Genomic DNA, 94,725 nt, shown 5'->3' on the forward strand with positions numbered 1-94,725 from the left:
GTCCACGGACCGGGGCCGGGCCCTGAGGCTTTGCCGGGCTCTGTTCCCCCGGCTCGCTCCCCGGCGCCGGCCGGCGGCCCGTCGAGCGAACGGCCCGCCACGGACGCCAGATGCGCGGCGAAGACCTCGCGCGCGTCCGGCGCGAGCGTGCGCAGCGCCACCATCGCCGTGATCACCACGTCGCACAGCTCCGAACGGACGTCGTCCCAGGTGTGGCTCACGCCCTTGCGCGGGTTCTGGCCCGTCGCGCCGATCACCGCCTGGGCGACCTCGCCGACCTCCTCCGACAGCTTCAGGACCCGCAGCAGCAACCCCTCCCGGCCCCCGTGCGCCCGTTCGGCCTCCAGCCAGGCGTACAGCAGGTCGATCGTGGGCCAGGGATCCGCGCCGAAATCCGTGCCGCCCTGTCCTGCCGTGTCGTCGTGCTCGGGGTGATCAGCCATGGGGCCAGCCTCCCCCGGGAGCGCGGGGCCGACTCCTACTCCTCGAACAGGGCCTCCTGCTTGCCCTCCCGCGCCTCGCGCAGCCGGTTGTTGCGGGCGCACACGACGACCGTGGTGACCACCGCCGTCGCCCCCAGCGTGACCGGCACCATCCAGCCCCGGTTGAGCACGTTGCAGGTCAGATGGTCCAGGGACAGCCGCCCCGGGCCCGACACGGCGAGGCCCGCCGCCGTCAGACCGAGCAGGGCCGTGTACTCGAAGCCGCCGCCCTGCGCGAAGAACCCGTTCGGGGCGTGCACCGCCGTCGCGCCCGCCATGGCGCCGGCCGCCGCGGCACCGGCTGCGGGGGTGGCCAGGCCCAGTGCCAGCAGGGTGCCGCCGCCGGCCTCCGCGAGGCCCGCCGCCCTGGCGCTCACGAGGCCGGGCTCGTACCCCATGGCCTCCATCGCCTGCGCCGTGCCCTCGACGCCGCCGCCCCCGAACCAGCCGAGCAGCTTCTGCGCTCCGTGCGCCGCCAGCACACCGCCCGCGCTCAGACGGAGCAGCAGCAGTCCCAGGTCACGCCGGTCGATACAGGTCACGGTCACTCCCAGTCCAGACAGCGGCAACGGTTTCCTCCCCGGTCCCCACCGTCGCACCGATCGCCCCTGACCGGCGGGACCGCGCCGCCGTTCGGGTGGCGGGTGCGCGGGGCCGGTGTGAGGGTGGCTCCCATGACGATTCAGGTGACGCGACTCAGCGACCCGGCCGTCCGGGCGTTCGTGGCCGCGGTGAACGCCCATGACCAGGCCGCCTTCGAGGCGCTGCTCGCGCCCGGCGCCACGATGGCGGACGACGGCTCGGACCGTGACCTCCGCGACTGGACCGACCGGGAGATCTTCTCCTCGCGCGGCCACATGGACATCGACAGCGAGTCCTCCGGCGGGCGTTCCCTCCTCGTGCGGTACCGCAACGACACCTGGGGCGAGATGAAGACCAGGTGGACCTTCACCGTCGACGACGGCGGCCGGATCAGCCGCTTCGAGACCGGCCAGGCGTAGGCCGGACACGACCCGACGTCGAACGGCCGCCCACCGGAGTCCGGTGGGCGGCCGTTCGGGGCACGCGGGGAGGGGCGTGGGCAGGGGGCGGTGGCCGCCGGGCGCTCAGTGGCCCTGGGCGGCGCCGAACTGCTCCTGCCCGAGCTGCTCCTGGCCGTACTGGTCCAGCGCGTACTGGTCCTGCCCGTACTGGTCCTGCGTCTGCGCGTACTCGTGCGGGGTGAACTGCCGCTGCGGGGCCAGGTGTCCGGCCCGCTCGGACACGGCCCGGCGGCCGCCCTGCTCGGTCAGGCTGATCTGCCCGGCCTTGATGGTCGCGAGGCGCGGCGCGCGGCGGGCGATGGACGAGTCGTGGGTGACCATGACGAAGGTCAGCCCGTACTCGTGCCACAGCCCTTCCAGCAGGCCCATGATGTCGTCGCGGGTGCCCTCGTCGAGGTTGCCGGTCGGCTCGTCGGCGAGCAGCACCTTCGGCTTCTTGACCAGGGCCCGGGCGATGGCGACGCGCTGCTGCTGACCGCCCGACAGCTCGGTCGGGACGTGCGTGAGCCGTTCGCCGAGACCGACCGAGCGCAGCGCCTCGGCGGCCCGCTCGCGCCGCTCGGCGGGCTTCACCCCGAGCGGTACGAGCGCGGTCTCGACGTTCTCCTGCGCGGTCAGCGTCGGGATGAGGTTGAACGACTGGAAGATGATGCCGATCTTCTCGGCCCGCAGCCGGGTCAGCTTGGCCTCGCTGATGCCGCCGAGGTCCACGCCGTCCAGCTCGACCGAACCGGAGGTCGGCCGGTCGAGCCCGCCGATCATCTGGAGCAGCGTCGACTTGCCGCCGCCCGTGGGGCCCTTGATGACGAGCTGGTCGCCGTCCTCGATGGTCAGGTCGACGCCGCGCAGCGCCTCGACCGTCTCCTTGCCCCGCGTGTAGCGCTTGGTGACGCCGGTGAGCTTGTACATGAGGTTCTCCGAGGATGAAGGGGGTGGGGGCGCCGCGGCCCGGGGGAGTGGACGCGGCGCCCCGGCTCGATGGGTGTGCCCGGGGGCGGGTTACGAGACGCTGCGGAGCGCGTCCGCCGGGCGCATCCGGGAGGCCCGCCAGCCGCCCATCGCGCCGGCGATCAGACCGCCGGTGACGGCCAGGCCCACCGCGAGCGCGATGGTGGTCACCGAGACCGGCGCGGACAGCGCGATGTCGATGGTGTTCTTCGCCGCGGAGGCCGCTCCGCCGGGGCCACCGGGGCCGCCCATGCCGCCGGGGCCTCCGCTGCCGCCGGTCGAGCCGAGCTCGGCCGTCAGCTTCGGGCTGATCGCGGTGACGGTGTAGGCCGCGCCGAGTCCGAGGGCGATACCGAGCGCGCCGCCGAGCAGACCGTTCACGACGGACTCGCCGACGACCTGGCGGGTGACCTTGCGGGACGGCCAGCCGAGCGCCTTCAGGGTGCCGAACTCGCGCACCCGGCGGGAGACGGCGGAGGAGGTGAGCAGCGCCGCGACCAGGAACGCGGCGACCAGGACGGCGATGGACAGCCACTTGCCGACGTTGGTGGCGAGGTTCGAGGCGGTGGACAGCGAGCCGGAGACGGTGCTCGCGAGGTCGGCGGAGGTGGTGACGGTCGTCCCGGAGATGTTCTTCTGGATGGTCGTCTTGACCGCGGAGATCTGCTTCGAGTCGCTGGCCTTGACGTAGATCGTGGTGACCTTGTTCTTGGCGTCACCGAGGGTCTGGGCCTGCTTCAGCGGCAGATAGACGTCGGTGGTCGACTCGCTGCTGTCGGGCGTCGCGATGCCGATGACCTTGTACGTCGTACCGGAGATCTTGAAGGTCGAGCCGACCTTGTACTTGTTCTCCTTGGCGTACGACTTGCTGAGCACGGCGACCTTCGCGGAGGTCTGCGCCGAGGTGAAGGTCGTCCCCGTGGTGATCTTCGAGGTGGCCAGCGGGCCGAGCGCCTGGTGGCTCACGTCGACACCCGCGACGGAGTAGGAGTTCACGTCGAAGGAGGCGCCGCCGCCCTGCACCTGGGGCATCCCGGTGCTGCCGCCGCCGCCCGGTCCGCCCTGCTGGCCCGAGCTCGTGGACGACTTCGCCTTGCCCTGGGTGAAGGAGCCGTTGACCTTGACGACGTTCAGGCTGAGCGAGCCCACCGCGCTCGACACGCCCTTCTGCGCGGCGACCTCGGTGACCAGCGAGGACTTCAGGGTCTGTCCGCCCTGGGTCATCACCCGGTCCGAGCTCTGCTTCTTGCTGCCGCTCGACTTGGCGTCGAAGTTGAACTTGGGGCGGCCCGAGGAGCTGCCGGACGGTGCCGCCTGGGCCTTGGTGACGGTCATGTCCGTACCGAGCCCGTACAGCGACTTCAGGACCTTGTCCTGCGCCTGCTGCATGCCGGCCGACACCGAGTTGACGGTGATGACCAGCGCGATACCGAGCGCCAGACCCATGGCGATCACCAGCGCCGCTTTCTTGCGCCGGCTCAGCTCACGCTTGAGATAGATGCCAAACATCCCGTTCCTCAAAGGTTCTTGGCGCCCCCCTGTGGGCGCAGACACAAGCTAGGGAGGAACCTTTGCGCCGGGCTGAGCACGGGATGTGCGCGGGCTGAGAATCCGGACCCGGGATTCAATATTGGGTCAGACAGTCCATTCCCAGGCTTTCGAGGGCTCTTTGCCAGGAAACGCCTGTTGACTGGCACGGCGACGCGGATCCACGCGCCCGCCCGCGTGCGCGCCCGTTCGCCCGGGGCGGGGGGAGAGCGGCGGCGTCCGAGGGGCGGCCGTGTTCCCTTACGGCTTGTTTTGCCGCCGCTTTGGAATCGTTGTCCCTTCTCTTTGTGACCCCGCTGTCAGGCTTACCGGACGGACTTTGTACGGTCCCGGGATGCGTGATTCTTCCGGGCTTTCCCGCCGTGCCGCTCTGGGCCTCGCCGCCGCCGTCCCCCTCGCCGCCGCGACGGCCACCACCGCGTCCGCCGCGACGGCGGTCGGCGGCGCGAGACTGGCCCGCCCCGGGATCCAGGCCGGCGGCGCGTCCGGACTGCCCAAGCGGCTCACCGCCCGTTCCTGGCTGGTCGCGGACCACACCACCGGTGAGGTGCTCGCCTCGTACAACGCGCATCTGCGGCTGCCGCCCGCCTCCACGCTGAAGATGCTGTTCGCGGACGCGGTGCTGAAGAAGTTCGAGCGCGCCCGGACGTACAAGGTCGTCGACGCCGACCTCGCCGACGTTCCCGCGGGCTCCAGCCTCGTCGGGGTGAAGCCCGGCATCACCTACACCGTCGAGCAGCTGTGGCAGGGCGTCTTCCTGCGCTCCGGCAACGACGCGGTGCACGTGCTCAGCCACATGAACGGGGGCATCGCGGCCACCGTCGCCGAGATGCAGGCGCTCGCCCAGGACCTCCAGGCCCTGGACACCCATGTGGTCAGCCCCGACGGCTTCGACCACAAGGGCCAGCTGTCGTCCGCGTACGACCTGACGCTCTTCGCCCGGCGCGGTCTCGCGGACGCCGACTTCCGCGGCTACTGCTCGACGAAGACCGCGGACTTCCCGGCCGGCGGCAAGAAGACCTTCCAGATCCAGAACACCGACCGTCTGCTGACGGGCGCGTGGGGCGTACGGCCCTACGACGGGCTGATCGGGGTGAAGAACGGCTACACGAGCAACGCGGGCAACACCTTCACCGGCGCGGCGACCCGCGGCGGACGGACGCTGCTCGTCACGGTGATGCACCCCAAGAGCGGCGGCAGCGGCGTCTACGAGGAGACGGCCCAGCTGCTCGACTGGGGATTCGGCAAGGGCGCGCAGGCCGCACCGGTCGGCACGCTGGTCGAGCCGCTCAGCGCGGGCGGCGCGAGCGCGGCGCCCTCCCACAAGGTGGCGAAGCCCGCGGCGGGCGCGCCGGCACGGGCCGCCGGGCACACGGACGGCACGCCGTGGGGACTGGTCGGCGGGGCCGGGGCGGCGGTGGCGCTCCTCGCGGGCGGCGCGTTCGCGCTGCGCAACCGCGGGCGCCGGTCCGCCGCGGAGGAGACCGGGACGGAGACCGCGGAGGAGACCGGGACGCGGGGTCGGCGCAGGCGCCGATGACGGGACAGCCGCGCCGCGGTCCGGTGCACACCTCGCGTCCCGCGCGAGCTGCGCCCCCACCCGGACCGCGGAGCGGCTGCCACCTCCCCCATCGGTGTGGACTGTGGTCGTACCGAAGTCGAACGCTCCATCTGTGAAGCTCTGTTGGGGGGAGATGATGAGCATAAGCGCACCAACGGCTTATATGGTCCGGAGATTCGCCTTCCGTATGTGAGGGTTGAGGCGTTGACCGTTCCTTGGTGAACCGCCGGTCCGCGCCCTACGTGAGAGACCGCCCCGCACACGTGGGAGGCGGTCGTGCCGGACCCGGGCCGGAGTCACGTCCGGCCGGCGCTCCGTCAAATGCCGTAGCGGGCGCGGTACTTGGGCTAGACCGACGCTTCGCCCGGGTAGCGCACGCCGATGCGCTCCCGGATCGTGTCGAGCGTCCGCATCACGGCGAGGGTGCCGTCGAGCGGGACGAGCGGGGACTCGGTCTCGCCGGCGCGCAGGGCGCGCATCACCTCGGCGGCCTCGTGCTTGAGGCTGTTGCGGGGACCGGCGGCGGGGTCGGCGCGGAAGGTCTCCGGCTCGCGGCCGTCGCGGTGCAGGACGAAGTGGTCCGGGAAGAAGAAGCCGCCCGGGACGTCGATGCGGCCCGCGGAGCCGGTGACCGAGGCGGCCACGGGGGTGCCACCGTTGATGGAGCAGTGCACCGAAGCCAGAGCGCCGCTCTCGAACGAGAGCACCGCACCCGTCTGGAGATCGACGCCCTCGTCGGAGAGCACCGCTCTCGCGACGATGTCCGACGGCTCCCCGAGCAGCAGCTGCGCGAACGACACCGGATAGACGCCGAGGTCGAGCAGCGCACCCCCGCCCTGCGCGGGGTCCCGCAGCCGGTGCGAGGGCGGGAACGGCCCGGCCAGCCCGAAGTCGGCCTGCACCGTGCGCACTTCACCGATCACCCCGTCGTCGACCAGTTCCTTCAGCCGTACGACCAGCGGATTGCAGTACATCCACATGGCCTCCATCAGGAAGCGGTCGTGCTCACGGGCCAGCGCGACCAGCTCGCCGGCCTCCCGCGCGTTCAGCGTGAACGCCTTCTCGCACAGCACATGGCGCCCCGCCTCCAGACACATCCCGGCCGCCACCCGGTGCGCCGAGTGCGGAGTGGCGACGTACACGACGTCGACGTCCCCGTCCGCGGCGAGCGAGGCCCAGTCCCCGTAGGCCCGCGGGATCCCGAACCGCTCCGCGAACGCCTTGGCCGAGGAGTCCGAGCGCGAGGCGACCGCCACCACCTCGGCGTCCGGCATGTCCACCAGGTCCGCCGTGAAGGCCGCGGCGATCCCGCCGGTCGCCAGAATCCCCCACCGCACGCGCTCACGCTCGCCCGTCATGCCCGCCCCTTGATCCGTGACTCCGAACCCGCCGTCCGAACTGAGAGCATAGGGGGCCGCAGCATCCGGAGAGGGGGGCACATGCCCGAGCGTGGCCGCACCGCGCGGGACCAGGAAGACCCGCGAGGGCACATACCGCAGGCACCCGCCACGGGCACCGCACCCGCGGTCGCCGGGGCGACCCGGCCTGCCGCCGGCACCGGGGCCGCCGCACCGCGACCGCCCGCCGGACCCGGCGCACCGGGCCGCACCGGACTCCTCGTCACCCTCGTCCTCGGCGGGCTCACCGCCACACCCCCGCTCGCGATGGACATGTACCTCCCCTCGCTCCCGGAGGTCACCCGCTCCCTGCACGCCCCCGCCTCCACCGTCCAGCTCACGCTCACCGCGTGCCTGGCCGGCATGGCGCTCGGGCAGCTCGTCGTCGGGCCCATGAGCGACCGGTTCGGCCGCCGCAGGCCGCTGCTCGCCGGCCTCGTCCTCTACGTCCTCGCCACCGCCCTGTGCGCCCTCGCGCCCGGCGTCGGGATCCTGGTCGCCCTGCGCCTCCTCCAGGGGCTCGCGGGCGCGGCCGGGATAGTGATCGCCCGCGCCGTCGTCCGCGACCTGTACGACGGCGTGGCGATGGCCCGCTTCTTCTCCACCCTCATGCTGATCTCCGGCGTCGCCCCGGTCGTCGCGCCCCTCATCGGCGGACAGATCCTGCGCTTCACCGACTGGCGGGGCGTGTTCGTGGTCCTCACCGTGGTCGGTGTCGCGCTGACGGCCCTCGTCTGGACGAAGCTGCCCGAGACCCTCGCGCCCGCGGACCGGCACGCCGGCGGTGCCGGCGAGGCCCTTGGCGCGATGCGACGGCTGCTGGCCGACCGCGTCTTCGCCGGGTACACGCTCGCCGGCGGCTTCACCTTCGCCGCCCTCTTCGCCTACATCTCGGCGTCCCCGTTCGTCGTCCAGGACCTCTACGGGGCCTCGCCGCAGACCTTCAGCCTGCTCTTCGGCGCCAACTCCGTCGGCCTCGTGGTCGCCGGGCAGGTCAACGGCAAGCTGCTCGTCGGCCGGGTCGCCCTGGAGAAGGTCCTCGCCACCGGCCTCGCCCTGGTCGTCCTCGCCGCGACCGCGCTCCTCCTCATGGCCACCGGCGCCCTAGGCCCGGTCGGGCTCGCCCCCGTCGCCGCCGCGCTGTTCGTGCTGATGTCCGCCATGGGCCTGACCCTGCCCAACACCCAGGCCCTCGCCCTCATGCGGGTGCGGAACACGGCCGGTTCCGCCTCCGCGCTGCTCGGCACCTCCTCCTTCCTCATCGGCGCTGTGGCCTCACCGCTCGTCGGCGTCGCCGGGGAGCACACCGCCGTCCCGATGGCCGTTGTCCAGCTGGTGGCCGCGCTGGTCGCCGTCGCCTGCTTCGTGGGACTGTGCCGTCCCCGGCGGACGGGACGCACTGCGAACGGAATAGGGGCGGAGCACTGAGCGCACCACGACTGCGGACCGGCTCGCCGGAACGGGCCGGACTCGACTCCGGTGAACTGAGGCGGCTGGTCCACGAGGTCCGCGCCCTCACCCGCGGGGACGACCCGTGGGCGGCTGGCGTCGTGGTGGTCGCGGGGCGCGGCCCGGTCATCGCCGTGGAGGAGGCGGCGGGATGGGCCGTGCGCTACTCCGCCCACGACGCCGAGAAGGACACCGGGATCGAGCTGCCGCCGGCGGCGCGGGTGCCGATGACCGTGCACACGCCCTTCGACCTCGCCTCCCTCACCAAGTTGTTCACGGCGGTCGCCGCGGTGCAGCAGCTGGAGCGCGGCACGCTGGGCATCGAGGCGCGCGTCGGCGCGTACCTGCCGGAGTTCCGCGCGGCCCGCGAGCACGGCGTCACCGTACGGCAGCTGCTCACCCACACCTCCGGGCTGCGCCCCGAACTCCCGCTGTACGACTGCCCGGACGACCGGGCCCGGTTCGCCATGCTGCGGGCGGAGGCCCCCTCGTCGCCGCCGGGCGAGTACCGCTACTCGGACGTCAACCTGCTCCTCCTGCAGTACGTGCTGGAACGCGTCACCGGCAGGGGGCTCGACGTCCTCGTCCGCGAGGGCATCACCCGACCCCTCGGGATGCACGCCACCGGTTTCGGGCCCTGCCCCGGTGCGGCGGCCACCGAGGACCAGCGGCGGCCGTGGGCCAAGGCGGACCGGGGCATGCTGCGGGGCGTCGTGCACGACGAGAACGCCTGGGCGCTCGGCGGGGTGGCCGGTCACGCCGGGCTGTTCTCCACCGCACGCGACCTGGCCGTCTTCTGCCGGACCCTGCTCGCGGGCGGCTCGTACGGGCCCGCCCGCATCCTCGGGCCCGACTTCGTCGAACTCCTCCTCACCCCGCCCGGCCTCGGGTTCGCCCTCGACCAGCCGTGGTTCATGGGCACCCTCGCGGGCCACGGCGCGGCCGGGCACACCGGGTTCACCGGCACCTCCCTGGTCCTCGACCCGGCGACGGACACGTTCCTGGTCCTGCTCGCCAACACGGTCCACCCCCGGCGCCGCCCGGCAGACAACGCGCCCCGGGCCGCGGCGGCCACACGGCTGCGGCGTGCGGTGCGCGGCACCTGAGGCGGGCGCCCGGCAGGTGCGGGGCCCGCGTGCCCGCCGAGCGGTCGTCCGGCCGGTACGGGGCTCGCGTGTCGCCGGGCGGTCGTCCGGCCGGTACGGGGGCGGTGCGGCACCTGAGAGAATCGGGCCGTGAACGCCCCCGTATCCCCCGCCGACACCCTGCGCGGAGCCCTCGCCGGACTGCTCGACGGCCTGCCGCCCAAGGCCGCCGCGCAGGCGGTCGAGCGGCTGATCGTGAACTACCGGGGGACCACCCCGACCCACACCCCGGTCCTGCGGGACCGCTCCGACGTGGCCGCCTACGCCGCGTACCGGATGCCCGCGACCTTCGAGGCGGTGTGCGCGGCGCTGGAGGCGTTCGCGGACGCGGTGCCCGGCTGGGTGCCGGGGAGCCACGTGGACGTCGGCGGCGGCACCGGCGCGGCCACCTGGGCGGTCAACGCGACCTGGGAGGGTGCCCGCCCGGTGACCGTGCTCGACTGGGCCGAGCCGGCCCTCGCGCTCGGCCGGGAGATCGCCGCCGCCAACCCGGACCTGCGCGACGCCACGTGGCAGCGCTCTCGTATCGGAGCGGCGCTCACCATCGAGAGCACTGATCTCGTCACGGTCTCCTACGTCCTCGGCGAGCTCACCGAGGAGGACCGCGGCTCGGTCGTGGACGCCGCCGCGAGCGCCGCCCCCGCCGTCGTGATCATCGAGCCCGGCACCCCCGACGGCTACGCCCGGGTGCTGGCCGCGCGCGAGCGTCTGATCGGCGCCGGCTTCCACGTCGCCGCGCCCTGCCCGCACAGCGCCGCCTGCCCGATCGTCCCCGGCCAGGACTGGTGCCACTTCTCGGCCCGGGTCGCCCGCTCCTCCCTGCACCGCCAGGTCAAGGGCGGCTCGCTGCCCTACGAGGACGAGAAGTTCAGCTATGTCGCCGCCACCCGCTTCCCGCCCGCACCGGCGTCCTCGCGGGTCGTGCGCAGGCCGCAGATCCGCAAGGGACAGGTGCTGCTCGACCTGTGCGGGGCGGACGAGGCGCTGCGCCGGGAGACGGTGACCAAGCGCCTCGGGCCGCTGTACAAGGCGGCCCGCGACGCGGAGTGGGGCGACGCCTGGCCGCCGCCCGGGGACGCCTCCTGAATCAGGGCCGCAGCTCCTGGGTGCAGCACTTCACGCTGCCGCCGCCCTTGAGGAGTTCGCCGAGGTCGACGCCGACGGGGACGAAGCCGCGTTCCCGCAGCGGTTCGAACAGGCCCGCCGCCTCCTGCGGCAGCAGCACGTGCAGACCGTCCGAGACGGCGTTGAGGCCGAGCGCGGCGGCGTCCTCCTCCGTGGCGGTCAGCGCGCCGGGGAACAGCCGGCGCAGGACCTCGCGGCTGCCGGGGGAGAACGCGGGCGGGTAGTACATGACGTCGTCCGTGCCGTCGTCGAGGACGGCGAGGGCGGTGTCCAGGTGGTAGTAGCGCGGGTCGACCAGGTCGAGGCCGATCACCGGGCGGCCGAAGAACTCCTGCGCCTCCCCGTGCGACAGCGGGCTCGCCCGGAAGCCCCGGCCCGCCAGCAGGTAGGACCCCGTGACGACGAAGTCGCCCTCTCCCTCGTTGACGTGCTCCGGCTCGCGGACGGCACCGAACCCGCGGGCGCGGAACCACTCCAGATGCGCCTCCGCCTCCGCCTCGCGCTGCGGGTACGCGAACCGGGCGCCCAGCACCCTGCCGTCCACGACCGTCGCGCCGTTCGCCGCGAACACCATGTCCGGCAGGCCCGGACGGGGAGCGAGCTCCTCGACCGTGTGCCCGAGGGAGCGGTAGCGGTCCCGCAGGTCCTCCCACTGGGCCAAGGCGAGCGGCACGTCCACCGGCTTGGCGGGGTTCATCCACGGATTGATCGCGTACGTGACGCCGAAGTGCACCGGGGGGCACATGAGGTAGCGCCGGGGCGTGGCGCGGCGGACAGGGTGCAAGGAAGGCTCCTTACGCGACCGCAGGGGCAGTTGTTGCTCATGGTGCGACGCGTCCGGCCTCCGTCCCGGCTGCGGCGCGCGGTCGTGTTCCCGTACGACGTGATCCCGCACTCCTCGGACACCCGTGAAATCGCCTCAAATCATGCAATAACACCTGATCGGGGCCTGGTGGGCGCATCGTCCCACCTACCCCGGTTCCCGGCTCCGGCCACCCGGAGCGCAGGATGGTGGGACGATGGGGCGAGGACGAATCGCACTACGGCGAGGCGAGGGGATAGATGAGCGCAGAGTTCGGTCGCCGCTCCGGCACGCGGGGCAGGATCTCGACGTGGCTGCGCGGACGCCGGCCCAAAGCCCCGGCGGAGACCTCCCCCGGCGGCCGTGAGGACCTGCTGCTCGCCGTCGCCGCCGCGGGGCTGCCGCTCGCGCAGGCCGCGTACCCCGTCGGCTACCGCTGTTCCTGCGACCGCGTCGGCTGTCCCACCCCCGCCCGCCACCCGGTCTCCTTCGCCTGGCAGACCCAGTCGACGACCGACCGCGCCCAGATCGAGCGCTGGGCCCGGCACCAGCCGAAGGCGAACTTCATCACCGCGACCGGCATGGTGCACGACGTCCTGGACGTGCCGCTTGAGGCCGGACGCGAGGCGCTGGAGCGCCTGCTCGCCTCCGGTATCGAGGTCGGACCCGTCGCGGAGACCGGCGACGGACGCATGCTCTTCTTCACCCTCACCCGCGGCACGCCCGAGGACGAGGACGAGTGGTGGCCCTGCGAGCTGGACTGCCACCCCGAGACGATGGACGAACACCCGGGCTTCCGCTGGCACTGCCGCGGCTCGTACGTCCTGGTGCCGCCCGCCCAGCTGCCCGGCGGTCTGAGCGTCGACTGGGTGCGCGGCCCCGAGCACCCGCTGCCGGAACCGCTCACGCTCCTGGAGACCCTGACCGACGCGTGTGCCCGCTACGCCGGGGAGAACGGCGCGGACCAGCTCGCCGCCTGGCCCCACCGGGGCTGAGCCCGGGCTACCCGCCCTTGGCGCCGGTCAGCCCCTCGACCCGTCCGAGGACCGAGACCCGGCCCGCGCCCGAGCCCTTCGGCGGGTCCAGGGCGACCTGGTTGGAGACGAACTCCAGGGTCAGCGACTGGTTGATCTCGCCGGTCGTCAGCGCCTGCACGTCCGCGCCGGGGGAGGGGATCTCGGTGCCCGCGGCGGCGGTCTCCTTCTCGAAGCGGTGCGTGGCGAAGAACACCAGCGCCCCGCCGTCCGCGGTGCGCAGCCCCACCGGCGCGTAGCCGCCCGAGGTCAGCGGCTCGTCGATGTACTGCCGGGCGAGGCCGGGCCGGCTGGCGTACTTCTCGCGCTGGGCCCGCCACTGCGAGGTGTGGACACCCGCGGCGAAGGCGTCGCCGCCGGAGCGGAGATAGTCCGCGTACGACCGGCCGAGCCGGCGGGGTTCGATGGCGAGGGCCGGGTCGTCGGCCGCGACGGGCTGCGCCCAGCCGCCCGAGTCGGTCGCGAACTTCGGTACGTCACCGGCGCCGAGGACCGTCAGATACGACGCCTGCCACGGCTCACGGGCGTTGTCGCGGGTGAAGACGAGCAGCCAGCGGCTCCCCGGAACGCCCTTGTTGGCGGTCGCGTCCGCCACGAACCAGCGCGGCCAGCCCGCCTTCGCGGGGATCGAGAACCGGGCGTCGTCGAACGTCAGCGCCGAGTGCGCGGGATTGCCGCCCGGGCTGCCGAGGTGGCCGGCCTTCAGCCGGGCGCCGTCGATGGCGGCGAGCGGACCGCTGACCCGGTCCGCGTCCTTCGAACGGTCGTACGTCGCGTCCGCCTTGTTGTAGGCGGCGGAGAAGTCGGCCAGCGCGCGGGCGGCGTCGGCGCGGGTCGTGGTGGGGACGACCTCGCGCTCGCCGTGCACCACCACGCAGCCGCTCGCCGCCCACAGCGTGGTCACCGTCGTCGCCGCCAGGGCGAGACGGCCGAGACTACGAGGCCTTCGAGGGCTGCGATCCGTGTGATCCCTGCGGTCCCTGCGCATCAGGTGCCTTCACCTTCTTCTTCCCGGAGGCGAACCCTACCGGGGCGAGGAAGATCGTGAGCGTCGGGACCAAGTACAGGGCCCACACCGTGACCTGAAGGACGGTCGGGTCGGGCTGGAAGTTGAAGACGCCCTTCAGCAGGGTGCCGTACCAGCTCGTCGGGTCGATCGTGCTGCTGATGTCGAAGGCCAGGTGCGTCAGGCCCGGGATGAAGTCGGCCTCCTGGAGGTCGTGGACGCCGTACGCGAGCACGCCCGCGGCGACGACGACCAGCATGCCGCCGGTCCAGGTGAAGAACTTGGCGAGGTTGATCCTCAGTGCGCCCCGGTAGAACAGCCAGCCGAGCAGGACCGCGGTGGCCAGGCCCAGGGCCACGCCGATCAGCGGGCGGGGGGTGCCGTCGCTGGCCGCGTGCACCGAGGCCCACACGAACAGGGCCGTCTCCAGGCCCTCCCGGCCGACCGCCAGGAACGCGGTCGCGACCAGCGCGCCCGTGCCCATGGCGAGCGCCGCGTCCAGCTTGCCGTGCAGTTCGGACTTCAGGTGCCGGGCGGTGCGCCGCATCCAGAAGACCATCCACGTCACCAGGCCCACGGCGAGGATCGACAGCGAACCGCCGAGCGCCTCCTGGGCCTGGAACGTCATCTCCTGGGAGCCGAATTCGAGGGCGCAGCCGAAACCGAGCGCCACGGTGATCGCGACCGCGATGCCCGCCCAGATCGGCTTCAGGGCGTCCCTGCGCTCCGTCTTCACCAGGTAGGCGATGAGGATGCAGACGACGAGGCTGGCCTCCAGGCCCTCGCGGAGTCCGATCAGATAGTTGCTGAACACGGCTACGCCTCCTTGGAGAACAGCGTCCGGCCCCACCAGTCGTCCTTGTCCCGGACGCCGGGCGGGACGGCGAAGACAGCCGAACTCACGTGCTGGATGTACTCGTTGAGCGCGTCGGACGCCGACAGCTTGCGCTGGAGCGGGATGAACCCGTGGCGCACGTCACGCATGTAGGCCAGGAAGAACAGGCCGGCTTCGAGGCGGCCGAGACCGTCGGTGCCGTCGGTGAAGGAGTAGCCCCGGCGCAGGATCGTGATCCCGCCGTTGGAGTCGGGGTGCGCGAGCCGGACGTGCGCGTCGGGCTTCATCGCCTTCAGGAACGGCTTGTCGTGCTCCTTGGCCTTGCCCACGGGGGCGCCCTCGCCCTTGTCGCGGCCGAAGACGTCCTCCTGCTCCTGGAGCGAGGTGCGGTCCCAGGTCTCGATGTTCATCCGGATGCGCCGGGCGACGAGGTAGGAACCGCCGGTCATCCAGGCGGCGCCGGCGTCGTTGTCCTTCTTGTCGGCCCACACGAACTTGTCCAGGCGCGCGGTCTCGGTGCCCGCGATGTTGCGGGTGCCGTCCTTGAAGCCCATCAGATTGCGCGGGGTCTGCGCGTCGGGGGTCGTCGAGGACGTCTTGCCGAAGCCGAGCTGCGACCAGCGGATGGCGACCTTGCCGAAGCCGATGCGGGCCAGGTTGCGGATCGCGTGCACGGCCACCTGCGGGTCGTCCGCGCAGGCCTGGATGCACAGGTCGCCGTCGCTGCGGGCCTTGTCCAGGTTGTCGCCGGGGAACGGCGGGAGGTCGACCAGCGCCTCGGGGCGCCGGTCCGCCAGGCCGAACTTCGCGAACAGCGACGGACCGAAGCCGATCGTCAGCGTCAGCCGGGACGGCTTGAGGCCGAGCGCCTCGCCGGTGTCGTCCGGCGGCGCCTCGGCCAGACCGCCGTACGCGCCCTCGCCGACCGTGTGCCCGGCGGTCATCCGGGCGGCCGCCTGCGTCCAGTCCTTGAGGAGCTGGACGAACTCGGCGCGGTCGTCGGTCTTCACGTCGAACGCGGCGAAGTGCAGCCGGTCCTGCACGGCCGTGGCGATGCCGGCCTGGTGCGGTCCGTGGAAGGGCACGGCGGCACCGGTGTCGGCGCCGACCGGGTCGACGTCGTTGCCGGCGCGGGTCATCGCGACGGCACCGCCGGCCGCGGCGGCACCGAGCGCGAGCCCGGCACCGCCCCAGCCGATCAGGGAACGCCGGCTCGGCGCGGAGCCGGCCCGGGTGCCCCCGGCGGTGTCGGCGCCGTTCGCGCCCTGCGGGCTGTCCGGGGTGTCCGTCATGGCGTTGCTCCTACTTCACGACGGCGGCGGCGAGGTGGGACAGGGGCTCGGCGAGCGCGTTGACCGCGTCCGAGAGCTCCTTGCGGTCGGCCTTGCCGACGGTGTCGTACGAGACGAAGCCGTCCGAGGTCTTGTCCGTCCGGTACTTGTCGAGCAGCTTGTCGAGCGCGGCGAACTGCTTGTCGAGCTCGGTCGTCAGCGCCGCGTCGTTCTCCGAGGCGACCGGCTTGAGCAGCTCGTACGCCTTCTGCGCGCCGTCGACGTTGCCCTTGAAGTCGCTGAGGTCGGTGTGCGAGTAGCGGTCCTCCTCGCCGGTGACCTTGCCGGTGGCGACCTCGTCCAGCAGTTCCTTGGCGCCGTTGGCCATGGAGGTCGGGGTGATCTCGGCCTTGCCGACGCGCTTCTGCCAGTCGGTCAGGTCCGTGACGAGCTGGCCGGCGAGGGCCTTCTGCTCGTCACCGATCTTCTTGTCCTGCCAGAGGGCCTTCTCCAGCGCGTGCCAGCCGGTCCACTTCTGGCCCTTCTCCAGGTCGTTGACGCGCGTGTCCGTCTTGGGGTCGATGTCCCCGAACGACTCGGCGATCGGCTCGGTGCTCTCCCAGCCGACGCGGGAGGGGGCGTAGGCCTTCTTGGCGGCCTCCAGGTCACCGGCCTTGATGGCGTCGGCGAACGTCTTCACCCGCGGGATCGTGGCGTCGGCCTCCGACTGCGCCCAGGCGCGGTAGTCGGCGACGGCCTTGTCCAGCCGCGGGTCGCGCTTGGCCACCTTGCCGCCGGTCACGGTGAGCTTCTGGCGGACGCCGCGGCCCTTCATGCCCGGGCGGCAGGCGATCTCGTACGCACCGGCCTTCACCTCGGCGGTCAGCGTGTACTTGGTGCCGGGGCCGATGTTCTCCTTCTCGGAGACGATGCGGTCGTCGGGGAAGAGGATCTCGACCTCGGTGGCCTGGGACCCCTTGTTCTCGATCTTCAGGGTGACCTGGCCGGCCGGCACGGTCTTGGAGGACGTCTCGCACTTCGCGTCGGCGGCCGTCACCTGGATGGCGTCGCCGTTCTTCGCGTCGCTCTTCTGGGTGCAGCCCGTGACGGCGGCCAGAGCGGCCGCGGTGGCGGCAGCGGTGACTACGGACAGTCGGACGGCTCGCATGCAGGCTCCAAGAGAAGTCGGACTAGCCGCACGGCTGGGTCCGTTCGGCATGGTGAGGCTGGCCTAACTTATCTGAGGCTTGCCTCACTGATACCCACCCATGCGGTGATTCACCTCTCACAGATGCCGTACAGGAACGGCTTGATCACGATGACTCAAAACGGACCCCATGGGAAAGTAAAGGGAGGGTCAAGGAGTGAGGTCCCGGGCCGGGACGCGGCCGCCGGTCCTGACGTGTTCCGGACCGGACCGGGTCACTCCGGTCGTGCAGGTCACCGATCGGGCGGATGAATGTTTGAATGCCGGAGTGACTGACTACGACGTGCTGCGGGTCTTCTGCGGACCAGGCGGCGGGTACGGCAATGAACTCGGTGTCGTGCGCGAGGGTTCGGTGATGCCGGACCCCGCGGACCGCCAGGAGTTCGCCGCCAAACTCGGCTTCAGCGAGACCGTGTTCGTCGACGACCCCGAGCGCGGGGTCATCGACATCTACACCCCCTCGCTGCGGCTGCCGTTCGCGGGGCATCCGTGCGTCGGGGTCGGCTGGCTGCTCGACGTGCCCGAACTGGTCACGCCCGCCGGGGTGGTGGGGGTCCGGCTGGACGGCGAGTTCAGCTGGATCGAGGCGCGAGCCGAATGGGCACCGCCGAGGACGCTGCGGCGGCACGGCACCGCGGCCGAGGTCGACGCGCTGGCCGTGCCGCCGTCGGGGGAGTGGATCTACGCCTGGGCCTGGGAGGACGAGGCCGCCGGCCGGGTACGGGCCCGCGCCTTCCCCGGCCGCAACGACGGCATCGAGGAGGACGAGGCCACCGGGGCGGCGGCACTGCTGCTGACCCAGCAGCTCGGCCGCGCCCTCAACATCACCCAGGGCGTCGGTTCCCAGATCCTCACCGCACCCCAGCCCGGCGACTGGGTCGAAATGGGCGGCCGAGTCCGCCTGGAACGCTGAGGCACGGGCTCGTCAGAGCCGGTGCCTTGGAACCCGGGCCCGTGCAGGCGCCCGTCGGGGGCGGTGCCCTGGAACCCGGCCCGTGCAGGCGCCCGTCAGGGGCGGTGCCTTGGAACCGGGGGTCGTGCAGGCGCCCGTCAGGGGTGCGGGGAACTGCGCGACCAGCCCCCACCGGCCCGCGGACGAGCGCATCGGGGACGCCCCCCCGGACCCGACGGGGGGCCGGGGGCGGCGCCCCGAGGTCGAACCCGCGCCGGGGGCGCCCCTTCACGCCGTGAGGGGGAACTCCTCGGCGAGGCCCCGGAACACCCCGGTGTTCAGGGCGAAAGCCCGCCTGCACTCCGCCACGATCCGCTGCTTCTCCAGATCGTCGGCCCGCACCCCGTCCAGCAGCTCGCGGTAACTCCGCTTGAACGCGGCAGGGTTGGCGATGCCCTCGAAGACGTAGAAGCGGACCCCGTCGCCCTTGCGGCTGAACCCCCAGGTCCGCTCCGCCCGGCCGCGGATGATCTGGCCCCCGGAGAGGTCCCCGAGATAGCGCGTGTAGTGGTGGGCCACATAGCCCCCGGGCCAGGTACGGGCGCACTCCGTGACCCGGTCCGCGTACGCGCGGGTCGCGGGCAGCGCGGTCAGCGACTCCCGCCAGTGGGGGCCGCGAAGATGCGCGAGGTCCCGCTCCAGCGCCGCGCGGCGCAGCAGCTCGGGCCGCAGGAAGGGCCCGGCCACCGGATCGGCGGCCAGCGCCCCGGTCTCCGCCTCCAGTGCCTCGTACACGAACCACAGCTGCTCGGTGTAGCGCGCGTACGCCTCGACCCCGAGCCGGCCGCCGAGCAGGTCGCCCATGAACGTCGAGTTCTCCGCCTCGGTGTGCTGTTCGTGCGAGGCGGTGCGGATGAGCGTCGAGAAGGGGACGGCCGCCGGGTCCGTGGGGTCCGGCGTGCTCGTGGTGTCCGGCGTGTCCGACGCGTTCATGGGGCCTCCGGGGCCGAGAGGAGCGGCGCGAGCCGTTGCGGGATCGGTCAGATCTTCTATGGTTAGGCTTACCTAAGTCAATAACCTTCCCGACGCTCTGTCGGTAAAACCGTACCCCGATCACGGGCCGCGCCCACAGGAAAGAACCCGCCCTGTGGACAGGACGGGTTCAAGGGGGTCCGGAGACTTCCGGGCGCTACGGCAGGGTGAGGATCTCCGCGCCGCCGCCGGTGACGACCAGGGTGTGCTCGAACTGGGCCGTGCGCTTGCGGTCCTTCGTCACGACCGTCCAGCCGTCGTCCCACATGTCGTAGTCGTGCGTGCCGAGCGTGAGCATCGGCTCGATGGTGAAGGTCATCCCGGGCTGCATGACGGTGGTCGCGTGCGGGTTGTCGTAGTGCGGGACGATCAGCCCGGAGTGGAACGAGGAGTTGATCCCGTGCCCGGTGAAGTCACGCACGACCCCGTACCCGAAGCGCTTCGCGTACGACTCGATGACCCGCCCGATGATGTTGATCTGGCGCCCCGGCCTGACCGCCTTGATCGCGCGGTCGAGCGCCTCCCGGGTCCGCTCCACCAGGAGCCTCGACTCCTCGTCGACGTCACCGACCAGGTAGGTCGCGTTGTTGTCGCCGTGCACCCCGCCGATGTACGCCGTCACGTCGAGGTTCACGATGTCGCCGTCGCGCAGCACCGTGGAGTCCGGGATGCCGTGGCAGATGACCTCGTTGACCGAGGTGCACAGCGACTTGGGGAAACCGCGGTAGCCGAGGGTCGACGGGTAGGCGCCGTGGTCGCACATGTACGCGTGCGCCACCCGGTCCAGCTCGTCGGTCGTCACGCCCGGCGCGATGAGTTTCGCGGCCTCGGCCATCGCCTGCGCGGCGATCCGGCCGGCGACGCGCATCGCCTCGACCGTCTCGGGTGTCTGCACCTCCGGTCCGGTGTACGGCGTGGGAGCGGGCTTTCCCACGTACTCGGGGCGCCTGATGTTTCCCGGCACGGGGCGGGTGGGAGAGAGCTCCCCTGGTACGAGCAGCGACTGGCCAGACATGCAGCGAGTCTAACCAGCGGGCATGGGGGAACATGTCTCTGGCGAAAGGAGCTGGTGATGGCCCTGTTCAAGAAGAGGACGGTCGGCAAGCCCGGCGAGTGGTACTACTGCCTGGAGCACAAGAAGGTCGAGGAGGGCCCCGACTGCCCGGGCAAGGACCGCTTCGGCCCGTACGCCACCCGTGAGGAGGCCACCCGCGCGATGGACCTCGCGCGGGAGCGGAACCTCGAATGGGAGACGGACCCGAAGTGGCACGACGCGTCGGGCAAGGAGCCGGGCGCCGAGGACGACTGAGGCACCGGCCCCGGCGCCACCTGAACCGGAACTAGAACCGGAACGGGAACCCGAACCGGAGCGGCCCGAGGTCACCGGTGCGGCGGATGCCCGCTACCACCGGTACGACGGCGGGGCCGTCAGCTGGTCCGCGAGGCGGGAGAGACGGTCGCGGAAGCGGTGACGGCCTCGGGGCGAGGGCAGCGCGTTCTCCCCGGCCGCCGCGCTGACCAGATGCTGCACGGTGTCCAGGTCGAGCTCGGGGTCCGGCGGCACCGCGAGCGACTCGTGCGCCAGCGCCGGCAGCTCGCCCTCCCCGCGGGACAGGGCCATGACCGTCGCCCCCGCCCGCCGGGCGTCGTGCACCCGCTCCAGCAGCGCGCCCCCGGGCGCCTCCGGCGCGACCACGAGCAGGGTCTCCCCGCGCCTGGCCGCCTCGATCCGGCCGAGGCCCACCGCCAGGTGAACCGGATCGGACTCCCGCGCCCCGTGCCGCACCAGCGTCGGCGCCAGTTCCGGCGTCCCCGACCAGGCCGCCTCGTCCACCAGGTGCGCCGCCAGGTGCCAGGGTTCGTACGCCTCGGAACCGACCAGCAGCAACCCGCCCCCGTGCGCCACCACGGACCCCCGCAGGGTTCCCCCGAACCGCCGTGTCGCACCCAGCCATTCGGTCCCGGCAAGCACCTCGCGCAGCAATGCGACCCGTACGGCATCCATTGCTGCATCCTGCCGCAACGCGCCACTCGTGACCCGGAGTTCACCACGAATTCGCCCAAGTTGGGCAGAAGTCCGCACCGACGACCCACCAGCGACCGCAGCAGGGAGCCGGCCATGACACAGCCGAGCGCAGCGACCGGGACCGACGGGACGACAGGCACCGGGGCGGGCGCGGACCCCGGGGTGAGCGTGCCCTTCCGGGCCGGGCGCGAGGGCTACGCCAGCTTCCGGATCCCCGCCGTCGTCGCCACCCGCACCGGAACCCTGCTGGCCTTCTGCGAGGGCCGCGTCGGCTCCGCCCAGGACCACGGGAACATCGACATCGTGCTCAAACGGTCCCTGGACGGCGGCCGGACCTGGGGCCCCCTCCAGGTCGCCGCGAACAACGGCACCGACCTCGCGGGCAACCCCGCGCCCGTCGTCCTCGACACCGGACGCGTCCTGCTCGTCCACGTCCGCAGCGCCGCGAGCGCCTCCGAGGACGCCCTGCTGCGCGGCAGGGTGAAGGCCGCCGACGGGCGGCGCGTCTGGGTGCAGCACAGCGACGACGACGGTCGCACCTGGTCGGCGCCCAAGGAGATCACCGCGCAGGTGAAGAAGCCCGGCTGGCGGTGGTACGCCACCACACCCGGGCACGCCCTCCAGCTCGGCTCCGGCCGGGTGGTCGTCCCCGGCAACCACACCGTGGCGCCCACCGGCACCGACAACGGCACCGAGGCCAAGTACAACAGCGGACACTGTCTGCTCAGCGACGACCGCGGGTCCACCTGGTACCTCGGCTACATCGACGAGAACACCAACGGATACATCAACGCCAACGAGACCACCGCCGCCGAACTCCCCGACGGCCGCGTCTACTTCAACACCCGCAACGACTCCCCGTCGCCCGGCAACCGCGCCGACGCCCACTCCCTCGACGGCGGCAGAACCCTGGCCAAGCCCTTCCGTCCGCAGGCCGGCCTGGTCACCCCGGTCGTCCAGGGCAGCCTGCTCCAGCTCCGCGACCCCGACCTGCTCCTGTTCTCGGGGCCCGCCGACCCGGACTTCCGCGCCCTGATGACGGTCCGCGCCTCGGCCGACGGCGGCACCACCTGGCGCTCCGCGCACACCGTGGACGGGCTGCCCGCCGCGTACTCCGACCTGGTCCGCGTCGACACCGGCACGGTCGGACTCCTCTACGAGACGGGCGACTTCGGCGCGTACGAGACGATCACCTTCCGGCGCCTGCCGGTGACCGCCTTCGGGTGACCGCGCTCACCCCCGGGACTCCGCCGTCCCGGGCGCCCCGGCGGGACCCGCGCACGTAAAGTCGGCCCATGACCTCTACTGACAGTGCACAGAAGGCCCCCGCCAAGGACCCCTGGGACCTGCCCGACGTGTCCGGACTCGTCGTCGGCGTGCTCGGCGGCACCGGTCCGCAGGGCAAGGGACTCGCCTACCGTCTCGCCAAGGCGGGCCAGAAGGTGATCATCGGCTCGCGCGCCGCCGACCGCGCGCAGGCCGCCGCCGAGGAGCTCGGCAACGGGGTGGAGGGCGCCGACAACGCGGAGACCGCGCGGCGCAGCGACATCGTGATCGTCGCCGTGCCCTGGGAGGGCCACGGCAAGACCCTCGAATCGCTGCGCGAGGAACTGGCCGGGAAGCTCGTCGTCGACTGCGTCAACCCGCTCGGCTTCGACAAGCAGGGCGCCTACGCGCTGAAGCCGGAGGAGGGCAGTGCCGCCGAGCAGGCCGCCGCCCTGCTGCCCGGCTCCCGGGTCACCGCGGCCTTCCACCACCTGTCCGCCGTGCTCCTCGCCGACCCGGAGATCGAGGAGATCGACACCGACGTGATGGTCCTCGGCGAGGAGCGGGCCGACGTCGAGATCGTCCAGGCACTCGCGGGCCGCATCCCCGGCATGCGGGGCGTCTTCTCCGGCCGGCTGCGCAACGCCCACCAGGTCGAGGCGCTGGTCGCCAACCTGATCTCGGTGAACCGCCGCTACAAGGCACACGCGGGCCTCAGGGTGACGGACGTCTAGGCCGCGCACGGCGCGCACGGGCCACCGGCGGCGGACGTCCCGGCCGCGCGGGGCGCACACGGGCCGCGGGTGACGGATGTCCCGGCCGCGCGGGGCGCACACGGGCCGCGGGTGACGGACGTCCGGGCCGCGTGGGGGACACTGGTGCCAAGCAGTGTCCCCCCGACAGGAGCCGACCCCATGCCCCGCCTCGCTCTCTACGCCCTCGCCGTCTGTGTGCTGTCCGTGGCCGCGGCCGTCGTCTCGTTCGTCCAGGGCAGCTGGCTGGGCATCGTCTGGGTGCTGCTGGCGGGCCTGTCGTCCAACATGACCTGGTACTACGCGCGGCGCGGCCGGGCCTGACCGTCGGCCGGCCCCCGGCCGGTCAGGACCGCACGCAGATGTCGCTGTTCGCCTCCCAGAAGCGGTAGAGCCACTGTCCGCAGTCGGTGTCACGGCCGTCGATGCCGAGGCCGCCCAGCAGCGTGTCGATCAGGTGGAAGAACTCCTGGTTCACCGACGGGATCCACAGCAGCCCGAACACCGCGAGCAGCCCGAACGGCGCGAAGGGCTCGACCTGACGGCGCACCCCGTACGACAGCCAGGGCTCGATCACGCCGTAGCCGTCCAGACCCGGGACCGGCAGGAAGTTCAGGATCGCCGCGGTGACCTGGAGCAGCGCCAGGAACGCCAGCGCGTAGCGGAAGGCGGGCGGGACGCCGTCCAGCGCGTGCAGCCAGAACGGGGCCGTGCACACGACGGCGAACAGCACGTTCGTCAGCGGGCCCGCAGCCGAGACCAGGCTGTGCTTCCAGCGGCCGTGGATCCGGCCCCGCTCGATGAAGACCGCGCCGCCGGGCAGACCGATCCCACCCATGATCACGAACAGCACCGGCAGCACGATGCTCAGCAGGGCGTGGGTGTACTTGAGGGGGTTCAGCGTCAGATAGCCCTTGGCGCCGACCGAGATGTCGCCGCTGTGCAGCGCGGTGCGGGCGTGCGCGTACTCGTGCAGACACAGCGAGACGACCCACGCGGCCGTCACGAACAGGAACACGGCCACACCGGGCTTCTCGGCGAAGCCGGTCCAGGTGGCCCAGCCGGCCACCCCCGTGACGGCGGCGATGCCGACGAAGACGGGGCTGATCCTCCGGTCGCTGTGGCGGGTCGCGGCGGTGGTCATGGTGCTCCCTGGACTGGCTGGGCCGACGATGCTGTGCTCGGGTCTGCCCGACCGTACCGGGCCCCACCGAAAACGTCTCGCGATCGGCCATCGGTTCCGGGGAGGGTGGGGACCGTGCCGTCGGGGCCCCGGCGGAACTCCCCGTACCCGGCCCCCGCACCCGACGCCAGCAGAGACAATGGACCCCGTGCGCTACCGCATCCTCGGCACCACCCAGGCACTTCGTCCCGACGGCACGCCCGTCCCGGTCGGCGGGGCGCGGCTGCGCGCCCTGCTGACCGTCCTCGCGCTGCGGCCCGGACGGACCGTCCCGGCGGCCGTGCTGGTCGACGAGGTGTGGGACGGCGACCCGCCCGCCGACGCGACCGGCGCGCTGCACGCCCTGGTCGGGCGGCTGCGCCGGGCCATCGGGGCGGACGCGATCGCCTCGGCCGAGGGCGGCTACCGGCTGGAGGCCGCGGCCGACGACGTCGACCTGCACCGCTTCGAGCGGCTCGCCGGAGAAGGCACCCGGGCCGTCGCCGACGGGGACCCCGCCAAGGCCGCCGTCGCCCTCGACGACGCCCTGGCCCTGTGGAGCGGCCCCGCCCTCGCGGACCTCCCCGACCGCACCGCCGAGGCGGCCCACTGGGAGACCCGCAGGCTGCACGCCCGCTGCGCGCGCCTCACCGCGGCCCTGGCCCTCGGCCACGCCGGATCGGCCCTCCCCGAGCTGACCGCCCTGTGCGACGCCCACCCCCTGGACGAGCCGCTCCAGGCCCTGCGGCTGCGGGCCCTGCGGGACGTGGGCCGCACGGCGGAGGCCCTGGCCGCGTACGAGGACGTACGACGGCTGCTCGCCGACCGCCTCGGCTCCGGCCCCGGCGCCGAACTGCGCTCCCTGCACGGCGAGTTGCTCCGCCCGGCCGGTGCCGGCGCTCCCCGCGCGAGCGGCCCGCACGCCCGTCCCGCGGGGACCGGCACGCACTCCCCGGCGGCCGGCCCCCGCCCCGCCGTCGCGCCGCCCGGCAACCTCCGCGCCCGCCTCACCTCGTTCGTGGGGCGGGAGCACGACATCGATGCCATCCGCGGCGATCTCGCGGCCTCCCGGCTCGTGACCCTGCTCGGACCGGGCGGGGCGGGCAAGACACGGCTGTCGCAGGAGGCGGCCGAGGCCCTGGTCCCGGCCCCGCGGGACGGCGTGTGGCTGGCCGAACTGGCCCCGGTGGACGACCCGAAGGCCGTGCCCGAGGCCGTGCTGACCGCCGTCGGCGCCCGCGAGACCGTGCTGCGCGGAGCCGGTGCCGAGGAGATGCGCGCGGTGGCCGACCGGCACGACGACCCGCTCACCCGGCTCACCGAACACTGCGCCAAGCGCCGGATGCTGATCGTCCTCGACAACTGCGAACACGTCGTCGACGCCGCCGCGCACCTCGCCGAGGCCCTGCTGGAACGCTGTCCCGGCGTGACCGTCCTCGCCACCAGCCGCGAACCCCTCGGCGTACCGGGGGAGTTGCTGCGCCCGGTGGACCCGCTGCCGGAACCCGTCGCGCTGCGGCTGCTCGCCGACCGGGGAGCGGCCGCCCGGCCCGGCTTCCGGGTCGAGGACGACCCCGGGGCGGCCGCCGAGATCTGCCGGCGCCTCGACGGCCTCCCGCTCGCCATCGAACTCGCCGCCGCCAGGCTGCGGATGCTCACCCCGCGCCAGATCGCCGACCGCCTCGACGACCGCTTCCGGCTGCTGACCTCCGGCAGCCGGACCGTGCTGCCCCGCCAGCAGACCCTGCGCGCCGTCGTCGACTGGTCCTGGGACCTGCTCGACGAGACCGAACGCGACACCCTGGGACGGCTGTCCGTGTTCGCGGGCGGCTGCGACCTCGCCGCCGCGGAGGCCGTCTGCGGTCCGGCCGCGCTGGACGTCCTCGGCTCGCTGGTCGACAAGTCCCTCGTCGTCGCGGCCCCTTCGGGCGACGGGGGCGGCGGGATGCGCTACCGCCTCCTTGAGACCGTCGCCGAGTACGCGCGCGAACGCCTCGACGCGTCCGGCGCCCGCGCGGACACCGAGCGCGCCCACCTCACGTACTACCGCGAACTCGCCCGCACCACCGACCCGTTGCTGCGCGGACCCGGACAACGGGCCGCGATCGACCTGATCGAGCGCGAGTACGAGAACCTGCGCACCGCCCTGCGGCACGCCGTCGCCGAGCGTGACGAGCAGGAGGCGCTGTGCATGGTCCTGTCCCTGGCCTGGTACTGGCAGGTCCGTGACCAGCGTGTCGACGCCCGCGCCTGGTCCCTGGAGGTGATGGGGCTCGGCCCCGACCCCTTCGCCCCGCCCGTCCGCCCGGCCGCCGCGCTGTACGAGCGCTGCACGGACTTCCCGCCGCCGATGCGCGAGGAGGTCCTGGAGGAGGCCAGGCGCGGTGTCCACCTCGTCCATCTCGCCTACATGGACATGGACATGGGCGCCTGGCAGACCCCGCAGGCCCAGGAGAAGCTCCGCGTCATCAGCGCGACCTACGAGCCCGGCATGCCGCAGACCTGCCGCACCCCCGGCTACCTCTGGTTCTACGCGGTCCTGCTCACCGGCCCGATGGAGCGGTTCACCGAGGTGATCAACAAGACGGTGAGCACCTGCCGGGAACTCGGCTACGACTGGGAGCTGGCCACCGCCCTCCAGATGCGCGCCAACATCCTCGCCAACCGCGCCGACATGGCGGGCGACGCCACGGTCGACGCGGACGAGGCGCTGGAGCTCTTCGGGCGCATCGGTGACGCCTGGGGCGCCGCCGAATCGCTCTCCGCGCGCGGCGAGGCCCATGAGCGCAAGGGCGACTTCCGGGCCGCCGCCGCGGACTACGCGGAGGCGGCGAAGTACGCCGAGCGGCTGGGCGCGCGGGCCCAGACGGCGGTGCTGAGCGTGCGCCTCGGCAGCATGTACATGGAGCTGGGAGAGGCCGAGCGCGGTGAGCGGATGATCCGCGACGTCCTCGCGACCGGGCACGGCGCCCACAACGAGGCCATGCCGGCGGCCCATCTCTTCCTCGCGATCTGGCTCGGCCGCAAGGGCCGGACCGTCGAGGCGCGCGAGCAGATACGGCTGCTGCGGCAGGACTTCGGGGCCGGCTCCTTCGTCCTGTTCGACGGGTTCATGCTCGGCGTCGAGGCCTGGCTGGACGCGATCGACGGGCGGAGCGAGAGTGCCCTGGACAAGGTGCGCGTGGCACTGGAGCGGTCGGGCGACCGGCTGTCGCGGATGATCGCTCCGCACATGCCCTCCGCGCATCTGACCACGGCCGCCATCGCCCTGAACGGTCTGGACGGCGGAGGCCGGGCGCAGGACGCGGCCCGGCTCCTCGGTGCCGCGGACGCCCTGCTGCCGCCGGGCCACTTCCCCGGTCCCATGGAGGTGGAGGTGCGCGAGCGGGCCGAGAAGGGCGCGCGTGCCCAGCTCGGCGACACGGCGTACGAGGCGGCGTACGCGGAGGGCGGCGGCCTCTCCGTGGAGGAGGCCGCCGCCCTCATCTGAGGCGCGGACGCGAACCGGCCCGGCCCGGCCCGCCCGGGTGGGCGAGTCGGGCCCGTGCGCCGGACGTCAGCTCTTGGTGCGGAACTTGTGGATGGCGATGGGCGCCATGACCACGGTGAGGGCGGCCGTCCAGCCGAGGGTCAGCCACAGGCTGTGCGCGACCGGGCCGCCGACCATCAGACCGCGGGCGGTGTCCGCGAGGTTGGACAGCGGGTTGTAGTCGGTGAAGGTCTGGAGCCAGCCCGGCATGGTCGCGGGCGGCGAGAAGATCGACGAACCGAACTGGAGCGGGAAGAGCACCAGGAAGCCCATCGCCTGCACGGACTGGGCGTTCTTCATCGTCACGCCGAGGACCAGGAAGATCCACATCAGGGCCGAGGCGAACAGGGTGGCGAGTCCCACCGAGGCGAACAGACCGGGCCAGTTGGTGATGTGGAAGCCGACCAGCACCCCCACGATCATGAGGATCGTGGTGGCGACGAGCATCCGCATGAGCTCCACCACGAGCTTGGCGAAGAGCACCGAGCCCCGGCCGATCGGCAGGGTGCGGAAGCGGTCCATCACCCCCTTGTGGAAGTCCTCGTTGAATCCGGTGCCGACGGCTGTCGCCATGTTCATGGTCGTCATCGCCATCAGACCGGGCACCACGTACTGCACGTACCTCTCCTGGCCGCCGCCCAGCGACTGACCGATGGAGCCGCCGAAGACGTACACGAACAGCAGGGTGAAGATGATCGGCATCAGGACGGCGTCGAACATCGACTCGGGGTCCTGGCGGATCCACAGCAGGTTGCGGCGGATCAGCGCGCCGATGTGGCGGGCGTGCGCGCGCGGCGAGATACGGGCGTCGGCCTCGACGACGAGGGGGGCTTCGGCGGTGGCGGTGACGGTGCTCATGCGGAGACCTCCTCGTAGGCGCGGGCGGGGTTCTCGTCCTGCGGGGCACTGGCCTTGTGGCCGGTGAGGGAGAGGAACACCTCGTCCAGACTGGGCAGTTCGGTGCTGATGGACGCGATCGTGATGCCGCGCGCGGTGACCGCGCCGACCACGGCGGTCAGTTGCTCGTCGCTGAGGATCGGGACCAGTACGCTGTCCGTCTCGGCGTCCACGATCGTCGTGGCGAGGCCGGTGAGCCCCAGCTCGTCGAACATCGAGGCCAGCGGCCGCAGTTGGAGCGGGTCCGCCGGGCGGATCCGCAGCGTGCGTCCGCCGACGCGCGCCTTCAGCTCGTCGATCCGGCCGCCGGCGATGACCTTGCCGCGGTCGATGACGGTGAGCTCGGAGGCCAGCTGCTCGGCCTCCTCCATGTACTGGGTGGTGAGGAGCACGGTGACACCGTCGGCGACCATGCGCTTGACCTCCTGCCACACCTCGTTGCGGGTGCGCGGGTCGAGGCCGGTCGTCGGCTCGTCCAGGTACAGGACGGCCGGGCTGCCGATCATCGAGGCGGCGAGGTCGAGCCGGCGGCGCATACCGCCGGAGTAGGTCGACGCCGGGCGCTTGGCGGCCTCGGTGAGCGAGAAGCGCTCCAGGAGCTCGTCGGCGCGGCGGCGGGCGTCCTTGCGGGGCAGGTCGAGCAGCCGCCCGATCATGTAGAGGTTCTCCCAGCCGGGGAGCTTCTCGTCGACCGAGGCGTACTGGCCGGTGAGGCCTATCACCCGGCGAAGCTGCCGGGGCTGGCGCAGTACGTCGAAGCCGGCGACGGTGGCCGTGCCGGCGTCGGGGGTGATGAGGGTGGACAGGCAGCGGACGAGGGTGGTCTTGCCGGCGCCGTTGGGACCCAGTACCCCGAGGACGGTGCCCTCGCGTACGTCCAGGTCGACCCCGTCCAGCGCCTTGGTCTCGCCGTAGTGCTTGACCAGCCCCCGTACGGTGACGGCGCTGCGGCCGGTCGCAGCTTGCCGGGGCGTGTTGTCGATTCGCGTCATGTCCGTCAAGGTGCCAGCCGCCACCGACAAACGACCGACAGGATGCCTACAGAACCCGACTGTCACCGATAGGTCGCCGACAATCGGCCGACGGTGGACCGACAGGCAGTCCGAAGGAGACCGTCAAGCGGCCCGGCAGCGGGCCGAAGGAGACCGGCAAGCGGGCCGACAGCGGGCCGACAGGGCGGGAGGACGACGACAACCCGCCGACGGGGGAAGATCGGCGGGTTGTCACCGGTGCCGCAGTGGCTCGGATGCCCCGGGGGGCGTCGAGGCTCAGTGGACGGAGTGCTCCTCCAGCGGGAACGTCCCGCCGACCACGTCCTCGGCGAACGCCTTCGCCGCGTCGCCCATGACCCGGCGCAGATCGGCGTACTGCTTGACGAACTTCGGCACCTTGCCGTCCGTCAGGCCCATCATGTCGGTCCACACCAGGACCTGCGCGTCGGTCTCGGGGCCCGCGCCGATGCCGACGGTCGGGATGTGCAGGGTGCGGGTGACCTCGGCCGCGAGCTCCGCCGGGACCAGTTCGAGGACGACGGCGAAGGCGCCCGCGTCCTGGACCGCCTTGGCGTCCCGCAGCAGCTGGTGCGCGGCCTCCTCGCCCCGGCCCTGGACGCGGTAGCCCATGGAGTTCACGGACTGCGGGGTCAGGCCGATGTGCGCCATGACGGGGATGCCGGACTCGACCAGGAGCTCGATCTGGCGGTGCGAGCGCTCGCCGCCCTCCAGCTTCACCGCGCCCACCCCGGCCTCCTTGACCAGGCGGGTCGCCGAGCGCAGTGCCTGCACCGGGCCCTCCTGGTAGGAGCCGAAGGGCAGGTCGCCGACGATCAGGGCCCGGCTGGTGCCCCGGACTACCGCGGCGGACAGCACGGTCATCTCGTCCATGGTCACCGGGACGGTCGTCTCGTACCCGAGGTGGCAGTTGCCGGCCGAGTCGCCGACGAGCATGACCGGGATGCCGGCCTCGTCGAAGACGGACGCGGTCATCGCGTCGTAGGCGGTGAGCATGGGCCACTTCTCGCCGCGCTCCTTGGCGGCGGTGATGTCGCGCACCGTGATACGGCGGGTGCTCTTGCCCCCGTACAGCGCCTTGCTGCTGCCGGTGGCCTTGAGGGCACCCTCCGCAGGCTGCTTCTGGGCAGCCGAAAGCTGCGTCATCGCAACGGCTCCTTATGTGTCATCTCGAGGCACCCTGACGGCGTCCCCGGATCACCTCCATGGTGGCACTTCGTGGTACGCGCGGCTAGAGCGGGCCCACGGACCCGTGTGTCGATCACGCCACTCCCCGCCACTCCGCGGTCCGGCCGCCGCCCTCCGACGCCCCCGCAGCCCGGCCCCCGTCCGGAGACCCGGGCCGCTTCGTAAGTTCTGCGTAAAGCCTTTCCGATACGAGACGGTGCCGTATCGAAACGCCCTTAGGGTGGTCGTCATGACAACTTCCGCTCCTCCGCTCGACCGGCGAGTGCCCGAGGCGGTGCACCGGCGCCGCTGGGCGATCCTCGGCGCGCTCATGCTCAGCCTGCTGATCGTGGTGCTCGACAACTCCATCCTGAACGTCGCGATCAAGACGATCTCGACCCCGGCGCCGACCGGGCTCGGGGCCACCCAGGGTGAGCTGGAGTGGGCCATCAACGCCTACACCCTCGTCTTCGCCGGCCTCCTGTTCACCGCAGGCCTCCTCGGCGACCGGCTCGGCCGCAAGAAGGTGCTGCTCGCCGGTCTCGCCGTCTTCGGCATCGGTTCCGCGCTGGCCGCCGAGTCCGGCTCGCCGGTCCAGCTCATCGCCTTCCGCGCCCTGATGGGCCTCGGCGCCGCGTTCGTGATGCCCGCGACGCTCGCCGTCCTGATGAACGTCTTCGAGCGCGACGAGCAGCCCAAGGCCATCGGCATCTGGGCCGGCGGCGTCGGCCTCGCCATCGCGATCGGCCCGATCACCGGCGGCGTGCTCCTCGACCACTTCTGGTGGGGCTCGGTCTTCCTGATCAACGTGCCCATCGTGATCCTCGCGATCGGCCTGATGATCTGGCTCGTCCCCGACTCCCGCGACCCGAACCCGGGCCGTCTCGACCCGGTCGGCGTGGTCCTGTCGATCATCGGGCTCGTCCTGCTCGTCTACGGCATCATCAAGGGCGGCCAGCTCGCCGACTTCACCGACCCGCAGGTCCTCGCGACCATCGGCGCCGGACTCGCGGTCCTCGTCGGCTTCGTCGTGTTCGAGCTGCGCAGCGACCACCCGTCCATCGACGTCACCTACTTCAAGAACAAGGTCTTCTCGGCCGCGATCTCCGCGATCGCGCTCGTCTTCTTCGCCCTCATGGGCGTGACCTTCTTCTCCGTCTTCTACACCCAGAGCGTCCGGGGCTACTCGCCGCTCCAGACCGGCCTGCTCATGCTCCCGCTGGCCGTCGCGCAGATCATCTTCGCCCCGCGCGCCCGGCTGGTCGTCGACCGCTTCGGCAACCGCGCCACCTGCACCGCAGGCCTGGTGATCATCGCCGCGATGCTGGCCGCGTTCGCCACTCTGGAGGCGGACACCCCGATCTGGATCCTCGAGGTCATCTTCTTCCTGATGGGCACCGGTATGGCGCACATCATGACCCCGACCAGCGTCGTCATCATGCAGGCGCTGCCGCGCGAGAAGGCCGGCTCCGCGTCCGCGCTGAGCAACACCTTCCGCCAGGTCGGCGGCGCGCTCGGCATCGCCGTGCTCGGCTCCGTGCTCTCCACCGCCTACCGCAACGGCATCGACGGCAAGCTCGCCCTCGTCCCGGCCCCGCTGCGGCACACCGCGGGCGAGTCCATCGAGGCCACCCTCGGCGTCGCCGCCAAGCTCGGCCCCCAGGGCAAGGCCCTCATCACCCCGGCCAACGACGCCTTCCTGCACGCGATGCACGTCACCGCCCTGTGCGGCACGGGTGTCGCGGTCATCGGCGCGATCGTCGTCGCACTGTTCCTGCCCGGTCGCCCCCCCCCCCCCCAGCGGGGTGCGGCCGCGGCCTAGCGGGTCCCGGCCCCCCTCGCCACGTACTCACACCGTTCCCCGCCGCGGGGGCCCCCCCCCCGGGGGCCCCACGGCGGGCACACCGCGCCGCGTGCCCGCGGACGCCGTGAACGGGGGAGAATGACACCTGGTCAACGATGGGAACGGAGTTCGACGTGAGCCTCGCGGACAGCCGAGACAGGCAGGTGTGCCCCGGCCGGGGACGGCCCCGCAGCGAGGCGGTGGAACGCGCCATCATCGAGGGCGTGATGAAGCTCCTGGAGGACGGCGTCCCCCTCGCGGACATCTCCATCGAGCGCCTCGCGCGCACCGCGGGCGTCGGCAAGGCGACGATCTACCGCCGCTGGAGCGGCAAGGAAGAACTGTTCGTCGACGTCCTGCGCGGCACCGAGCCCGCCGACCCCGAACTCCCCGGCCTCTCCATGCGCGACGACCTCGTCGTCCTGCTGGAGTCGCTGCGCAGGCGCGGTCTCGTCAGCCGCTCCTCCGCGATCCTGCACAACGTGTACGCGCAGATGAAGTCCAGCCCAAAACTGTGGGCCGCCTACGAGGCCACGGTCATAGCGCCGCGCCGCCAGCAGGGCATCGAGGTACTGCGCCGCGGCCAGGAGAACGGCGAACTCCGCGACGACGTCGACATCGAACTGCTCAACGACATGTTCGTCGGCCCCATGCTGGTCCGCTCCGTGATGCGCCCCGACACCGACCTCCCCGAGGACCTCGCCGAGCTGATCGTCGACACGCTGCTCGAAGGCCTGCGCCCCGTCCGGCCCTGACACGAACCGTTTCTGACGACATGAATGTGCGCGTTTCGTCACAGAGGCCGCACCTCGTGCCAGGATGCGGAACTCCGGGCACGGAGTTGTACGTCCCCTTGCCTGTACGGCCGTCCTGGACGGCGAGAACGACACCGGACATCCCCTAGGGTCGTAGGCGAGGGGCAGACGGTGCGCACGGCAGTTTGTGAGGCGACGGTATGGCGCAGGCGTATATGACGGAGACGGGCAGCGACGGCCGGGGGCCGGAGCGCAGAGAGTCCCGGCTCCGGCGCCTGCTCGACGGCTGGCGCGGCGACCGCGGCATCTGGCGGCGCGGGCTGATCCTCGCCGCCCTCGCGCTGCTGCTGGCCCTGGTGATGCTGACCCACGGGCGGATCCCGAACCGGATCGGCAACCTCGGCAGTCTCACCGAGACGTTCCTGCCGTGGCTCGGCGTGTTCATCCCGGTCCTGCTGGTCCTCGCCTTCGTGCGCAGGTCCGCCACCGCCCTGATCGCCGTGGTCCTGACCGGCGCGGTCTGGCTGAACCTCTTCGGCGGACTGCTCACTGACAAGACCGGGACCGGCGGCGATCTGACCGTCGCCACCCACAACGTCAACGCCGAGAACCCGGACCCGTCCGGAACCGCCCGGGACGTGGCCGCCTCGGGCGCCGACGTGCTCGCCCTGGAGGAACTGACGGCCTCGGCGGTGCCGGTGTACGAGAAGGCGCTCGCGTCGACGTACAAGTACCACTCGGTGCAGGGCACCGTCGGGCTGTGGAGCAAGTACCCGCTCGGTGACGTGCGGCCGGTGGACATCAAGCTGGGCTGGACGCGCGCCATGCGGGCGACCGTGACCGCGCCGGCCGGCCCGGTCGCGGTGTACGTGGCCCATCTGCCCTCGGTGCGGGTGAAGATGAAGGCCGGGTTCACCGCCCGGCAGCGCGACAAGAGCGCGAACGCGCTGGGCGAGGCGATCGCCGACGAGCCCCTGAAGCAGGTCGTCCTGCTCGGTGACCTCAACGGCACGATGAACGACCGCGCGCTGAACGCCGTGACCGCGCAGATGCGTTCCACCCAGGGCGCGGCGGGCAGCGGCTTCGGGTTCAGCTGGCCGGCCTCGTTCCCGATGGCCCGGATCGACCAGATCATGGTCAAGGGCGTCGAGCCGGTGACCTCCTGGACCCTGCCGGCCACCGGCAGCGACCACCTTCCGATCGCGGCCCGCGTGAAGGTCGGCGCCACCGTGTCTTGACGCGCATGTAATCGCCTTTCAACCTCCCGGAATACTGGGCGCGGCAGACTTTGTTCACCGGCTAAACTTAATAGCCGGTGTTCCTCCCGCCCCACTCCCTCGAAAGGCCTCTCATGCCTCTGGCCCTGCTCGCCCTCGCCGTGGGCGCCTTCGGCATCGGCACCACCGAGTTCGCCATGATGGGCCTGCTGCCCGACGTCGCCGGCGATCTGCGCATATCCATCCCCGCCGCCGGGCACCTCGTCTCCGCCTACGCGCTCGGTGTCGTCATCGGCGCCCCGCTCCTCGCCGCGGCCACCGCCCGGATGCCCCGCCGCACGGTCCTGATCGCCCTGATGGGCCTCTTCGTCGCGGGCAACGCGCTCTCCGCGCTCGCCCCCGACGAGAACTGGCTGCTCGCCGCCCGCTTCCTCAGCGGACTGCCGCACGGAGCGTTCTTCGGCGTCGGCGCCGTGGTGGCCACCGGCCTGGTCGCGCCCGAGCGCAAGGCCCGCTCCGTGTCGCTGATGTTCCTCGGCCTCACGGTCGCCAACATCGCCGGCGTCCCGGCCGCCACCCTCGTGGGCCAGCACCTGGGCTGGCGGGCCACCTTCCTCGGGGTGAGCGTCATCGGCCTGGCCGCGGTCGCCGCGCTGTTCCTGCTGATCCCGCGGACCCCCGCGCACACCCCCGGCGTCGGCCTGCGCGGCGAACTCGCCGCCCTGCGCCCGCTGCCCGTCTGGCTCGCCCTCGGCACGACGGTCGCCGGCTTCGCGGCCCTCTTCTCCGCGTACAGCTACATCGCCCCCATGCTCACCGACGCCGCCGGATACTCCGAGGGCAGCGTGACGCCGCTGCTCGCGCTGTTCGGCGTGGGCGCCACGGCGGGCAACCTGCTCGGCGGGCGGCTCGCGGACCAGGCGATGCGCCGCACGCTGTTCGGCGGGCTGGCCTCGCTGGCGCTCGTGCTGGCCGCCTTCCCGGTGCTGATGCGCACCGAGTGGAGCGCCGCGCTCGCCGTGGTGCTGCTCGGCACGGCCGCCTTCGTCACCGGCTCGCCCCTCCAGCTGATGGTCATGGAGAAGGCCGCCGCCGCGCCCTCTTTGGCCTCCTCCGCCAACCAGGCCGCGTTCAACCTGGCCAACGCGGGCGGCGCCTGGATCGGCGGCCTCACGCTCGCCGCGGGCCTCGGCGCGACGGCCCCGGCCCTCGCGGGCGCGGGCCTCGCGGTCCTGGGGACCGGGGTGGCGGGCGTGGCCCACGCGGTGGACCTGCGCCGCGCGAAGGCCCCCGCCGGGCCAGCACGGGTGGTCGCCACCCACGTCCCCGACCGTCCCGAAGCCCTCCAGCGCTGAACGACCGCCCCGCGGCTGCCGGGAGGCCGGTGCGGCGGGGCGCGATGCGGCCGGGACCGTCTCCGGCGGGCAGGGGCGGTCCCGCCGGGCTCCGCCTCTCGGGTAGGCCGACTCGCCCCGGGCCTCGGGTGTTGTGCCGCCGAACCCGCCGGACCCGCCGGACCAGCCGGACCCGCCGGCCCGTCAGTGCTCCGGCTCCGGTCGGTCCGGCGGCTGGGGTGGGCGGGGGCGTGTTGTGCCGTCAGGTCGCGCCTATTGCGGGCCGATGCAGGCCGATGTGGGGCGATGCAGGCCGGTCGGCGCAGGTGCCGCGCCGGCCCGGGACCGTCGGGTCGGCCCGGGACCGTCGGGTCGGCGACTCCGGCGGGTCGGTGTGGCCCCCCGGTGTGTGCAGACGGTTCGTCAATCCTTCGCCCCCAGCGGGCCGGTGTGGCCCCGGTGCGTGCCGACGGCTCGTCAAGTCTGCGCCTGCGGCGGGTCGGTGGCCCTCGTCGTGTGCCGACGGTCCGTCAAGTCGCGTCTGCGGCCGGCCCGGTGCGGTGGGGTGCCGGGAGCTTCAGGGCTGTGGCTTCCCGGGGGCCGGCCGGGGTGGCGGTCGGGGTCTGTTGTGGTGCCGGGGTGTCAGGGGTCCGGCACCGGCCGGTTGGGCCGGCCGGGCCGGGGGTGGGCCGTCAGGGCCGTGGGGCCTCCCCTTCCGGCTCCGGGGGGTCGAAGCGGGCCAGGTCGCGGAGCCAGGCGCGGGCCGAGCCGTCGGACGGGGCCCGCCAGTCGCCGCGCGGCGAGAGCGAACCGCCGGCCGAGACCTTCGGACCGTTGGGCATCGCCGAGCGCTTGAACTGCGCGAACCCGAAGAAGCGGCGGCAGAACACGTCCAGCCAGCGCCGGATCTCCGGCAGGTCGTACGCGACCCGCTCGGCCTCGGGGAAGCCGGGCGGCCAGGCACCCGCGTCCGGGTCGTGCCAGGCGTGCCAGGCCAGGAAGGCGATCTTCGAGGGCCGGAACCCGTAGCGCAGCACGTGGAAGAGCGTGAAGTCGTGCAGCGCGTACGGGCCGATCTTCGACTCGGTGGACTGGAGCTCCTCGCCCGGGACGAGCTCGGGGCTGATCTCCGTGTCGAGGATCGCGGCCAGCGTCCGGTTCGTGTCCTCGCCGAACTGGTGACTGGCGATGACCCAGCGGATCAGATGCTGGATCAGGGTCTTCGGCACACCGGAGTTGACGTTGTAGTGGCTCATCTGGTCGCCGACGCCGTACGTGGACCAGCCGAGCGCCAGCTCCGAGAGGTCACCGGTGCCGAGCACGATGCCGCCGCGCTGGTTGGCGAGCCGGAACAGATAGTCGGTGCGCAGCCCGGCCTGCACGTTCTCGAACGTGACGTCGTACACCGGCTCGCCGGAGGCGAAGGGGTGGTCCATCTCCTTCAGCATCAGCCGGGCGGTCGGCGTGATGTCCAGCTCGGCCGCGGTGACGCCGAGGGAGCGCATCAGCTCGTGCGCGTTGCCCTTGGTGTGGTCGCTGGTGGCGAAGCCGGGCAGGGTGAAGGCGAGGATGTCGCTGCGCGGGCGGCCCGCCCGGTCCATCGCGCGGGCGGCGACGATCAGCGCGTGCGTGGAGTCCAGACCGCCGGACACCCCGATGACCACCTTCGGGCCACCGATCGCCGCGAGCCGCTGCTGGAGCCCCGCGACCTGGATGTTGTAGGCCTCGTAGCAGTCCTGGGCCAGCCGGTCGGGGTCCGCGGGCACGAACGGGAAGCGCTCGATCCGGCGCCGCAGACCCAGGTCGCCGGCCGGCGGGTCGAGCCGGAACGCCACCGTTCGGAAGTCGGCGGTGCGGGCGGCGTGGGTGCGCCGGTTGTCGTCGAAGCTGCCGGTCCGCTGCCGCTCCTGGCGCAGCAGGTCGAGGTCGACGTCGGCCACGGCGAACTGGTCGCCGAGCGGGAAACGGCCGGACTCGGCCAGCAGCGCCCCGTTCTCGTAGATCATCGTCTGGCCGTCCCAGGACAGGTCGGTCGTCGACTCGCCCAGTCCGGCCGCCGCGTAGACGTAGGCGGCGATGCCGCGTGAGGACGCCGAGCGGCACATCAGCTTGCGGTCCTCGGCCCGGCCGACCGTGATCGGGCTGCCGGAGAGGTTGGCGAGGACGGTGGCGCCCGCGAGGGCGGCCTCGGCGCTCGGCGGCACCGGCACCCACATGTCCTCGCAGATCTCCGTGTGCAGCACCAGACCCGGTACGTCCTCGGCGGCGAACAGCAGGTCCACCCCGAACGGCACGGAGGCGCCGCCGGCCAGGATCGTGCCGCCGCGCTCGTCGTCGCCCGCGGCGATCTGCCGGCGTTCGTAGAACTCGCGGTAGTTCGGCGGGTACGACTTGGGCACGACACCGAGGATCCGGCCCCGGTGCACGACCACCGCGCAGTTGTAGACCCTATTGCGGTGCCGCAGCGGGGCGCCGACGACGAGGACCGGCAGGAGGTCGGCCGACCCCGCCACCACCGTCCGCAGCGCCTCCTCGACCTGGTCGAGCAGCGCGTCCTGGAGGATCAGGTCCTCGATCGAGTAGCCGCACAGCCCCATCTCCGGGAAGACGGCGACGGCGACACCCTCCTCGGCGCAGCTGCGTGCCTGGCGCAGGACGGCCTCGGCGTTGGCGGGCGGGTCCGCGATGACGGTGTGGCCCGTGCAGGCGGCGACGCGTGCGAAGCCGTGCTGATAGAGCGACCGGAAGTTCAGAGGAGACACCCGGCCAGTGTAATCGTCAGAGCGACGCGATGGGGTGCCGGACCGGCCCCGCGGCCACTCCGGCCACCGTACGTCCCGCACTCACGCGGTGTCCGTACGCGTCGGCACGCACGGGCGCGCCCGCTCCCCGGGGGGAACGGGCGCGCTCGACGGACGGCCGTGGAACGGACGTCAGTGGTGGTGCTTGGTGCTTGCGTACGACTCGACGTAGCCGGGGGCGGGCGAACCCACACCGGTGACGTCGTCGTAGCCCTTGACCGCCTTCAGCGAGCTGTCCTGGCCGAGGCTGCGGACCGAGGTCGCGAGGCCGTCGGCGGCGTCGAAGCCGTTGAGGAAGTCGATACGGGCCACGGCGTACTGCTTGCCGCCCGGCGTGTCGGTGACGTCGTGGTACGCCTTCGACCCGGCCTTGGAGTAGATCGACGGGTTGGCGAAACCGATCGCCTTGCCGCCGCGCGCCTCCTGGGCGAGGGCCTGGACGGCCGCGATCACCGGAGCGGCGAGCGAGGTGCCGCCGATGCGGTACTCGCTGTACTGCTCGGTCCCGTCGGGGAAGGCCTGCGTCTGGCCGACCCGGAAACCGGTGTTGGGGTCGGCGATCGCCGCGATGTCCGGGACGACCCGGTTGCCCGCCGCGTTGTTGGCCTTGGCCAGCGCGTCCGGGACGACACCCTTCTGGTAGTAGGGCTCCGCCACGGTCTTGCTCGTGCCGCCGCCCGCACCCGAGGTGAACGCGCCCGGGAACCCGGTCCAGCTCTTGCCGTCCGTGGACAGCGTGGCCTTCTCGGTGCCCCAGCCGGTCTCGAACAGGTACGAGTCGCCCTTGCCGACCGCCAGCGAGGTACCGCCGACCGCCGTCACCCAGGCCGAGTTGGCCGGGGTGTCGACCTGCTTCGTACCGGTGTTGGCGACCTCGTCGCCGTTGTCACCGGAGGAGAAGTAGAAGCCGATGCCCTCGACCGCTCCGAACTGGAACGTCTGGTCGTAGGCCGCGGCCAGGTCCGGGGTCTGGTTGGCCTCGATGTCGCCCCACGAGTTGGAGACGATGTCGGCCAGGTGCCCGTCGACGACCTTGTTGAGCGAGTCGAGCAGGTCGTCGTCCTGGCAGGAGGCGGCACCCACGTACGTGATGCTCGCGCCCGGCGCGACCGCGTGCACGGCCTCGACGTCCAGGGTCTCCTCGCCGTACCAGCCCGACGCGTCGCACTCGTCCGGCTTGGTCAGCGTGTACTTCTTGGGCAGCACCTGACGGAGCTGACCCGAGGAGTACTTGGCGTCGCCGTGCTTGCCGGCGTAGGTGGCCGCGTCGAAGGCGATGGTCGGCGAGGCGTACGCGTCGGTGATGGCGACACGCACACCCTTGCCGGTCCGCTTGCCCGCTCCGTACGCCGCGCGCAGCTGCTTGCCGGTGTAGCCCTGGACGGCGTACGGGATCTTCGTTCCGTACGCGTCCGGCAGGGTGCTCGCGATGTTCGACCCGAAGTACGAGGAGAACGGACCGGAGTTCTTGAACACCGCGCCCGGACCGGGCAGCTGGTCGGAGTGCGTCGCCTTGTGCGGAGCGTTGTCCAGGCCGGTGACGGTCAGGACGGCGCCGTTCAGGGCGGCGGGCGCGGAGGCCGTCTTCGACGGCGCCCGGTACACCTTGTTGCCCTTGGTGTAGTTGTGCAGCCTGGTGCCGAACGCCTTCTCGGCGGCGGCCACGTCACCGGTGACGGAGACGTAGTGCTGCGTCGTGCCGGTGACCTTCAGGCCGGCCGACTTCAGCCAGGCGTTCACCGCGGCGACCTGGGCCTTGGTGGCGCCGAAACGCGACTGCGCCTTCTTGGCGCTGAGGTACTTCCCGTACGAAGCCGAGTGCGGGTCGGACACGGACCTGGCGTACGCCGCCAGACCCTTGGCGTCCCGTCCGGCGAAGTACACCCGGGCCGAGACCTGGGAGCTGCCGGAAGCCGCTCCCTTGTCCGCGTGGGCGGTGGCCCACGCGGGCTTGGTGCCCGCCAGCGTGACCCGGCTCGGGCCGTCCGCGGCGTGTGCCGCGGGTATGCCGAGCGCCAGCGCGCCGGCGAGCAGAGGCAGCGTCGCCGCCAGACTCACTCCGGCACGCGCGGTGGCGCGGTTGGATCTCATAGAACCCCCTGCGATGCGATTCGTCGCATGTAGTGGTTGCGGTGATCCATGCAGACCTCGACGTCCTGTCGGAGCGTGAGGAATGGATCACAGATGGGGCAACTCTTACGGTGAACCGTTCATGCCAGGGGAATGAAAAACCCAAGGAAAGACCAAGTGGCGGCAATAGGCGATCATTTGGGGTGGTTTGACGTGCACCCTCGCGCATAGTCAAGGGTTTTCCCTCTATCCCGGTCCGGGCTCTGTAAAGAGGTCCCGGATTTCTGTAAGCGGATCGAGTCCCCGGTGCGTGTCGACGGTGTGAAGCAGCTGGAGTTCGAAGAGTTCTACCGGAGCGGACGGGACGTCTGCCTGCGGGCGGTGCTCGCCGCGGTGAGCGACCGTCAGCTGGCCGAGGACCTCGTGGCCGAGGCGTTCGCCCGGGCCTGGGCGGCCTGGCCCCGGGTCCGCGGTCATCCCGCGCCCCGCGCGTGGATCGTCCGGACCGCGCTCAACACCCGTGTCTCGTGGTGGCGTCGGCGCCGCCGCGAGGTCGCGTACGGCGACCGCGACGGGCGCGAGACCGCGGCCGCGGAGTCCGGCGGCACCGGACTCGACCCCGCGCTGCTGGCCCTGCTGCGCGAACTGCCGCGCAGACAGCGGGAGGTCGTGGCCCTGCGGGTGTTCCTCGACCTCGACACGGCGACCACGGCGAAGACGCTCGGGATCGCTCCCGGGACCGTGACCGCCCATCTGGCACGGGCCGTCGGGACACTCCGCGGCCAACTCGTCACCCTCGACACACCGGAGGCAGGATCATGAACGCCACCCACGACGACCGGGACGTCCTGGACGCCCTCAGGGGCTCCCTCGACGACATCACGATGACCGTGCCCGTGGAACGGATCGTGGCCGAGGGCCGCGCGGTCCGCAGGCGGCGCGGGCGCCTGGCCGTCGCGGCCGTCGGGGTCACCGCCGCCGCGGGCCTCGCGCTCGGCGCGCCCGGCCTCGGCCACCCGCCGACCGCGCCGCCCACGGGCGGTACCGAGGCCGTCGCGTTCACCGTCGCCAAGCGGCCGGACGGCAAGGTCGCGGTGACCTGGACCAAGGAGCGGTACTTCAAGGACCCCGCGGGTCTCCAGAAGGCGCTGCGCGAGGCCGGATTCCCCGTCATGGTGCGGACCGGGGTGTTCTGCAAGGGCCCGGACGACCGCACCCGGGTCGACCGGCACGGCTCGGGACCGGGGGTCGAGCGGGTCGTCGCGCGGGAGCGGCGCGCCGACGGCACCGTCGTCTTCGTGTACGACCCGGCGGCCATGCCCGCCCGCACCCAGCTCTTCATCGGCTACCTCGACGCGGCCCAGCTCGCCGTCACCCACGGCCGGCCCGGCTCGGTGGAGCGGCTCGTCCCCACCGGGGTCACCCTCACCTGCGGTACGGACTGGCGCGGCTGACGGCACGGCGCGAAGGCCGGACGGGTCCGGGGCGTCCGCCCGGACCCGTCCCGGTGACACGCCCTAGGGTCCGCCTGACGCCGTCGGGCAGACGGGAATTGTCAGACAGGCCCTAGTCGCGCGGCTTCGCGCCGCGGGCCTTCAGCATGTCGGCCATCATCGTGATCTCCGACTGCTGGGCGTCGACCATGCCCTGCGCCAGCCGCTTCTCCACGCCCACCGTGCACTTGGCGACGCAGCCCTCGGCCATGTGGATGCCGCCCTTGTGGTGGTCGGTCATCAGCTGGAGGTAGAAGACCTCGGCCTGCTTCCCGTTCAGCGTGCCGAGCCGCTTCATCTCGGCGTTCGTCGCCATGCCCGGCATCAGCGAGCCGTCCTCGCCCGAGGCCATGTCACCCATGCCCATCCAGGTCATCGGCGCGTCCGCGGACACCTTGGGCAGGTCCCACAGATCGAGCCAGCCGAGCAGCATGCCCCGCTGATTGGCCTGCGTCTGCGCGATGTCGTACGCCAGACGCCGCACCTCGACGTCCTTGGTGCGGTCCCGCACGATGTAGGACATCTCGACGGCCTGCTGATGGTGGACGGCCATGTCCCGGGCGAAACCCGCGTCCGCGGAGTCGGCGGCGGGCGTCCGCGCCACGGAGCCGGATCCGGATCCCGAGCCGTCGGCGACCGCGTACGTGATCGCCCCCGCCGCGACGAGCGCCGCCGCCGCGGCACCCGCGATCCACCCGGCGCGCCTCACTGGGAGAGGCCGTTGGTGCAGGCGGCGCCCGGCTCCGGGGTCTGCTTGCCCTGCACGAACTCGGCGAGGAACGCGTCGACGTTCTTGTCGTTCGCGCCGGTCACCGTGCGCTGCTTGCCCCAGGCGCTCATCATGATCGGGTCCTTCTGGTCCTCGACCGGGCTCATCAGCGTGTACGGGGTCTTCCTGACCTTGGCCGCGAGCGCCTTCACGTCGGCCTGGGACGCCTTGCTGTTGTACGTCACCCAGACCGCGCCGTGCTCCAGGGAGTGCACGGCGTTCATGTTGTTCACGGGCTTGGTGTAGACGTCGCCGTTGCAGTTCATCCAGACCTGGAGGTGGTCACCGCCGACCGGCGGCTCCATCGGGTACGTGACGGTCTTCGTGACGTGGTTGCGCGTCAGCGTGCCCGACCAGGTCCTCACCCCGTCCGCGCCCGTGACGAAGTGCCCCGACGCCGACTTCGCGTCGCTCGCCGTGTTCGTCGTGGCGTCGTCCTTCTGCGACTGGATGAGCGCGACACCACCGGCGACCAGACCGGCGACGGCGACCGTGGCGGCCGCTATGACCAGGAACCGGTTGCGCCGTTCACGGGCACGCTCGGCACGGCGCAGCTCCTCGATGCGCTCCTTGCGCGATCCGGTGCTGGTGTTCTTGGCGGAACCCATGGTGAGTCCTTATGAGGATGGGACGGGCGGGTCCGCCGATCGTAGACGGAAAGGGAGCGCCGTCGGCAGGGAGGGCGCGGGAATGGCCCGGACGCGTGGTCCGGGCCGGACGGCGGCGGGCGGCGGAGGGGACGGGCGGCGGAGGGGACAGGGCCCGGGCGGTACCGGCGAGGAAAATTTGAACCGGAGATGCGCATTACCTACCCTGGCGGGTATGCGGCTGCTGCGCTCCACCGACCTGGCCCTTCGCGTCCTGATGCGCCTGGCCGTCGCCGGCGACTCCACGCCCACCACCCGCGAGGTCGCGGCCGACATGCGGGTCCCGTACACGCACGCCGCCAAGGTCGTCGCCGAGCTGCAGCACCTCGGACTGCTGGAGGCCCGGCGCGGCAGGGGAGGCGGTCTCACGCTCACGGACAAGGGGCGCGCGGAGTCCGTCGGCGCGATCGTGCGGTCCTTCGAGGGGGAGGGTGACGTCGTCGAGTGCGAGGGCGAGACGCCGTGCCCGCTCGTCTCCGCGTGCCGGCTGCGGGGCGCCCTGCGGCGGGCCCAGGAGGCCTTCTACGCCTCGCTGGACCCGCTGACCGTCGCCGACGTCGTCGCCGCGCCGACCGGCCCCGTACTGCTGGGCATCAGCCGCAGGCCCCCGGACAGGCCCTCGGATTCGTAGGACCTGCCCCGGGGCCGTACGGGTCCGCCGTACGGGTCCTACGCGTTGGCCAGCCAGAGGTCCGGGCCGAACACCTCGTAGTGGATGTCGGAGGCGGGGACGCCCTTGGCGAGGAGCTGGGTCCGTACGGCGCGCATGAAGGGCAGCGGGCCGCAGAGGTAGGCGTGCGTGCCCGGTCGCACGGTCACTCCGGAGAGGTCGACCAGACCGGTCCGCTCGGCGGGGTGGCCGGGCTCGGGCAGCTCGTACCAGAAGTGGGTCTCCGCGTCGGGGAGTTCACCCGCGAACGCCTCGTGCTCGGCGCGCAGCGCGTGCTCGGCGGGGGAGCGGTCGGCGTGCACCACGGTGACGGGGGCCTTGTGGCCCGAGAGCGCCAGCTGCTCCAGCATGGCGATCATCGGGGTGACCCCGATGCCCGCGGAGGCGAGGAGGAGGGGGGCGTCCGTGTCGTCGAGGACCAGGTCGCCGTACGGCGCCGAGACCTCCAGGACGCTGCCCTCGCGGACGTGGGCGTGCAGATGGCTGGAGACCTCGCCCTCGGGGGTCGGCGTCCCGGTGTTCTCGTCGGCGCGCACCCGCTTGACGCTGATCCGGCGCTCCGGGGAACCGGGCGCGCCCGAGAGGCTGTACTGACGTATCTGGCGGGCGCCGTCGGGGAGTTCGACACCGACGGAGACGTACTGGCCGGCGCGGAAGTCGGGCAGGGGCGTGCCGTCGGCCGGGCGGATCCGGAAGCTGGCGACGTCGGCGGTCTCCTCGACGCGCGCGGTGACGATCCAGGGGTGCAGGGACCCGTCGTCCGCGTTCTCCTCGTACAGGCGCTTCTCGATGGCGATCAGTGCGTTCGCCATGAGCCAGTACACCTCGTCCCAGGCGGCGGCGACCTCGGCGGTGACCGCGTCGCCGAGCACGTCGACGATGGCGGCGAAGAGGTGCTCGTGCACGACCTTGTACTGGTCGGGCGCCACGCCGAGTGAGGCGTGCTTGTGGGCGATGCGGCTCAGCATCGCGTCGGGCCGCTCGTCGGGGCGTTCGACCAGGCAGGTGGCGAAGGCGGCGATGGATCCCGCCAGGGCCTGGCGCTGGGTGCCGGCGGCCTGGTTGCCGCGGTTGAACAGATCGCGGAGCAGTTCGGGGTGGGCGGCGAACAGGCCGGCGTAGAAGCGCTCGGTGATCTCGCCGATGGCGGCGCCTACGACGGGGAGGGTCGCGCGGACGGTGACGGCGGATTCTTCGGACAGCATCGGGACTCCTCAAGGCCGGGGCGGGAGCACGGGGTTGCACCCGACCGCCTGGGCCGCACACTAGTAAAACTTGCATCTGAGATGCAAATTAAAACCGGGGTGACAGACGGGGGCCGGACGCCCCTTACGGGTGGGTGGGTGAGCAGGCAGTATGTGCGTCAGAGCAGGACACCTCTCGTACGCGAGGCGTTCAGGCCGCGGTCGCCCGGCCGATCATGGTCGGCAACGCGCATGAAATGGTGTTGTGGTGGGATGCTCAGGTGCGCCGATCGTCTTCTAGGCGTGGGAGCAGGCGGCCTGACCAGCAAGGATGGGGAAGCGGAAGATGGACAAGCAGCAGGAGTTCGTGCTCCGGACACTGGAGGAGCGTGACATCCGGTTCGTACGTCTGTGGTTCACGGACGTGCTCGGCTTCCTGAAGTCGGTGGCCGTGGCCCCGGCCGAGCTGGAACAGGCCTTCGACGAGGGCATCGGCTTCGACGGTTCGGCCATCGAGGGCTTCGCCCGCGTATACGAGTCCGACATGATCGCCAAGCCGGACCCGTCCACCTTCCAGGTGCTGCCCTGGCGCGCCGAGGCCCCCGGCACGGCCCGCATGTTCTGCGACATCCTGATGCCGGACGGCTCCCCGTCCTTCGCGGACCCGCGCTACGTCCTCAAGCGGGCCCTCGCCAAGACCTCGGACCTGGGCTTCACCTTCTACACCCACCCCGAGATCGAGTTCTTCCTGCTCAAGGACCGCCCGCTCGACGGCTCGCGTCCCACCCCGGCCGACAACTCCGGCTACTTCGACCACACCCCGCAGAACGTCGGCCAGGACTTCAGGCGCCAGGCGATCACGATGCTGGAGTCGATGGGCATCTCGGTGGAGTTCAGCCACCACGAGGGCGCCCCCGGCCAGCAGGAGATCGACCTGCGCTACGCCGACGCGCTCTCCACGGCCGACAACATCATGACCTTCCGGCTGATCATGAAGCAGGTCGCGCTGGAGCAGGGGGTGCAGGCCACCTTCATGCCCAAGCCGTTCTCGGAGTACCCGGGCAGCGGTATGCACACCCACCTCTCCCTCTTCGAGGGCGACCGCAACGCGTTCTACGAGTCCGGCTCGGAGTACCAGCTCTCCAAGGTCGGCCGTTCCTTCATCGCCGGCCTGCTGCGGCACGCCGCGGAGATCTCCGCCGTCACCAACCAGTGGGTCAACTCCTACAAGCGCATCTGGGGCGGCTCGGAGCGCACCGCGGGCGCCGGCGGCGAGGCCCCCTCGTACATCTGCTGGGGCCACAACAACCGCTCCGCGCTCGTCCGCGTCCCGATGTACAAGCCCGGCAAGACCGGCTCGGCGCGGGTCGAGGTCCGCTCGATCGACTCGGGCGCGAACCCGTACCTGGCCTACGCGCTGCTGCTGGCCGCGGGCCTGAAGGGCATCGAGGAGGGCTACGAGCTTCCGCCGGGCGCCGACGACGACGTCTGGGCCCTCTCCGACGGCGAGCGCCGCGCCATGGGCATCGAGCCCCTCCCGCAGAACCTCGGCGAGGCCCTGGCCCTGATGCAGCGCAGCGAACTCGTGGCCGAGACCCTCGGCGAGCACGTCTTCGACTTCTTCCTGCGCAACAAGAAGGCGGAGTGGGAGGAGTACCGCAGCGAGGTCACGGCGTTCGAGCTGCGGAAGAACCTGCCGGTGCTGTAGGCGCAGGTCAGAGGTAATTTCCACGGTCCAGCACGCGGGGCCCACGGTCGTCGACCGTGGGCCCCGCGGCCGTTCCGGCGCGGGTGTCGTCCGACCGGCGGGACGCCTCGGCCCCGGAGCGCTTCGTGCGGTCCGGGGCCGAGGGGGGTGTGCCGTTTCGGGGAGCGTCAGGCGGCGGGGAAGCCGCCCGCGGCGCGGACCTCGGACAGGGCCTTCTTGATGATGACCTTCGCGAAGTAGCCGGCGCCGAAGAATATGCACTGGACGACGTACCAGAACTTCTCGGCTCCGGTCATCTCGACCAGCCCGTACTCGCTGAGAGCCTTCTTGACCGGGACCTTCTGGAAGTAGGCGGCACCGAAGTAGATGCAACCCAGGACGTACCAGAACTTCTCCGCCGAGGTGGTGGAACCCTGTCCGAGGTACTGCCGTTCTGCCATGACGCTCTGTGCCTTCCGATGACCGTGGATCCGGGGAACACGCCGCTCCGGCCCCGTGCGGGCAGCCTCGTGCCGCAGCCGCGCCGAGGCGCGGCCGCTTCGAGGCATGCCGAAGCTCGGGTGGAGATGGCGTGGGTGAGGTACATGTGTCACGGTGCCGTCCGTCGATCCGGCCGGCCGCCCCCCGGGATGAGCGCAGCATAGGGCAAGCGGCCTTGATCGTCACCTGGTAATGCCGAGGTCAGGGGCGTTGCCGGGGGCACCGGTGCGGCGTCGGGCGGCTCCACCGCCACGGCCGCCCTCGGCGCCGGCCGCGCTACGACACGCCGGAGGCGCTTCCCCGGTCCAGGTAGGCGGGGGAGACGGCCGCTGTGCTGACGCGCCGCGGCTTTCCCGTGCCGTCCGCCGGGAGTGTCCACAGGTCCGCCCCGTAGTCGCCGGGCAGCGCGTAGACGAGGGTGCGGCCGTCGCGCCAGACCACCTGGTCGTCGACGCTGCGCGGCTCGGCCAGCGCGGTCTCGTGCCCGGTGCGCAGATCGAGGACGTACAGATGCCAGGGTGCGTCCTTGGGCAGGCCCTCGACGCGCTTCTTGAAGGCGACCCGGGTGCCGTCGGGGGAGAGGGACGGGCACTCCACGTTCGTGTGCACCGTGGTGACCGTACGGGCGGCGAGGTCGCCGCGGATCAGATAGGTCGTGCCGTGCGTGGCCATGGTCGCGTAGAACGTGCGGTCGTCGTCCGCGAACGTCACGCCCCAGAAGTTGACGTCAGCCGACCGGTAGGTCCTGCCGTCCTTCACCACGCGATACGCCTCAAGGGACGGCGTCAGCTTCCCCGTGCGGGTGTCGACGATCGCCGCGCGGGTGGAGAAGTTCGTGCCCGCGTACGAGTCGCCGCCCACGAACGCCGTCCAGGCGGCGTACCGGCCGCTCGGCGAGACGCGGGCGCGGGAGGGGATGCCGGGGACGTCGTAGCGGGCCCGTACGCGCAGGGCGGAGTCGAGGATCACCGCCCGGTAGGTGTCCTGGACCGCGCCGTGCACCGCCTGGAGGCACACGCCGGTGCCCGAAGCGGCGTAGAAGCGCAGGCACTTGACCCTGGACGCGGTGCGCGGGCCCGACGGGTCGGAGGCCGGGACGGACGTCAGTTCGTCGCGGTGCGGACCCCACGCCATGTTCCGGAACACCAGCCGCCGGGAGTCGGTCAGGGAGACCGTCCCCGCGGTGATCCGGGGACCGCCCGGCTGCGCCTGGTTCCGGCGCTCCGCCCGCGCGGAGGCGTGCAGCACGGAGGCCGTGGCGACGCCCGCGAGGACGACCAGCGCCGAGACCAGGACCAGGATGCGGGTGCGCAGCGTCATACGAGGCCTTCTGAGGGGGTGCGGCGGACAGGGCGCAGGATCGTCGAGAACAGCGCGCACAGGGCGAGCGCCACGGCCGACGCCATGAGGGCCGTACGGTCGCCCCACACCGTCCAGGCGGCGCCGAAGGCGAGCGAGCAGACGAAGCGGGCGAGGGTCTGGCCCGTCTGGACCAGCGCGAGCCCGGACGAGCGCAGCTCCTCGGGCACGCCGTCCGAGGCCGCGGCCATCAGCACGCCGTCCGTGGCCGCGTAGAAGCCGCCGTGCAGCAGGAGGACGGCGAGCGGCAGCGCGGTGGCGTGCCAGGACGTCAGCAGCAGGCCGTACGCGAGGAGCAGGGCGCCGTGGCCGGCCAGGAACACCCGCCAGCGGCCGGCCCGGTCCGCGAGCCGGCCGAGCGGGACGGCCAGCAGCAGGAACGCGGCGGCGGTGCCGACGGGGAGCAGCGCGAACCAGCGGTCCGGCACCCCGAGCCTGCGCTGGAGCAGCAGGAACACGAACGAGTCGCTGACGGTGGCGAGGCCGAGCAGGAGCGCGCAGAGCGTGATGCCGCGCAGCTCCCGGCGCCGCAGCAGGCCGAGGGCGGCGCGCAGGGTGGGCCGACGGTCCGGGGAGCCGGCGGCCACCGCAGAGACGGCACTCCCGCCGTTCCCGGCCTCGTCGGCGGCCCCCGTACGGGCGGCACTTCCGCCGTTCCCGGCCCTGGCGGCGACCACCGTACGGATGCCGCTCCCGTCGTTCCCGGCCTCGGCGCCGACCCCGGATCGAGTCCCGCGGGTCTCCATGGACGGGCCCGCGGGCCGGGTGACCCCGCCGCCCGGTACGAACAGCACCAGCACCAGCACGCCCACCACGGCCACGCAGAAGCTCACGGTGAACACGGCGTCGTAGCCGTCGACGGTCTCCCGGAGGATCAGGAAGGCGACGAGCGGGCCCAGCAGGGCGCCCGCCGTGTCCATCGCGCGGTGGACGCCGAAGGCGCGGCCGCGGCCCTCGGGGCTGCTCGACAGCGAGATGAGGGCGTCGCGCGGGGCGGTGCGCAGGCCCTTGCCGGTGCGGTCGAGGGCGAGGACCAGGCCGATGGGGGTCAGGGTCCTGGCCAGCAGGAGCAGCGGTTTGCACAGGGCCGACAGGGCGTACCCCGCGCCCGCGACCCATTTGTGGCGCCCGCCGCCGCGGTCGGCGAGATGTCCCCCGGCCAGGCGTACCAGTGCCGAGAAGCCGTTGTAGATCCCGTCGAGGAGCCCGAAGCCGAGGGGGGACAGACCGAGGCCCGCCACCAGGTACAGGGGCAGGACGGCCGTGACCATCTCCGAGGAGACGTCGGTGATCAGGCTGACCGTGCCGAGGGCCAGCACCGTGGGTCCGACCGCGGTGAGGCGCCGCCCGGCACGGGGCCGGGCGGCGCTCTCCGCGGACGCCGCCGCGGCCTCGGGTGCACCGGCGCGGCTGTCCGCTACGTACATGTCAGGACGTCCAGATGCCCGTGATGTCCTTGCCGGAGGCCGCGTTGCCCGCGTGGGACGTGAGGCCCTGCATGTCCTCCAGGGTGCGCAGCAGGTCGTAGTGGTTGTACGTGGTGGCGGACGACGACCCCGGGGTCACCTGCTGGCCGTAGAGGACGGTCGGGATCTTGTTGCCGGCCAGCCGGTTGTCCTCGTCGAAGGTGACGACGAGCAGGCTGTTGTGGGTCTTGGCCCAGGTCGCGTACGCGCTCAGGTTGGTGTTCAGCCAGGTGTCACCGGTGGACACCGAGCAGTCGTGCATGTCGCTGCACAGGTTCGGGACCACGAAGGAGACCTGCGGGAGCGTCGTGTAGTCCGTCGGGAACTGGGCGAACGTCTTCGCGCTGGACGTCGGCACGTTGCTGAAACCGAACCACGGGTTGTGCTTGCGCGCGTAGTTGCCGCTGCTGCACGTGGTCGAACCCTGGCTCGGCAGCGTCTCGTTGTAGCTGCCCCACGTCCTGCCCGCGGCGATCAGCTCGGAGGCGAGGTTGGGGGCGGAGGAGAAGCCGGGGGTGTAGCAGCTGTCGTCCGTGATCCCCTGGGTGGAACCGGAGAACAGGGCGAAGTAGTTGGGCTGGCTCGGGTGCGTCTCGGCGTACGACTGGGTGAGGTTGGCCCCGCCGGTCTTCAGCGAGTTGATGTACGGGGCGCTGGAGGAGCCGATCACCTGGCTGTACGCGTGGTTCTCGAAGACCACGACGACGACGTGGTCCGGGGTCGGGACCGTGGATGCGGCGTGCGCGGGGGCCGAGCCGGCGAGCCCGCTCCACAGTCCCACCGCGGCAGCGGTGAAGGCGAGGGCGGATGCCACGACGGCACGGCTGCGGGTGTACACGTTTCTGCCGGACACTTCTGACCTCCGGTGGGGGGAGAGGCGACGGTGGCGGTGCGGACAGAGCATGTGCACGCCAACATTCCCCCGGTTCACATCCCTCAACCCGAGGGGTGAAGATCGGATGAACTGCTGCCTCTCCCTCCTTTGTACCGCCTCGCACGGCCGTCGGTACGGGGCGCAACCGCGCGAACGGGGGTTAGGCTCGGGCGCGTACGGCCTTGATCGGACCCGTGTGCGGAACGACGGGACCGGGCGTGCGGCATCGATCGACAGGAGGCCGGGATGACGGCGCCGGGGCGCAGGAGCAGTACCTTCACACGGCTGCTGCGGCACGGCTTCACCGATCCCTCGGCGGCCGAGCGGCTCCTGGAGGGGCCCGAACTGGCACCCGTACGGTCCGACCCGGTCCTCCTGGACGCGCTGGGCGCCACGGCCGACCCCGACCTCGCCCTGCTCGGGCTCGTCCGGCTCGTCGAGGCGCAGGAAGGCCACTCCGCCCAGCGGGAGCTCCTCGACACCCTGATCGCCGCCAAGCCGCTGCGTGACCGGCTGCTCGGGGTCCTCGGAGCCTCCGCCGCGCTCGGCGACCACCTCGCCCGGCACCCCCACGACTGGCAGGTCCTCGTCACCTACGAGGCCCGTGACCTGCACCCCGGCGTCGAGGAGTTCGAGCGCGGGCTGGCCGAGGCCACCGACCCCGTCTCGCTGCGCGTGGCCTACCGCCGCTGTCTGCTCTCCATCGCCGCCCGCGACGTGTGCGGCACCACCGACCTCGCCCAGACCGCCGCCGAACTCGCCGACCTCGCCACCGCGACCCTGCGCACCGCGCTCGCCATCGCCCGGACCGCCGCCCCCGACGACGCAGCCCTGTGCCGGCTCGCGGTGATCGCGATGGGCAAGTGCGGGGGACACGAGCTCAACTACGTGTCCGACGTCGACGTCATCTTCGTCGGGGAGAGCGCGGAGGGCGCCGACGAGGGCAAGGCCCTCCAGGCGGCCACCCGGCTCGCCTCGCACATGATGCGGATCTGCTCGGAGACGACGGTCGAGGGCAGCATCTGGCCGGTCGACGCCAATCTCCGCCCCGAGGGACGCAACGGCCCCCTGGTGCGCACGCTCAGCAGCCACCTCGCCTACTACCAGCGGTGGGCCAAGACCTGGGAGTTCCAGGCGCTGCTCAAGGCCCGCCCGGTGGCCGGGGACCTGGAGCTCGGCGCGGAGTACGTCGACACCCTGGCCCCGCTGGTGTGGCAGGCCGCCGAGCGGGAGAACTTCGTCGCCGACGTGCAGAAGATGCGGCGCCGGGTCGTGGAGAACATCCCGGCCGCCGAGATCGAACGCGAACTGAAGCTCGGCCCCGGCGGCCTCAGGGACGTCGAGTTCGCCGTCCAGCTCCTTCAGCTGGTGCACGGCCGGGCCGACACCACCCTGCGCAGCGGCACCACCCTGGACGCCCTGAAGGCCCTCGCCGCCGGCGGCTACGTCGGCCGCGCCGACGCCGTCCAGTTCGACGAGGCCTACCGCTTCCTGCGCTCCATGGAGCACCGCATCCAGCTGTTCCGGCTGCGGCGCACCCACCTGGTCCCGCAGGACGAGGCCGATCTGCGCCGCATCGGCCGGTCACTGGGCCTGCGCGCCGATCCCGCCGTCGAACTGAACCGGGAGTGGAAGCGGCACGCGGCCATGGTCAGGCGGCTGCACGAGAAGCTCTTCTACCGGCCGCTCCTCGACGCCGTGGCCCAGCTGGCGCCCGGCGAGACCCGGCTCAGCGCCGACGCGGCCCGGGAACGGCTCGTCGCACTCGGGTACGCCGATCCGGCCGGCGCCCGGCGCCATCTGGAGGCGCTGGCCTCCGGGGTCAGCCGCAAGGCCGCCATCCAGCGGACGCTCCTCCCCGTGCTGCTCGGCTGGTTCGCGGACTCCGCCGACCCCGACGCCGGACTGCTCAACTTCCGCAAGGTCTCGGACGCGCTGGGCAAGACCCCCTGGTACCTGCGGCTGCTCAGGGACGAGGGCGCCGCCGCCGAGAACCTCGCGCGAGTGCTCTCCGCGGGCCGGCTCGCCCCCGACCTGCTGATGCGCGCCCCGGAGGCGGTGGCCCTGCTGGGCGACGGGGAGAGCGGCGGCCTCGAACCGCGCGGCCGGGCCCAGCTGGAACAGGAGATCCTCGCCGCGGTACGGCGGGCCGACGGCGGCGAGCAGGCCGTGACCGTCGCGCGCGGGGTCCGGCGCCGCGAACTGTTCCGTATCGCCGCGACGGACATCGTCGCCAGCTACGGGACCGAGGAGACACCGGCCGTCGCCGACCAGGGCGCGCTGGTCGACCTCGTCGGCGGAGCGGTCTCGGACCTCACGGCGGCGACGCTCGCGGGCACCCTGCGGGCCGTGGTGCGCGACGGCTGGGGCGACACCCTGCCCACCCGGTTCGCGGTGATCGGGATGGGCCGCTTCGGCGGCCACGAGCTCGGCTACGGCTCCGACGCCGACGTGCTGTTCGTGCACGAGCCCCGCGAGGGCGTGGACGAGCAGGAGGCGGCGCGGGCCGCGAACGCCGTGGTCTCCGAGATGCGGCGGCTGCTCCAGATCCCCAGCGCCGACCCGCCGCTGCTGATCGACGCGGACCTGCGGCCCGAGGGGAAGTCCGGGCCGCTGGTACGGACACTGAAGTCGTACGAGGCCTACTACCGGCGCTGGTCGCTGGTGTGGGAGTCGCAGGCGCTGCTGCGGGCGGAGGTCGTGGCCGGGGACGCGGACCTCGGGAGCCGCTTCATCGAGCTGGTCGATCCGCTCCGGTACCCGGCGGAGGGCCTCGGCGAGGACGCCGTACGGGAGATCCGGCGGCTCAAGGCCCGGATGGAGTCCGAGCGGATGCCGCGCGGCGCCGACCCGACCCTGCACACCAAACTGGGGCGCGGCGGCCTGTCCGACGTGGAGTGGACGGTCCAGCTGATGCAGCTGCGGCACGGCTGGACCGAGCCGGGCCTCAGGACGACCAGGACCCGTGAGGCGCTGGCCGCGGCGCGCGCGGCGGACCTGCTGTCCACGGAGGACGCGGCCACGCTGGACGAGGCCTGGGTGCTGGCCACCCGGGTGCGCAACGCCGTGATGCTGGTGCGGGGCAGGGCCGGTGACACCTTCCCCTCGGACGGGCGCGAGCTGGCCGCCGTGGGCCGCTATCTCGGCTACGACCCGGGGCACGTCGGAGACATGCTCGACGACTACCGGCGCACCACCAGGCGGGCCCGCGCCGTGGTGGACGAACTGTTCTACGGAACACCAGGCGGTCACTGAACGTGACGGCGGGCGGGGTCAGTCCTCCGCCCCCAGGGCCGGCGTCCCGCGCGTCCCCGGCACCCACTGCGGCAGCGAGTAGGGCAGCGCGCCGTACCACAGGCGCGTCACCGCGAAGCCGAAGGCGAGGCACAGCATGCCGCCCACCGCGTCCAGCCAGAAGTGGTTGGCGGTGGCGACGATGACGACGAGGGTCGCCACCGGGTACAGGAGGCCGAGGATCCGCGCCCAGGGGGTCCTGGCCAGCGCGAACAGGGTCAGTCCGCACCACAGGGACCAGCCGATGTGCATGGACGGCATCGCGGCGTACTGGTTGGACATGTGCTTGAGATCGCCGGAGGCCATGGAACCCCAGGTCTCGTGGACCATGACCGTGTCGACGAAGGTGCTGCCGGTCATCAGACGGGGTGGCGCGAGCGGGAAGAAGTAGTAGCCGAGCAGGGCCACCGCCGTGGTGGCGAAGAGCGCGAGACGGGCCGCCGCGTAGCGGCCGGGATGACAGCGGTACAGCCAGACCAGGACACTCAGCGTCACCACGAAGTGCAAGGTCGCGTAGTAGTAGTTCATCCCGATGATCAGCCATCCGACCGAGTTCACCGCGTGGTTGACGGACTCCTCGACGGCGACACCGAGATGGTGCTCCAGCCGCCAGATCCAGTCCGCGTTGCGGAGGGCCTCGCGTCTCTGCTCCGGCACCGCGTTGCGGATCAGCGAGTACGTCCAGTAACTCACGGCGATGAGCAGGACTTCGAACCAGAGGCGGGGGCGACGCGGGGTACGCATATGGCGCAGGAGCGCGTTCCCCGCCTTCTCCTCCGCGACGGGCCGTGGAGTGGCCTGACGGCCTTCCAGTGACGTCACGGTCGTATCACCCATAGGCACAGAGTCTGCCAGAAAAGGCTTCCCCCACCCATGATCCCCGGGTCGGGTCCCGGCCGCACTTTCTACACCCGTGGGAGTGCTTCGCCCCCTTTGTCGTCCTGCTCAGGGACGATTCCGGTCCCCCGGGGCAGAAGCGGTCGAACCGCGCACCACGAGTTCCGGCATGAACACGAACTCGCTGTGCGGCGCCGGCGTGCCGCCGATCTCCTCCAGGAGCGTGCGCACCGCGGCCTGGCCCATCGCGGGGACCGGCTTGCGGACCGTGGTGAGCGGCGGGTCGGTGAAGGCGATCAGCGGGGAGTCGTCGAATCCCACGACCGAGATGTCCGTGGGAACCTCCAGGCCGCGCTGGCGCGCCGCCCGTATCGCGCCGAGCGCCATCATGTCGCTGGCGCAGACGATCGCCGTGCAGCCGCGGTCCATGAGCGCGCTCGCCGCGGCCTGGCCGCCCTCCAGCGTGTACAGCGAGTGCTGGACCAGCCGCTCCTCGATGTCCGCGGGGCTCAGGTCCAACTGCTCCTGCATCGAGCGCACGAAGCCCTCGATCTTGCGCTGCACCGGCACGAACCGCTTGGGGCCGAGGGCGAGTCCGATGCCGGTGTGCCCGAGCGAGGCGAGATGCGTGACCGCGAGGGCCATCGCCGCGCGGTCGTCCGGCGAGATGAACGGCGCCTGCACCTTCGGCGAGAAGCCGTCCACCAGGACGAAGGGGACGCCGCGGCCCCGCAGTTGCTCGTAGCGCTGCATGTCCGCCGAGGTGTCGGCGTGCAGTCCGGAGACGAAGATGATGCCGGCGACCCCGCGGTCGACCAGCATCTCGGTCAGCTCGTCCTCGGTGGAACCGCCCGGGGTCTGGGTCGCGAGCACCGGGGTGTATCCCTGGCGCGTCAGCGCCTGCCCGATCACCTGCGCGAGCGCGGGGAATATCGGGTTCTCCAGCTCGGGGGTTATGAGGCCCACCAGGCCCTCGCTGCGCTGCCGCAGCCGCACCGGGCGCTCGTAGCCGAGGACGTCGAGGGCGGCGAGGACTGACTGGCGGGTGGTCGCCGCGACGCCCGGCTTCCCGTTCAGGACGCGACTGACCGTCGCCTCACTGACCCCCGCCTGGGCCGCGATGTCGGCAAGCCGTGTGGTCACAGGATTGGACTGTACCGGTCGCATCTCACCCTGCCCACCAACCAGACGCCGTGTGCGGGCGGTTGATCGGCCCGCTCCGGGCTGCTGCGTCATCGCGCTCCCTCGTGATTCTGGTCGGCTCGGTGTCCCGTGCGTGCGTCGCGCGGGAAAGGGTGGCTCCTGCAAGACGCTGACGGGCTGATGATCCCTGTATGCGACATCCGTGGCAAGAGCTTGCAGAGTCTTGCACAGGGCGCGGGATGTGTGCTGAGCGGCCCGCAGCGGGGTTTCGGGAAGGATGCCGCGAGGTCACGGCCGCATAACTGTCGTCAGGTCTTGCACTTTTTTGCTGCAAGGTCTTTCGCACCGCTTACATCGCTGTTACGTTCACGTCGCCCGGCGGACGCAACGGCGCAGTCGGCAAGTCGGCAGGGGAACCGGGCGGGACCGGTTCCTCACCCACTCGGGCTTTCACCCTCAAGGAGAACTCATGCGGCGTGGCATAGCGGCCAGTGCGCTGGTGGCGTCTTTCGCCCTCGCGGCGACGGCCTGCGGCGGCAGCGGCAGTGACAGCAGCGACAAGGCCAGCGGGCCGGTCACCATCACGTGGTGGGACACGTCCAACGCCACCAATGAGGCGCCGACGTACAAGGCCTTGGTCAAGGAGTTCGAGGCCGCCAACAAGAACATCAAGGTCAAGTACGTCAACGTGCCCTTCGACCAGGCGCAGAACAAGTTCGACACGGCCGCCGGTGCCTCCGGCGCCCCGGACGTCCTGCGCTCCGAGGTCGGCTGGACCCCCGCCTTCGCCAAGAAGGGCTACTTCCTGCCCCTGGACGGCACCGCCGCCCTCGCGGACCAGGCCAAGTTCAAGCCCAACCTGATCGAGCAGGCCAAGTTCGACGGCAAGACCTACGGTGTGCCGCTCGTCACGGACACCCTGGCGCTCGTCTACAACAAGGCGCTGTTCACGAAGGCCGGCATCACCGAGGCCCCCAAGACGTGGAGCGACCTGAAGAAGGACGCCGCCACCATCAAGTCGAAGACGGGCGTCGACGGCTACTGGGGCTCGACCCAGGCCTACTACGCGATGAACTTCCTCTACGGCGAGGGCACCGACACCGTCGACGCCTCCGCGAAGAAGATCACGGTCGACTCTCCCGCCGCGAAGAAGGCGTACGGCACCTGGCTGGGCCTCTTCTCCGGCAAGGGCCTGCACAAGGCGGACACCACCGCCGACGCCTACGCCCACATCCAGGACGCCTTCGTCAACGGCAAGGTCGCCGCGATCGTCCAGGGTCCCTGGGAGATCACGAACTTCTACAAGGGTTCGGCGTTCTCGGACAAGACCAACCTCGGCATCGCGACCGTCCCGGCCGGCTCCACCGGCAAGGCGGGCGCCCCGACCGGCGGCCACAACCTCGCGGTCTACGCCGGCTCGGACAAGGCCCACCAGGCCGCCTCGCTGAAGTTCGTCAACTTCATGACCTCGGCGAAGTCCCAGGCCACCATCGCGCTGAAGAACTCCACGCTGCCCACGCGTGACGACGCCTACACCGACGCCGTCAAGGCCGACCCGGGCATCGCCGGCTACGGCACGGTCCTCGCCGCCGCCCAGCCGCGCCCGGCACTGCCGGAGTACAGCTCCCTGTGGGGCCCGCTGGACACCGAGCTGCCCAAGATCGCGGGTGGCAAGGAGTCCCTGGACAAGGGTCTGAGCAACGTCGAGCTGGCCATCGCCAAGCTGGTGCCGGACTTCAGCAAGTGAGCCCGTGTGGCCGCCGGATCCCTCCCCTGCCCGACTCCGGTCGGGCCGGGGGGACCCCCGAGAAGCGGGGACACGGACCCGGCGGCCACCGGCTGTGTGCGCCCAACTCCTGATCTTGCAGAAGGTGTCGAACCATGACAGTCGCCATCGACCGCGCGACCGGCAAGCCGCGCGGTGACCGAGCACCGCGTCCCGGCCGGATGCAGCGTCTCAAGCACTCGTACCAGAAGTACTGGTACGCGTACGCGATGATCGCCCCGGTCGTCGTCGTACTCGGCGGATTGGTGCTCTATCCGCTGGTTCGGGGCCTCTATCTCACGCTCACGGACGCCAACAGCCTCAACTCGGCCCGCACGATCGGCGTCAACCACATCGACGCCACCTACAAGTTCATCGGCCTGGACAACTACAAGGACATCCTGTGGGGTCCGACGTCGTACGACCGCTTCTGGTCGCACTTCATCTGGACCATCGCCTGGACCGTCATCTGCGTCGCGCTGCACTACTGCGTCGGCCTGGGCCTCGCGCTCCTGCTCAACCAGAAGCTGCGCGGCCGCACGTTCTACCGCCTGATCCTGGTGCTGCCCTGGGCCGTGCCCACCTTCGTCACCGTCTTCGGCTGGCGCTTCATGCTCGCCGACGGCGGGATCATCGACTCCATGCTCCACGCGGTGCACCTGCCGGCGCCCTCGTGGCTGGAGGACACCTTCTGGCAGCGGTTCGCCGCGATCATGGTCAACACCTGGTGCGGTGTGCCGTTCATGATGGTGTCGCTGCTCGGCGGACTCCAGTCCATCGACACCACGCTGTACGAGGCGGCCGAGATGGACGGCGCGAACAAGTGGCAGCAGTTCCGGTTCGTGACGCTGCCGGGCCTCAGGTCGGTCAGCTCCACCGTGGTGCTCCTCGGCATCATCTGGACCTTCAACCAGTTCGCCGTGATCTTCCTGCTGTTCGGCAACACCGCGCCGGACGCGCAGATCCTCGTCACCTGGGCCTACTACCTCGGCTTCGGACAGCAGCCGCGTGACTTCGCCCAGTCGGCCGCCTACGGCATGCTGCTGCTGGCCATCCTGATCGTCTTCACCTCCTTCTACCGCCGCTGGCTGAACCGCAATGACCAGCAGCTCGCGATCTGAGGCGGGAGCCCCCATGACTGCCACCACACCCCCCGACTCCAAGCTCAAGCGCCCGGTCGCGTGGACCGCGTTCGCGTCCTTGTCACGCGACCCCGCACGCGGGCGCGGCCGGCGCAGCCTCGCCGGGACGCTCGCCTCCCACGGCATCCTGACCGTCGCCAGCCTGATCGCGCTGTTCCCGATCGCGTGGCTCGTCTTCCTGTCCCTGGGCCCGGGCGAGGACGACTATCTGCACCCCGGACGCATCTGGCACACGATGACGTTCGGCAACTACTCCTTCGTGCTCCAGCACACGAACTTCTTCGAGTGGATGAAGAGTTCGCTCATCGTGTCGCTCGGCACCACGCTCATCGGCGTGATGGTCGCGGCCACCACCGGCTACGCGGTCTCGCGCATGCGCTTCCCCGGCTACAAGAAGTTCATGTGGGTCCTGCTGGTCACCCAGATGTTCCCGATCGCCGTGCTGATCGTGCCGATGTACCAGATCCTCTCGGACCTGCAGCTCATCGACTCCTACTTCGGTCTGATCCTCGTCTACTGCTCGACGGCGGTGCCCTACAGCGCCTGGCTGCTCAAGGGCTACTTCGACACCATCCCGTTCGAGATCGACGAGGCCGGACGCGTCGACGGACTGAGCCCCTTCGGCACCTTCTTCCGGCTGATCCTGCCGCTCGCCAAGCCGGGCCTCGCGGTCGCCGCGTTCTACAACTTCATCACCGCGTTCGGTGAGGTCGCCTTCGCCTCGACGTTCATGCTGGACGACTCGAAGTACACCTTCGCCGTCGGCCTCCAGAGCTTCGTCAGCGAGCACGACGCGCAGCGCAACCTGATGGCGGCCACCGCCGTCCTGGTCGCGATACCCGTCTCCCTCTTCTTCTACCTCGTGCAGAAGAACCTGGTGACCGGACTCACCGCGGGCGGTACCAAGGGCTGATCCGCAAGGACGCCCCCACGACGCCCAGACTCCCGCGCGCTCCTCGCGCGCGGGTGGCGGCCGCGGTGCCCATCCGACCCCGCCAGTACCGCGGCCGCCTCATCACTCCCCCCGCCCCGAAGCCTCCCGCCCCGCGCGCCCGGCCTCGTGCGAGCAGGGGTCCTGCCCCCACACCCGATTTCCTCCCCACGCCCGGCCGCACCCGGACGAGGGGACCCTCATCGCATCAAGGACGCCATGAGCCAGCACCCCGCCGACCAGGCCCCGAACTCCGTTCTCGCCACCGTCGCCGCGCATCGCGACTGGTGGCGCGACGCGGTGATCTACCAGGTCTATCCGCGCAGTTTCGCCGACAGCAACGGCGACGGCATGGGCGACCTGGAGGGCGTACGTTCCCGACTCCCGTATCTGCGCGACCTCGGCGTGGACGCCGTGTGGCTCAGCCCGTTCTACGCCTCGCCGCAGGCCGACGCCGGCTACGACGTGGCGGACTACCGGGCCGTCGACCCGATGTTCGGCAACCTGCTGGACGCCGACGCCCTGATCCGCGACGCCCACGGCCTGGGCCTGCGGATCATCGTCGACCTCGTGCCCAACCACTCCTCCGACCAGCACGAGTGGTTCAAGCGCGCGCTGCGAGAGGGCCCCGGCTCCTCCCTGCGCGACCGCTACCACTTCCGCCCCGGCAAGGGCGAGAACGGCGAACTGCCGCCCAACGACTGGGAGTCCATCTTCGGCGGCCCGGCCTGGACCCGGGTCACCGAGCCGGACGGCACCGCCGGTGAGTGGTACCTGCACCTCTTCGCGCCCGAGCAGCCCGACTTCAACTGGGAACACCCGGCCGTGGGCGACGAGTTCCGCTCGATCCTGCGCTTCTGGCTGGACATGGGCGTCGACGGGTTCCGAATCGACGTCGCGCACGGCATGGTCAAGGCGGAGGGCCTGCCGGACCTCGGCGGCCACGACCAGCTCAAACTGCTGGGCAACGATGTCATGCCGTTCTTCGACCAGGACGGCGTGCACGACATCTACCGGCAGTGGCGCACGATCCTCGACGAGTACTCGGGCGAGCGCATCTTCGTCGCCGAGGCGTGGACGCCCACCGTCGAGCGCACCGCGAACTACGTGCGCCCCGACGAGCTGCACCAGGCCTTCAACTTCCAGTACCTGGGCTCCCACTGGGACGCGGCCGAGCTGCGCGCGGTGATCGACCGCACGCTCGACGCGATGCGCCCGGTCGGCGCGCCCTCCACCTGGGTGCTGTCCAACCACGACGTGACCCGGCACGCCACCCGCTTCGCCAACGAGGCCGGCCTCGGCACCCAGATCCGCACCGCGGGCGACCGCGAGCTCGGTCTGCGCCGGGCCCGCGCGGCGAGCCTGCTGATGCTGGCGCTGCCCGGCTCGGCCTACGTCTACCAGGGCGAGGAGCTCGGCCTGCCGGACGTCGTCGACCTGCCGGACGAGGCCCGCCAGGACCCGGCGTTCTTCCGGGGCGCCGGACAGGACGGCTTCCGCGACGGCTGCCGGGTGCCGATCCCGTGGACCCGCACCGGCTCCTCGTACGGCTTCGGCGACGGCGGCAGCTGGCTGCCGCAGCCGGCCGAGTGGGCCGAGCTGAGCGTCGAGGCGCAGTCCGGCGTGGCCGGTTCCACCCTGGAGCTGTACCGCGACGCGCTCGCGGTCCGGCGGGAGCGGGCCGACCTCGGCGCGGGCGACACCGTCACCTGGCTGACCGCCCCGGAGGGCGTACTCGCCTTCCGGCGGGGCGACTTCGTCTGCACCGCCAACACGGGGAGCGCCTCCGTGACCGTTCCCGCCCACGGCCGGGTGCTCGTCGCCAGCGGCGAGGTGACCGTGTCGCAGGACGGCACGGCGCAGCTGCCCGCGGACACCACCGTCTGGTGGGCCGTCTGACCCACGCGTGACCTGACCCGCGCGTGAACCGACCCGCGCGGAAGCGGTACCCCGGTCCTGACCACCGGAGCACCGCTTCCGCGCGGGCCTCTTTTTCCGCGGCCGCTACTGCCAGGTGTCGCTCACCGTGTATCCGGAGCCCGAGCCCGTCGTGTACGAGCGGTTGCTCCCGGACTCCCAGGTCACCGCGCCCGAGGCGTCCTTCTTGATGTACTTGTACGTGAAGGACGTCGACTTGGGCACGATCGCCAGCCGGCCCCAGTACGGGTACGAGGCCGAGGACAGCGGGATCGCGTCGGCGGTGTTCCACGAGCCGAGCGCCGGGACCGAGCCGACGACGTACACGTTGGTGCCGTAGACGGTCGTCGCCGTCACCCCGAACGTCAGGTCCGTGGCGTCGGCGTCGGCCACGTTCCAGGAGTTCTGAGCCGTCACCGCCGCCGTGCCGGTGGTCAGGGTCCTGTTGGCGTTGGACTCCCAGGTGACGTTCCCCGAGGAGTCCTTCTTGATGTACTTGTACGTGATCGCGCTGTTCGCCGGTACGGAGACGTCCGCCTTCCAGACGGGGTAGCCGGACGAGGACAGTTTCACCGCGTTCGCCGTGTTCCAGCCGCCGAGCGCGGAGGCCGAACCCACCACGTACACGTCCGTGCCTGAGGTGGTCGAGGCGTACTCGTCGAAGGTGGCCGTGACCGTGCCCGGATCGGTGCCGCCGCCTCCTCCGCTCCCGCCGCCGCAGTTGACGGTGCAGACGTAGTCGGGGTCGTAGAACGCGACGGCCCCCTTGGCGGGCACGGTCAGCGACGCCCTGCCGCCGGTGACGGTGACCGAGGTGGCGCCGCCGTCGATGACGTTCGGATAGGTGCCGTCGGCGAGGCCGGTCGTGTACGTGTACGTGTTCGCGGCCGAGCTGTTGTTGATGGCGACGAACCCGGCGCCGCCCCGGCCGAAGCCGATCACGTTGGACGCGGGGGACTGCCAGTTCGCGACCGCGTACCCGGCGGCCGCGTTGTGCCAGCCGATCATGCCGGAGACCGCGGGGTCACGGTCCAGGCAGTACCAGCCGGAGGAGCAGTCCGTGTCGGTGACGAATCCGCCGCCCGAGTTCGGCGGGGCCTGGTCGCTCTGGCTGAAGGTCCAGCCGGAGTACACCGACGGCCGGCCGTAACCGCGGGCCAGCTGGTAGACGTTGGCGAGCACCGCGGTGGCGCCGTCCTTGTAGCTCAGCGAGTAGCCGTTGCGCTCGGTGTCGTGGTTGGTGACCATGGTGTTGGAGTGCGCCTCGGCGACCAGTCCCCAACTGCTGCCGAAGCTCGACAGGTTGGCGATGTCGCCCTGGAACTGCGCCTTGATCTGGGAGGCGAAGCTGAAGTCGAGGACGTCACCGGTGCCGTAGTACTCGTCGACGGAGGGCGGGGTGCCGGGATAGACCTCCTGGGTGATGAACGGCGCCGAGCCCGAGGTCGTGGTGTGCAGTCCGGCGACGATGGCGCTCATGTCGGCGGCGTCGATGTGCTTGGCCGCGTCGACCCGGAAGCCGTCGACGCCCAGGTCGATCTGCGCGTTGAGGAAGCCGGTGATCTTCGAGCGGACGTTGCTCTCGGCGGTGTCCAGGTCGGGCAGGCCGAGCAGTTCGCAGTGCTGCACCTGGTAGCGGTTGGTCCAGTCGGTGATGGTCGTCGTGCAGTCGTCGCTGTCGGCCGGGTCGTAGTCCGGGGTGTCGTACTTGTTGGTGATGACCGTGCCGTTGTATCCGGTCCCGGTCTGGGCGGCGGTGTGGTTGATCACCGCGTCGGTGTAGACCTTGATGCCGGCCGCGTGACACGTGTCGACCATGGACTTGAACGCCGCCGCCGTGCCGAAACGGCTGTTCAGGCTGTAGGAGTAGGGCTGGTAGACGTCCCACCAGTAGTAGTTGGACTGCTTCAACGACTCCTCGGGCGGGGCCACTTGGACCGCCCCGTAGCCGGCCGGGTCGAGCACGTTCGTACACTCGGACGCGACCGACTTCCAGTTCCACTCCCACAGGTTGGCGATCACGTCGCCGTTGGGGATGCCGGTGTCCGCCGCCGCTGCCTGCTGTGCGGGCAGTGCGGCCAGTCCGCCGAGCGCCAGCGCCACGGTCGCCAGCAGCCGGGGGACCCTTCTTCGTCGTAAGGCCATCGGGGATGCGGCTCCTCTCCGGATCGGTCAGCGCGGCCGCGGGGGTGCGGAGCTGACCCGTGTGGAGCGTGGGACCGCCCAAGGGGGCGCGTCAATAAGGAAGTTGAAAGTTATTTCGACATCTTGCTGAAACATGATTGCAAGCGGTACGTTCCGATCCCCCCACCCGCACGACGTAGTGCAGGAGTACACACATGGCAAGGAAGACGCTTGCCGCCTCGTTCGCCCTCGTGGCGGGCCTGGCGGTCTCGGTGACCGTTCCCCCCGGTACGGCCGCGGCCTCGCCGCCCGGCACCAAGGACGTCACCGCCGTCCTGTTCGAGTGGAAGTTCGACTCGGTCGCCAAGGAATGCACCAACACGCTGGGCCCCGCCGGATACGGCTACGTCCAGGTGTCCCCGCCCGCCGAGCACATACAGGGCTCGCAGTGGTGGACCTCGTACCAGCCCGTCAGCTACCGGATCGCCGGACGGCTCGGCGACGCCACCGCCTTCAAGAACATGATCAACACCTGTCACGCGGCCGGTGTGAAGGTCGTGGCGGACACGGTGATCAACCACATGGCTGCCGGATCCGGCACCGGAACCGGCGGCTCCTCGTACACGAAGTACAACTACCCGGGCCTCTACACGTCCGCCGACATGGACGACTGCACGGCCTCCGTCAGCGACTACACCAACCGCGCCAACGTCCAGAACTGCGAACTCGTCGGCCTCGCCGACCTGGACACCGGCGAGGAGCACGTCCGGGCGACCATCGCCGGCTACATGAACAGCCTGCTCGGCTACGGCGTCGACGGGTTCCGCATCGACGCCGCCAAGCACATCCCCGCGGCCGACCTCGCCAACATCAAGTCCCGGCTGAGCAATCCGTCCGTCTACTGGAAGCAGGAGGTCATCTACGGCTCGGGCGAGGCCGTCCAGCCCACCGAGTACACCGGCAACGGCGACGTCCAGGAGTTCCGCTACGCCTACGACCTCAAGCGGGTCTTCAACAACGAGAACCTCGCCTACCTGAAGAACTACGGCGAGGGCTGGGGCTACATGAGCAGCTCCGTCGCGGCCGTCTTCGTCGACAACCACGACACCGAGCGCAACGGCTCGACGCTCAACTACAAGGACGGGGCGAACTACACCCTCGCCAACGTCTTCATGCTCGCCTACCCCTACGGCGCCCCCGACATCAACTCCGGCTACGAATGGTCGGACGCGGACGCCGGACCTCCCAACGGCGGTACCGTCAACGCCTGTTGGCAGGACGGCTGGAAGTGCCAGCACGCCTGGCCGGAGATCAAGTCGATGGTCGCCTTCCGCAACGCCACCCGTGGACAAGCGCTTTCCGACTGGTGGGACAACGGCAACGACGCCATCGCTTTCGGCCGCGGCAGCAAGGGCTTCGTGGCCATCAACCACGAGACCTCCACGCTCAGCCGGACCTACAGCACCTCCCTCGCCGCGGGAACGTACTGCAACGTCCAGAACAACACGAGCATCACGGTGAACAGTTCGGGCCAGTTCACGGCGACGCTGGGCGCCAACACGGCACTTGCGATCTACGCGGGCAAGTCCAGCTGCTGAAAACCCTTTCCGCATGTTGCAAGACTCTTGCTGTAAACCTTGCGTGAGCGATACGGTCACGCGGGCGTTCGGCATCGTGGCCGAAACGCTGCGCGGGGTCGGACCCGAGTACGCCGTAATCGCTAGGAGTTCACGACTGTGGACCTGATACCGAGAGGGTCGGCGAGCCGCTTCAGCCGCCCCAGGCTGCGTGCAGCCGTCCTCGCCGCCGCACTGGCCGTATCGCTTGCGCAACCCCTTGTGGCGCGGGCCCAGACCCCGCCCGCACCGCCGTCGGACGCGAAGCTCGCCGCGACGCCGTCCCGGCACGACTCCACCCGTGACCAGTTCTACTTCGTCATGCCGGACCGTTTCGCCAACGGCGACACCTCCAACGACGAGGGCGGACTGACCGGCTCCCGGCTGTCGACGGGCTACGACCCCACCGACAAGGGCTTCTACCAGGGCGGCGACCTCAAGGGCCTGACCAAGCGGCTCGACTACATCAAGGGCCTCGGCACCACCGCCATCTGGATGGCGCCGATCTTCAAGAACCAGCCCGTCCAGGGCACCGGCAAGGACGCCTCGGCCGGCTACCACGGCTACTGGATCACCGACTTCACCAAGGTCGACCCGCACTTCGGCACCAACAAGGACCTGGAGACACTGATCTCCAAGGCCCACGCCAAGGGCATGAAGGTCTTCTTCGACGTCATCACCAACCACACCGCCGACGTCGTCGACTACAAGGAGAAGTCCTACGACTACCTCTCCAAGGGCGCCTTCCCGTACCTGACCAAGGACGGCAGGCCCTTCGACGACGCGGACTACGCGGACGGCACCAAGGGCTTCCCTTCGGTGGGCAACGGCTCCTTCCCCCGGACGCCCACGGTGCCTGCCGCGAAGAAGAACGTGAAGGTCCCGTCGTGGCTCAACGACACGACGATGTACTCCAACCGCGGTGACTCCACCTACGCCGGCGAGTCCACCACCTACGGCGACTTCTCCGGCCTCGACGACCTGTGGACCGAGCGTCCCGAGGTCGTCAGCGGCATGGAGAAGATCTACGAGCGCTGGGTCAAGGACTTCGGCATCGACGGCTTCCGGATCGACACCGTGAAGCACGTGAACATGGAGTTCTGGACGCAGTGGGCGACCGCCCTCGACGCGTACGCGGCCGAGCACGGGCGCAAGAACTTCTTCATGTTCGGCGAGGTCTACTCCGCCGACACGTCCATCACCTCGCCCTACGTCACACAGGGCCGGCTCGACGCCACCCTCGACTTCCCGTTCCAGGACGCGGCCCGCACCTACGCCTCCCAGGGCGGCAGCGCGCAGAAGCTCTCGTCCCTGTTCGCGGACGACTACAAGTACACGACCGACAAGGCCAACGCCTACGAGCAGGTCACCTTCCTCGGCAACCACGACATGGGCCGCATCGGGTACTTCCTGAACCAGGACAACCCCAAGGCCACCGACGCCGAGCTGCTGAAGAAGGACGAACTCGCCAACGAGCTGATGTTCCTCAGCCGCGGCAACCCCGTCGTCTACTACGGCGACGAGCAGGGCTTCACCGGCTCCGGCGGCGACAAGGACGCCCGCCAGCCGATGTTCGCCTCCAAGATCGCCGACTACCTCGACGACGACGAGATCGGCACCTCCCGTACGGCCGCGAGCGACGCGTACGACACGAAGGCGCCGCTCTACAGGACGATCAGCACCCTGTCGAAGCTGCGCAAGGACAACCCGGGCCTCGCCGACGGGGTCCAGACGGAGCGCTACGCGGCCGACGGCGCCGGCGTGTACGCCTTCTCCCGCACCGACGCGAGGACCGGCACCGAGTACGTCGTCGCCGTGAACAACGCCGACGAGGCCAGGACCGCCTCGTTCGCCACCGGTTCGGCGAACATGACGTTCCGTGCCCTGTACGGGACGTCGGCCTCGGCGACCAGCGACGCGGACAAGAAGGTCACCGTCACGGTCCCGGCCGGATCGGCGATCGTCCTCAAGGCCGCGGGCCGGCTCGCCGCCCCCGCGACCAGGCCCACGCTGACGCTGAAGGCCCCCGCCGCGGGCGCCACCGGCACCGTCGAACTGTCGGCGGACGTCACCGGAGGACAGCTCGACCGGGTCGTCTTCGCCGCGCAGACCGGCAACGGCGCCTGGCACACCCTCGGCACCGCCGACCACGCCCCGTACAAGGTCACCCAGGCCATCGGCAAGGACGTACCGGCCGGAACGGCCCTGCGCTACAAGGCCGTCGTCGTCGACTCCGCCGGACACACCGCGAGCGCGACCGCCGAGTCCACCACCGGCACCGCGCCCGCCGCCGAGGTCCCGGTCGCCTCCTCGCGCGACTACGCGGTCGTCCACTACAAGCGCACCGACGGCGACTACACCGACTGGCGCCTGTACGCCTGGGGCGACATCGCCGACGGCGAGGCCACCACCTGGCCGGCCGGCCACGACTTCGTCGGCCGCGACGCCTACGGCGCCTTCGCCTACGTCAAGCTCAAGCCGGGCGCCTCCAGCGTGGGCTTCCTGGTCATCGACAAGGACGGCAACAAGGACGTCGCGAGCGACCGCACGATCGACGTCACCAAGACCGGCGAGGTCTGGGTCGAGCAGGGCAAGGACACCGTCCTCACCGAACAGCCCGACCTGCCCGCCCAGGACAAGACCAAGGCGGTCGTCCACTACCACCGCGCCGACGGCGACTACACCGGCTGGGGCCTGCACGTGTGGACCGGGGCCGCGACGCCCACGGACTGGACGAAGCCCCTGGAGCCGGTGCGCACCGACGCCTACGGAGCCGTCTTCGAGGTGCCGCTCGCCGAGGGCGCGACCAGCCTCAGCTACATCATCCACAAGGGCGACACCAAGGACCTGCCCACCGACCAGTCGCTCGACCTCACGGCCGACGGCCACGAGGTGTGGCTCCTGGACGGCCAGGAGAAGTACCTGCTGCCGCAGCCCAAGGGCAGCGCCGCCGCGCTCGACCTGACCACCTCCAAGGCGATCTGGATCGACCGCGACACCGTCGCCTGGAACGGCTCCGACGCCGCCGTCTCCACCCAGCTCCTCTCCTCCCGCGACGGCTCCATCGCCGTCAAGGACGGCGGGCTGACCAGCGACGACGAGCGCTGGCTGCGGCTGGAGAAGACCACCCTCACCGACGCCCAGAAGGCCAAGTTCCCCTATCTGAAGACGTACACCGCCTGGTCGGTGGACCCGCGCGACCGCGCCCGGGTGCGCTCCGCGCTCGGCGGCCAGCTCGTCGCCTCCCAGCGGGCCGCCAACGGCGCCGTGCTCGCGGCGACCGGCGTGCAGACCGCCGGAGTCCTCGACGACCTGTACCCGGCGACGAAGGCGCACCTCGGACCGGTCTTCCACAAGGGCGTCCCCACCCTGTCCGTGTGGGCACCCACCGCCCAGTCCGTGAGCCTCGACCTCGCCGGCTCCACCGTCGCCATGAAGCGCGACGACGCCACCGGGGTCTGGTCGGTCACCGGCCACAAGTCCTGGACGGACAAGCCCTACCGCTACGTCGTCAAGGTGTGGGCGCCCAGCGTCCGGAAGATCGTCACCAACAAGGTGACCGACCCCTACTCGGTCGCCCTGACCGCGAACTCCGAGCGCAGCCTGGTCGTCGACCTGGACGCCAAGTCCCTCGCCCCGTCCGGCTGGTCGGCGCTCAAGAAGCCCAAGGCCGTACCGCTGCGGGACGCGCAGATCCAGGAACTGCACGTCCGTGACTTCTCGGTGGCGGACAAGACCGTCCCCGCGAAGGACCAGGGCACCTACCTCGCCTTCACCGACAAGAACAGCGACGGCTCAAGGCACCTGAAGGCGCTGGCGAAGTCCGGCACCTCCTACGTGCACCTGCTGCCCACGTTCGACATCGCCACCATCCCCGAGAGGAAGGCCGACCAGCAGAGCACCGACTGCGACCTCCCCTCCTACGCCGCCGACTCCGACAAGCAGCAGGAGTGCGTGGCCGAGACCGCCGCCAAGGACGCCTACAACTGGGGCTACGACCCGTACCACTACACGGTCCCCGAGGGCTCCTACGCCACCGACCCCGACGGCACCGGCCGCACCGTCGAGTTCCGCAAGATGGTCAAGTCGCTGAACGAGGACGGCCTCAGGGTCGTCATGGACGTGGTCTACAACCACACCGCCGCCAGCGGCCAGGCCGACACCAGCGTCCTCGACAAGATCGTCCCCGGCTACTACCAGCGGCTCCTCGCCGACGGCAGCGTCGCCAACTCCACCTGCTGCTCCAACACGGCGACCGAGAACGCCATGATGGGCAAGCTGGTCGTCGACTCGATCGTCACCTGGGCCAAGGAGTACAAGGTCGACGGCTTCCGCTTCGACCTCATGGGACACCAGCCCAAGGCCAACATCCTCGCGGTCAGGAAGGCCCTCGACGGGCTGACCCCCGCCAAGGACGGCGTCGACGGCAAGAAGATCATCCTGTACGGCGAGGGCTGGAACTTCGGCGAGGTCGCCGACGACGCCCGCTTCGTCCAGGCCACCCAGAAGAACATGGCCGGGACGGGCATCGCGACCTTCTCCGACCGCGCCCGTGACGCCGTCCGCGGCGGCAGCCCCTTCGACTCCGACCCCGGCGTCCAGGGCTTCGCCTCCGGCCTGTACACCGACCCCAACTCCTCGACCGCCAACGGCACCCCGGCCGAGCAGAAGGCCCGGCTGCTGCACTACCAGGACCTCATCAAGGTCGGCCTGACCGGCAACCTGGCCTCGTACCGCTTCACCGACTCCGACGGCAAGGAGGTCAAGGGCTCCGAGATCGACTACAACGGCCAGCCCGCGGGCTACGCGGCCGCGCCCGGCGACGCGCTCTCCTACGCCGACGCGCACGACAACGAGTCGCTGTACGACGCCCTGACGTACAAGCTGCCCGCGACGACCAGCGCCGCGGACCGGGCCCGGATGCAGGTCCTGGCGATGGCGACGGCCACCCTCTCGCAGGGTCCCTCCCTCTCCCAGGCCGGCTCCGACCTGCTGCGCTCCAAGTCCCTGGACCGCAACTCCTTCGACAGCGGCGACTGGTTCAACGCCATCCACTGGAACTGCCAGGACGGCAACGGATTCGGGCGCGGGCTGCCGACGGCCGCGGACAACTCCTCGAAGTGGCCCTACGCCAAGCCGCTGCTGACCTCCGTGAAGGTGGGCTGCGACCAGATCGACGGCACCTCGGCCGCGTTCCAGGACCTCCAGCGGATCCGTTCGACCGAGAAGGTCTTCTCGCTCGCCACGGCCGCCCAGGTGCAGTCGCGGCTCTCCTTCCCGCTGTCGGGCAAGGACGAGACCCCCGGCGTGATCACCGCGCGCCTCGGCGACCTGGTGATCGTCTTCAACGCGACCCCGGAGAAGCAGCAGCAGACCGTCGGCTCCCTGGCCGGGACCGGCTACCGGCTGCACCCGGTGCAGGCGAAGGGCTCGGACTCCGTCGTCAAGTCCTCGTCCTACGCGAAGGGGACGGGCTCCTTCACCGTCCCGGCCCGCACGGTGGCGGTGTTCACCCGGACCCCGTGAGGACGGACCGACCCGGTGGGGCGGCCCCGGACACCCGAGCTCGACGGGCGTCCGGGGCCGCCCCCGTCGCCGCAGCGGCGCTGCGGCTAGGGTGACCTGGACCTTTCACGGAACAGGAGCGCCCCATGCCGCAGATCACCGTCGAGACCTCCCCGGCCCTCGACCACGTCGACTGGGGTGCGTTCGCGCTCGCGCTGCACCCCGTGGTCGTCGAGATCGCGGCGGCGCGGCTGGAGGCGTGCAGGACGCGCACCCTGCGGACCGAGTACGAGGTCGTGGGAGACGTGACGGCCACGGGCACGGGAGGCCCCGCCATCGTCCACGTCGGCATCGCCCTGCTGGCCGGCCGCAGCGAAGAGACCAGGGCCAGGCTCTCCGAGGCCACGCTGGAGCTGCTGCGGGAGCACATCGAGCCGGCCGACGGGGGCACGCTGCACGTCTCCGTCGAGGTGCGCGATCTCGACCCGTCCTACCGCGGGTTCGAGGCGTAGCCCCACGCCCCGCGCGAAACCCGCTACGCCTCCGGCGGCGCGGCGAGCGCGAGCAGCCGGACGACGAGGTCGGTGAACGGCCCGTCGCCCGGCTCGTTCCGCAGCCCCTTGCGCAGCAGTGCCGCGACCTCCGGGTCGTAGGCCGCGCTGACCGCGGACAGGGCCGCGAAGTCGTGGACGAGCTGCACCTCCAGCTCGCCCCGCTCGATGCGCCGCCCGTCCAGCCAGATCAGCGCCGTCGACTCGACGAGCGAGATCCAGGAGCGGATCACCAGCTCCAGCCGGGCGGGCGGGTCCTCGACGTCCAGATGCGACAGGATCTGGAGATAGGCCGCCTGCCGTACGCCGTCCACGAGCGCGTTCGTGGTCGAGGAGCCCACGGCGGGACCGCCCCGCATCAACGCGGCGAAACCGGGCCCGTGGTCGTCCACGAAGTCGAAGAAGCGGCGCATCACCCGCAGCAGCCGCGCGCCCAGCGGCCCCTCGCGGGGCTCCACGAAACGGCCCGCGAGATCGTCGGAGGCGCGCTGCAACGCCGCCTCGTACAGGCTGAGTTTGCCCGGGAAGTAGTGGTACACCAGCGGCCGTGAGATGCCCGCGGCCGAGGCTATCTCGTCGATCGAGACCTCGTCGGGCGAGCGTCGGCTGAACAGGTCGAGGGCGACGCCGATCAGCTGCTGCCGTCGCTCCTCGACACCCATCCTGCGGCGTACCCCGGTTGTCATGCGGACACTTTACCGACCGGATCCGGCCCCGAACGGGCCGGTCCGGATGGGTCGGTCCGGGCGGGCCGGTCCTGGCGCGGGCGGTTCACATGTCCAGCACGATGCGGCCCCCTCGCGCCCGCGAGACGCAGATCAGCATCGACCCGGCCCGTTCCGCGTCCGCCAGCAGTTCGTCGCGGTGCTCGACCTCGCCCTCCAGGACCCGCTGCCGGCAGGTTCCGCAGAATCCCTGCTCGCAGGAGTAGAGCGTGCCGGGCAGCGCCTCGCGCACCGCCGCGAGAACCGTCGAACCGGCGGGCACGGTCACCGTGCGTCCGCTGCGCCGCAGTTCGACGTCGAAGGAGGTGTCGTCCGCGCCGGGCGGGGCGGCGGCGAACCGCTCCAGGTGCAGCGCGGCCCCGGCCGGGATCCGGGCCTCGACGGCCGCCATGAGCCCGTCCGGTCCGCAGCAGTAGACCGCGGTCCCCGGGGCGAGGTCCGCGAACAGCGCGTCCAGGTCGGGCAGTCCGTCCTCGTCCTCGGCGACGACGGTGACCTTCGTGCGGTCCTGCTTCTCGATCTCCTCCAGGAACGGCATCGAGGCCCGCGTCCGGCCGCCGTACAGCAGCCGCCGGTCGGCGCCGTCCGGGAGGGCCCGCAGCATCGGCAGCACCGGGGTGATCCCGATGCCGCCCGCGACGAACACGTACGCCGGTGCCTCGACGAGCGGGAAACGGTTGCGCGGCCCGCGCACCTCGACCCGCGTGCCCACCCGGAGCCGTTCGTGCACCTCGCGCGACCCGCCGCGCCCGTCCTCGGCCAGCCGGACCGCGACGGTGTACGAGGAGCGGTCCTCCGGGTCCCCGCACAGGGAGTACTGCCGCACGAGCCCGGAGGGCAGCACCAGTTCGAGATGGGCGCCCGGCTCCCAGGGCGGCAGGCCGGTTCCCTCCAGCCGTATCAGGACGACACCGTCGGCCACGCGCTCGTGCCGTACGACGGGAAGCCGCAGCGTCCGTGAGCGGGGCCGGCCCGAGACGGGCTCCTCCAGCGCCGGCAGCGGCCACAGCGGCGACGCCCCGATCCGGCGGCGCAGCGCACGCCGTACGAGCACGGCCGCGCCGGCGACGGCGACGACGGTCCCCAGCCTCGGCGTCACGCGGCACCCGCGGCCTTCTCCGCGGCCGAGGCGGCCGTCGCGGCGGGGGAGGAGGCCAGATAGGCGGCCGCCTGCTCGGTGGAGCCCTCCTGCGAGGGGTGGTAGGCGCGGCCGAGGTAGCGGGGGACGGACCGCAGCAGGGCTCCGGTCGGCGGCAGGACGCCCTGTCTGCCCGCGATGTAGAAGGCCTTGAAGCTCGCCCGGCCGTTCACGAGCGTCGGATCGTTCTCCATGAAGAAGCGGATCCCGCGCTGCCACAGGAACACGAGGGCGGTGAACGCGGTCGCCCAGGTCCGTGCCCGGCGCCGGTAGCCGCCGTCGAGGTGCATGAACAGATCGAAGGCCACCGAGCGGTGCTCGACCTCCTCGGCGCCGTGCCAGCGCATCAGGTCCAGCATGACCGGATCGGCGCCGCGCCGGTCCAGCTCCTCGGAGTTCAGGATCCAGTCGCCGAGGAAGGCGGTGTAGTGCTCGATCGCGGCGATCAGGGCGACGCGCTCCAGCAGCCACCAGCGGCGTGCCCTGCCCGGGGGCAGGGTCCGGTCGCCGAGGAGCTTCTCGAAGAGCCAGTCGACCTGCGCGGTGTACGGGGTCGGGTCGAGCCCGAGGTCGGCCAGGTGGGGCAGCACCTCGTCGTGCGCCTGCGAGTGCGTCGCCTCCTGCCCGATGAACCCGATGACGTCCTCGCGCAGCCGGTCGTCGCGGATGAGGGGCAGCACCTGCCGGTACACGTGCACGAACCAGCGCTCGCCGGCCGGCAGCAGCAGGTGCAGCACGTTCATGGTGTGCGTGGCGAAGGGCTCGCCCGGCACCCAGTGCAGGGGTGTGTCCTGCCAGGAGAACGACACGTTCCGTGCCTTGAGGGCCGTCCGCTCGGACTCGACCGGCCGGGGCAGCCGGCCCTGCGTGTTGGACATGGCGTCAATGTACTGACGGGTAGGCGCTCGGAGAAGCCCCCTGCGCCCACTTGTTTACGCGAGTGTCAGCAACGCGCCCGTCAGCGGAGCCCGGTGATGTCGCGGCCGTCCGTGAGGGTTCCCTTCAGCGAGGCCTGCGCTCCCTGCGTGGCCCGTACGGTGAGCAGCGGGCCCGCCGCGGAGCCGCTCACCCCGCCGGTCGCCCGGACCGACGCGGTGCCCTTGCCGCCGGCCGCGAGCAGGTACCAGACCCCGCCGCCCGACTTCCACAGCACCCCGGCCAGCACGTGCGGATCGCGGGAGCCGCACGCCGGGGAGTTCTCGGCCTTCGCGGCGACCGCCCCGTACACGCCGCCGGGGGTACGGAACTGGGCCAGCACCCGGGTGCCGCCACCCCGCCAGGTGTCGGCACGCGTGCACACCCAGGCCGCCGATCCGCTCCCGTCGGGCAGCGGCTGGCGCGCGTACTCCCAGGCGTTCACGCTCCGCACGCCCTGCGAGCGCATGGTGGCCAGCGAGCACGCGAACGGCGCCCACTCCCGCAGGTTCTCCGCGCCCGCAGCCTCCCGGGGCGCGGCCGGCCCGCCCGCGGTGAGGTGGGCCGGGATCAGCTCGCCGAGGTCGGTCAGCAGCCGGGTGCCGGTGGCGTCCTCGACCTGGAGCACGTTCCACGACGTGCAGGTGCCGGACTGCGGCGGACCGGCCAGCGGTGAGGTGGAACCGTCCGCGGACAGCGTGAGGTCCATCGCCCCGGCGGAGGGCTTCAGCAGATCGCGCTCGGCGGCCTTCTTCACCCAGGGCGCGGTCAGATACCGGACGTTGCCGTCGGCGCGGCCCAGCACGACCGCGCTCGCCTCCGCCCCGTCCGCCCCGTCGGCCCGCGCGAAGTCGAGGGCCGCGCCGCCCGTCCCGTCCTTCGGCTCGGCGTAGCGGACGACGCGCAGACCGTCGTACAGGAGCACCACCCGCGCCTCGTCGACGACGCCCTCGTACAGCAGCTGGGGCGGTCCCGGCGGGGCGCCGGAGGGGGTGCCCGGCGTGGCCGAGACCCGGACGGACTCCCCGGGCCTGGCCCAGACGGCGAGCGCCCGGCGCAGCAGCGCGTTGTCGCCGACGAGACCGCCGCGGGCCGGCCAGACGGAGAAGTCGGTGCGCGCGGAGGACTCCCAGGCCGCGGGCGCCACCCGCTCCAGCCGGGCCGGGTCGAGCGCCGCCTCGGCGGCCGGGTTCTGCGCGTACGAGGGGGCGGCGGCGCCGTCCGGGCCCCAGCCGTCGCCCGGCAGCGCCAGCAGCGCGCCGCACACGGCCGCGGCGGCGGTGGCGGCGAGCGCGGCCTTCGTGTGCTGCCTGCGCCGCATCAGATCGGTGGGCCGGGCCTGGAGCGAGCAGGGGTCGAACTCGGGGGAGTCGAGCAGCGCGTCCCGCGCCTCGACGCCGGAGGCCTCCCGCAGCGCGCCGGCCGGGTCCGCCACCCCCGCCGCCGAGAGCACCCGGCGCAGGGGCGCGTCGGCCAGCCTCTCCAGACCGCGCAGCACATAGGCGGCGCGGGCCGGTCCCGACAGCGCGGACAGCCTCTGGTCCAGGGCGAGTTCGTCGGCGCCGCCGGAGCGCGGGAAGAGCCTGAGGCCCCACACCTGGGGCAGCAGCGGAGGCAGCTGGGACCGCTTGGGCCACGCCCACCGCCGCAGCGGCACTCCCGCCTCCAGTGCCGTGCGCACCACCTGGAGGCGTACGAAGGCGTAGCCCGGGTCGCCGTCGCGGCCGCCGCCGCTCTGCTGGGCCGGGATCGCCGAGGTGTCGCCCGCCGCCCGGCCCCGCGGCAGGGCGCGCTGGGCGAGGGCGTGCGCGGTCAGCACCCGCCGGTTGCGGCCGAGGCTCGGCGGGAGCATCAGATAGGCCAGCCGGACCAGCCGCGGGTAGTGCTCGACGAGCGCGGCCTCGGCCTGTTCGATGCCGACGACCGCTCCGGCGGAGGGTCCGGGGCGCGGGGCTACATCCTGTGACTGCACGTTCAGCAGAACGAGCGAATCGGCGGTTGGTCACCGGCCCCGCCGAGGACTCAGTCCGCGGATTCCCCGGGTTCCACGAGCAGCCGCGCGTAGTTGGCCATCGACCGCTGGTAGCGCGGCAGATGGGGGGCCAGGGCGCCGATCACCAGGGCCAGGCCCTCGCGTTCGCGGCCGAGATCGGCGAGGCACAGGGCCAGACAGGCGCGCACCGCGTCGTCCAGTTCGTCCGAGGGCGCGACCAGTTCGGGGGTGAGGAGCTTGACGCCCTCGTCCGCCTGGCCGATGTTGCGCAGCGAACTGGCGAGCTGGATCCGCGTCCGGCGGCCCTTGTAACCGCTCAGCCCCCGGGCGAGAGCCTCCCGGTAGAGGGGGACGGCCTTGTCGGAGTGGCCCGTCGAGTCCCAGGCGCAGGCCTGCTCGAACGGGCCGAGCGGGCTGTCCGCGGGCAGTTCGGCGACCAGCGCGTCGATCACCGCGCGGAAGTCCGCCGCCCGCTCCTCCTCGTAGTCGTCGAAGCCGGCCCAGGCCGCCGCCGTACGCTCTTCCCAGTCTTCGTTCACGTGTGTCACCCTCGCACAGCCGTGTCCCGCGCGGTACCGGGTTCCCCGTCCGCGCGGGCGGATTGAGCGCCGGGCGGCCCGGAGCCGTATCGAAGGCAGAGCCCTTGCCGGGGCTCTTCTCGGCGTGACCGCCGACAGGTACCGGAGGAACGTATGAGGTTGACACGCGGGACGCTTCTGACCGGGGCGGCCGTGGCCGCGCTGCTGGCGCTGACGGGCTGCGGCGGCGGCTCGGACGGCAAGGGCGCGGCGGCGAAGCAGACCGTCCCGCCCACGGCGACCGGCAGTCTGGAGGAACTGGCCGCCGAGGTGAAGTGCAATCCGAGCATCCAGACCGACGCGGACGAGATCCGCCAGGGCGTCTGCAAGATCAGCTCCGGCAAGTTCATCCTGGCGACCTTCGCCACCGACCGCGGCCAGCGCGAGTGGCTCAACGGGGCCAAGGACTACGGCGGTTCGTATCTCGTGGGCGCCAAGTGGGTCGCCGTCGGGGACCAGAAGATGGTGACGACGCTGCGCGGGCGGCTCGGCGGGACCCTGGAGGAGGGCGCCTCGCACGGCGGCCATCAGCACAGCGGCTGACCGCCGCGCGGGCCGCCCCGGATGGGGGCCGCCGGGTGAGGGCACAAAGAAAGCCGGTGACGGGGAGTTCCCGTCACCGGCTTCCTCATGGGGGCTACCTACAACGCTGGCCGTTGTTGATGCAGGTGACCATCTTGTTCATCAGGGCGTCGTCGAAGACGTTGATGAAGTCGTCGTGGTCGGTGGCCGGCTTGTGCAGCTGCTCCGGGAATCCGTCCACCGCGTAGGCGTTCTTGATCTGCCCGTTGGTGAGGGTCGGGGCCCGGAAGTTGTAGACGAGGCGCATCGTCAGCTGCGGGATCGCCTTGAAGCCGTTGGCGCAGTTGCCCTGGGCGTCGGCGAAGGCCACGTGGGTACGGTGGTTCGCGCTGTCGATGTTCACCCCGTCCCAGCAGCTCTGGAAGGCGAAGGTGCGGACCACGGTGCTGCCGCGGGGGCAGATCGGGTACTGCTGCGTCAGCTGCACCTTGTTCTCGAAGCCGGTGCAGCTCCAGTGGGCGTTGGCGTTCGCGAGACCGTTGGTCGTGGTCTTCGCGTCACCGGTGATGATGCGCAGGAACTTCGGCATCGCGACGACCTTGCTGGTCGGGCTGCCGACGAACTTGATCTGCGCCTGCTTCACCTGCTGGATCGCGCCGACGTTCTGTTCCTTGCCGCCGCCCAGGTTGTTCTGGTCGAAGTCCTGGGTGCCGTTCTGGATGCGCACGACCGGCCAGTAGTACGTCGACTTGTCACCCTGGTTGGCACAGGACGTCTGGGCCGCGGCGAACGTGTCGTTGGTGGCGAAGGCGTCGTTCGACTGGTTCCCCACGTAGTCGTGCAGGTGGTGCGCGCCGTTGGAGACACCGGGCGCCACGATCACGTTGTCCGTGTTGAACTTCTTGTTCGCGTTGACACCGCAGGACGAGGAGAACACGCCGGCCGAACCGGCCGCCCCGATCCTGGGCTTGGCGGTGACGTTCGGCTGGACCTTGGTGATGTCGACGAAGTCGGTCGCGAGCGGGCCGTTGCCGGCCTGGCCGCCGTTGTTCGCCTGGGCCGGCGGAGCGCTGGCGCTCGCGGAGGCTCCCGCTCCCGCTCCCGCGTTCGCCCCGGTGCCCGCACCGGCGCTCGCGCTCGCCGCGGCCGACGGGGCGGCCGTGGCGCCGCCGTTGTTCTGCCCGCCGTTGTTCTGACCGGCGGCAGGCTGACCCGTACAGGTGGAGAGCCCGTCGAGCCAGCCCGGCGTCCTGCCACCGACGCGGGTGATCTCCAGCTTGATCCGGTCGATGATCACCGATCGGTTCTGCTTGAGCGGCGTGAGGATGGAGTTCTGGACGAAGCTCGCGTCTCTCGTCTGCGCGTCACGCGTGGTCGCCAGCCGCTGGTAGGCCGCGGTGATCTGCTGGTCGAGGGTCGCCAACTCCCCGTCGACCTGGCCCCGCGCCTGGTTGGGGACGTTGGTCAGCTTCTGGCCGACGTCCGGGCAGCTGATGGTGGCCACCTGGGCGGGCGCGGACTTGGTGGTGTTGGCGCCCGAGTTGCTCTCGTGCGCCGAGGCGTAGAAGTTCGCCCAGACCAGCCCACCCCCACCGATCGCGAGCGCTGCCGACGCGGCAACGGCGCGAACGGCCAGCGGCGAACGGCGTTTTCGAATGTTGCGTCCCATGGAACTCCTCTGACTTCCTTGCGGGGCAGCGAGGCGCCCGACAGGAGTGAAGCGGCTCCGTTCCATACGCAGGAGGTGCGCGAGGTGTTCAGGGGTCTCGGAAGAATCTTTGAAAGTCCTGAGGCCAATTCGGTCACAATGGTCCCAGAAGCCCGCGAATTTCCGGGAGTTGATCTCGGAATTCAGGTTTGAGCACGCATTTCTTGACTCGTATTCAGTAGCCGCGCGGCCCCCGAAGGGCTTCGGCGGCATCGGACCCTCATCCACGCGGGGCGTCAACTGCCCTGTGCCGATGCCGAGTTCGTGGTGCGGCCGCCGAAGCCCCCGGGGCGGGGAATTGCCGGGTTCAGATTCCGAGGACCTTCGCCTCCACCGCCGGATCCAGCCCCACCGCGGGCCGGTCGGCGCGCGACGGAACGGGGCCGTCCAGCGAGCGGAGCCAGTTCCAGGTGGCGTCGACCGTTTCCTCGACCGGACGGCACCGCAGACCCGTCCCCAAGGCCCGCGAGACATCGCCCGAATACACCGCGGCGTGCAGTTCCGAGCCGGGCGGCACCCACACCGGAAGCTGCGTCCACGGTTCGATCCCGGCGCCGAGCACGGCCTCGGGGTCCGTCCAGCGCAGCTCGGCCCGCGATCCGGTGGCCCGGACGCAGGCGTCCAGCAGCGCCCCCATCGTGCTGTGTCCCGGAGGGCTCACCAGGTTGTACGCCCCGCCGAGTTCCGTCTCCACGGCGCCGAGCGTCCATTCCGCCAGATCGCGGACGTCGACGTACTGGAGCGGCAGGTCACGGGGTCCCGGAGCCAGTACCGGGCCCCCGGCCGCGATCCGGTGCAGCCACCACGGCAGCCGTCCGACGTTCTCGTGGGGTCCGAGGATCAGTCCGCAGCGCACCAGCAGCGACCGGTCGCCGCCGAAGGCCTCGACGGCGGCCAGTTCACCGCCCCGCTTGTCCCGGGCGTAGTCGGTCGCGTCGGCGCCGGCCGAGGCGCCCTCGACGAGCGGGGCGTCCTCGGCGAACCCGGTGGCGCGGGGCCACGCGTACACCGAGCAGCTCGACACGTACACATGGCGGGAGACCCGCCCGGCCAGCAGCCGTGCCGCGTCCCCGACGGGCCGCGGCGCCGCCGACCAGGTGTCGACGACGGCGTCCCAGGTGTCCGTGGTGCCGGCGAGCGCCGCGAGCCCGTCCGGTGAGGTGCGGTCGCCGAGCAACGACCGTGCGCCGGAGGGGGGTTCGTGGCGGCCCCGGTGGAGGACGGTGACGTCCCACCCCCGGGTGAGCGCAGCCTCCGCGACCGCCCGCCCCACGAACTCCGTACCGCCCAGCATCAGAAGTCTGCGTGTCATACGGACGACTGTGCCCGCACGGACCGTCCGGCGGAACTCCGTTCTGCCGACAGGAGATCCGCCGGACGGGCCGCGTGCGCGCGCGGGTCTACGGGCGGCCGGGCGCCCGAAGGGTCAACGGCCGGTCGGCGGCGTGTACTTGTACCCCACCCGGCGGACCGTCTGGATCGCCTGGCGGTGCCGGGAGCCGAGCTTGCGGCGCAGCCGCGCGACATGGACGTCGACGGTCCGTCCGTCGCCGACGTGTCCGTAGCCCCACACCGTGGACACCAGCTGGTCGCGGGTGTGCACCCGGTGCGGATGCCGGACGAGGTGCGCGAGCAGCTCGAACTCCAGATAGGTGAGGTCCAGGACCTCGCCGTCGACCTCGGCGGTGCGCTGCACGGGGTCGACGCGCACCAGCGGGTCGGCGGCGTCGACGGGGGCGGGGTGTTCGGCCGGGGCCGCCGCGGCGACCGGCAGCAGGGCCTGCTGGTCCGCCGGTACGAGCACGAGGTAGCCGATCATCGGCGGCTGACCCGGCAGGACGGGCAGCGCGTTCTGCGGAGCGGGCAGCCAGGTGGCCCCCGGGGGAAGGAAGGCCGTCACGTCGACGCCCGCGACCTCGTCCCGGTCGACGGCACGCAGCCGGTGCCGTGCCGGGACGGACGGGGGAGAGGCGAGAGGGGAGGTTGCGACGGAGGAGAAGGAACGGGTGGTCGCCATGAGAGGTCAGCTCTTTCGCGCGAGAAGTTCGTCGGGAGGCTCGACGGCCGCGAGTTCGTGGTCGGGCGGTCGAGGACGTACGTCGTGCGCGCTGGCCGAAGGCCGGGGTGAACGGCTTTAGAGGGCCCGCGCGTTCGTCGCGCGACAACACACCCGGTCGAAGTCGTGGTGCTGACGTGAGGGCCAGAAGGGCTCGAGGTCATGGCGACCCGTCGCGACGCACTTCCGGAAGTTGGCCATGAACCCATTGAAGCAGACACGGCCCCGTGACAGGAGTCTCTGCTCACTGCTCGGACGGCTCCCTGGCGCGAAGTCGACGCCGTACGGACGCCGTCGCTCCGGCGACGCGAAGGGGCGTCCACCGTGACGGTGGACGCCCCTTCGGGAAGGACGGGCGGGATCAGACCTGGCCGGCCTTCTCCAGCGCGGTGCAGCAGGTGTCGACGATCAGACGCGTCACGACGTACGGGTCGACGTTCGCGTTGGGACGGCGGTCCTCGATGTAGCCCTTGCCGTCCTTCTCGACCTGCCACGGGATGCGGACCGAGGCGCCGCGGTTGGAGACGCCGTAGCTGTACTCGTTCCACGGGGCGGTCTCGTGCAGGCCCGTCAGACGGTCGTCGATGCCGGCGCCGTAGTTCTTGACGTGGTCCATCGGCTTCGAGCCCTCGCCGAGCGACTCGCACGCGGTGATGATGGCGTCGTAGCCCTCGCGCATCGCCTTGGTGGAGAAGTTGGTGTGCGCGCCCGCGCCGTTCCAGTCGCCCTTCACCGGCTTCGGGTCGAGCGTCGCGGAGATGTCGAAGTCCTCGGCGGTGCGGTAGAGCAGCCAGCGGGCGACCCACAGCTGGTCCGAGACCTCGAGCGGCGACAGCGGGCCGACCTGGAACTCCCACTGGCCGGGCATGACCTCGGCGTTGATGCCGGAGATGCCGAGGCCCGCCTTGAGGCAGTTGTCCAGGTGCGCCTCGACGACGTCACGGCCGAAGATCTCGTCCGCGCCGACACCGCAGTAGTAGCCGCCCTGCGCGGCCGGGAAGCCGCCCTCGGGGAAGCCGAGCGGACGCGAGCCCTTGAAGAACGTGTACTCCTGCTCGATGCCGAAGATCGACTCCTGGGCGGCGAACCGCTCGGCGACCTCGGCCAGCGCGGCACGGGTGTTGGACTCGTGCGGCGTCATGTCGATGTTCAGGACCTCGCACAGGACGAGGATGTCGTCGCCGCCGCGGATCGGGTCCGGGAAGCTGGCCACGGGCTTGAGTACGCGGTCCGAGGCGTGACCCTCGGCCTGGTTCGTCGAGGAGCCGTCGAAGCCCCAGATCGGCAGCTCCGCACCCTTGGCGTCGTCGGCCAGGATCTTCGTCTTGGAACGGAGCTTGGCCGTCGGCTCGGTGCCGTCGATCCAGATGTACTCAGCCTTGAAGCTCACGGGCCACATCCTTCGGGGTGGGTCTTGATCGCACTTGCGGGTGCTGCGGCGCTGCGGCACTGGGGCGCCGCCGGGGATGACCGGAAGCCTGTCAACCAGCGATTTCCCGAGCGTTGCCCGAATGTGAACCCCGTGTTACCTGGGTCGTATGTGCCCGGTCTCACATGCTCCGCGCGATCACCTTCGACTGCTTGTGATCGTTCGCGACCGCGACCTCCCGGCCCTTCTCCCACCGGGACGCCGGGGCTCCGGCGGGGGTCCCTCGTATGCGATCCGGGTGAAGCCGCGAAGGGCGATGTGTCCCGATTTCCCGGCGGGCCGAGCGTGCGAGGCCGGGACCGGCCGTCCCCGCGCACGGCCGCCCGCGCACACGAAAGCCCTGCCGCACCGACCCGGAAGGGGTCGGCGACGGCAGGGCTTCCGGTCCGTTCCGCCCGTTATCCGACCTTCTCGATACGGGCGTGACGGATGAGGAACTTGCCCGGCTCACGGACCTGTTCGAAGGCCGCGTTGTTGAGCAGGACGCAGCTGCCGGAGACCGACGTGACCTGGACGGTCGTGGACTTGTTGTTGTCCAGGTTGGTGACCTTCAGCTTCGTACCGGCCGGGAACTGGTTGCTGGACGCGGCCGGTGCGCCGCCCTCGCCGGAGAGCGTGACGGTCGAACCGTTGCAGACCTGCTGCCCGGTGGCGGCGGCACCGCCCGCGTTGTTCGCGGGGGCGCTCTGCGCCGGAGCCGCGGGGGCGGCCTGGGCGGGAGCGGACTGTGCGGGCTGAGCGGGCTGCTTGGCGGCCTGCTGGCCGGTCTGGGAGCCCTGAGCCGACTCCCCGACAACGCAGCCCGACGCCTGCTGCTGAACCTTGATCTGTGCGACGACCGCGTTGCGGTTCGCGATTCTGGCCGCCGACTGGGAGTCGGGGTGGGCCTGCTGGTCCGCGATGAAACTCAGGTTGTTGCCGAGCGCGGTGGCCAGGCCCTGACACGCGATCGAGTCCTGGGCCGACGCCGCCTTCAAGGGCTGAGCGCTCTGCGGCGACGCCGCGTTCGAGGTGGCGGCGAAGGCGAAGGCCCCGCCGCCCGCCAGGGTCGCCGCGCCGGCCAGCAGGGCGATCTTCTTCTTGGTGCTGAGAGTTCTCCTACGCGACATGCGCGCCTCCAGAGAGTGGGGGAGCGTTACGTCGCTATGTACGAGATGCCGAACGCAGTTACTCAACGGTTACGGCATTCACTTGAGTAACCTGGATCACAAGGCAGTTGAGGAGGAGCCGGGCCCGCGGGACAGGGCCTCGCGCACCGCCTCCTCCGTGCGGCCCACCAGAGCCGTGCCGTCGTCCGCGGTGATGATCGGCCGCTGGATGAGCTTCGGGTGCTCGGACAGCGCCGCGATCCACCGCTCCCGGGAACCGGCGTCCCGCGCCCACTCCCCGATCCCCAGTTCCTTCGCGTCGGCCTCACCGGTCCGCGTGATGTCCCACGGTTCGAGGCCGAGCCGGTCGAGGACCGCGCGGATCTCGTCCGCTGTGGGCACGTCCTCCAGATAGCGGCGCACGGTGTACTCGGCACCCTCCGCGTCGAGCAGGCCGATCGCGCTGCGGCACTTCGAACAGGCCGGATTGATCCAGATCTCCATGCCGCACACGGTACGGCAGACACCTTCGCCCACAGGCGTCACGGAGCCCCCAAAGCCCTTGTGGCCAGCGGCTTTTGTCAGTGCCCGGCGGTAGAATAGAAGCAGTGTTCGAGGGTGTCGCCGGGGGGTCCGGACGGCGCCCTGACCGCGACAGGAGGATGCCTGTGCCCGCTGCCGCACTGAAGCCGCTGCCCACTCAGTCCACATCCAGGAGAGCGGTTCCGCTGGAGCTGCCGTACGAGCCCGTGGAGAAGCGCCCGCTGCCGCCGGGGCGCCCCCGCGACTGGTACGTCACGCACAACCGCCGGCTCAAGGCGATGCGCCTCGCCATCGCCCTGCTCGACTCCGGCGTCTACGTCCCGAACCAGGCCCGCGACGAGAAGATCCGCAGCACCGCGCTGCTCATCGGCGTTCACCCGCCGTCGGACACCACGTGCCACATGGTGCGTGCCCTGATGAGGTACGCGCGCTGAGGAACCGAGCCCACTGACCGGAACCGGGCGGCTCCGCCCCACGGCGGACCGCCCGGCACCGGTCCTCACTTCTCCGACAGTTCGCGTTCCAGGGGGGTCCGGAAGCGGGGGGTGATCCGGGTGTCCGCCACCCAGGAACGGAGGCGATCGGCCTCCGCCGTGATCGCCTCCCGGGCCTCGCGGCCGACACCCCCCGTCTCCAGCAGCCGCCAGACGATCTCGCCGTCGGGACGCTGCGCCCAGCCCCCGACCACCCGGCCGTCCCACCACACCGTCGGACCGACGTTGCCGCTGCGGTCGAACAGGGCCGGCCGCAGGTCCGGTCCCAGGAACCAGTCGCGCTCCGCCCGGCTCATCGGCGCCGGATCGAGGCCGGGCAGCAGGGCGGCCCAGGGCGCGTCCGGCGCCTCCACCGCCTCCTCGTCGCCCGCCGCCACGTACCCGGTGACCCCGTCGTCCAGGGAGACGGCCACCGCCCCGCCCGCCGCCAGCGCCCGCCGGACGTCGGTGACCTTCCAACCCGTCCACCACTTCAGGTCGGCCTCGGTTGCGGGCCCGCACGCCCTGAGCCAGCGGTCCAGCAGCTCGGACCGGGCCTCGGCGGGCGGCACCGGGGGATGGGGCGGCGCGACCGCCCAGCGGAACTGCGTCGACGTCCAGGAACCCAGCGGACGCCCCCGCACCACCCGGCCCTCGACCCCCAGGACACGCATCAGCCGGGACGACACGGTGTGCACACTCTCGTAGCTCTTTCCGGGCGCGTAGGCGAACTGCTCCTTCAACCGCGGCTCGTCCGCGCCGAGTTCGTTCACCGTGGCCTCGCCGCGCCGGGCCAGCGCCGCGAGCGCCGACGCCTCGACCTCGTCGAGCCACGGCCCGGTCAGCCGTCCGCCGCTTCCGGCGACCAGGTCCTTGACCAGAGCGGCACGGGCCTTCGCGGCGATGTCGAGCCCCGTCGAGGCGTGCACCACGGCCGCCAGCGAGGTGGGGAACACGAACACGGTGTGCCGCATGCCGTGCATCCGTACGAGTGAACGGTCCTCGTACAGCGCCCGCTCCAACCCCGCCACGGTGTCCCGGGCGTCGGTGAGCCGGGCGCCCACCGACAGGTACACCGTCGCCGGGTCGGTGCCGTGCAGCGCGACCAGGGAGTCCGCCACCTCCTCGGGGGCCGACGCCCGCGCGGTGCCCGCGAGCCGCTGCCGCAGCCCGAGCCGTGCCCGCCGCTCCGCCACCCCGATGTGCCGAGGCTTTCCCGTCACGTCGTCTCCGTCCGGTCGCTCCGTACCGCTCACTGCCTCCCGGGTGCCCGGCGCTCCGTGCCCGGCGCCCGCGCCCCGCTCCTCCCATCCTCGCGGACGCGGCCCCGTCACGGGCCGGGTTCACCCGTTGGACGCAGCCGGGCATGCGGCGGACCTGACCGCGGCCTTGACTTGGGCCACCGCGAGGAAGCGGGATCCGGAGGCGAACCAGGACCACGTGGGGAGAGACGATGCAGCAGAGGGACGGCATACGAGGACCGGTCCGACTGATCCTGGCCGCGTCCGTGGTGGCGGCCCTGGCCGCGCAGCTCACCGCCTGCTCGGACGACAGCAGCCCCTCCGGCACCGCGTCCAAGGCGGCCTCCGCCGCCTCCCGCGCCGCGTCCGCCGTCTCCCAGGCCGCCTCCGCCGCCACCGAGGCCGGTGACGCCCTCGCCTCCGCCACCGCCGAGGCCGGCCGGAAGTTCGACGAGTTCAAGAGCGGCGTGGACGCCAAGGACGAGGTGAAGCTCGACGGGAACCCCGGCCCCGACTCCGACGGGCGCGCCACCGTCAAGGTCACCGCCGCCAATCCGACCTCCGCGGCGAAGTCGTACGTCGTCCAGGTCGACTTCCGCGACGCGAGCGGCAACCTCCTCGACACCACCGTCGTGACGGTGGACGGCGTCCCCGCCGGCGGTTCCAAGGACGCCACCGCCCGCAGCAACCGCTCCCTCACCGGTGACGTCAAGGCCGACGTCGCCCGGGCCGCAAGGCACTGACGGCCGTGCTCCGCGACAGCGTCACGGCCGGCACCGCCGGCACGGCGGACCGGGCCGCCCACGGACGGGCGGCCCGCAAGCGGGTGCGCCGATCCGCGCACGGCAGCTGGATCCCCGCCGCCGGCCGCCCCGACCCCGTGGGGATCCTCCAGGCACAGGGCCGGGACCGGCTCCCGGAACTGCTGCCCATCCGGTACGCCCGGATGGCGGCCTCCCCCCTCGCCTTCCTGCGCGGGGCCGCCGCCGTCATGGCCGCCGACCTCGCCGCCCAGCCCCACACCGGACTCACCGTCCAGCTCTGCGGCGACGCCCACCTGCTGAACTTCGGCCTGTACGCCGCCCCGGAACGCCCCCTGCTCTTCGACCTCAGCAACTTCGACGAGACCTTCCCCGGCCCCTTCGAGTGGGACGTCAAACGGCTCGCGGCCAGCGTCGCGGTCGCCGCCCGGGAGAACGGGCACAAGGAGGAGCACGTCTTCGGCGCGGCCCGTGCCGCCGCCGGGCAGTACCGCGAATCCGTACGGCGACTGGCCCGGCAGGGCGAACTGACCGTCTGGTACCAGCACATCGACGCCGGTCTGCTGCTGCCCCTGGTCCGCTCGGGCCGCCGCGGCCGGCGCGCCGAGGCCACCCTCACCCGGGCCCGCCGCCGCACCAGCCTGCTGGCGCTGGGCAAGCTCACCGAGACCGTCGGGGGCCGCCGCCGGATCGTCCACGACCCGCCCCTGCTGGAACCGGCCGGATCCATGGACATGGCCTCGCTCCGCAAGATCTTCAGCGACTACCGCTCCACGCTCCCCGAGGAACGCAGGCTGCTCCTCGACCGTTACCGGTTCGTCGACGCCGCCCGCAAGGTCGTCGGCGTGAGCAGCGTCGGCACCCGCTGCTTCATCGTGCTGCTCGCCGGACGGGACGCCGACGATCCGCTGTTCCTCCAGATCAGACAGGCGGGACGGTCCGTGCTTGAGGAGCACCTGCCCAGCGGCCCGTACGTCCATCCCGGGCGCCGGGTCGTCGCGGGCCAGCGGCTGATGCAGGCCGCGGGCGACGCCTTCCTCGGCTGGACGACCGGCCCCGAGGGACGGGCGTTCTACTGGCGCCAGCTGCACGACATGAAGGAGTCGGCGGACATCTCCGGCATGGGCCCGGGCGAACTGCGCGCCTACGCCCGGCTCTGCGGCACCGCCCTGGCCCGGGCGCACGCCCGCTCCGGCGACCGCGTCGCCATCGCCGCCTATCTCGGCGGCGCCGACACCTTCGAGCGGGCCGTCGCGGAGTTCGCGCTGCGCTACACGGACCGCAACGCCGCCGACCACGCGGCGCTGGGCGCGGCGGTCATCGCGGGTGTGGTCCCGGCGGCGCCGGGCGTCTGAGACCGCCGGCGCCTCAGCCGCCGAGTCCGGTGAGGGCCAGGTCCACGAGCCGGCACCGGTCCTCGGCGTGGTCGCGGAACCACAGGCCCAGGAAGTGATCGGCGTCGGGCAGTTCGAGGCGGGTGAAGTCCGCGCGCGTGCCCAGCGCGTCCGCGACGGCCCGCGTCACGGCGGGCGGGATGACCGCGTCCGAGGCGGGGACGACGAGCACGGCGCGGCCCTCGTAGTCCCGCAGCACGTCGAGCGCGGGCGTCCGCCGCCAGCTGTCCGGGGTACGGAGGATCCGGCTGAAGCGGCTCGGCGCAGCGGGTGTCTCCTGCCGCGGGCCACCGTCCGGGGCGTCGCCCGCCGGGCCCGTGCCCTGCGTGCCCGTGCCCGCCGGATCCGTGCTCGCCGGACCCTTGTCCTCCCGGTCCGGGCTCTTCGGGTCCTCGAACGGGAGGGGCCAGGCCTCGGCGGCGTACACCGCGGGCGCGCACAGGACGAGCGCCACCACGCGCTTGCCGTAGTGCCGCGCGAGATCGGTCGCCGTCTGGCCGCTCATGCTGAAGCCGACCAGGATCAGCGGGGAGTCCGCCGGAACCGTCGCGTCGATCACCGACACGGCCTGCTCGAACCGCAGCCGGAGGCTCAACTCGCCCAGTCTGCCGGTGCTTTCGCCGTGTCCGGAGAAGTCGAACGCGAGCCCGGCGCAGCCGCGGGCGGCGAAGTCGCCGAGCAGCGGGAGCAGCCGCTCCTTGCTGCCGTTGCCCGCGCCGTGCAGCAGGACGGCGGTCACCGCGCCGTCCCCGGCGTCGTCGCCACGGCTGCCGACGCAGCTCAGTCGTTCACCGTCGTGGTCGTGCGTGAAGGCGGAGAGCATCTGCCCATTCACGCACGCGGGCCACGCGATGCCCGAGGCGGGGTACGCGGTCGGACGACCGCCCGGTTCAGCCGGCGGCGGGGGTGGCGCCCGGGCCGACCGGTCGCGGGGTCGCCGAGCGGGGCAGCCGGCTGCGGAACCGCCCGGGTCAACCGGCGGCGGGGGTGGCGTTCGGGTCCGGCTTCGTGAGGCCCGGCGACGACGGAGCCGTGCCCTCGGCCGTCTTCGCCTGTCCGGCCGGGCCGCCGCCCGTCTCCGTCCCCGACGGCGTGGGGCCCCCGGCAGCCGCCTTGGCCTGCGCGGCGGCGACCGCCTCACGCAGGTGGTCCTCCTGCTCCTGGCTCAGCGAGGTCTGCACCAACTGGCCGCCGAACTCGGCGATCTGGGGGATCACCTTGTCCCCGGCCGCCTGCTTGACCAGGACGAACAGGGCGCCCGCGCCCGGCCGCAGATTCTGGCTCAGATCCTTCATGAACTTGTCGTTGATCCCGGTGTCCGTGACCGCCCCGCCCGCGGCACCGGCCGCCGCGCCCACCGCCGCGCCGAGCAGCGGCGCGAGGAAGAGCAGCCCGATGACACCGCCCCACAGCGCGCCCCCTGCCGCGCCGACGGCCGTGTGACTGACCGCCTGGTGGAGCTTGATCCGGCCGTCCTCGCTCCGCTCGACGACGACCGCGTCCTCCAGCTCGACGAGATGCTGCTTCGACAGCTCGAAGAGCTTGTCCCGCACCCGGCTCGCCGTGGCGACATCGTCGTAGGCGACGACGAACAGATTGCTCATGAGGGCACCCCTTGTGTCGATTCCGTACGACTTTATAGCGATATGGGGTGGGGTGCAGTCGGGAGAAATCCGTACGAGCGCCCGGTGCGGAGGTCCCCGGGCCCTGGGCGTGGGGCCCTTCGGGCCGGGGTGTCACAGGCCCGGCGCGCCCCAGATGGGGAACCAGCGGGCGAGGTCCTGCTCGACGCGCAGGTCGTCGGACAGAACCGCCTTGATCTGGAGCTCCAGCGCGTTGTCGCGCCGCTCGCCCCCGCCGGCGAGCGGCGCGAAGGGATAGAAGGTCCCGCGTTTGTACAGGTAGACGAGACCGAGCCGCCGCTCGCCGTCGTCCTCGAAACCCACCACCGAGCACAGCAGCTGGGGACCGAAGCCGGTGCTTTCCAGGGAGGTGTTGACCGCGTGCAGGTCGCTCACCAGGGCCGGCAGGTCGTCGGGCGCGCGGCGGGAGACAAGCCAGGAGTAGCCGTACTCGTCCCTGGTGCGTTCCACCGGGGGACCCGTCCGCTCGCTGTCGGCGTCCAGCAGGGCCTGCGCCTCCTGGTGGGCCTGGGCGAAGGCCGCGCCCTCGACCGACGCGAAGCACACCGCTCCCGTGCCGGTCGGGGTGAACCCGGCCGCCGCCTGGAGGGTCAGGGCCGCCGACGGCAGTCCGAAGAGCTGGTCGAGGTCGGGCACGGCGGGCTTGCTGCGGCCGAGCAGGATGTCCAGGAACCCCATGCGGTCAGAGAACCTCTCCGGGAGTCGGGGTGCCCGCGTCCGGCACGGCGGGCTCGCCCAGCTCGGCGGAGATGCGGGCCAGCTGTTCGAGCCGCTGCTCCAGGCTCGGGTGGGTCGAGAACAGGTTGGCGATGCCCGGCTCGGCGCCGAGCGCGGGGGTGAAGTAGAAGGCGTTGAAGGCCTGAGCGGTCCGCAGGTCCTTCGTCGGGATCCGGCCGATGTCCCCGGTCACCTTGGTCAGCGCGGACGCCAGCGCCGAGGGGCGGCCGGTGAGCAGGGCCGCGGAGCGGTCGGCGGCCAGTTCGCGGTACCGGGACAGCGCCCTGATCAGCATGAAACTGATGGCGTACACGGCCGCGGACACCGCCATCACGGCCATGAAGACGGCGACGGTGTTCTGGTCCTTGCGGCCCCGTCCGCCGAACATCTGCGAGTAGAACGCGAACCGCACGATCAGCCCGGCGAGCACTCCGAGGAACGACGCCACGGTGATCACGGCGACGTCCTTGTGCGCCACGTGCGACAGCTCGTGCGCGAGGACGCCCTCCAGTTCGTCGGGCTCCAGGCGGCGCAGCAGCCCGGTGGTCACGCACAGCACCGCGTGATCGGCGTTGCGCCCCGTGGCGAACGCGTTCGGCATGTCGATGTCCGACACGGCGACCAGCGGCTTGGGCATGTCGGCCACGGCGCACAGCCGGTCGACGACACCGTGCAGCTGGGGGTACTCCTCCCGCTCCACGATCCTTCCGTGCATGGCGTACAGCGCGATCCGGTCCGAGAACCAGTACTGCGCGATGAGCACCCCGGCCGCGATGACGACGACCAGGACCCAGGACTTCAGCAACACGATCAGCGCGGCGACGAAGGCCACGTACAGCAATCCGAGCAGGAACAGCGTGACCGTCATCCGCACGGTCAGCTGCCGATCGTTCCGGAATCGGCTCCGCATCTCGCACCACCCCGCACTCAGGCACTCGTCCCGCTTTCCATTGTGCGCCCGCGCTTCCCCATGAACAGGTGCCGATCGGCCCCGCGGCGGGCAAAGAACTCCCCGCCGGAGGCACCCCCGCACCGGGGCGGGAACGGCGCCGGCCGCGCCCTTCCCGGAGGAAGGACGCGGCCGGAGACGAACGCGGCGGGAGCCAGGGGCTCACACGTCGAAGTACAGCTCGAACTCGTGCGGGTGCGGGCGCAGGGCCAGCGGGGCGATCTCGTTGGTGCGCTTGTAGTCGATCCACGTCTCGATCAGGTCGGACGTGAAGACGTCGCCCGCGAGCAGGAACTCGTGGTCGCGCTCCAGCGAGTCGAGCACGGCCGGGAGCGAGGTCGGGACCTGGGCCACGCCCGCGTGCTCCTCGGGAGCCAGCTCGTACAGGTCCTTGTCGATCGGCTCGGCCGGCTCGATCTTGTTCTTGACGCCGTCCAGGCCGGCCATCAGCAGGGCCGAGAACGCCAGGTACGGGTTGCCGGAGGAGTCGGGCGCGCGGAACTCGACGCGCTTGGCCTTCGGGTTCGAGCCCGTGATCGGGATACGCATGGCGGCCGAGCGGTTGCGCTGCGAGTACACCAGGTTGACCGGGGCCTCGAAGCCGGGGACCAGGCGGTGGTACGAGTTCACCGTCGGGTTGGTGAAGGCCAGCAGCGACGGGGCGTGCTTGAGGATGCCGCCGATGTAGTAGCGGGCCATGTCCGACAGACCCGCGTAGCCGGCCTCGTCGTAGAACAGCGGGGAGCCGCCGCTCCACAGCGACTGGTGGACGTGCATGCCCGAGCCGTTGTCACCGAAGATCGGCTTCGGCATGAAGGTCGCGGTCTTGCCGTTGCGCCAGGCGACGTTCTTCACGATGTACTTGAAGAGCTGGAGGTCGTCGGCCGCGGCGAGCAGCGTGTTGAACTTGTAGTTGATCTCGGCCTGGCCGGCGGTGCCCACCTCGTGGTGCTGGCGCTCGACCTGGAGGCCGGACGCGGCCAGTTCCAGGGAGATCTCCGCACGCAGGTCGGCGAAGTGGTCGACCGGCGGGGTGGGGAAGTAGCCGCCCTTGTAGCGGACCTTGTAGCCGCGGTTGTCCTCGATCGCACCGGTGTTCCAGGCGCCGGCCTCGGAGTCGATGTGGTAGAAGGACTCGTTCTCGGCGGTCTTGAAGCGCACGCTGTCGAACACGTAGAACTCGGCCTCGGGACCGAAGTACGCGGTGTCGGCGATACCGGTCGAGGCGAGGTAGGCCTCGGCCTTCTTGGCCACGTTGCGCGGGTCACGGGAGTACTGCTCGCCCGTGATCGGGTCGTGGATGAAGAAGTTGATGTTGACCGTCTTGTCGCGGCGGAAGGGGTCGACGCGCGCGGTGGACAGGTCGGCGCGGAGCGCCATGTCGGACTCGTGGATGGCCTGGAAGCCGCGGATGGAGGAGCCGTCGAAGGCCAGCTCCTCGGCCGGGTCGAAGGCCTCGGCCGGGATGGTGAAGTGCTGCATCACACCCGGCAGGTCGCAGAAACGTACATCTACGAACTTGACGTCCTCGTCCGCGATGTACTTCTTGGCCTCGTCGGCGTTCTGGAACATCCAGCTCCTCCTACTCCCGCCCACTGTGGACCGGGGTGGTAGTTCGTTCGTGCGGCCAGTGCGGTGGCACACGCTGGAGCCGACCATAGGGACGGGGGATTTCTCCAGCGTGACCCATTTGTTTCGCCCAAGTTAACCGACCGCGGCCCTCCGGGCCCCTCCTGTCCGCATGGCAAAACGGGCACAGTACCTTGGACGGGTGGACAACAGGCAAGCAATCGGATCGTGGCTCTCCGGCCCCCGCGCGGCGGCGGAGGACGCCGGTGTCGACTTCGGGTACCGGGGTGAGCAACTCGGTCTGCCGGAGCACGGACCGGGCTCGATCGCCCGTCCGGGCCGCCGTCTCGGCGCCCTCGCGATCGACTGGGGCCTGTGCCTGCTGATCGCATACGGGCTGCTCACCGACGGCTACGGCCAGGCCACGGGCAACTGGGCGCTGCTCGTCTTCTTCGTCCTCGGGGTGCTCACGGTCGGCACGGTCGGCTCCACCCCGGGCAAGCGGCTGCTGGGTCTGCGGGTCGTGGCCGAGGGCGGCGGCCGGGCCAACCCGCTGCGCGTGCTGCTGCGCACGGCGCTCCTGTGCGTGGCCGTCCCGCCCCTGATCTGGGACCGCGACGGCCGGGGCCTCCACGACCGCCTGGCCCGCACGATCGAGATCCGCGCCTGATCCCGCCCGTCCGCCCGCTCACCGGCCCCTCGGCTCGGCCGCGCACGGGACCGGCCCCCGCGGGCGGGTGATCCCCTCCGGCGAGGACGGCCCCTGCGGGGAGGACCACGCCGCTCCCGCCGGGGCGGTTCGCCACGCCCTGAAGGGGGCGCGTCCCCGTGAGGGCGTCGGAGAGGGCCCGCCCGGTGAAGCGTGCCGACCTGATGAGGGCGCGGCCCGTCGGTACCGGCTCCCGGGGTCCCTGCGGGGCTCCGTCGCCCGGGGTGGCCGAAAGGCGCTTCGTACGACACCCGGCGCCGGTGCCGTGCCCACCCGTCCCGCCCTGCGGGACGCCTGCCCACGGGCGGCAGCACCGGAAGGTGGTCGGGGGTATTCGGCGCCGGGTGCCCGCGCCCACCTGTCCCGCCGCCCTGCGGGACGCCTGCCCACGGGCGGCAGCACCCGGTGGCGCGTTGCCCCCTCCGCGAGGAGGTCACCGTCCCCGGGTCCCCTGAAGGGCGCACCCGGGCCCAGGACCGGGCGACGCGAGAAA

78 protein-coding genes and 1 pseudogene are annotated in these 94,725 nt (G+C 71.7%); 33 read left to right on the forward strand and 46 right to left on the reverse strand.

What is annotated here, in order from left to right; genetic code table 11:
• Both ACFWI4_RS21670 and ACFWI4_RS21675 read right to left on the reverse strand, forming a co-directional pair.
• Positions 1-443 (reverse strand): MazG-like family protein (locus ACFWI4_RS21670; RefSeq protein WP_387198586.1); only part of this gene is annotated, 443 nt, incomplete at its 3' end.
• Positions 444-478: 35 nt separating this feature from the next.
• Positions 479-1,024 carry a DoxX family protein gene (locus ACFWI4_RS21675; protein WP_387198589.1) on the reverse strand — a complete coding sequence of 182 codons (546 nt, stop codon included), beginning with the start codon at positions 1,022-1,024 and terminating at the stop codon, positions 479-481.
• Between the two features lie 132 nt (positions 1,025-1,156).
• Between ACFWI4_RS21675 and ACFWI4_RS21680 the strand changes: the two genes are divergently transcribed.
• Complete coding sequence (locus ACFWI4_RS21680) at positions 1,157-1,483, forward strand: nuclear transport factor 2 family protein (RefSeq protein WP_385400417.1); 327 nt, start codon at positions 1,157-1,159, stop codon at positions 1,481-1,483.
• 279 nt (positions 1,484-1,762) lie between these two features.
• On the opposite strand, the pseudogene ACFWI4_RS21685 reads toward ACFWI4_RS21680, so the two are convergent.
• Both ACFWI4_RS21685 and ACFWI4_RS21690 read right to left on the reverse strand, forming a co-directional pair.
• Positions 1,763-2,434, reverse strand: a pseudogene (locus ACFWI4_RS21685) (ABC transporter ATP-binding protein); the annotation flags it as partial.
• A gap of 90 nt (positions 2,435-2,524) precedes the next feature.
• The gene (locus ACFWI4_RS21690; protein WP_387198592.1) at positions 2,525-3,982 is read right to left on the reverse strand and encodes an ABC transporter permease; all 1,458 of its coding nucleotides are present in this window, start codon (positions 3,980-3,982) and stop codon (positions 2,525-2,527) included.
• A gap of 373 nt (positions 3,983-4,355) precedes the next feature.
• Between ACFWI4_RS21690 and ACFWI4_RS21695 the strand changes: the two genes are divergently transcribed.
• Positions 4,356-5,561, forward strand: a complete 1,206-nt coding sequence (locus ACFWI4_RS21695) for a D-alanyl-D-alanine carboxypeptidase family protein (RefSeq protein ID WP_387198595.1) — start codon at positions 4,356-4,358, stop codon at positions 5,559-5,561.
• A 368-nt stretch (positions 5,562-5,929) separates the two neighbouring features.
• Here ACFWI4_RS21695 and ACFWI4_RS21700 read toward each other — a convergent pair whose 3' ends face one another.
• The gene (locus tag ACFWI4_RS21700) at positions 5,930-6,940 is read right to left on the reverse strand and encodes a Gfo/Idh/MocA family protein (protein ID WP_387198598.1); all 1,011 of its coding nucleotides are present in this window, start codon (positions 6,938-6,940) and stop codon (positions 5,930-5,932) included.
• Positions 6,941-7,021: 81 nt separating this feature from the next.
• Between ACFWI4_RS21700 and ACFWI4_RS21705 the strand changes: the two genes are divergently transcribed.
• The 3 genes from ACFWI4_RS21705 to ACFWI4_RS21715 all read left to right on the forward strand — a co-directional run bounded on the left by ACFWI4_RS21705 (position 7,022) and on the right by ACFWI4_RS21715 (position 10,659).
• A complete protein-coding gene (locus ACFWI4_RS21705) occupies positions 7,022-8,407 on the forward strand; it encodes a multidrug effflux MFS transporter (RefSeq protein ID WP_387198601.1) in 1,386 nt (461 codons plus the stop codon).
• Complete coding sequence (locus ACFWI4_RS21710) at positions 8,353-9,534, forward strand: serine hydrolase domain-containing protein (RefSeq protein WP_387198604.1); 1,182 nt, start codon at positions 8,353-8,355, stop codon at positions 9,532-9,534. The genes ACFWI4_RS21705 and ACFWI4_RS21710 overlap by 55 nt, the downstream gene beginning before the upstream one ends.
• 129 nt (positions 9,535-9,663) lie before the next feature.
• Positions 9,664-10,659 carry a small ribosomal subunit Rsm22 family protein gene (locus ACFWI4_RS21715; protein ID WP_387198606.1) on the forward strand — a complete coding sequence of 332 codons (996 nt, stop codon included), beginning with the start codon at positions 9,664-9,666 and terminating at the stop codon, positions 10,657-10,659.
• 1 nt (position 10,660) lies between these two features.
• Here the strand turns inward: ACFWI4_RS21715 and ddaH are convergent, their stop codons facing one another.
• The gene (ddaH, locus tag ACFWI4_RS21720; protein WP_387198609.1) at positions 10,661-11,482 is read right to left on the reverse strand and encodes a dimethylargininase; all 822 of its coding nucleotides are present in this window, start codon (positions 11,480-11,482) and stop codon (positions 10,661-10,663) included.
• Positions 11,483-11,760: 278 nt separating this feature from the next.
• On the opposite strand from ddaH, the gene ACFWI4_RS21725 reads away from it, so the two are divergent.
• The gene (locus tag ACFWI4_RS21725) at positions 11,761-12,495 is read left to right on the forward strand and encodes a bifunctional DNA primase/polymerase (RefSeq protein ID WP_387198611.1); all 735 of its coding nucleotides are present in this window, start codon (positions 11,761-11,763) and stop codon (positions 12,493-12,495) included.
• A 7-nt stretch (positions 12,496-12,502) separates the two neighbouring features.
• On the opposite strand, the gene ACFWI4_RS21730 is transcribed toward ACFWI4_RS21725, so the two are convergent.
• The 4 genes from ACFWI4_RS21730 to efeO are packed head-to-tail and all read right to left on the reverse strand — an operon-like array spanning position 12,503 to position 16,814.
• Complete coding sequence (locus ACFWI4_RS21730) at positions 12,503-13,522, reverse strand: hypothetical protein (RefSeq protein WP_385400438.1); 1,020 nt, start codon at positions 13,520-13,522, stop codon at positions 12,503-12,505.
• Positions 13,470-14,354: an iron uptake transporter permease EfeU gene (gene efeU, locus ACFWI4_RS21735; protein ID WP_387198614.1), complete on the reverse strand. Its 885-nt coding sequence runs from the start codon at positions 14,352-14,354 to the stop codon at positions 13,470-13,472. Before efeU ends, ACFWI4_RS21730 begins: the two co-directional genes overlap by 53 nt.
• Before the next feature lie 2 nt (positions 14,355-14,356).
• Entirely contained in the window at positions 14,357-15,667 is a 1,311-nt protein-coding gene (efeB, locus tag ACFWI4_RS21740) for an iron uptake transporter deferrochelatase/peroxidase subunit (RefSeq protein ID WP_387198617.1), read from the reverse strand.
• A 10-nt stretch (positions 15,668-15,677) separates the two neighbouring features.
• The gene (efeO, locus tag ACFWI4_RS21745) at positions 15,678-16,814 is read right to left on the reverse strand and encodes an iron uptake system protein EfeO (RefSeq protein WP_387198620.1); all 1,137 of its coding nucleotides are present in this window, start codon (positions 16,812-16,814) and stop codon (positions 15,678-15,680) included.
• 307 nt (positions 16,815-17,121) lie between these two features.
• On the opposite strand from efeO, the gene ACFWI4_RS21750 reads away from it, so the two are divergent.
• Entirely contained in the window at positions 17,122-17,766 is a 645-nt protein-coding gene (locus tag ACFWI4_RS21750; protein ID WP_387198623.1) for a PhzF family phenazine biosynthesis protein, read from the forward strand.
• A 267-nt stretch (positions 17,767-18,033) separates the two neighbouring features.
• Here the strand turns inward: ACFWI4_RS21750 and ACFWI4_RS21755 are convergent, their stop codons facing one another.
• Together ACFWI4_RS21755 and map are read right to left on the reverse strand one after the other, a co-directional pair.
• Complete coding sequence (locus tag ACFWI4_RS21755) at positions 18,034-18,738, reverse strand: heme oxygenase (biliverdin-producing) (RefSeq protein WP_387198627.1); 705 nt, start codon at positions 18,736-18,738, stop codon at positions 18,034-18,036.
• Between the two features lie 196 nt (positions 18,739-18,934).
• Positions 18,935-19,792, reverse strand: coding sequence for a type I methionyl aminopeptidase (gene map, locus ACFWI4_RS21760; protein ID WP_385400452.1), 858 nt, complete (start codon positions 19,790-19,792; stop codon positions 18,935-18,937).
• Between the two features lie 57 nt (positions 19,793-19,849).
• Here map and ACFWI4_RS21765 point away from each other — a divergent pair, with 57 nt between their 5' ends.
• Positions 19,850-20,086 (forward strand): hypothetical protein, encoded by a 237-nt coding sequence (locus ACFWI4_RS21765; protein WP_385400455.1) that lies wholly within the window; start codon positions 19,850-19,852, stop codon positions 20,084-20,086.
• A gap of 93 nt (positions 20,087-20,179) precedes the next feature.
• On the opposite strand, the gene ACFWI4_RS21770 is transcribed toward ACFWI4_RS21765, so the two are convergent.
• Positions 20,180-20,782, reverse strand: a complete 603-nt coding sequence (locus tag ACFWI4_RS21770; protein WP_385400457.1) for a hypothetical protein — start codon at positions 20,780-20,782, stop codon at positions 20,180-20,182.
• Between the two features lie 114 nt (positions 20,783-20,896).
• Between ACFWI4_RS21770 and ACFWI4_RS21775 the strand changes: the two genes are divergently transcribed.
• The 3 genes from ACFWI4_RS21775 to ACFWI4_RS21785 all read left to right on the forward strand — a co-directional run bounded on the left by ACFWI4_RS21775 (position 20,897) and on the right by ACFWI4_RS21785 (position 23,145).
• Positions 20,897-22,030 (forward strand): exo-alpha-sialidase, encoded by a 1,134-nt coding sequence (locus tag ACFWI4_RS21775; RefSeq protein ID WP_387198631.1) that lies wholly within the window; start codon positions 20,897-20,899, stop codon positions 22,028-22,030.
• Positions 22,031-22,098: 68 nt separating this feature from the next.
• Positions 22,099-22,803: an NADPH-dependent F420 reductase gene (gene npdG / locus ACFWI4_RS21780; protein ID WP_387198634.1), complete on the forward strand. Its 705-nt coding sequence runs from the start codon at positions 22,099-22,101 to the stop codon at positions 22,801-22,803.
• Between the two features lie 180 nt (positions 22,804-22,983).
• Complete coding sequence (locus ACFWI4_RS21785) at positions 22,984-23,145, forward strand: hypothetical protein (RefSeq protein WP_167455616.1); 162 nt, start codon at positions 22,984-22,986, stop codon at positions 23,143-23,145.
• Positions 23,146-23,167: 22 nt separating this feature from the next.
• Here the strand turns inward: ACFWI4_RS21785 and ACFWI4_RS21790 are convergent, their stop codons facing one another.
• The gene (locus ACFWI4_RS21790) at positions 23,168-23,965 is read right to left on the reverse strand and encodes a site-2 protease family protein (RefSeq protein ID WP_385400466.1); all 798 of its coding nucleotides are present in this window, start codon (positions 23,963-23,965) and stop codon (positions 23,168-23,170) included.
• A 178-nt stretch (positions 23,966-24,143) separates the two neighbouring features.
• Here ACFWI4_RS21790 and ACFWI4_RS21795 point away from each other — a divergent pair, with 178 nt between their 5' ends.
• A complete protein-coding gene (locus tag ACFWI4_RS21795) occupies positions 24,144-27,473 on the forward strand; it encodes a BTAD domain-containing putative transcriptional regulator (protein ID WP_387198637.1) in 3,330 nt (1,109 codons plus the stop codon).
• Positions 27,474-27,539: 66 nt separating this feature from the next.
• Here the strand turns inward: ACFWI4_RS21795 and ACFWI4_RS21800 are convergent, their stop codons facing one another.
• From ACFWI4_RS21800 to panB, 3 genes are all read right to left on the reverse strand, one after another.
• Positions 27,540-28,370 carry an ABC transporter permease gene (locus ACFWI4_RS21800; RefSeq protein ID WP_387198640.1) on the reverse strand — a complete coding sequence of 277 codons (831 nt, stop codon included), beginning with the start codon at positions 28,368-28,370 and terminating at the stop codon, positions 27,540-27,542.
• Positions 28,367-29,401: an ATP-binding cassette domain-containing protein gene (locus ACFWI4_RS21805; RefSeq protein ID WP_385400474.1), complete on the reverse strand. Its 1,035-nt coding sequence runs from the start codon at positions 29,399-29,401 to the stop codon at positions 28,367-28,369. Before ACFWI4_RS21805 ends, ACFWI4_RS21800 begins: the two co-directional genes overlap by 4 nt.
• A gap of 276 nt (positions 29,402-29,677) precedes the next feature.
• Entirely contained in the window at positions 29,678-30,565 is an 888-nt protein-coding gene (gene panB, locus ACFWI4_RS21810) for a 3-methyl-2-oxobutanoate hydroxymethyltransferase (RefSeq protein ID WP_387198643.1), read from the reverse strand.
• Between the two features lie 271 nt (positions 30,566-30,836).
• Between panB and ACFWI4_RS21815 the strand changes: the two genes are divergently transcribed.
• The 4 genes from ACFWI4_RS21815 (at position 30,837) to ACFWI4_RS21830 (ending at position 35,756) form a co-directional block, all read left to right on the forward strand.
• Positions 30,837-32,408: an MFS transporter gene (locus tag ACFWI4_RS21815; RefSeq protein WP_387198646.1), complete on the forward strand. Its 1,572-nt coding sequence runs from the start codon at positions 30,837-30,839 to the stop codon at positions 32,406-32,408.
• 155 nt (positions 32,409-32,563) lie between these two features.
• Complete coding sequence (locus ACFWI4_RS21820; protein WP_385400483.1) at positions 32,564-33,184, forward strand: TetR/AcrR family transcriptional regulator; 621 nt, start codon at positions 32,564-32,566, stop codon at positions 33,182-33,184.
• Positions 33,185-33,384: 200 nt separating this feature from the next.
• Positions 33,385-34,422 (forward strand): endonuclease/exonuclease/phosphatase family protein, encoded by a 1,038-nt coding sequence (locus ACFWI4_RS21825; RefSeq protein WP_387198650.1) that lies wholly within the window; start codon positions 33,385-33,387, stop codon positions 34,420-34,422.
• Positions 34,423-34,535: 113 nt separating this feature from the next.
• A complete protein-coding gene (locus ACFWI4_RS21830; protein WP_387198653.1) occupies positions 34,536-35,756 on the forward strand; it encodes an MFS transporter in 1,221 nt (406 codons plus the stop codon).
• Positions 35,757-36,427: 671 nt separating this feature from the next.
• Here the strand turns inward: ACFWI4_RS21830 and ACFWI4_RS21835 are convergent.
• Both ACFWI4_RS21835 and ACFWI4_RS21840 read right to left on the reverse strand, forming a co-directional pair.
• Positions 36,428-38,488 (reverse strand): NAD(+) synthase, encoded by a 2,061-nt coding sequence (locus ACFWI4_RS21835; RefSeq protein ID WP_387198749.1) that lies wholly within the window; start codon positions 38,486-38,488, stop codon positions 36,428-36,430.
• Between the two features lie 180 nt (positions 38,489-38,668).
• On the reverse strand, positions 38,669-40,627 hold the full coding sequence (locus tag ACFWI4_RS21840; protein ID WP_387198656.1) for a protease pro-enzyme activation domain-containing protein: 1,959 nt from the start codon (positions 40,625-40,627) through the stop codon (positions 38,669-38,671).
• A gap of 285 nt (positions 40,628-40,912) precedes the next feature.
• Here ACFWI4_RS21840 and ACFWI4_RS21845 point away from each other — a divergent pair, with 285 nt between their 5' ends.
• Together ACFWI4_RS21845 and ACFWI4_RS21850 are read left to right on the forward strand one after the other, a co-directional pair.
• Positions 40,913-41,428 (forward strand): sigma-70 family RNA polymerase sigma factor, encoded by a 516-nt coding sequence (locus ACFWI4_RS21845; RefSeq protein WP_385400492.1) that lies wholly within the window; start codon positions 40,913-40,915, stop codon positions 41,426-41,428.
• Positions 41,425-42,060 (forward strand): hypothetical protein, encoded by a 636-nt coding sequence (locus ACFWI4_RS21850; RefSeq protein ID WP_387198659.1) that lies wholly within the window; start codon positions 41,425-41,427, stop codon positions 42,058-42,060. Before ACFWI4_RS21845 ends, ACFWI4_RS21850 begins: the two co-directional genes overlap by 4 nt.
• Before the next feature lie 112 nt (positions 42,061-42,172).
• On the opposite strand, the gene ACFWI4_RS21855 is transcribed toward ACFWI4_RS21850, so the two are convergent.
• Together ACFWI4_RS21855 and ACFWI4_RS21860 are read right to left on the reverse strand one after the other, a co-directional pair.
• Positions 42,173-42,808: a DUF305 domain-containing protein gene (locus ACFWI4_RS21855; protein ID WP_387198662.1), complete on the reverse strand. Its 636-nt coding sequence runs from the start codon at positions 42,806-42,808 to the stop codon at positions 42,173-42,175.
• The gene (locus tag ACFWI4_RS21860; protein WP_387198665.1) at positions 42,805-43,476 is read right to left on the reverse strand and encodes a DUF3105 domain-containing protein; all 672 of its coding nucleotides are present in this window, start codon (positions 43,474-43,476) and stop codon (positions 42,805-42,807) included. The genes ACFWI4_RS21855 and ACFWI4_RS21860 overlap by 4 nt, the downstream gene beginning before the upstream one ends.
• Positions 43,477-43,690: 214 nt before the next feature.
• Between ACFWI4_RS21860 and ACFWI4_RS21865 the strand changes: the two genes are divergently transcribed.
• Entirely contained in the window at positions 43,691-44,146 is a 456-nt protein-coding gene (locus ACFWI4_RS21865) for an RrF2 family transcriptional regulator (RefSeq protein WP_387198668.1), read from the forward strand.
• Between the two features lie 38 nt (positions 44,147-44,184).
• Here the strand turns inward: ACFWI4_RS21865 and ACFWI4_RS21870 are convergent, their stop codons facing one another.
• Positions 44,185-45,390, reverse strand: a complete 1,206-nt coding sequence (locus ACFWI4_RS21870) for a globin domain-containing protein (protein WP_387198671.1) — start codon at positions 45,388-45,390, stop codon at positions 44,185-44,187.
• Between the two features lie 325 nt (positions 45,391-45,715).
• Here ACFWI4_RS21870 and glnA (ACFWI4_RS21875) point away from each other — a divergent pair, with 325 nt between their 5' ends.
• The gene (glnA, locus tag ACFWI4_RS21875) at positions 45,716-47,077 is read left to right on the forward strand and encodes a type I glutamate--ammonia ligase (protein ID WP_339129018.1); all 1,362 of its coding nucleotides are present in this window, start codon (positions 45,716-45,718) and stop codon (positions 47,075-47,077) included.
• A gap of 167 nt (positions 47,078-47,244) precedes the next feature.
• On the opposite strand, the gene ACFWI4_RS21880 is transcribed toward glnA (ACFWI4_RS21875), so the two are convergent.
• From ACFWI4_RS21880 to ACFWI4_RS21895, 4 genes are all read right to left on the reverse strand, one after another.
• Positions 47,245-47,517 (reverse strand): hypothetical protein, encoded by a 273-nt coding sequence (locus ACFWI4_RS21880; RefSeq protein ID WP_385400506.1) that lies wholly within the window; start codon positions 47,515-47,517, stop codon positions 47,245-47,247.
• Between the two features lie 316 nt (positions 47,518-47,833).
• Positions 47,834-48,877, reverse strand: a complete 1,044-nt coding sequence (locus tag ACFWI4_RS21885; RefSeq protein ID WP_387198674.1) for a TolB family protein — start codon at positions 48,875-48,877, stop codon at positions 47,834-47,836.
• A complete protein-coding gene (locus ACFWI4_RS21890) occupies positions 48,874-50,343 on the reverse strand; it encodes an MFS transporter (RefSeq protein ID WP_387198677.1) in 1,470 nt (489 codons plus the stop codon). Before ACFWI4_RS21890 ends, ACFWI4_RS21885 begins: the two co-directional genes overlap by 4 nt.
• Before the next feature lies 1 nt (position 50,344).
• Positions 50,345-51,235: an alkaline phosphatase family protein gene (locus ACFWI4_RS21895; protein ID WP_385400515.1), complete on the reverse strand. Its 891-nt coding sequence runs from the start codon at positions 51,233-51,235 to the stop codon at positions 50,345-50,347.
• A gap of 267 nt (positions 51,236-51,502) precedes the next feature.
• Between ACFWI4_RS21895 and ACFWI4_RS21900 the strand changes: the two genes are divergently transcribed.
• Positions 51,503-54,511: a bifunctional [glutamine synthetase] adenylyltransferase/[glutamine synthetase]-adenylyl-L-tyrosine phosphorylase gene (locus ACFWI4_RS21900; RefSeq protein WP_387198680.1), complete on the forward strand. Its 3,009-nt coding sequence runs from the start codon at positions 51,503-51,505 to the stop codon at positions 54,509-54,511.
• A gap of 18 nt (positions 54,512-54,529) precedes the next feature.
• Here ACFWI4_RS21900 and ACFWI4_RS21905 read toward each other — a convergent pair whose 3' ends face one another.
• A complete protein-coding gene (locus ACFWI4_RS21905) occupies positions 54,530-55,387 on the reverse strand; it encodes a phosphatase PAP2 family protein (protein ID WP_387198683.1) in 858 nt (285 codons plus the stop codon).
• Between the two features lie 108 nt (positions 55,388-55,495).
• A complete protein-coding gene (locus tag ACFWI4_RS21910) occupies positions 55,496-56,530 on the reverse strand; it encodes a LacI family DNA-binding transcriptional regulator (RefSeq protein ID WP_387198687.1) in 1,035 nt (344 codons plus the stop codon).
• Between the two features lie 469 nt (positions 56,531-56,999).
• Between ACFWI4_RS21910 and ACFWI4_RS21915 the strand changes: the two genes are divergently transcribed.
• The 4 genes from ACFWI4_RS21915 (at position 57,000) to ACFWI4_RS21930 (ending at position 62,267) form a co-directional block, all read left to right on the forward strand.
• The gene (locus tag ACFWI4_RS21915; RefSeq protein ID WP_387198690.1) at positions 57,000-58,277 is read left to right on the forward strand and encodes an extracellular solute-binding protein; all 1,278 of its coding nucleotides are present in this window, start codon (positions 57,000-57,002) and stop codon (positions 58,275-58,277) included.
• A 134-nt stretch (positions 58,278-58,411) separates the two neighbouring features.
• Positions 58,412-59,416, forward strand: a complete 1,005-nt coding sequence (locus ACFWI4_RS21920) for a carbohydrate ABC transporter permease (RefSeq protein ID WP_385400527.1) — start codon at positions 58,412-58,414, stop codon at positions 59,414-59,416.
• Positions 59,417-59,429: 13 nt separating this feature from the next.
• Positions 59,430-60,350, forward strand: a complete 921-nt coding sequence (locus tag ACFWI4_RS21925; protein WP_387198693.1) for a sugar ABC transporter permease — start codon at positions 59,430-59,432, stop codon at positions 60,348-60,350.
• A 237-nt stretch (positions 60,351-60,587) separates the two neighbouring features.
• A complete protein-coding gene (locus ACFWI4_RS21930) occupies positions 60,588-62,267 on the forward strand; it encodes a glycoside hydrolase family 13 protein (RefSeq protein ID WP_387198696.1) in 1,680 nt (559 codons plus the stop codon).
• A 105-nt stretch (positions 62,268-62,372) separates the two neighbouring features.
• On the opposite strand, the gene ACFWI4_RS21935 is transcribed toward ACFWI4_RS21930, so the two are convergent.
• Entirely contained in the window at positions 62,373-64,430 is a 2,058-nt protein-coding gene (locus ACFWI4_RS21935; RefSeq protein ID WP_387198699.1) for a carbohydrate-binding module family 20 domain-containing protein, read from the reverse strand.
• A 194-nt stretch (positions 64,431-64,624) separates the two neighbouring features.
• On the opposite strand from ACFWI4_RS21935, the gene ACFWI4_RS21940 reads away from it, so the two are divergent.
• The 3 genes from ACFWI4_RS21940 (at position 64,625) to ACFWI4_RS21950 (ending at position 72,042) form a co-directional block, all read left to right on the forward strand.
• Positions 64,625-66,007 carry an alpha-amylase family protein gene (locus ACFWI4_RS21940; protein WP_387198702.1) on the forward strand — a complete coding sequence of 461 codons (1,383 nt, stop codon included), beginning with the start codon at positions 64,625-64,627 and terminating at the stop codon, positions 66,005-66,007.
• A 144-nt stretch (positions 66,008-66,151) separates the two neighbouring features.
• Complete coding sequence (pulA, locus tag ACFWI4_RS21945) at positions 66,152-71,551, forward strand: pullulanase-type alpha-1,6-glucosidase (RefSeq protein ID WP_387198752.1); 5,400 nt, start codon at positions 66,152-66,154, stop codon at positions 71,549-71,551.
• A gap of 125 nt (positions 71,552-71,676) precedes the next feature.
• Positions 71,677-72,042, forward strand: coding sequence for a 5-carboxymethyl-2-hydroxymuconate Delta-isomerase (locus ACFWI4_RS21950; protein ID WP_385400540.1), 366 nt, complete (start codon positions 71,677-71,679; stop codon positions 72,040-72,042).
• A gap of 23 nt (positions 72,043-72,065) precedes the next feature.
• On the opposite strand, the gene ACFWI4_RS21955 is transcribed toward ACFWI4_RS21950, so the two are convergent.
• From ACFWI4_RS21955 to ACFWI4_RS21975, 5 genes are all read right to left on the reverse strand, one after another.
• Complete coding sequence (locus ACFWI4_RS21955) at positions 72,066-72,767, reverse strand: TetR/AcrR family transcriptional regulator (protein WP_385400542.1); 702 nt, start codon at positions 72,765-72,767, stop codon at positions 72,066-72,068.
• A gap of 85 nt (positions 72,768-72,852) precedes the next feature.
• On the reverse strand, positions 72,853-73,905 hold the full coding sequence (locus ACFWI4_RS21960; protein ID WP_387198706.1) for a PDR/VanB family oxidoreductase: 1,053 nt from the start codon (positions 73,903-73,905) through the stop codon (positions 72,853-72,855).
• Positions 73,902-74,822: a metal-dependent hydrolase gene (locus ACFWI4_RS21965; protein WP_387198709.1), complete on the reverse strand. Its 921-nt coding sequence runs from the start codon at positions 74,820-74,822 to the stop codon at positions 73,902-73,904. The genes ACFWI4_RS21960 and ACFWI4_RS21965 overlap by 4 nt, the downstream gene beginning before the upstream one ends.
• A gap of 80 nt (positions 74,823-74,902) precedes the next feature.
• Entirely contained in the window at positions 74,903-76,831 is a 1,929-nt protein-coding gene (locus tag ACFWI4_RS21970) for a hypothetical protein (protein WP_387198711.1), read from the reverse strand.
• Between the two features lie 50 nt (positions 76,832-76,881).
• Positions 76,882-77,391 (reverse strand): tetratricopeptide repeat protein, encoded by a 510-nt coding sequence (locus ACFWI4_RS21975; RefSeq protein ID WP_385400554.1) that lies wholly within the window; start codon positions 77,389-77,391, stop codon positions 76,882-76,884.
• A 153-nt stretch (positions 77,392-77,544) separates the two neighbouring features.
• Here ACFWI4_RS21975 and ACFWI4_RS21980 point away from each other — a divergent pair, with 153 nt between their 5' ends.
• Positions 77,545-77,973 (forward strand): hypothetical protein, encoded by a 429-nt coding sequence (locus tag ACFWI4_RS21980; RefSeq protein WP_385400557.1) that lies wholly within the window; start codon positions 77,545-77,547, stop codon positions 77,971-77,973.
• Positions 77,974-78,067: 94 nt separating this feature from the next.
• On the opposite strand, the gene ACFWI4_RS21985 is transcribed toward ACFWI4_RS21980, so the two are convergent.
• From ACFWI4_RS21985 to ACFWI4_RS22010, 6 genes are all read right to left on the reverse strand, one after another.
• Complete coding sequence (locus ACFWI4_RS21985; protein WP_387198714.1) at positions 78,068-79,621, reverse strand: DUF1996 domain-containing protein; 1,554 nt, start codon at positions 79,619-79,621, stop codon at positions 78,068-78,070.
• A 346-nt stretch (positions 79,622-79,967) separates the two neighbouring features.
• Positions 79,968-80,954, reverse strand: coding sequence for an NAD-dependent epimerase/dehydratase family protein (locus ACFWI4_RS21990; RefSeq protein ID WP_387198755.1), 987 nt, complete (start codon positions 80,952-80,954; stop codon positions 79,968-79,970).
• Between the two features lie 132 nt (positions 80,955-81,086).
• Positions 81,087-81,677, reverse strand: coding sequence for a winged helix-turn-helix domain-containing protein (locus ACFWI4_RS21995; protein WP_387198717.1), 591 nt, complete (start codon positions 81,675-81,677; stop codon positions 81,087-81,089).
• Between the two features lie 400 nt (positions 81,678-82,077).
• The gene (glnII, locus tag ACFWI4_RS22000) at positions 82,078-83,106 is read right to left on the reverse strand and encodes a glutamine synthetase (protein WP_387198720.1); all 1,029 of its coding nucleotides are present in this window, start codon (positions 83,104-83,106) and stop codon (positions 82,078-82,080) included.
• Between the two features lie 437 nt (positions 83,107-83,543).
• On the reverse strand, positions 83,544-84,254 hold the full coding sequence (locus tag ACFWI4_RS22005) for a hypothetical protein (protein WP_387198723.1): 711 nt from the start codon (positions 84,252-84,254) through the stop codon (positions 83,544-83,546).
• A 96-nt stretch (positions 84,255-84,350) separates the two neighbouring features.
• Positions 84,351-84,737 carry an arsenate reductase family protein gene (locus ACFWI4_RS22010; protein ID WP_387198726.1) on the reverse strand — a complete coding sequence of 129 codons (387 nt, stop codon included), beginning with the start codon at positions 84,735-84,737 and terminating at the stop codon, positions 84,351-84,353.
• A 164-nt stretch (positions 84,738-84,901) separates the two neighbouring features.
• On the opposite strand from ACFWI4_RS22010, the gene ACFWI4_RS22015 reads away from it, so the two are divergent.
• Positions 84,902-85,210: a hypothetical protein gene (locus tag ACFWI4_RS22015; protein ID WP_385400570.1), complete on the forward strand. Its 309-nt coding sequence runs from the start codon at positions 84,902-84,904 to the stop codon at positions 85,208-85,210.
• 65 nt (positions 85,211-85,275) lie between these two features.
• Here ACFWI4_RS22015 and ACFWI4_RS22020 read toward each other — a convergent pair whose 3' ends face one another.
• Positions 85,276-86,472, reverse strand: a complete 1,197-nt coding sequence (locus tag ACFWI4_RS22020) for a winged helix DNA-binding domain-containing protein (protein WP_387198729.1) — start codon at positions 86,470-86,472, stop codon at positions 85,276-85,278.
• Between the two features lie 230 nt (positions 86,473-86,702).
• On the opposite strand from ACFWI4_RS22020, the gene ACFWI4_RS22025 reads away from it, so the two are divergent.
• Together ACFWI4_RS22025 and ACFWI4_RS22030 are read left to right on the forward strand one after the other, a co-directional pair.
• Positions 86,703-87,233 (forward strand): hypothetical protein, encoded by a 531-nt coding sequence (locus ACFWI4_RS22025; protein WP_387198732.1) that lies wholly within the window; start codon positions 86,703-86,705, stop codon positions 87,231-87,233.
• Positions 87,234-87,238: 5 nt separating this feature from the next.
• Positions 87,239-88,606, forward strand: a complete 1,368-nt coding sequence (locus ACFWI4_RS22030; RefSeq protein ID WP_387198735.1) for a DUF2252 domain-containing protein — start codon at positions 87,239-87,241, stop codon at positions 88,604-88,606.
• Positions 88,607-88,619: 13 nt separating this feature from the next.
• On the opposite strand, the gene ACFWI4_RS22035 is transcribed toward ACFWI4_RS22030, so the two are convergent.
• The 5 genes from ACFWI4_RS22035 to glnA (ACFWI4_RS22055) all read right to left on the reverse strand — a co-directional run bounded on the left by ACFWI4_RS22035 (position 88,620) and on the right by glnA (ACFWI4_RS22055) (position 93,526).
• Entirely contained in the window at positions 88,620-89,468 is an 849-nt protein-coding gene (locus ACFWI4_RS22035) for an alpha/beta hydrolase (RefSeq protein ID WP_387198739.1), read from the reverse strand.
• A 148-nt stretch (positions 89,469-89,616) separates the two neighbouring features.
• Complete coding sequence (locus tag ACFWI4_RS22040) at positions 89,617-90,249, reverse strand: DUF1269 domain-containing protein (protein WP_387198742.1); 633 nt, start codon at positions 90,247-90,249, stop codon at positions 89,617-89,619.
• Between the two features lie 132 nt (positions 90,250-90,381).
• Positions 90,382-90,966, reverse strand: coding sequence for a hypothetical protein (locus ACFWI4_RS22045; protein ID WP_385400581.1), 585 nt, complete (start codon positions 90,964-90,966; stop codon positions 90,382-90,384).
• Positions 90,967-90,970: 4 nt separating this feature from the next.
• Positions 90,971-91,915, reverse strand: coding sequence for a zinc metalloprotease HtpX (htpX, locus tag ACFWI4_RS22050; RefSeq protein ID WP_387198745.1), 945 nt, complete (start codon positions 91,913-91,915; stop codon positions 90,971-90,973).
• A gap of 201 nt (positions 91,916-92,116) precedes the next feature.
• The gene (gene glnA, locus ACFWI4_RS22055) at positions 92,117-93,526 is read right to left on the reverse strand and encodes a type I glutamate--ammonia ligase (protein WP_385400586.1); all 1,410 of its coding nucleotides are present in this window, start codon (positions 93,524-93,526) and stop codon (positions 92,117-92,119) included.
• Between the two features lie 199 nt (positions 93,527-93,725).
• Here glnA (ACFWI4_RS22055) and ACFWI4_RS22060 point away from each other — a divergent pair, with 199 nt between their 5' ends.
• Positions 93,726-94,193: an RDD family protein gene (locus ACFWI4_RS22060; RefSeq protein WP_385400590.1), complete on the forward strand. Its 468-nt coding sequence runs from the start codon at positions 93,726-93,728 to the stop codon at positions 94,191-94,193.
• Positions 94,194-94,725 lie beyond the last annotated feature (532 nt).

It is taken from the genome of Streptomyces sp. NPDC127038 (genome assembly GCF_042725875.1).
Taxonomy (GTDB): Bacteria; Actinomycetota; Actinomycetes; order Streptomycetales; family Streptomycetaceae; genus Streptomyces.

Bases quoted from the DNA above. Each gene is read 5' to 3' on its own strand.
- ACFWI4_RS22005 (WP_387198723.1), bottom strand. From the start codon at position 84,254: ATGTCGCGTAGGAGAACTCTCAGCACCAAGAAGAAGATCGCCCTGCTG.
- ACFWI4_RS21900 (WP_387198680.1), top strand. From the start codon at position 51,503: ATGACGGCGCCGGGGCGCAGGAGCAGTACCTTCACACGGCTGCTGCGG.
- ACFWI4_RS21770 (WP_385400457.1), bottom strand. From the start codon at position 20,782: ATGGATGCCGTACGGGTCGCATTGCTGCGCGAGGTGCTTGCCGGGACC.
- npdG (WP_387198634.1), top strand. From the start codon at position 22,099: ATGACCTCTACTGACAGTGCACAGAAGGCCCCCGCCAAGGACCCCTGG.
- ACFWI4_RS21940 (WP_387198702.1), top strand. From the start codon at position 64,625: ATGGCAAGGAAGACGCTTGCCGCCTCGTTCGCCCTCGTGGCGGGCCTG.
- glnA (WP_385400586.1), bottom strand. From the start codon at position 93,526: ATGTTCCAGAACGCCGACGAGGCCAAGAAGTACATCGCGGACGAGGAC.
- ACFWI4_RS21870 (WP_387198671.1), bottom strand. From the start codon at position 45,390: ATGCTGTCCGAAGAATCCGCCGTCACCGTCCGCGCGACCCTCCCCGTC.
- ACFWI4_RS21955 (WP_385400542.1), bottom strand. From the start codon at position 72,767: ATGACAACCGGGGTACGCCGCAGGATGGGTGTCGAGGAGCGACGGCAG.
- glnA (WP_339129018.1), top strand. From the start codon at position 45,716: ATGGACAAGCAGCAGGAGTTCGTGCTCCGGACACTGGAGGAGCGTGAC.
- ACFWI4_RS21840 (WP_387198656.1), bottom strand. From the start codon at position 40,627: ATGAGATCCAACCGCGCCACCGCGCGTGCCGGAGTGAGTCTGGCGGCG.
- ACFWI4_RS21730 (WP_385400438.1), bottom strand. From the start codon at position 13,522: ATGCGCAGGGACCGCAGGGATCACACGGATCGCAGCCCTCGAAGGCCT.
- ACFWI4_RS22025 (WP_387198732.1), top strand. From the start codon at position 86,703: ATGCAGCAGAGGGACGGCATACGAGGACCGGTCCGACTGATCCTGGCC.
- map (WP_385400452.1), bottom strand. From the start codon at position 19,792: ATGTCTGGCCAGTCGCTGCTCGTACCAGGGGAGCTCTCTCCCACCCGC.
- ACFWI4_RS22040 (WP_387198742.1), bottom strand. From the start codon at position 90,249: ATGAGCAATCTGTTCGTCGTCGCCTACGACGATGTCGCCACGGCGAGC.
- ACFWI4_RS21705 (WP_387198601.1), top strand. From the start codon at position 7,022: ATGCCCGAGCGTGGCCGCACCGCGCGGGACCAGGAAGACCCGCGAGGG.
- ACFWI4_RS21915 (WP_387198690.1), top strand. From the start codon at position 57,000: ATGCGGCGTGGCATAGCGGCCAGTGCGCTGGTGGCGTCTTTCGCCCTC.
- ACFWI4_RS21830 (WP_387198653.1), top strand. From the start codon at position 34,536: ATGCCTCTGGCCCTGCTCGCCCTCGCCGTGGGCGCCTTCGGCATCGGC.
- ACFWI4_RS21815 (WP_387198646.1), top strand. From the start codon at position 30,837: ATGACAACTTCCGCTCCTCCGCTCGACCGGCGAGTGCCCGAGGCGGTG.
- efeO (WP_387198620.1), bottom strand. From the start codon at position 16,814: ATGCGAGCCGTCCGACTGTCCGTAGTCACCGCTGCCGCCACCGCGGCC.
- ACFWI4_RS21985 (WP_387198714.1), bottom strand. From the start codon at position 79,621: ATGGGACGCAACATTCGAAAACGCCGTTCGCCGCTGGCCGTTCGCGCC.
- ACFWI4_RS21800 (WP_387198640.1), bottom strand. From the start codon at position 28,370: ATGAGCACCGTCACCGCCACCGCCGAAGCCCCCCTCGTCGTCGAGGCC.
- ACFWI4_RS21950 (WP_385400540.1), top strand. From the start codon at position 71,677: ATGCCGCAGATCACCGTCGAGACCTCCCCGGCCCTCGACCACGTCGAC.
- ACFWI4_RS21700 (WP_387198598.1), bottom strand. From the start codon at position 6,940: ATGACGGGCGAGCGTGAGCGCGTGCGGTGGGGGATTCTGGCGACCGGC.
- ACFWI4_RS21680 (WP_385400417.1), top strand. From the start codon at position 1,157: ATGACGATTCAGGTGACGCGACTCAGCGACCCGGCCGTCCGGGCGTTC.
- ACFWI4_RS21860 (WP_387198665.1), bottom strand. From the start codon at position 43,476: ATGGGTTCCGCCAAGAACACCAGCACCGGATCGCGCAAGGAGCGCATC.
- ACFWI4_RS21805 (WP_385400474.1), bottom strand. From the start codon at position 29,401: ATGACGCGAATCGACAACACGCCCCGGCAAGCTGCGACCGGCCGCAGC.
- efeB (WP_387198617.1), bottom strand. From the start codon at position 15,667: ATGACGGACACCCCGGACAGCCCGCAGGGCGCGAACGGCGCCGACACC.
- ACFWI4_RS21890 (WP_387198677.1), bottom strand. From the start codon at position 50,343: ATGTACGTAGCGGACAGCCGCGCCGGTGCACCCGAGGCCGCGGCGGCG.
- ACFWI4_RS21885 (WP_387198674.1), bottom strand. From the start codon at position 48,877: ATGACGCTGCGCACCCGCATCCTGGTCCTGGTCTCGGCGCTGGTCGTC.
- ACFWI4_RS21825 (WP_387198650.1), top strand. From the start codon at position 33,385: ATGGCGCAGGCGTATATGACGGAGACGGGCAGCGACGGCCGGGGGCCG.
- htpX (WP_387198745.1), bottom strand. From the start codon at position 91,915: ATGCGGAGCCGATTCCGGAACGATCGGCAGCTGACCGTGCGGATGACG.
- ACFWI4_RS21965 (WP_387198709.1), bottom strand. From the start codon at position 74,822: ATGTCCAACACGCAGGGCCGGCTGCCCCGGCCGGTCGAGTCCGAGCGG.
- ACFWI4_RS22045 (WP_385400581.1), bottom strand. From the start codon at position 90,966: ATGGGGTTCCTGGACATCCTGCTCGGCCGCAGCAAGCCCGCCGTGCCC.
- ACFWI4_RS21905 (WP_387198683.1), bottom strand. From the start codon at position 55,387: ATGGGTGATACGACCGTGACGTCACTGGAAGGCCGTCAGGCCACTCCA.
- ACFWI4_RS21930 (WP_387198696.1), top strand. From the start codon at position 60,588: ATGAGCCAGCACCCCGCCGACCAGGCCCCGAACTCCGTTCTCGCCACC.
- ACFWI4_RS21925 (WP_387198693.1), top strand. From the start codon at position 59,430: ATGACTGCCACCACACCCCCCGACTCCAAGCTCAAGCGCCCGGTCGCG.
- ACFWI4_RS21865 (WP_387198668.1), top strand. From the start codon at position 43,691: ATGCGGCTGCTGCGCTCCACCGACCTGGCCCTTCGCGTCCTGATGCGC.
- ACFWI4_RS21995 (WP_387198717.1), bottom strand. From the start codon at position 81,677: ATGGCGACCACCCGTTCCTTCTCCTCCGTCGCAACCTCCCCTCTCGCC.
- panB (WP_387198643.1), bottom strand. From the start codon at position 30,565: ATGACGCAGCTTTCGGCTGCCCAGAAGCAGCCTGCGGAGGGTGCCCTC.
- ACFWI4_RS21880 (WP_385400506.1), bottom strand. From the start codon at position 47,517: ATGGCAGAACGGCAGTACCTCGGACAGGGTTCCACCACCTCGGCGGAG.
- ACFWI4_RS21920 (WP_385400527.1), top strand. From the start codon at position 58,412: ATGACAGTCGCCATCGACCGCGCGACCGGCAAGCCGCGCGGTGACCGA.
- ACFWI4_RS21775 (WP_387198631.1), top strand. From the start codon at position 20,897: ATGACACAGCCGAGCGCAGCGACCGGGACCGACGGGACGACAGGCACC.
- ACFWI4_RS21725 (WP_387198611.1), top strand. From the start codon at position 11,761: ATGAGCGCAGAGTTCGGTCGCCGCTCCGGCACGCGGGGCAGGATCTCG.
- ACFWI4_RS21990 (WP_387198755.1), bottom strand. From the start codon at position 80,954: ATGCTGGGCGGTACGGAGTTCGTGGGGCGGGCGGTCGCGGAGGCTGCG.
- ACFWI4_RS21980 (WP_385400557.1), top strand. From the start codon at position 77,545: ATGAGGTTGACACGCGGGACGCTTCTGACCGGGGCGGCCGTGGCCGCG.
- ACFWI4_RS21755 (WP_387198627.1), bottom strand. From the start codon at position 18,738: ATGAACGCGTCGGACACGCCGGACACCACGAGCACGCCGGACCCCACG.
- ACFWI4_RS21935 (WP_387198699.1), bottom strand. From the start codon at position 64,430: ATGGCCTTACGACGAAGAAGGGTCCCCCGGCTGCTGGCGACCGTGGCG.
- ACFWI4_RS21690 (WP_387198592.1), bottom strand. From the start codon at position 3,982: ATGTTTGGCATCTATCTCAAGCGTGAGCTGAGCCGGCGCAAGAAAGCG.
- ACFWI4_RS21790 (WP_385400466.1), bottom strand. From the start codon at position 23,965: ATGACCACCGCCGCGACCCGCCACAGCGACCGGAGGATCAGCCCCGTC.
- ACFWI4_RS22010 (WP_387198726.1), bottom strand. From the start codon at position 84,737: ATGGAGATCTGGATCAATCCGGCCTGTTCGAAGTGCCGCAGCGCGATC.
- ACFWI4_RS21765 (WP_385400455.1), top strand. From the start codon at position 19,850: ATGGCCCTGTTCAAGAAGAGGACGGTCGGCAAGCCCGGCGAGTGGTAC.
- ACFWI4_RS21695 (WP_387198595.1), top strand. From the start codon at position 4,356: ATGCGTGATTCTTCCGGGCTTTCCCGCCGTGCCGCTCTGGGCCTCGCC.
- ACFWI4_RS21850 (WP_387198659.1), top strand. From the start codon at position 41,425: ATGAACGCCACCCACGACGACCGGGACGTCCTGGACGCCCTCAGGGGC.
- ACFWI4_RS21795 (WP_387198637.1), top strand. From the start codon at position 24,144: ATGGACCCCGTGCGCTACCGCATCCTCGGCACCACCCAGGCACTTCGT.
- ACFWI4_RS22035 (WP_387198739.1), bottom strand. From the start codon at position 89,468: ATGCTCTCCGCCTTCACGCACGACCACGACGGTGAACGACTGAGCTGC.
- ACFWI4_RS21785 (WP_167455616.1), top strand. From the start codon at position 22,984: ATGCCCCGCCTCGCTCTCTACGCCCTCGCCGTCTGTGTGCTGTCCGTG.